General features: G+C 54.3%; 102 protein-coding genes, 1 tRNA gene and 4 pseudogenes (2 of these 107 running past the window's edge). 40 read left to right on the top strand and 67 right to left on the bottom strand.

Annotation, left to right across the window (positions count from 1 at the left end; all coding sequences use genetic code 11):
- The 3 genes in view from ssuD to ssuB are tightly spaced (at most 9 nt apart) and all read left to right on the top strand, a layout consistent with a single transcriptional unit that may run on beyond the window.
- Nucleotides 1–822 carry the 3' portion of an FMNH2-dependent alkanesulfonate monooxygenase gene (gene ssuD / locus ACWKXX_RS03540; RefSeq protein ID WP_017384817.1) on the top strand. Its footprint begins 324 nt before the window's first position, so the window shows 822 of its 1,146 coding nt (coding positions 325–1,146); the start codon falls outside the window, past its left edge; the stop codon is at nucleotides 820–822.
- Nucleotides 823–831: 9 nt separating this feature from the next.
- Entirely contained in the window at nucleotides 832–1,623 is a 792-nt protein-coding gene (gene ssuC / locus ACWKXX_RS03535) for an aliphatic sulfonate ABC transporter permease SsuC (RefSeq protein ID WP_003858185.1), read from the top strand.
- Nucleotides 1,620–2,390: an aliphatic sulfonates ABC transporter ATP-binding protein gene (gene ssuB / locus ACWKXX_RS03530; RefSeq protein WP_045349202.1), complete on the top strand. Its 771-nt coding sequence runs from the start codon at nucleotides 1,620–1,622 to the stop codon at nucleotides 2,388–2,390. The genes ssuC and ssuB overlap by 4 nt, the downstream gene beginning before the upstream one ends.
- A 100-nt stretch (nucleotides 2,391–2,490) precedes the next feature.
- Here the strand turns inward: ssuB and pepN are convergent, their stop codons facing one another.
- Nucleotides 2,491–5,103, bottom strand: a complete 2,613-nt coding sequence (gene pepN / locus ACWKXX_RS03525; protein ID WP_261666323.1) for an aminopeptidase N — start codon at nucleotides 5,101–5,103, stop codon at nucleotides 2,491–2,493.
- 424 nt (nucleotides 5,104–5,527) lie between these two features.
- Between pepN and ACWKXX_RS03520 the strand changes: the two genes are divergently transcribed.
- The 3 genes from ACWKXX_RS03520 (at nucleotide 5,528) to ACWKXX_RS03510 (ending at nucleotide 6,884) form a co-directional block, all read left to right on the top strand.
- Nucleotides 5,528–5,767 (top strand): DinI family protein, encoded by a 240-nt coding sequence (locus tag ACWKXX_RS03520; protein WP_148744690.1) that lies wholly within the window; start codon nucleotides 5,528–5,530, stop codon nucleotides 5,765–5,767.
- Nucleotides 5,768–6,025: 258 nt separating this feature from the next.
- Nucleotides 6,026–6,493 (top strand): Panacea domain-containing protein, encoded by a 468-nt coding sequence (locus tag ACWKXX_RS03515; protein ID WP_126817656.1) that lies wholly within the window; start codon nucleotides 6,026–6,028, stop codon nucleotides 6,491–6,493.
- A 10-nt stretch (nucleotides 6,494–6,503) separates the two neighbouring features.
- Entirely contained in the window at nucleotides 6,504–6,884 is a 381-nt protein-coding gene (locus ACWKXX_RS03510; RefSeq protein WP_103883434.1) for a hypothetical protein, read from the top strand.
- 538 nt (nucleotides 6,885–7,422) lie between these two features.
- On the opposite strand, the gene ACWKXX_RS03505 is transcribed toward ACWKXX_RS03510, so the two are convergent.
- The 6 genes and pseudogenes from ACWKXX_RS03505 to ACWKXX_RS03480 all read right to left on the bottom strand — a co-directional run.
- Nucleotides 7,423–8,340, bottom strand: coding sequence for an RNA-guided endonuclease InsQ/TnpB family protein (locus ACWKXX_RS03505; RefSeq protein WP_148744684.1), 918 nt, complete (start codon nucleotides 8,338–8,340; stop codon nucleotides 7,423–7,425).
- Nucleotides 8,341–8,485: 145 nt separating this feature from the next.
- Entirely contained in the window at nucleotides 8,486–9,562 is a 1,077-nt protein-coding gene (locus tag ACWKXX_RS03500; RefSeq protein ID WP_148744686.1) for a FliC/FljB family flagellin, read from the bottom strand.
- A 762-nt stretch (nucleotides 9,563–10,324) separates the two neighbouring features.
- On the bottom strand, nucleotides 10,325–10,747 hold the full coding sequence (locus ACWKXX_RS03495; RefSeq protein WP_074147644.1) for a hypothetical protein: 423 nt from the start codon (nucleotides 10,745–10,747) through the stop codon (nucleotides 10,325–10,327).
- Nucleotides 10,748–10,863: 116 nt separating this feature from the next.
- A pseudogene (locus ACWKXX_RS03490) lies at nucleotides 10,864–10,977 on the bottom strand (helix-turn-helix domain-containing protein); the annotation flags it as partial.
- 23 nt (nucleotides 10,978–11,000) lie between these two features.
- A complete protein-coding gene (locus ACWKXX_RS03485; RefSeq protein ID WP_261666324.1) occupies nucleotides 11,001–12,356 on the bottom strand; it encodes a phage tail fiber protein in 1,356 nt (451 codons plus the stop codon).
- 102 nt (nucleotides 12,357–12,458) lie between these two features.
- Nucleotides 12,459–12,644: pseudogene (locus tag ACWKXX_RS03480) on the bottom strand (glycosyltransferase family 2 protein); the annotation flags it as partial.
- A 190-nt stretch (nucleotides 12,645–12,834) separates the two neighbouring features.
- Between ACWKXX_RS03480 and ACWKXX_RS03475 the strand changes: the two are divergent.
- Entirely contained in the window at nucleotides 12,835–13,125 is a 291-nt protein-coding gene (locus ACWKXX_RS03475; RefSeq protein WP_032671404.1) for a Bor family protein, read from the top strand.
- A 110-nt stretch (nucleotides 13,126–13,235) separates the two neighbouring features.
- On the opposite strand, the gene ACWKXX_RS03470 is transcribed toward ACWKXX_RS03475, so the two are convergent.
- From ACWKXX_RS03470 to ACWKXX_RS03415, 12 genes and pseudogenes are all read right to left on the bottom strand, one after another.
- Complete coding sequence (locus ACWKXX_RS03470; protein WP_108367717.1) at nucleotides 13,236–13,463, bottom strand: hypothetical protein; 228 nt, start codon at nucleotides 13,461–13,463, stop codon at nucleotides 13,236–13,238.
- A 432-nt stretch (nucleotides 13,464–13,895) separates the two neighbouring features.
- Nucleotides 13,896–14,084 (bottom strand): hypothetical protein, encoded by a 189-nt coding sequence (locus ACWKXX_RS03465; protein WP_261666325.1) that lies wholly within the window; start codon nucleotides 14,082–14,084, stop codon nucleotides 13,896–13,898.
- Between the two features lie 65 nt (nucleotides 14,085–14,149).
- Nucleotides 14,150–14,353, bottom strand: a complete 204-nt coding sequence (locus ACWKXX_RS03460; RefSeq protein ID WP_020690713.1) for a hypothetical protein — start codon at nucleotides 14,351–14,353, stop codon at nucleotides 14,150–14,152.
- Between the two features lie 145 nt (nucleotides 14,354–14,498).
- Nucleotides 14,499–14,876, bottom strand: coding sequence for a hypothetical protein (locus ACWKXX_RS03455; protein ID WP_062939161.1), 378 nt, complete (start codon nucleotides 14,874–14,876; stop codon nucleotides 14,499–14,501).
- 138 nt (nucleotides 14,877–15,014) lie between these two features.
- Nucleotides 15,015–15,284 carry a hypothetical protein gene (locus tag ACWKXX_RS03450; RefSeq protein ID WP_063853303.1) on the bottom strand — a complete coding sequence of 90 codons (270 nt, stop codon included), beginning with the start codon at nucleotides 15,282–15,284 and terminating at the stop codon, nucleotides 15,015–15,017.
- A gap of 7 nt (nucleotides 15,285–15,291) precedes the next feature.
- Complete coding sequence (locus ACWKXX_RS03445) at nucleotides 15,292–15,921, bottom strand: glycoside hydrolase family 19 protein (RefSeq protein ID WP_117309009.1); 630 nt, start codon at nucleotides 15,919–15,921, stop codon at nucleotides 15,292–15,294.
- A complete protein-coding gene (locus ACWKXX_RS03440) occupies nucleotides 15,921–16,199 on the bottom strand; it encodes a phage holin family protein (protein WP_017384386.1) in 279 nt (92 codons plus the stop codon). The genes ACWKXX_RS03445 and ACWKXX_RS03440 overlap by 1 nt, the downstream gene beginning before the upstream one ends.
- Nucleotides 16,189–16,578 carry a phage holin family protein gene (locus tag ACWKXX_RS03435; RefSeq protein ID WP_017384387.1) on the bottom strand — a complete coding sequence of 130 codons (390 nt, stop codon included), beginning with the start codon at nucleotides 16,576–16,578 and terminating at the stop codon, nucleotides 16,189–16,191. Before ACWKXX_RS03435 ends, ACWKXX_RS03440 begins: the two co-directional genes overlap by 11 nt.
- Before the next feature lie 471 nt (nucleotides 16,579–17,049).
- Nucleotides 17,050–17,126 (bottom strand) — tRNA-Arg (locus tag ACWKXX_RS03430).
- A 177-nt stretch (nucleotides 17,127–17,303) separates the two neighbouring features.
- Complete coding sequence (locus ACWKXX_RS03425) at nucleotides 17,304–17,459, bottom strand: DUF3927 family protein (RefSeq protein WP_127341889.1); 156 nt, start codon at nucleotides 17,457–17,459, stop codon at nucleotides 17,304–17,306.
- Nucleotides 17,456–17,880, bottom strand: a pseudogene (locus tag ACWKXX_RS03420) (tellurite resistance TerB family protein). The gene ACWKXX_RS03425 and the pseudogene ACWKXX_RS03420 overlap by 4 nt, the downstream one beginning before the upstream one ends.
- Nucleotides 17,881–18,162: 282 nt before the next feature.
- A pseudogene (locus ACWKXX_RS03415) lies at nucleotides 18,163–18,861 on the bottom strand (antitermination protein Q); the annotation flags it as partial.
- Between ACWKXX_RS03415 and ACWKXX_RS03410 the strand changes: the two are divergent.
- The 13 genes from ACWKXX_RS03410 to ACWKXX_RS03350 all read left to right on the top strand — a co-directional run bounded on the left by ACWKXX_RS03410 (nucleotide 18,824) and on the right by ACWKXX_RS03350 (nucleotide 29,092).
- Nucleotides 18,824–19,123, top strand: coding sequence for a hypothetical protein (locus tag ACWKXX_RS03410; protein WP_284329792.1), 300 nt, complete (start codon nucleotides 18,824–18,826; stop codon nucleotides 19,121–19,123). The pseudogene ACWKXX_RS03415 and the gene ACWKXX_RS03410 overlap by 38 nt on opposite strands.
- 81 nt (nucleotides 19,124–19,204) lie before the next feature.
- Nucleotides 19,205–19,591: a S24 family peptidase gene (locus ACWKXX_RS03405; RefSeq protein ID WP_109976277.1), complete on the top strand. Its 387-nt coding sequence runs from the start codon at nucleotides 19,205–19,207 to the stop codon at nucleotides 19,589–19,591.
- A 106-nt stretch (nucleotides 19,592–19,697) separates the two neighbouring features.
- Nucleotides 19,698–19,922, top strand: a complete 225-nt coding sequence (locus tag ACWKXX_RS03400) for a hypothetical protein (protein ID WP_261666327.1) — start codon at nucleotides 19,698–19,700, stop codon at nucleotides 19,920–19,922.
- Nucleotides 19,915–20,322, top strand: a complete 408-nt coding sequence (locus ACWKXX_RS03395; protein ID WP_023296234.1) for a hypothetical protein — start codon at nucleotides 19,915–19,917, stop codon at nucleotides 20,320–20,322. Before ACWKXX_RS03400 ends, ACWKXX_RS03395 begins: the two co-directional genes overlap by 8 nt.
- Complete coding sequence (locus ACWKXX_RS03390; protein ID WP_419095430.1) at nucleotides 20,276–20,515, top strand: ParE family toxin-like protein; 240 nt, start codon at nucleotides 20,276–20,278, stop codon at nucleotides 20,513–20,515. The genes ACWKXX_RS03395 and ACWKXX_RS03390 overlap by 47 nt, the downstream gene beginning before the upstream one ends.
- Nucleotides 20,512–20,925 carry a hypothetical protein gene (locus ACWKXX_RS03385; protein ID WP_032667381.1) on the top strand — a complete coding sequence of 138 codons (414 nt, stop codon included), beginning with the start codon at nucleotides 20,512–20,514 and terminating at the stop codon, nucleotides 20,923–20,925. Before ACWKXX_RS03390 ends, ACWKXX_RS03385 begins: the two co-directional genes overlap by 4 nt.
- Complete coding sequence (locus ACWKXX_RS03380; protein ID WP_049133552.1) at nucleotides 20,925–21,503, top strand: hypothetical protein; 579 nt, start codon at nucleotides 20,925–20,927, stop codon at nucleotides 21,501–21,503. The genes ACWKXX_RS03385 and ACWKXX_RS03380 overlap by 1 nt, the downstream gene beginning before the upstream one ends.
- A gap of 7 nt (nucleotides 21,504–21,510) precedes the next feature.
- Nucleotides 21,511–21,759 carry an excisionase family protein gene (locus tag ACWKXX_RS03375; RefSeq protein ID WP_044901828.1) on the top strand — a complete coding sequence of 83 codons (249 nt, stop codon included), beginning with the start codon at nucleotides 21,511–21,513 and terminating at the stop codon, nucleotides 21,757–21,759.
- A gap of 44 nt (nucleotides 21,760–21,803) precedes the next feature.
- Nucleotides 21,804–23,096, top strand: a complete 1,293-nt coding sequence (locus tag ACWKXX_RS03370) for a tyrosine-type recombinase/integrase (RefSeq protein WP_454540761.1) — start codon at nucleotides 21,804–21,806, stop codon at nucleotides 23,094–23,096.
- 184 nt (nucleotides 23,097–23,280) lie between these two features.
- The gene (pncB, locus tag ACWKXX_RS03365) at nucleotides 23,281–24,483 is read left to right on the top strand and encodes a nicotinate phosphoribosyltransferase (protein ID WP_015570954.1); all 1,203 of its coding nucleotides are present in this window, start codon (nucleotides 23,281–23,283) and stop codon (nucleotides 24,481–24,483) included.
- A 168-nt stretch (nucleotides 24,484–24,651) separates the two neighbouring features.
- Nucleotides 24,652–26,052: an asparagine--tRNA ligase gene (gene asnS, locus ACWKXX_RS03360; protein WP_015570955.1), complete on the top strand. Its 1,401-nt coding sequence runs from the start codon at nucleotides 24,652–24,654 to the stop codon at nucleotides 26,050–26,052.
- A 606-nt stretch (nucleotides 26,053–26,658) separates the two neighbouring features.
- Entirely contained in the window at nucleotides 26,659–27,717 is a 1,059-nt protein-coding gene (gene ompF / locus ACWKXX_RS03355) for a porin OmpF (RefSeq protein ID WP_015570956.1), read from the top strand.
- A gap of 184 nt (nucleotides 27,718–27,901) precedes the next feature.
- Nucleotides 27,902–29,092 (top strand): amino acid aminotransferase, encoded by a 1,191-nt coding sequence (locus tag ACWKXX_RS03350; protein WP_017384820.1) that lies wholly within the window; start codon nucleotides 27,902–27,904, stop codon nucleotides 29,090–29,092.
- 53 nt (nucleotides 29,093–29,145) lie between these two features.
- Here ACWKXX_RS03350 and ACWKXX_RS03345 read toward each other — a convergent pair whose 3' ends face one another.
- From ACWKXX_RS03345 to cmoM, 7 genes are all read right to left on the bottom strand, one after another.
- Complete coding sequence (locus ACWKXX_RS03345; protein WP_261666329.1) at nucleotides 29,146–29,793, bottom strand: MBL fold metallo-hydrolase; 648 nt, start codon at nucleotides 29,791–29,793, stop codon at nucleotides 29,146–29,148.
- Between the two features lie 20 nt (nucleotides 29,794–29,813).
- A complete protein-coding gene (locus ACWKXX_RS03340) occupies nucleotides 29,814–30,365 on the bottom strand; it encodes a YcbK family protein (RefSeq protein WP_003858202.1) in 552 nt (183 codons plus the stop codon).
- Nucleotides 30,366–30,540: 175 nt separating this feature from the next.
- Nucleotides 30,541–32,364, bottom strand: coding sequence for a L,D-transpeptidase (ldtD, locus tag ACWKXX_RS03335; RefSeq protein WP_261666330.1), 1,824 nt, complete (start codon nucleotides 32,362–32,364; stop codon nucleotides 30,541–30,543).
- Between the two features lie 179 nt (nucleotides 32,365–32,543).
- Complete coding sequence (gene mukB, locus ACWKXX_RS03330) at nucleotides 32,544–36,992, bottom strand: chromosome partition protein MukB (protein ID WP_261666331.1); 4,449 nt, start codon at nucleotides 36,990–36,992, stop codon at nucleotides 32,544–32,546.
- Nucleotides 36,992–37,696, bottom strand: a complete 705-nt coding sequence (gene mukE / locus ACWKXX_RS03325) for a chromosome partition protein MukE (protein WP_049132609.1) — start codon at nucleotides 37,694–37,696, stop codon at nucleotides 36,992–36,994. The genes mukB and mukE overlap by 1 nt, the downstream gene beginning before the upstream one ends.
- Complete coding sequence (gene mukF / locus ACWKXX_RS03320; protein ID WP_015570962.1) at nucleotides 37,677–38,999, bottom strand: chromosome partition protein MukF; 1,323 nt, start codon at nucleotides 38,997–38,999, stop codon at nucleotides 37,677–37,679. The genes mukE and mukF overlap by 20 nt, the downstream gene beginning before the upstream one ends.
- 3 nt (nucleotides 39,000–39,002) lie before the next feature.
- A complete protein-coding gene (cmoM, locus tag ACWKXX_RS03315) occupies nucleotides 39,003–39,782 on the bottom strand; it encodes a tRNA uridine 5-oxyacetic acid(34) methyltransferase CmoM (protein ID WP_063158309.1) in 780 nt (259 codons plus the stop codon).
- Nucleotides 39,783–39,902: 120 nt separating this feature from the next.
- Between cmoM and elyC the strand changes: the two genes are divergently transcribed.
- Nucleotides 39,903–40,682: an envelope biogenesis factor ElyC gene (elyC, locus tag ACWKXX_RS03310; RefSeq protein ID WP_261666332.1), complete on the top strand. Its 780-nt coding sequence runs from the start codon at nucleotides 39,903–39,905 to the stop codon at nucleotides 40,680–40,682.
- On the opposite strand, the gene ACWKXX_RS03305 is transcribed toward elyC, so the two are convergent.
- The 13 genes from ACWKXX_RS03305 to ACWKXX_RS03245 form a co-directional block, all read right to left on the bottom strand.
- Nucleotides 40,659–41,552 (bottom strand): YcbJ family phosphotransferase, encoded by an 894-nt coding sequence (locus tag ACWKXX_RS03305; protein WP_003858216.1) that lies wholly within the window; start codon nucleotides 41,550–41,552, stop codon nucleotides 40,659–40,661. The genes elyC and ACWKXX_RS03305 overlap by 24 nt on opposite strands.
- 142 nt (nucleotides 41,553–41,694) lie before the next feature.
- On the bottom strand, nucleotides 41,695–42,441 hold the full coding sequence (gene kdsB, locus ACWKXX_RS03300) for a 3-deoxy-manno-octulosonate cytidylyltransferase (RefSeq protein WP_261666333.1): 747 nt from the start codon (nucleotides 42,439–42,441) through the stop codon (nucleotides 41,695–41,697).
- Entirely contained in the window at nucleotides 42,438–42,620 is a 183-nt protein-coding gene (gene ycaR / locus ACWKXX_RS03295; protein WP_003858220.1) for a protein YcaR, read from the bottom strand. The genes kdsB and ycaR overlap by 4 nt, the downstream gene beginning before the upstream one ends.
- Nucleotides 42,621–42,665: 45 nt before the next feature.
- Nucleotides 42,666–43,895 carry a winged helix-turn-helix domain-containing protein gene (locus ACWKXX_RS03290; protein WP_096205417.1) on the bottom strand — a complete coding sequence of 410 codons (1,230 nt, stop codon included), beginning with the start codon at nucleotides 43,893–43,895 and terminating at the stop codon, nucleotides 42,666–42,668.
- A gap of 43 nt (nucleotides 43,896–43,938) precedes the next feature.
- Nucleotides 43,939–44,916 (bottom strand): tetraacyldisaccharide 4'-kinase, encoded by a 978-nt coding sequence (gene lpxK, locus ACWKXX_RS03285; RefSeq protein WP_015570966.1) that lies wholly within the window; start codon nucleotides 44,914–44,916, stop codon nucleotides 43,939–43,941.
- Complete coding sequence (gene msbA, locus ACWKXX_RS03280; RefSeq protein ID WP_017693697.1) at nucleotides 44,913–46,661, bottom strand: lipid A ABC transporter ATP-binding protein/permease MsbA; 1,749 nt, start codon at nucleotides 46,659–46,661, stop codon at nucleotides 44,913–44,915. The genes lpxK and msbA overlap by 4 nt, the downstream gene beginning before the upstream one ends.
- Nucleotides 46,662–46,697: 36 nt before the next feature.
- Nucleotides 46,698–48,962 carry a ComEC family protein gene (locus ACWKXX_RS03275; RefSeq protein ID WP_261666334.1) on the bottom strand — a complete coding sequence of 755 codons (2,265 nt, stop codon included), beginning with the start codon at nucleotides 48,960–48,962 and terminating at the stop codon, nucleotides 46,698–46,700.
- A 212-nt stretch (nucleotides 48,963–49,174) separates the two neighbouring features.
- Nucleotides 49,175–49,462 (bottom strand): integration host factor subunit beta, encoded by a 288-nt coding sequence (gene ihfB / locus ACWKXX_RS03270; RefSeq protein WP_003858233.1) that lies wholly within the window; start codon nucleotides 49,460–49,462, stop codon nucleotides 49,175–49,177.
- A 170-nt stretch (nucleotides 49,463–49,632) separates the two neighbouring features.
- Nucleotides 49,633–51,306: a 30S ribosomal protein S1 gene (gene rpsA, locus ACWKXX_RS03265; protein ID WP_003858235.1), complete on the bottom strand. Its 1,674-nt coding sequence runs from the start codon at nucleotides 51,304–51,306 to the stop codon at nucleotides 49,633–49,635.
- A gap of 111 nt (nucleotides 51,307–51,417) precedes the next feature.
- Nucleotides 51,418–52,101 (bottom strand): (d)CMP kinase, encoded by a 684-nt coding sequence (gene cmk / locus ACWKXX_RS03260; protein WP_015570968.1) that lies wholly within the window; start codon nucleotides 52,099–52,101, stop codon nucleotides 51,418–51,420.
- A gap of 185 nt (nucleotides 52,102–52,286) precedes the next feature.
- The gene (aroA, locus tag ACWKXX_RS03255) at nucleotides 52,287–53,570 is read right to left on the bottom strand and encodes a 3-phosphoshikimate 1-carboxyvinyltransferase (protein WP_032647891.1); all 1,284 of its coding nucleotides are present in this window, start codon (nucleotides 53,568–53,570) and stop codon (nucleotides 52,287–52,289) included.
- Between the two features lie 68 nt (nucleotides 53,571–53,638).
- Nucleotides 53,639–54,727: a 3-phosphoserine/phosphohydroxythreonine transaminase gene (gene serC, locus ACWKXX_RS03250; protein WP_017384829.1), complete on the bottom strand. Its 1,089-nt coding sequence runs from the start codon at nucleotides 54,725–54,727 to the stop codon at nucleotides 53,639–53,641.
- 162 nt (nucleotides 54,728–54,889) lie between these two features.
- The gene (locus ACWKXX_RS03245) at nucleotides 54,890–55,582 is read right to left on the bottom strand and encodes a DUF421 domain-containing protein (protein ID WP_017384830.1); all 693 of its coding nucleotides are present in this window, start codon (nucleotides 55,580–55,582) and stop codon (nucleotides 54,890–54,892) included.
- A gap of 127 nt (nucleotides 55,583–55,709) precedes the next feature.
- Between ACWKXX_RS03245 and ycaO the strand changes: the two genes are divergently transcribed.
- The 4 genes from ycaO (at nucleotide 55,710) to pflA (ending at nucleotide 62,011) form a co-directional block, all read left to right on the top strand.
- Complete coding sequence (gene ycaO, locus ACWKXX_RS03240; protein ID WP_261666335.1) at nucleotides 55,710–57,470, top strand: 30S ribosomal protein S12 methylthiotransferase accessory factor YcaO; 1,761 nt, start codon at nucleotides 55,710–55,712, stop codon at nucleotides 57,468–57,470.
- 405 nt (nucleotides 57,471–57,875) lie between these two features.
- Nucleotides 57,876–58,733, top strand: coding sequence for a formate transporter FocA (gene focA / locus ACWKXX_RS03235; RefSeq protein ID WP_017384832.1), 858 nt, complete (start codon nucleotides 57,876–57,878; stop codon nucleotides 58,731–58,733).
- A gap of 51 nt (nucleotides 58,734–58,784) precedes the next feature.
- On the top strand, nucleotides 58,785–61,067 hold the full coding sequence (gene pflB, locus ACWKXX_RS03230) for a formate C-acetyltransferase (RefSeq protein WP_015570975.1): 2,283 nt from the start codon (nucleotides 58,785–58,787) through the stop codon (nucleotides 61,065–61,067).
- Between the two features lie 203 nt (nucleotides 61,068–61,270).
- Entirely contained in the window at nucleotides 61,271–62,011 is a 741-nt protein-coding gene (gene pflA, locus ACWKXX_RS03225; protein ID WP_003858250.1) for a pyruvate formate lyase 1-activating protein, read from the top strand.
- A gap of 36 nt (nucleotides 62,012–62,047) precedes the next feature.
- On the opposite strand, the gene ACWKXX_RS03220 is transcribed toward pflA, so the two are convergent.
- The 10 genes from ACWKXX_RS03220 to lrp form a co-directional block, all read right to left on the bottom strand.
- Nucleotides 62,048–62,569 carry an anti-virulence regulator CigR family protein gene (locus ACWKXX_RS03220; RefSeq protein ID WP_017384833.1) on the bottom strand — a complete coding sequence of 174 codons (522 nt, stop codon included), beginning with the start codon at nucleotides 62,567–62,569 and terminating at the stop codon, nucleotides 62,048–62,050.
- Between the two features lie 122 nt (nucleotides 62,570–62,691).
- Entirely contained in the window at nucleotides 62,692–63,840 is a 1,149-nt protein-coding gene (locus ACWKXX_RS03215) for an MFS transporter (RefSeq protein ID WP_003858254.1), read from the bottom strand.
- Nucleotides 63,841–64,114: 274 nt separating this feature from the next.
- On the bottom strand, nucleotides 64,115–64,978 hold the full coding sequence (locus ACWKXX_RS03210; protein WP_017693703.1) for a dimethyl sulfoxide reductase anchor subunit family protein: 864 nt from the start codon (nucleotides 64,976–64,978) through the stop codon (nucleotides 64,115–64,117).
- A 1-nt stretch (nucleotide 64,979) separates the two neighbouring features.
- Nucleotides 64,980–65,597: a DMSO/selenate family reductase complex B subunit gene (locus ACWKXX_RS03205; RefSeq protein WP_017384545.1), complete on the bottom strand. Its 618-nt coding sequence runs from the start codon at nucleotides 65,595–65,597 to the stop codon at nucleotides 64,980–64,982.
- Between the two features lie 10 nt (nucleotides 65,598–65,607).
- The gene (gene dmsA, locus ACWKXX_RS03200) at nucleotides 65,608–68,052 is read right to left on the bottom strand and encodes a dimethylsulfoxide reductase subunit A (protein WP_261666336.1); all 2,445 of its coding nucleotides are present in this window, start codon (nucleotides 68,050–68,052) and stop codon (nucleotides 65,608–65,610) included.
- A gap of 211 nt (nucleotides 68,053–68,263) precedes the next feature.
- Entirely contained in the window at nucleotides 68,264–69,556 is a 1,293-nt protein-coding gene (serS, locus tag ACWKXX_RS03195; RefSeq protein ID WP_003858266.1) for a serine--tRNA ligase, read from the bottom strand.
- A 92-nt stretch (nucleotides 69,557–69,648) separates the two neighbouring features.
- Nucleotides 69,649–70,992, bottom strand: a complete 1,344-nt coding sequence (gene rarA / locus ACWKXX_RS03190) for a replication-associated recombination protein RarA (protein WP_045329339.1) — start codon at nucleotides 70,990–70,992, stop codon at nucleotides 69,649–69,651.
- A gap of 9 nt (nucleotides 70,993–71,001) precedes the next feature.
- Nucleotides 71,002–71,616, bottom strand: coding sequence for an outer membrane lipoprotein chaperone LolA (lolA, locus tag ACWKXX_RS03185; RefSeq protein ID WP_003858270.1), 615 nt, complete (start codon nucleotides 71,614–71,616; stop codon nucleotides 71,002–71,004).
- A gap of 127 nt (nucleotides 71,617–71,743) precedes the next feature.
- Nucleotides 71,744–75,379, bottom strand: a complete 3,636-nt coding sequence (locus ACWKXX_RS03180) for a DNA translocase FtsK 4TM domain-containing protein (protein ID WP_196083339.1) — start codon at nucleotides 75,377–75,379, stop codon at nucleotides 71,744–71,746.
- 135 nt (nucleotides 75,380–75,514) lie between these two features.
- Nucleotides 75,515–76,009 carry a leucine-responsive transcriptional regulator Lrp gene (lrp, locus tag ACWKXX_RS03175; protein ID WP_000228469.1) on the bottom strand — a complete coding sequence of 165 codons (495 nt, stop codon included), beginning with the start codon at nucleotides 76,007–76,009 and terminating at the stop codon, nucleotides 75,515–75,517.
- A 543-nt stretch (nucleotides 76,010–76,552) separates the two neighbouring features.
- On the opposite strand from lrp, the gene trxB reads away from it, so the two are divergent.
- From trxB to infA, 5 genes are all read left to right on the top strand, one after another.
- On the top strand, nucleotides 76,553–77,521 hold the full coding sequence (trxB, locus tag ACWKXX_RS03170; RefSeq protein ID WP_003858303.1) for a thioredoxin-disulfide reductase: 969 nt from the start codon (nucleotides 76,553–76,555) through the stop codon (nucleotides 77,519–77,521).
- 114 nt (nucleotides 77,522–77,635) lie between these two features.
- Entirely contained in the window at nucleotides 77,636–79,402 is a 1,767-nt protein-coding gene (cydD, locus tag ACWKXX_RS03165) for a heme ABC transporter permease/ATP-binding protein CydD (protein ID WP_047364582.1), read from the top strand.
- Nucleotides 79,402–81,123 carry a heme ABC transporter ATP-binding protein/permease CydC gene (cydC, locus tag ACWKXX_RS03160; protein WP_261666337.1) on the top strand — a complete coding sequence of 574 codons (1,722 nt, stop codon included), beginning with the start codon at nucleotides 79,402–79,404 and terminating at the stop codon, nucleotides 81,121–81,123. Before cydD ends, cydC begins: the two co-directional genes overlap by 1 nt.
- 45 nt (nucleotides 81,124–81,168) lie before the next feature.
- Nucleotides 81,169–81,873 (top strand): leucyl/phenylalanyl-tRNA--protein transferase, encoded by a 705-nt coding sequence (gene aat / locus ACWKXX_RS03155; protein WP_032103403.1) that lies wholly within the window; start codon nucleotides 81,169–81,171, stop codon nucleotides 81,871–81,873.
- A gap of 284 nt (nucleotides 81,874–82,157) precedes the next feature.
- Nucleotides 82,158–82,376, top strand: coding sequence for a translation initiation factor IF-1 (infA, locus tag ACWKXX_RS03150; RefSeq protein WP_002211347.1), 219 nt, complete (start codon nucleotides 82,158–82,160; stop codon nucleotides 82,374–82,376).
- Between the two features lie 205 nt (nucleotides 82,377–82,581).
- On the opposite strand, the gene clpA is transcribed toward infA, so the two are convergent.
- Nucleotides 82,582–84,861, bottom strand: a complete 2,280-nt coding sequence (clpA, locus tag ACWKXX_RS03145) for an ATP-dependent Clp protease ATP-binding subunit ClpA (protein ID WP_006809407.1) — start codon at nucleotides 84,859–84,861, stop codon at nucleotides 82,582–82,584.
- 27 nt (nucleotides 84,862–84,888) lie between these two features.
- Nucleotides 84,889–85,209 (bottom strand): ATP-dependent Clp protease adapter ClpS, encoded by a 321-nt coding sequence (clpS, locus tag ACWKXX_RS03140; protein ID WP_006174393.1) that lies wholly within the window; start codon nucleotides 85,207–85,209, stop codon nucleotides 84,889–84,891.
- A 267-nt stretch (nucleotides 85,210–85,476) separates the two neighbouring features.
- Here clpS and cspD point away from each other — a divergent pair, with 267 nt between their 5' ends.
- Nucleotides 85,477–85,698: a cold shock-like protein CspD gene (cspD, locus tag ACWKXX_RS03135; protein WP_006809408.1), complete on the top strand. Its 222-nt coding sequence runs from the start codon at nucleotides 85,477–85,479 to the stop codon at nucleotides 85,696–85,698.
- Between the two features lie 70 nt (nucleotides 85,699–85,768).
- Here the strand turns inward: cspD and macB are convergent, their stop codons facing one another.
- Together macB and macA are read right to left on the bottom strand one after the other, a co-directional pair.
- Complete coding sequence (macB, locus tag ACWKXX_RS03130; RefSeq protein WP_015570984.1) at nucleotides 85,769–87,709, bottom strand: macrolide ABC transporter ATP-binding protein/permease MacB; 1,941 nt, start codon at nucleotides 87,707–87,709, stop codon at nucleotides 85,769–85,771.
- Complete coding sequence (gene macA, locus ACWKXX_RS03125; RefSeq protein ID WP_015570985.1) at nucleotides 87,706–88,821, bottom strand: macrolide transporter subunit MacA; 1,116 nt, start codon at nucleotides 88,819–88,821, stop codon at nucleotides 87,706–87,708. Before macA ends, macB begins: the two co-directional genes overlap by 4 nt.
- Nucleotides 88,822–88,980: 159 nt before the next feature.
- On the opposite strand from macA, the gene ACWKXX_RS03120 reads away from it, so the two are divergent.
- On the top strand, nucleotides 88,981–89,937 hold the full coding sequence (locus ACWKXX_RS03120) for a VirK/YbjX family protein (RefSeq protein ID WP_261666338.1): 957 nt from the start codon (nucleotides 88,981–88,983) through the stop codon (nucleotides 89,935–89,937).
- Here the strand turns inward: ACWKXX_RS03120 and ACWKXX_RS03115 are convergent.
- Nucleotides 89,934–91,592 (bottom strand): ATP-dependent endonuclease, encoded by a 1,659-nt coding sequence (locus ACWKXX_RS03115; protein ID WP_284329783.1) that lies wholly within the window; start codon nucleotides 91,590–91,592, stop codon nucleotides 89,934–89,936. The two genes, ACWKXX_RS03120 and ACWKXX_RS03115, sit on opposite strands and share 4 nt — an antisense overlap.
- Nucleotides 91,593–91,883: 291 nt before the next feature.
- Here ACWKXX_RS03115 and aqpZ point away from each other — a divergent pair, with 291 nt between their 5' ends.
- From aqpZ to ACWKXX_RS03075, 8 genes are all read left to right on the top strand, one after another.
- Entirely contained in the window at nucleotides 91,884–92,579 is a 696-nt protein-coding gene (aqpZ, locus tag ACWKXX_RS03110) for an aquaporin Z (RefSeq protein WP_047746895.1), read from the top strand.
- 180 nt (nucleotides 92,580–92,759) lie between these two features.
- Nucleotides 92,760–93,659: a lysine exporter LysO family protein gene (locus ACWKXX_RS03105; RefSeq protein ID WP_015570988.1), complete on the top strand. Its 900-nt coding sequence runs from the start codon at nucleotides 92,760–92,762 to the stop codon at nucleotides 93,657–93,659.
- Nucleotides 93,660–93,803: 144 nt separating this feature from the next.
- Nucleotides 93,804–95,456 carry a hydroxylamine reductase gene (gene hcp, locus ACWKXX_RS03100; RefSeq protein WP_017384847.1) on the top strand — a complete coding sequence of 551 codons (1,653 nt, stop codon included), beginning with the start codon at nucleotides 93,804–93,806 and terminating at the stop codon, nucleotides 95,454–95,456.
- 10 nt (nucleotides 95,457–95,466) lie between these two features.
- Nucleotides 95,467–96,435 (top strand): NADH oxidoreductase, encoded by a 969-nt coding sequence (gene hcr / locus ACWKXX_RS03095; protein ID WP_017384848.1) that lies wholly within the window; start codon nucleotides 95,467–95,469, stop codon nucleotides 96,433–96,435.
- A gap of 239 nt (nucleotides 96,436–96,674) precedes the next feature.
- Nucleotides 96,675–98,393, top strand: coding sequence for a ubiquinone-dependent pyruvate dehydrogenase (gene poxB, locus ACWKXX_RS03090; protein ID WP_454540760.1), 1,719 nt, complete (start codon nucleotides 96,675–96,677; stop codon nucleotides 98,391–98,393).
- A gap of 38 nt (nucleotides 98,394–98,431) precedes the next feature.
- On the top strand, nucleotides 98,432–99,433 hold the full coding sequence (gene ltaE / locus ACWKXX_RS03085) for a low-specificity L-threonine aldolase (protein WP_252066708.1): 1,002 nt from the start codon (nucleotides 98,432–98,434) through the stop codon (nucleotides 99,431–99,433).
- Between the two features lie 10 nt (nucleotides 99,434–99,443).
- Nucleotides 99,444–100,880, top strand: coding sequence for an SDR family oxidoreductase (locus ACWKXX_RS03080; RefSeq protein WP_261666340.1), 1,437 nt, complete (start codon nucleotides 99,444–99,446; stop codon nucleotides 100,878–100,880).
- A gap of 92 nt (nucleotides 100,881–100,972) precedes the next feature.
- Entirely contained in the window at nucleotides 100,973–101,986 is a 1,014-nt protein-coding gene (locus ACWKXX_RS03075; RefSeq protein WP_017384852.1) for an NAD-dependent epimerase/dehydratase family protein, read from the top strand.
- Nucleotides 101,987–102,124: 138 nt separating this feature from the next.
- Here ACWKXX_RS03075 and ACWKXX_RS03070 read toward each other — a convergent pair whose 3' ends face one another.
- The 13 genes from ACWKXX_RS03070 to gspE form a co-directional block, all read right to left on the bottom strand.
- Complete coding sequence (locus ACWKXX_RS03070; RefSeq protein WP_017693713.1) at nucleotides 102,125–103,936, bottom strand: glycoside hydrolase family 19 protein; 1,812 nt, start codon at nucleotides 103,934–103,936, stop codon at nucleotides 102,125–102,127.
- A 134-nt stretch (nucleotides 103,937–104,070) separates the two neighbouring features.
- Entirely contained in the window at nucleotides 104,071–104,511 is a 441-nt protein-coding gene (gene iagB, locus ACWKXX_RS03065) for a type III secretion system invasion protein IagB (protein ID WP_017384854.1), read from the bottom strand.
- A gap of 102 nt (nucleotides 104,512–104,613) precedes the next feature.
- Entirely contained in the window at nucleotides 104,614–107,316 is a 2,703-nt protein-coding gene (locus tag ACWKXX_RS03060; RefSeq protein ID WP_032647856.1) for a glycosyl hydrolase family 18 protein, read from the bottom strand.
- A gap of 255 nt (nucleotides 107,317–107,571) precedes the next feature.
- Nucleotides 107,572–108,369, bottom strand: a complete 798-nt coding sequence (locus ACWKXX_RS03055) for a prepilin peptidase (protein WP_032653111.1) — start codon at nucleotides 108,367–108,369, stop codon at nucleotides 107,572–107,574.
- A complete protein-coding gene (gspM, locus tag ACWKXX_RS03050) occupies nucleotides 108,366–108,851 on the bottom strand; it encodes a type II secretion system protein GspM (protein ID WP_017693716.1) in 486 nt (161 codons plus the stop codon). The genes ACWKXX_RS03055 and gspM overlap by 4 nt, the downstream gene beginning before the upstream one ends.
- Complete coding sequence (gene gspL / locus ACWKXX_RS03045; RefSeq protein WP_060460204.1) at nucleotides 108,848–109,981, bottom strand: type II secretion system protein GspL; 1,134 nt, start codon at nucleotides 109,979–109,981, stop codon at nucleotides 108,848–108,850. Before gspL ends, gspM begins: the two co-directional genes overlap by 4 nt.
- Before the next feature lie 15 nt (nucleotides 109,982–109,996).
- Entirely contained in the window at nucleotides 109,997–111,007 is a 1,011-nt protein-coding gene (gspK, locus tag ACWKXX_RS03040; protein WP_261666341.1) for a type II secretion system minor pseudopilin GspK, read from the bottom strand.
- Nucleotides 111,004–111,612, bottom strand: coding sequence for a type II secretion system minor pseudopilin GspJ (gene gspJ, locus ACWKXX_RS03035; protein WP_261666342.1), 609 nt, complete (start codon nucleotides 111,610–111,612; stop codon nucleotides 111,004–111,006). The genes gspK and gspJ overlap by 4 nt, the downstream gene beginning before the upstream one ends.
- Nucleotides 111,609–111,989 (bottom strand): type II secretion system minor pseudopilin GspI, encoded by a 381-nt coding sequence (gspI, locus tag ACWKXX_RS03030; RefSeq protein ID WP_015571001.1) that lies wholly within the window; start codon nucleotides 111,987–111,989, stop codon nucleotides 111,609–111,611. Before gspI ends, gspJ begins: the two co-directional genes overlap by 4 nt.
- A complete protein-coding gene (gspH, locus tag ACWKXX_RS03025) occupies nucleotides 111,982–112,467 on the bottom strand; it encodes a type II secretion system minor pseudopilin GspH (RefSeq protein ID WP_045334210.1) in 486 nt (161 codons plus the stop codon). The genes gspI and gspH overlap by 8 nt, the downstream gene beginning before the upstream one ends.
- Nucleotides 112,467–112,916 (bottom strand): type II secretion system major pseudopilin GspG, encoded by a 450-nt coding sequence (gene gspG, locus ACWKXX_RS03020; protein WP_003858352.1) that lies wholly within the window; start codon nucleotides 112,914–112,916, stop codon nucleotides 112,467–112,469. Before gspG ends, gspH begins: the two co-directional genes overlap by 1 nt.
- Before the next feature lie 3 nt (nucleotides 112,917–112,919).
- Entirely contained in the window at nucleotides 112,920–114,128 is a 1,209-nt protein-coding gene (gspF, locus tag ACWKXX_RS03015) for a type II secretion system inner membrane protein GspF (RefSeq protein WP_017384864.1), read from the bottom strand.
- On the bottom strand, nucleotides 114,128–115,343 hold the 3' portion of the coding sequence (gspE, locus tag ACWKXX_RS03010; protein WP_023303376.1) for a type II secretion system ATPase GspE. It continues 263 nt past the right edge of the window; 1,216 of the gene's 1,479 nt are visible here — the last part of the coding sequence; the start codon falls outside the window, past its right edge — the gene reads right to left on this strand; it ends in the stop codon at nucleotides 114,128–114,130. The genes gspF and gspE overlap by 1 nt, the downstream gene beginning before the upstream one ends.

Raw genomic sequence — 115,343 nt, 5'->3', positions numbered from 1 at the left:
ACGGGCAGCGATCCGCAGGAGCTGGCGGGCGATGGCGTCTTCCTCGATCATACCGAGCGCTATGAAGCCTCCGCAGAGTTCACCCGCGTCTGGCGACGTCTGCTGGAAGGGGAAACCGTCACCTTCGAAGGGAAACATATCCACGTTCGCGATGCACAGCTCTACTTCCCGCCGGTACAGCAGCCGCGCCCTCCCCTCTATTTCGGCGGATCGTCGGACGTGGCGCAGGAGCTGGCGGCTGAGCAGGTCGATCTCTATCTGACCTGGGGCGAGCCACCGGAGCTGGTGAAAGAGAAAATTGCTCAGGTACGCGCTAAAGCCGCAGAACATGGCCGTACGGTACGCTTCGGCATTCGCCTGCACGTGATCGTCCGCGAAACCAACGACGAGGCCTGGCAAGCCGCCGACCGTCTGATCGCTCATCTGGACGACGACACTATCGCCAAAGCACAGGCGGCGTTTGCCAAAACCGACTCCGTGGGCCAGCACCGGATGGCTTCCCTGCACAACGGCAAGCGTGAAAATCTTGAGATCAGCCCGAACCTGTGGGCCGGGGTAGGTCTGGTGCGCGGCGGCGCCGGCACGGCACTGGTCGGCGACGGTCCAACCGTAGCGGCACGCATTAATGAATACGCGGCGCTGGGGATCGACAGCTTTATCCTGTCTGGCTACCCACATCTGGAGGAGGCGTACAAGGTGGGTGAACTGCTGTTCCCGCATCTGGATGTCGCTATCCCGGAAATTCCGCAGCCACGTCAGCTTCAGTTGCAGGGCGAAGCCGTGGCGAACGCGTTTATCCCGAGAAAAGTCGCGCAAAGCTAAGGAGCCACCATGTCTGCAACCGCACAAAAATGGCTGCTGCGCGCCGCGCCGTGGTTTCTGCCCGTCGGCATTGTCCTCGTCTGGCAACTGGCGTCTTCAACTGGCTGGCTGTCGAGCCGCATTTTGCCCTCTCCGGAGGGCGTTGTGGAAGCGTTCTGGTCGCTAAGCGCCAGCGGTGAGCTGTGGCAACATCTTGCCATCAGCTCCTGGCGCGCGGTAATTGGCTTTTCGATTGGCGGAAGCATCGGCCTGACGCTGGGGCTGATCAGCGGCCTGTCACGCTGGGGTGAGCGGCTGCTGGATACCTCCGTTCAGATGCTGCGCAACGTGCCGCATCTGGCGCTTATTCCGCTGGTTATCCTGTGGTTTGGCATTGATGAGAGCGCCAAAATTTTCCTCGTGGCGCTGGGAACGTTATTCCCGATTTATATCAATACCTGGCATGGGATCCGTAATATCGATCGCGGTCTGGTGGAGATGGCCCGCAGCTATGGCCTGTCAGGTTTTGCCCTGTTTACCCATGTGATCCTGCCGGGCGCCCTGCCCTCCATTATGGTTGGGGTGCGTTTTGCGCTCGGCCTGATGTGGCTAACCCTGATCGTGGCGGAAACCATTTCGGCTAACTCCGGCATTGGTTATCTGGCGATGAACGCCCGCGAGTTCCTGCAAACGGACGTGGTGGTGGTTGCCATTATCCTTTATGCCCTGCTCGGCAAACTTGCGGACGTCAGCGCCCAGTGGCTGGAACGTAGCTGGCTGCGCTGGAACCCGGCCTACACCGCTCAGGAGGCGAAAGCATGAATACTGCACGACTGAACCAGGGAACACCGTTACTGCTGAACGGCGTGACCAAACGCTACGGCGACAACACCATTCTGAATGCACTGGATCTGCATATTCCTGCCGGACAGTTTGTGGCCGTTGTCGGCCGCAGCGGTGGCGGCAAGAGTACCCTGCTGCGTCTTTTAGCCGGGCTGGAAGCGCCAAACAGCGGTGACATTCTGGCAGGCACTACGCCGCTGGCCACGATTCAGGATGATACGCGCATGATGTTTCAGGACGCGCGTCTGCTGCCGTGGAAAACGGTGATGGATAACGTCGGGCTGGGCCTGAAGGGCAGCTGGCGGGAGGACGCCCGGCAGGCACTCGCTGCGGTAGGGCTGGAGAATCGCGCGGGAGAGTGGCCTACGGCCCTGTCGGGTGGACAAAAGCAGCGCGTAGCGCTGGCTCGCGCGCTGATTCACCGTCCCGGCCTGTTGCTGCTTGATGAACCGCTCGGCGCGCTTGATGCCCTGACGCGGATCGAGATGCAGGATCTGATTGAAACCCTCTGGCAGACGCACGGCTTTACGGTACTGCTGGTGACACATGATGTCAGTGAAGCCGTGGCAATGGCAGACAGGGTGCTGTTAATAGAAGAGGGCAAAATTGGTCTGGATCTGACGGTAGATATTCCACGTCCTCGCCGCGTGGGATCGGCCAGACTGGCGGAGCTAGAAGCCGAAGTACTGGATCGGGTGATGAAACGTGGGGAAGCGGAGATTCAGCGGATAAAGGCTAATGCCTGATGCCCTCACCCCGGCCCTCTCCCACAGGGAGAGGGAGAAAACCGATGCCCCGCGACCCCACGTAGGCCCGGTAAGCGTAGCGCCACCGGGCTTTTTTACATCAGGCCAGCGCCTTAGCAATCTTCTCGTACAGATCGCCAGACAGATTTTCCAGCCCTTTCAGCTGCTCAAGCGCGGCGCGCATTTTCGCCTGACGCTGCGCATCGTAACGTTTCAGGCGGATCAGCGGCTCAATCAGACGAGACGCCACCTGCGGGTTACGGCTGTTCAGCTCGGTCAGCATTTCAACCATGAACTGATAACCGCTGCCGTCTTCGGCATGGAACGCGGCCGGGTTGCTGCTGGCGAAGGCACCAATCAGAGAGCGGACGCGGTTCGGGTTGCTCATGGTGAACGAACGGTGCTTCAGCAGGCTGCGTACTTTGCTGAGTACATCGGCTGCCGGGCTGGTGGCCTGAAGGATGAACCACTTGTCCATCACCAGACCATCCTGATGCCACTTGTCGTCGTACTCCTGCATCAGCGCATCGCGGCACGGTAGCTCGGCGGCAACGCTTGCGGCCAGCGCGGCCAGGGCATCCGTCATGTTATCGGCTTCGTGGTACTGCTTGCTGACCAGCGTGTTCGCCAGCTCTGCCTCACCAAACGCCAGATAGCGCAGGCAGGTATTGCGCAGGGAACGTTTACCGATATCCGCATGTTCCACCCGATACCCGTCCAGCTTGTTGGCGTTGTAAATGACGAGGAACTCATCTGCCAGTTCGGTCGCCAGCGTGCGGGTCAGCGCTTCACGCACGGCGACGATGGCAATCGGGTCGATGATGTCAAACAGCTCGGCGATTTCAGTCGCAGAAGGCAGCGTTAAAATTTCAGCCGCCAGCGCCGGGTCAATGTTCTCATCCAGCAGGATGGCACGGAACGCGTCTGCCACATGAACCGGCAGCGTCAGCGGCTGGCCCTGCTGGTAACGGTTGACGTTCAGCTTGATGTAGGTCGCCAGCAGACTTTGTGCGGCATCCCAGCGCGAGAAATCGTTGCGCGCGTGACGCATCAGGAACGTCAGCTGCTGATCGCTCCACTTGTATTCGAGTTTCACCGGCGCGGAGAACTCGCACAGCAGGGCAGGAACGGGCTGGAAATAGACGTTATCGAAGATAAAGGTCTGCTCTGCCTGGGTCACGTTCAGCACGTTATGCACCGGGTGGCCGCCCTTCTGTAACGGGATCACGTTGCCTTCGTTGTCGTATAGCTCAACGCTGAACGGAATGTGCAGCGGATGTTTCTCTTCCTGCTCGGCCGTTGGCGGCGTGCGCTGGCTGATGGTCAGCGTGTACTGCTCGGTTTCCGGGTTGTAGTCGTCTTTGACCGTCACAATCGGCGTACCGGCCTGGCTGTACCAGCGGCGGAAATGAGACAGATCGACGTTAGAGGCGTCCTCCATCGCCTGGACGAAATCGTCGCAGGTGGCCGCACTGCCGTCGTGACGCTCAAAGTAAAGCTGCATCCCTTTCTGGAAATTCTCTTCGCCCAGCAGGGTGTGGATCATACGGATAATTTCAGCGCCTTTTTCATACACCGTCAGGGTGTAGAAGTTATTCATCTCAATGACTTTATCCGGGCGGATCGGGTGCGCCATTGGGCTGGCATCTTCTGCAAATTGCAGACCACGCATGGTGCGCACGTTGTTGATGCGGTTCACCGCCCGCGATCCCAGATCGGAGCTGAACTCCTGATCGCGGAAGACGGTTAAGCCCTCTTTCAGGCTCAGTTGGAACCAGTCGCGGCAGGTGACGCGGTTCCCGGTCCAGTTATGGAAATATTCGTGGCCGATAACGCGTTCGATATCGAGGTAATCTTTATCCGTGGCGGTATCGGTACGCGCCAGCACGTATTTAGAGTTAAAGATGTTAAGACCTTTATTCTCCATCGCGCCCATGTTGAAGAAATCGACTGCAACGATCATATAGATGTCGAGGTCATATTCGAGGCCAAAGCGCGTTTCATCCCACTTCATGGAGTTGATGAGGGAGGTCATTGCCCACGGTGCGCGGTCAAGGTTGCCACGGTCCACGAACAGCTCCAGCGCGACTTCACGGCCAGAGCGCGTTTTAAAGGTGTCGCGCAGGACATCGAAATCTCCCGCCACCAGCGCAAACAGATAGCAGGGTTTCGGGAACGGATCCTGCCACTGTACCCAGTGACGGCCATTCTCCAGTTCCCCTTCACCAATCCGGTTGCCGTTGGAAAGCAGGTACGGGTACAGCGTTTTGTCGGCAATAATTTTGGTGGTAAAGCGCGCCAGGACGTCCGGGCGATCCAGATACCAGGTAATGTGGCGGAAACCTTCGGCTTCACACTGGGTACACAGGGCTACGCCTGACTGGTAAAGTCCTTCCAGCGCGGTATTGGCGGCAGGGCTAATTTCATTCACGATGCGCAGGGTAAAGCGTTCCGGCAGGTTGTCGATGACCAGCTGGTTGCCTTCTTCTTTATAGTCTGACCAGGCTTCATCGTTAATATGCAGGGAAACCAGCGTCAGGTCTTCACCATCCAGACGCAGCGGCACGGCTGTCGCGCTCTGGCGCGTCACCTGGCTTACCGCCGTCACCACGGTTTTTGTGGCATCCAGGTCGAAAGTCAGATCGATATCGCTTATCAGGTATTCCGGCGCACGATAGTCGTGGCGGTATTTAGCTTGTGGCTGTTGTGTCATAGAAAACCTTATGCATCGTTTGTCGAGTAACGATTCAATATATTCCTGTTGTGTAAAACGCGCTATGCAGAATGTTCATCTTTTCAGGCACAACGCCCTTTTTAGCTACATTTTTATAATATGAACTCATAGTTTTTAAAATCGATAAAGATCGTCCAGGAGCGCTTTAAACAAGGGATGAGCGACATCGAGATAAAGCTTGATTAACGAACTTTAACGAACTTCACAGACCCCTTTTGCCCCACCCATGCCCCACAGATAATTTTAGCCAACCTCAGGCAGCATCGTCCCTGCATGCCAAAAAAGCAGCGTGCTCACCCGCAGTAAGTTCCCAAAAATTTAAAAACAAATGGTTCATGCCTTGACAGACAAAACCGCCAAAGCAAAAATACTGTATATTCAAACAGTGATTGACGGAGCACGTATGTTCGTAGAACTGGTTTATGACAAGCGAAATGTTGAAGGGCTCGAAGGGGCCAGAGAAATCATTCTGGCAGAGCTGACGAAACGGGTGCACCAGATTTTCCCTGACGCAGAAGTGAGGGTTAAGCCTATGCAGGCGAACGCCTTAAACAGTAACGCCAGCAAAAGTGATCGTGAAAAACTGAACCGAATGCTGGAGGAAAGGTTCGAAGAGTCAGATTGTTGGCTGACTTTTGATTAGCCGCCCCCACTTGAAAAAAACACCTTAGACACTACATCTAGGGTTGAAAAATGAAAAACACCACTAACTAGTATTTTTTGATGTGCAGATAAAGCATTTCTGAATTTTCCGCTATCCAACGTTGTTTTTCAGGTAATAATGCCATCCAATTTTAAGTGACTGATGACTAGAAACTTATTAATATGTACTAAAGTTTACCTATGCGGTAAACTGAGCAGAAGATAACTGTTAATTTACACAGCACAAGGAGGCAAAAAAATGGCTTACTCTGCTACTGCTGTTGCTAATGCCTTCATTGAAAAAGCCACTAAAGGCGAGTTAAGTGAGCTAACACCAATGAAGCTCCAGAAGCTGCTGTTTTATGTACAGTCTTGGCATCTGCGACTTTACAACGAACCTTTAATTGATGATTTTTTTGCGAAGTGGCGCTATGGGCCAGTGATCCCTTCCCTTTACCACGAAGTTAAAGGGTATGGCTCTCGTCCGATTAGTTCGCTTATCAGCACGGTAGTTAACACTAACCCTGGCTTCGCTGTCGTAACCCCTCGTGTTTCAGATGATGATTTGCGAGCTAAAGTACTCATAGAGAAAATATGCTCTGTTTATGGGCCGCTTAAAGGTACTCAGTTGTCACATCTCACTCATTTACCAGGTACTGCCTGGTCATTAACTGAGTCAGAAGGTGATGTGATTAGCAATAATCTAATGAAAGAAAACATCAAGTAAGGTTGAACATTTGGCCGCATCTTTAGATGACATTAGACTTGATCAACCTGCCTCAGAAATTCCGGAGCGTCAAGATGCCGCAGACGCTCCTGAATTCAATCAGCCTTCTATAAATGATCAACTAACCATACAGCTCATCGAAGATAAAAAAGCAGATCGAGCATTGCGCGAGCGATTTGGCGATAAAGCATACAAAGTAGTAAGAAAAACGCTTTATGGATGGTGCTGGTTGTTAGCAATTTATGCAGCCATAAAGTTCCGTTACGACAAAGAAATTTTCAGTGAAAACGTCTTGATAGCCATTACATCTGCCGTAACGCTGAATGTCTTCGCAGCATTTCTTGGCGTTATTCGCGGACTATTCCCATCCACAAAGCCAACTAAAGAATAACCGAAAGCAACTCCAGCACCAGTTCCTTCTATTCTGTTTCCGGCATGTTAAGCATCCGACACAGCTTTTTAATCACGTCCTTCTGTCGCCTCGTAAACGCCACATCAGCTGCAACCTTCCGCTCTTTGTCCCTGAGCTTGGTTGGTTCGACTTTCACTGCTTAAAAATACCTAGCAATCTTCTTTCGTTAGGAGATACGTTGACCTGGGCCTAATGCTGACCCGGTAGGCTTTGAGCCTATCGACAAGAATCACTGAGGAGCGGTATCAATTGAGATACCGATAAGTTCGCGAATTACCTTTGGGCTATTTATTAACTTTCACAACTGAAAACTCAAATCCATTTCAGCACCATTACATATTTATACTTGTAAAGCATTGGACCAGACGTTGACATTCTCAATCACAATCAAGAGATTCTTGCTTCAACGGAAGTTGAATTAACCTTCCTCCACAAGCAGAAACGACATGCCCTGCCGCTTAAAACTCATCTCATAGTACAACTATCATCACGGAAAAAACCGTTACAAGAGCTTACTCTACCGGCGAATAATTTCACCACCCAGCCATTCTTGTTTGTATATCAACTGCCTGACAAATTCGTATCTCATACTCAAAGTGTTATCATTCTTGTCAGACACAGAATCCATCAAGTTCACAACCTCAACAACTGCGTGATTTTTACAAATTGCCGTGGTGGCTTTGTGGATGTTATCGAGTCTTATCCTTGCTGACTTTAATATTACACTGTCAATTTTACCTTTGGTTTTTAGCCAATTATTGCTGTGTTTTTTTCTTCTGGCCAGTATCTTATTAAGACGAACTAACTTTTTCTTTTCTTCCGCTTGGTAAGTATTAGCCCCGCCAACCCTGGTCGACAGATGAACACTATTCTCATTATTAAGTACAATTGTAGTTTTGATATCAGAGGGGTGTATTGGATCAGGGACAGTATGCTCTGTATTAAAACTGATATACCACTTCCCGTGCTTCATGGAAATGGTTACGTTTTTTAAATCACCAATGATTTCACGGCTCTTGCGGTACTTTACCCAGCCGACTTTAGGGAGAGATACCAGTTTCTTTTCTTGATCTACTCTAACCCTTTGACACGGAATGCGGAAAGAATCATGCCGACCTTTCTTTTTAAACTTTGGATATTGTGCTTTCCCTGTGAAAAAATTTCTGAATGCCCTGTCTAAATCTCTTAACGATTGCTGCAAACACTGAGACGGGGCCTCTTTCAACCAGGAAAGGCTCTCTTCATGCTTCCATTCAACCAATTCAGAAGCCAGCTGATTGTAGCCTATGAATTTTTTACCAGAACGGTAATTCTCGTTAAGAAGAGCAAGGCCTTTGTTGTAAACAAAACGACAGGAACCAGCAAAGGCCAAAAAGTCAGATAACTGGCTTTTATTAGGTTCGAGCAAAAATTTGAACGCCTGTTTTTTAATCACAAAAAAGACCTAATAAAACGGAACAGAACTACTCAAATACTAAATTACTGTAAGAGCTTTGATTGATGGATTTAACTACTTTTAAAGCTCTTATTCAGCCAATAAAAAGCCCCACATATATGGGGCTTTGACACTTAATATAAAATTAGCCTTGCAGCAGAGACAGAACCTGCTGAGGAACCTGGTTAGCTTTGGACAGTACGGAGTTACCAGCCTGCTGGATGATCTGCGCTTTTGACATGTTGGACACTTCGGTCGCATAGTCGGCATCCTGAATACGGGACTGCGCTTCAGACAGGTTAGTAGTGGTGTTGTTCAGGTTGGTGACCGCAGAGCTCAGACGGTTCTGAATAGCACCAAGTGAAGAACGGAACTGGTCTACATCTGAAATTGCTGCATCCAGAGCAGCTAAAGGATCCGCGGTTTTGGTCACAGAGTTGTCGTCAACAGCGTCACCACCTGTCGTAACGACTAATTTGCCTTCAGTATTAGTTGCAGCATCGTCAGCAATATCTACCTTCGCATAAGTGCCATCATCTTTCTTGTATGCATAGGCGGTAGCATCACCCTTTGTTGTGTATTTCAACAACTCAACCTGTTTGCCTTCTCCGTCAACAATATTAGCAGCAGAAACGCTTACATCATCACCGTCAGCATTTTTCACCGCAAGGGAGGTTACTTTCTCGTATCCACTTGCAACATTGAAGTCGTTCAGCTTAAGTGATGTGGAATTAATTTCTTTCAGATCAATTGTGATAGTCTGGCCATCATTTGCACCAACCTGAATGTTCATTTTTCCGTTTTTCGCCAGCACGTTGACGCCGTTGAACTGAGTTTGATCGGAAACGCGGTCGATTTCCTCAAGACGGGATTTGATTTCATCCTGAATTGAAGAGAGGTCTGAGTCAGAGTTGGTTCCAGTCGAAGCCTGAACGGTCAGCTCACGAATACGCTGCAAGTTGTTGTTGATTTCAGACAGAGCGCCTTCAGTGGTCTGCGCCAGAGAGATACCGTCATTGGCGTTACGCGCAGCCTGAGTCAGGCCTTTGATGTTAGAGGTGAAGCGGTTAGAAATTGCCTGACCCGCAGCATCATCCTTCGCGCTGTTGATACGCAGACCAGAAGACAGTCGCTCGATAGAAGAAGACAGTGCAGACTGGTTCTTGTTGATGTTGTTCTGAGTGATCAGCGAGAGACTGTTGGTATTGATGACTTGTGCCATGATAGTAATTCCTATTTGACTGAACTTAATTTAAGTATACGGCTTCCACCATTAGGCTCCTGCGCCGCTATGTTCACTATCGGCAAAGTACTCTGGACCTTTAGAAGAAAAAGTGAAAAATCGTCCCCATCTACTTTCAGACACCAAGCGAAAGAGGACTGTATGCTTGTGATGCATTGTGATAAGTTCGTTCCCCCCTCAACCCACCACGATAAAGCCACATAATTCAATATGTTGAGCGTCGTAAGTAAACTATCTCGTTTGACAGGCCGGCTCCCTCTTCTAAACCTCTAATCTCTTCATTTCTCAGCACTCAACAAGCCAACATAACCCCATGCTCCGATGATAAGACCTATACAAGGCAAAAATGCTTAGCTACCTCATCGGACGCCACCTTGGTTTATCTGTCTTTTTTAGTAGGTGTTTGTAAGATGGTTTTACATTACATTTATTCTCTGTCTAATACATGATCCGGAGATTTGTTCAATGAATGTTTCAGCCCGTTTTGTTATAGTCTTAAACCTTGCATGCGCTGCTTTATTATTCACTCTGCTCAATGCCCGGTTTGATTTATTCTGATCAGGTCTCATTTTACTTACTTGAAATCCCACTAAGGTTCATCCAAGTACATTCCTTACATCTAATCGAGGAATAAATCGACAATCAGCAGGCAGAATAAAGGCTTGCTAAAGGATGTAATCATAGGCCATGGCCCTATCTTTCCATAAACAGCAGGGTATGTAGTGTATGCCCCCCGTCCAACTAGTTCATTCCGGTCACCCTTAAAGCACTTTTCATGGTGATATTTTTCCCTGTTACATATTTGGATGCTTGTTTTAAGGCATTATTCATTGCTATTACAGTCACAGGCTTAGCTAGCCCTTTAACTCGATTCGATCTACTCTGGAAAACATAAATATCAGAAGGATTGCAATCCTTTCTGTGCGCAAATAATTTAGAAATCATTAAATTTAATCTAATTGTTCGTGGCTCAAACCTTGGTGTTCCAGCCAAGTGCAGCATGTCACCTTCTATATCGGAATATCTAATAGTAATAACCCTGCTGCTTTCAGCACGGAGAGAAAATAATGTTAACCATAAGTCTGCCCATGTTGGTGAGATCTTAGACAACCCAAAGTGAATAGCCCTGAACTCTTCAGGTGTAATAGAATCTGTTTTTGCCATGAATACCGCCAATGCTCAACCCAACCGCTTACCAATATTTCAACAACTTTATTACATTCCTTCAATGCTTTATTACGAAAATTGGATTAAATGTTTAAAATTTTTTCCTCTGCCCCCTACCGCGCTGGAAATTTCTTATAGAGGGTGCACACCGCCACATCATAGATGATCGCTACCTGCTTCCTTTCCACCCCGTTTGCAATCAGACGCCCTGCCTGCGCCCGTTCTTGCATACGACAGGCGGCGGTTTATTTTACGAAGCAGGTTCCTGTAAGACCGCTTCACTCGATTCTTTCTGGCGTTTATTCCAGACGCTATCCTCTGGCATATCGAGGCGCACGTCGATCCAGCTGTTGGCCGGAACATCCATAGGAGCCCCTTTTGTTTTGACGATCTCCCCTTCATCGCTCAGCATGTATTTCCGCTTAAAAAGCCGAATCGTCAGCCCACCGCTTTCTGTCTGCTCTGCTTCAACAACACCCAGTTCTCCCATTCCACCCGGGTCCATTGGCGGCAACAATTGCCAGCCTTCTGATGCCAGGCCAGCCGAGCCGATAAGAACATACACCCCAACATCCAGCCGCGAGATTTTGATCCCTTCAGCCTCGGCGTTCGCCGTACCGCAGCCGCACCAGGTGAAGCCTACTTCGTCAACATCGGTACGCTGGTTCTCTTCCTGAGATTTAACGATTCTGGCGATCGGTGATGCAGCTTTAAGCGTTCCGTCGCTGGCTTTCGTTGTGTTCTGCGTCGAATAAAGGGTATGCGTCGTGGAGAACCCGACGTTAGCATTGCCCTGAATTGTTCCATTACCCTGACGATACTTGAGCCCCTGAGAGGTTGAGGCAAGCTGCCACGACACATAGCCACCACCTGACGGATCATGCCACCCACGTAGCGTTAGCATGCCCGTATATGTATCTACTCCACTACCTCCTCCCCACGCATTGCCACCGGACTGAATACCGAAGGACATACCGAGAGGATATTGGGCTATAGCGTCGTAAGAGGCGAGACTGCGATAATCGCGATGACATTGCGCCATTACAGCTGCTCCGCCCAGATACGCCCACCCCGGAGAGAACTGGTCATCAACGTTTCTTGTAGCGCTGTTTCCCAAACCGAGGTTTGTGCGACCACCTTCTGCCGTTGTTGACCCGGTCCCGCCCTGGTTAACAGGAACCGCCCCGTTCGTTTTTGTGGCAACTGTATTAACCATGTACTGCCATGACGGACCGGTGAATGAAGAACCGTCCGGGAGCGTAACGGTTATATTTCCCGATGCACTGAATAACCGCTGCCAGTTCTGTTTGTCATAGTTCAGGCCGCGCAGGGCTTCTGCGCTTTGAGCCACCAGCGCAGCAGTAACAAGGTTCATCGCAACGCGCGGCACTGCATACCATGCAGCGCCGCCCTGCGTTGGTCCGGTATAGTTACTGACCAGCGTCAGGGAGGTATTGCTGTTCACCGTTTTGATGGCGAGCGTATAAGGGATGCCGCCAACCGTCACAACAATAAAATCGCCGACGGCCAGCTCGGTGGTAAAGGCGGTACCGCTGCCTGTTACCGCGGCTGAATTATTTGTCAGAGTCAGTGTTCCTGCGGACATAGTTGCTCCTTTGAAGCAATAAAAAACCCCGCCGGAGCGAGGTTCAGTAAGTTAGAAGTCGTTAAACGTACATATCGGGAATGACCGGGAGTGAAATAGGCGTACCGCTGCAGGTTTTGAACCATCATCGACAACCACCACCAGCGCACCGGCCGGCAGGTGCATCATGTGCTGTTCAAGCGCTCGTTTCAAAACGTCGGCGCGCTGGTGTGTCGTTATTGCAATACCGATCCGCGATGAAATGATGCTGGCAGGCGCATACGGGACACCATCAATAGTGACCTGCATAATTTTCCTCTGGGAAGTTTATTAATTATCTTATTCGTAATAATGGATGGTCTGACGATAGCAATGGATGATGTTGATAGTTAATCACTAGGGAAGTAGAACAAATCTAAGTTAAACTACTGGTCTGATATGTATAAATTAATGATACATGTCATTATTTTTGCGAACCAAACCAACAATAAGGTCATTTATGAAAAAGTTAATTATGGTAGCTCTGGTTGCCGCAGCTGTTTCTGGCTGCGCTCAACAATCATTTTCAGTAAACAAAGGCATAACGACTACGCCACAGCAAGTTACGACACATCATTTCTTCGTTAGCGGGATTGGTCAATCCAAGCAAATTGATGCTGCTCAGGTTTGCGGTGGTGCTGATAAAGTTGTTCGTACTGAAGTTCAACAGACTTTTGTGAATGGGTTGCTGGGATTTGTCACCTTCGGCATCTACACCCCTCGTGAAGCACGCGTCTATTGCGCGAAGTAATATTTCATAGCAATTGAAACTGATAATCCTCTAGCCCCCTAACAGGGGCTTTTTTACATCTGGTTGATAAAACAATTATCAAGCCCACCAGCAGGTGAGCTTTGTAATGGCTACGAATCCACCGCGTTATGCAGTGCTTCCTGACTGGCAATATGCTCGTAACGAGAAACCGTCTTTCCGTTCTGGTTCATCACGTAGGCGACCTCGCCGGGTTTCAGGAATACATTTTTGTCCATTCCCGATACCGCGATGCTCTGCTGCCCCGGATTGAACCCTACACTCAACCCGCAATGAATATCTTCACCGCCACCTGGCGACATTACTTTTACTGTTAACATGCTTCTTCTCCTGCTTCTTCTGGGAATAAAAAAGGCCGCCCATTGGCAGCCTTTTGACGTTAGAGATGTTACTTATGAGGTATGACATGGTTTACAGCAGTAGTAACACCCGTTTGATTTTGTATAATGCTTCTTAGCTTCCGTGACAGCTGGACGACATGTGTCGAAGATACCAAGGTAAATGCGATTCTCTGTCGCAGGCATAAATGCGCATCCTGTAACGTGTACCTCGTGGTCGCCGTTTGCCTGAGCATTTTTATTGACGTAATAGAACTGTCCCATTTTTAAAATCCCAGAGTGACGCTGCTTCTTGCAGCACCTGAGATGTTAATAATCTTGTAGCTTCAAAGTTACGATATATCCTTAAACTTTGAGCGAGTTCACTTTAAACACTGCTCACGCTAGTACTCAGTGAATGCCTGCTGTAATGCCTTAGCCCAACTTAGCGCGCACCAGAGCATCTTTGGCTTCAAGCAGCTTGCGTAAGCCTGTTGACTTTTCCGCGCTGTCTGGCATGGTTTCGTCCATCAGTGCCGCGAGATCACCGATTGGCTTACTCACTTCTTGTAGGTGCGCAGGTAGATGCTGATACGCAAAATACTTCATGATTGGAGATGACATTATTTACCCTCGGTTAGTAAAAAGCCCCGCTTACGCGAGGCTGGTATTGATTTGGGTAATGGCAATCAATCTTCTTTTTTGATCACCACTTCCTGCGGTCGCATCTGCTGGATCGCCCGAACGATACAGTAAGGAATTACTGCCCAGGCAACTCCCATGGCGGCCCCTGCTGCTTGCTGAGGCGCGCTGACAGCGCCGAAAACCCCAACGATACCTTGAACAAAGCCAATAGCCCCGAATACAACACAAATAGCCCAGAGGATCTTCATCAACCTAACTCCTTTTATTAACGAGCCATTAGGATAATTCTGAATGCCGTTTAGTAAAGCTTTATTGCATGAATTGCCGGAACTTATCGTACCGCTTATAGCGACAACCATTATCAAGCCCACCAGCGGGTGTGCTTTGTAATGGCTACTTCATCAGTGATGCGGCGTATTCAATCAGGTAAAGCTTCGGAGCCAGCCAGATTTTTAGCCAGTCAAAGTTGAACCAGAATCCGGCAAACATAATGATAGAAGCCAATGCTCCGCAGACTATGTACAAAAAAGCAAAGAAATCTGCACCAGAGTATCCTTCCGCTATTACCCATGCTTTCTTAACCGTCAATAAGAATCCCATTACCGTCAGAATCGCTACCGCCTGAAACATCAGGCTACTTACTGCATTCCATATCAGCAGTTGATGAATAACATCAGGAACCTGAGCCTGACTGAATGAAACCGCTGCATCAACGCCATTACTTGCTTTCTGCAACAGCTCAGAAAGAACTTTGTTTGCCTGTTCGTTCACTACTTCTCCTTCTGGCAGTTAGCCTGCCACGCTTTGTTATGTGTCAGGATGTCTTTTTTCGTCTGGCGGTCCAGAACATCCCAGTCGTGATCCGTTCCGTATATGGGTTTAACCCAGTCGCAAGCCGTGTCCACTACCTCAACCTTTACGGGTCCAGTTTGTGCGCAGCTCACGATCAACATCGTCGCCAGGCATATGGTTAACAGTCTGCTGTACATTGCTGGCCTCTTTCGTTGCTTCAACACGGCGCTCTGCTACTGCTTCAGTGGCGGCGGCCTTCTCTTCAGTGCGTTGCTGATCGGCTTTAGCTTCCGCTTTGCTGGTGCCGCGGATATGGCCCAGGCCAAAAGCGCCTGCAATGGCGGAAATGACCAGTGCGGCCAGCCCTATTATCGTTTCGATACCCACATTCACCTCACACCAGAACGGATTTCGCCAGGTTAAACAGCGCGCGGCGTTTATCCAACCCGTTTCTGCCGCCATTGATAAGAAGCGTCACGCGCTCCACGTCGCCGGAATGAAGCAGGCAACCGCGAGACGAATAGAACCATGCAGCTGAGCGCGCGGCGTATTCATCCTGTTCAAGCAGCTCCGGGTGGGTAACAAGGTCCAGTTTCAACGCCTGGCCACAACTGCGATAGTTGCTCAGGCCGGTAATCTGTTTCAGCCCGCGACCGCGATATTTCCAGCCATCACCGGCAACCTGATTGCCCAGGTGTTCTTTTCCCCACTCACCGCCGTATACCAGATTGGCGATCGCTTTCTGGTTTGCCGGTTGCGTTGCTGTTCTGCCAAGAGCTGCTGCCTGCTGTTGCGTGATGCGGTGGCTACCGAACGTCGGTACCAGGTTTTCAACCGCGTAATTCAGGTTCTCCACTAGTCGGGTAAATCTGGTGCTTTCATGCCCCATCTGGGCAATAAACATGGCCTGATCGAGCGGTGCGGTGATGCCGTATTCCTTCATAGCGGCGTCGATATGTGGAAACCAGCGCGCAGCTAACCCGGCGCTGATACCAGCCGCCCTCTGAAATTGTGTTTGGTTCATTAGTGCCTCAGACGATCAACCAGCCGCGCCATATTTCCACGAACCTTCAGGATGGCGGCGAAGATAAGAATGTTTGCGACCACCACCAGCCAGCTGGAATCACGATAAAGGCCGAAGATGAACTGCAAGGGGATCGCGGCGTAAACCAGCACGGTTATATACGCCAGGACAGAAATAAAGGGGCGATGCCGGGCGCCATGTCGCTGGTAAAACATCAGCACGATGACGATGGCCGCACAAATAAACGCATTAAAGACTGCTGACGGGTCAATTACCATTTCCCCCTCCCCCACGTAGCCGCGAGAAAAACTTGAACACGTTGTTCAGGTCCTGGTTGTTAAGATAAGTGAGGATTTTTATACACAGGGCAGACAGAATCACTGCACCCAGTGCATCCAGCGGTTTTTCATAGTGCGAAGCTGCATTTAGCAGTGAGCCAATAAGTCCCGCCCCAAGCACCCCAACGATAAACGACGTCAGGAAATATGCTGCCAGTCGGGCGCGGGACAGGTTTGTGGCTGTCGCGACGTAGAACACCGCACCACCAAACGCCCCGAACACCACACCAAAATCTGTATGAGTAAAGACGCCGTACAGGACTGAACCCAGCAGGCCGCCGCCGAGAACAGCGCCGGTGCCGGTTAATGGATCGGACATTAAGCCCCCTCTTATTGCTGTGATCCCTCTCAGGAAATTTGAGGGGAATAAAAAAAGCCCGCTCGCGAGAGCAGGCTAAAGTGATGATTATCACAAGAAGGTAGAAAGGAGATCATCCGAAAGACAGGTAGTGACGTCCGGGTATCGAGGCCGATTCACTGATGGTTCAGGAGAACCATCTGCCAGCGGATATATCCCCTTCTTCTTTAGCGTAGCCGTAACTTCGGGAAACGAGCAAAAAAAAACCTGCTGTTTAAAGCAGGCTCTCAAGGAATTATCAATTCGATATTATTGTTATCGTGGTGCCGGGTGCCTCCCGGTGAGAATTACTCCAGCAAACATTCCCGCGTCTGAGAGGTTTCCTTTTCAGGTAACTGCTGGAACGCCCCTCCGCATAGGGGGATTCACCACAATAAAAAAATAGCGCATAAATCAGAGTTGAGAAACTTCCTCGCTTAACGAATTGGACACTGGTCCGCCATCGAGGATTCGAACCCCGAACCACAGAGGTAGAAGCTCCGTGCTCTTTCCAGTTGAGCTAATGGCGGAAAAAAAAGACCAGCATTGGGTTGCTGGTCATGGGTCATGCAGTTGTCTCTGCGAAGTTGGTGTATCCCCACCAAGTGTTATCAGTATCGAGAGCATTATCGAATGCCAGTTTACTATAGCACCGAAGAAAAAATTCACTCTGTCAAAGGCCATCAGAAATGACCTTTTGCAAAGTGTTATTTACTGGGTTTAAACAGGGGCCAGAGTAAAGCAATTACCCCGGCTACCAGCACGCCATCAGCAAGGATGGACATCATTTTGCTGGTAAAGTCGATGGCAACCACCAGGAACAACAAAACTCCGGCGGCTGCCCAGCGCAGTTTTCCGATCACAGGTACTGATCCAGTGGAAGTTGCAGCGCCTGAGCAATTTTCTTGAGCTGCTTCTCTTCTTCTTCCCCGATGCCGTCATTGTCAGCGACATCAAGGCACAGGCAAAGAACATCAACAGCATCGTTTGTACCGGAAACGTCAGCCAGTTCGCGCAGCGCCTGAGCATTAGCAGAGCGCGGCGAAGCTTCATAGCGAGCACGAATATTGCTACTCATCTGTGCGATCTCACCAGCGAACGGTGCGAAAGCAGGCAATGCTGAAATGGTTTTTTCCAGAGTGGCATTTCTTTCGCGTCGCATGTGCCGTCGGCATACGCAATGGAGTAAGCACCCCACACCGTAGCTTCAACCGCGTCGCGGTTTTCCATTTTCTTAACTTCGACAACAGCTTTACGTGCTTTCTTTTTGAAGATACCGAACATAGTGACTTTCCTTTTAGCGGGTGAGCCAGCGCTCAGGAATGATCAGCCCACAGAGACAGTCACACCGACCGTTCCCTATGGCTCACCCCTGAAAGGCTCTGTGGTTGAATTGCGCCGAGCGTGGCGCGAAGAATTTCGGACATAAAAAAACCCGCAACGTGGCGGGCTTTTAGAGGTTAATTATCTACAGGCGCTATACTCCATAATCAGAAGCATACAGGACAGTTTTATGCAAAGTCAACACTAACGTGCAAAAAAGTGTCGCCATTTGTTCCGATCATATTAATAAGTTGTTGCCTTCTCAAATTCTACTGCCGCGTGACGCTCCCACTGGCGCAGCGTGTCCACCAGCATTTCATAAAAGGGTTTCCAGTTGCGTGACCATGAGGACTGATGGAGGTCCGGGAGACGCTTCAGAATGGCACGGTGTACCGTCGCCGAGGAGATAGCAGAGAAGCCATTACCAGAGCAACGTTCACAGGTTTTGAAAACCGGTGCGCCACGTTCTTTGGTCGCTTTGCGATCCAGCACTTCACCTTTACCGCCGCATCTGCACCGCGCAAGGATTACCTTTTTCCCTCCGCAGGTTTCGCAAACCCTTTTCACCAGCTCATTTTTAATTTTCGGGGCCACCACTTCGGCACCGTCATCGTCGAAGATACCAGGATGTTTAACCACATCCTCATTCCCGGAGATAAAACCGGTACCGCTGCAACTGTGACATGTCACGCTGGTAGCCGCCGAACGGGAGTAATCAGCAAAGGCAAACTGCGCCAGCGTCAACATGCATGCTCCGAGCTTGTCGCCAGCGGCTTTGCGGACATTTTTAGGAGCGTTTTTGATAGCAACCTGCGCCAGCGCCTGAACTGCGAGCTGTTCATCTGTTTTGCTGATGCCGGACTTGCCGAAGAAAGCAGCCAGGCCGAAGCGTGCACGGCTGCTGGTGGTACCAATCGCCGCCATAACATCAGTGCCGGTGAGCCAGGCATTTGATATCCACGCCAAGCTTAAAGCAGCAAATTCACACTGGATTTATTTACGAGCTGCACAGCCTCATCAGAATGATTTTGATTACGAATTTAACACAACTTTTATTGATGGTTTGGAATTCGCTATCTACGAACGTGTAGATAATTATTTTGTTCTGGTTGATTTCTTCAAGTCTTATGAAGAAGCATGTGATGATGCTAAAAAAATCATAGATGACCATCCTGATATTAAAAAAATGTTTTCTGTTAGCTAACTAACCAATTAATTAACCAACTCAATTAATCAAAATTAACACCTTTTAGGGTGGGGAAAAACTCACCCTGAGGAAATGAAAATGAAAAATTCCGTCGCAGTTAATCAGCCAGTTAAAACGCCTCAAATGCTGTTCGGATCTGACAACATCAATGACTATGGCAACCGCGTACAAAGCTGCCGGATGGAAGGTGATTCAATGCAGCCGACCATCGAACCATGTGAGGTTGTGGCTTTCGTTGATTGCGGTGGACGTGCGCTTACCTCTGGCATTTATGTTTACACAATGGATGCTTTTGGTCGCCCATGTCTTTTCATTAAGAGAATTGAGCCATTAGCTGATGGCTCATTAAAAATCATTTCTGATAACCATCATTACGAAACTTTCACCCTTAATACCGATGAACAGAAAGAAATCAAAATTCACGGTCGGGTGGTGGCTTCTTTGGCTGTGAGTCGCTTCGTATGACTTTCATCATTGATAAATCGGCATATAGAACAGCATGCCTTTATGCGGCCTGCGGTTACGAGGTAATCGCTCGTCTTTATCTTAAAAAAGCATATGGTCGGTAATTATGAGCTTATTAAAAAGGCAAGACATTCAGGTTGTGAACATCAAAACCGAGCAACTGGCTGGTTTATCGCAAACATTATTTGAATATCACGACAAACTGGACCATTTCCAACTTAAAACTATTTGCTCTCTTGTTTATGACATTGCTGGCGAAATTCATGATTGGACCGAAAAAGAAGAGGAAATTGTTATGAGCTTAGAGGAGGAGGCTCGCCGCAATGGATAAATTAATCGAGACATATCGCCGCCGAATTTTAAAAGCAGCGTTATTACGCCACCAGCGTAAAACAGGCAGTAACTGCCTTGTTATTAAGCTCAATAAAGGCGGCATTAACACGGTCGAGTTAACAGAGATTCTTCTCGATGGATTATTGAGAAAATTCGAAAGGCTTGCGATCAGTGAGTACGGGAATGTCGAAGGCGTAAAAGCTATCAAGGGAATTTACAGCAGCGCTGTTGATGTTAATGGCAGCGGTGAATTCCTTACGGATAGCGGGAAGGAGTTAATCGACGAGCTCATTTCTGAGCTGGTTGAGTTCGTCAAAAAACAAAAAGTGGAGGCTCCGAAAACGGAGGGTCATGAAATGGGGGGATCTGATGGCACTTACAGCGATACGAATTCCTGAGTGGGTTCACCTCAAAGCAGTACACGTTTTAAGCCAGTTCAGGGCAAGGCGCATTCACCCCTGCCGAATGCACGGCTCCGGGAATTTGAGCCTCAAAGTTAACCATCGCTGGCGGCTACTCTCCCGCGATGGCGGCAAGAACTGGGAAGTAATGAGTCACGAACGATACAGCAAAGTTAAGGACCGGAAATGAAAGATAAACGCACCGTAAGCATGATTGACCTGGCATTACAGAAACACGATACGCCAGTTGGCCCACTGTTCGTAGCAGTACGTCACGGTCGTATCAAAAAATGCTTCACGCGAGATACGGCGATCCGCTATCTGGCTTTCTTCATGACCACCGAGGCTTTTGAGCGTTCAGGTTTTCCGCAGCATCACCCGCGAGTGCGTATTGATCGCGATGATATGGAGGTATGGCGAGACGGGGAAACAAAGGCTGAGTATCTGGCCGCCCACCAGCGTTGTGTTCGCCGTCTGCGTCGTATCCTGGCGCGCAAGCGAGAAATGGAAAAATGGTGTGAAAAATGGGACGCGATGCACGAGCGTTACGTCAAAGAAGTAGATGCATTGCAAGCCATCAAACCAGAAGGAGTGCATTAATGGTTGATTCAAGCTTTACCCCAGAGCCTACATCATCCGGCATCCGTTTTGGTAACCGAGTTATTGGTTATTCAGTTGCGGTTCGCCAGCTCGACAACGGTAATTATGACAAACGAATTCCGGATGGACTTGAACTGTTGGCTTGCATTATGGAAGGGATTGAAAGCGGCTGGTTTAACCCGGGCATCGAGAAAGAAATCATTCTTTGGCGCTGGATGCTGGTTGCCGTCTTTATTGCGGAAGAGCAGGAAAAGAACGGGACCTGTGAGGTGGCCAACGATTCAGGAGGTTTCGACAAAGCAGTTATCTACTCCGGCCAGCACGGTTCAATCAGTATTTATCCTGCGCCAGAGCGATTCGCACTTGCTAATCATGTGGAAGGTATTGCCATTGAGAAATACGGCCAGGAGCTTGGTCAGCAGATGGCTCTGCGCATGTACAAGGGCATGTTAGCGGAAGACGAAGTGCAGGGGCTTCAGCTGTCACAATTTGGCCGGGAGGGTTTTAATTTGCTGCACGACAGTTTCATCGAACAGATTCAGAAAGAAGGCATGCCTGACATGCCAGTTATGCACTGAGGTGATTATGAGCGACGTTGTTCTTCTGGTACCGAATGACTGGGTTAGCGAAAAGGTTCTGATTGCGGTTACCGGGCTCAAGCCCGGAACCATCACCCGCGCCAGAAAAGAATCCTGGATGCTCGGCCGCGAGTACCTGCACATTTCACCAGATGGCAATCCCAAGCCTTCGAGCGAATGCATGTACAACAGGAAAGCCGTTGATCAGTGGATCGAGGCGCAGAAAAAAAATCAACCAGGTGCGAAGACAGCATGAAAAGCAGTACACTCGTCCACGCTCCTGGACGTCAGGAGGGATCAATGGCTAATGCATCATACCCGACAGGCGTCGAAAACCATGGCGGTTCGCTCCGCATCTGGTTTCTATATAAAGGTAAACGTGTCAGGGAAAACCTCGGTGTCCCTGACACTGCAAAAAATCGCAAGATAGCTGGTGAGCTGCGTTCTTCGGTTTGTTTTGCGATAAGGATGGGGAATTTTAACTATGCAGAAAAATTCCCAAACTCACCGAACCTTGCCCGGTTCGGTCAGGATAGAAAGGAAGTTACTGTGCTGGAGCTTACCGAAAGATGGTCGGAGCTGAAGAGAATGGAGATCAGCTCTAATACCATGAGTAGATACGAGTCCATCATAAAAAATATGCTTCCGCGCATCGGCGAAAATAAAATGGTTTCTGCGGTGACCACTGAAGATTTGCTGTATGTCAGAAAGGAGTTGCTGACGGATTTCCATGTAATGAAGAAGGATCACCGGACACAGGTAAAAGGCCGGAAATCGTCCACGGTGAATAATTACATGATGCTGATGGCCGAGATCTTCCAGTTTGCAGCTGATAACGGCTACGCAAAGGAAAACCCGTTTAGCGGAATTAACCGTCTCAGGAAGGCAAAAGACGAACCAGATCCACTCACGACAGACGAGTTCATCAGGTTCATTCAGGCATGCGGACACCAGCAGATGCGAAACCTCTGGACTGTTGCCGTCTATACCGGAATGAGGCATGGGGAATTATGTGGTCTTGCATGGGAAGATATCGATCTCACTGCGGGCACCATTACGGTTAAGCGTAACCTGACCCAAACGTATGAGTTCACCCTGCCAAAAACCGAGGCGGGCACTGACAGGGTGATTTATCTCATACAACCAGCTATTGATGCCCTGAGGAATCAGGCCCAGTTGACACGCCTAGGCCGGCAGTTTGAGGTTGAAGTGAAGCTGCGGGAGTACGGACAATCTGTCATTCAACCCTGCACTTTCGTGTTCAGCCCTCAATGCGTCAAACGTGGACCTCGCACAGGATATCACTACGCGGTTAATTCGATTAATAAAATTTGGGCCCCGATAATCAAGCGAGCCGGTATTCGTTACCGCAACGCGTATCAGTCACGACATACCTATGCGTGCTGGTCATTATCAGCTGGTGCTAACCCAAACTTTATAGCAACTCAGATGGGGCATACCGATGCACAGATGGTTTACAAGGTGTATGGAAAGTGGATGTCAGAGAAGAGCGCCGATCAGGTTTCTCTGCTCAACCAGACGCTTTCACGCTTTGCCCCATCACTGCCCCAAAGCATGGTAATAGTGCAGTAGAAAACCTGAAATTCAAGTGGTTAGCAGTCGTATCGCTACATTTTTATAACACGGGGCACGAAATGCTCTCGACCATAAAGTGTGCTTATGTTGTGATCGGGGTTCAATAAATCACTAAACAGGGTATACTCCGGAGTTGTTTATTGTACTAAACGCTCCCGTGAGAGGATGCTACAGCGCACCTATGACTCAATTCGCTTCTCCGGTTCTGCATACGTTGCTGGATACCGACGCGTACAAGCTGCATATGCAGCAAGCCGTGTTTCACCACTATCATGATGTCCATGTTGCGGCGGAATTTCGCTGCCGGGGTGACGACTTGCTGGGTATCTACGCAGATTCCATTCGTGAACAGGTCGAGGCCATGCAGCATCTGGCGCTCACCGATGACGAATATCAGTGGCTTTCAGGCCTGCCTTTCTTTAAAGCGGATTATCTGAACTGGCTGCGTGAGTTCCGCTATAACCCGGAACAGGTCACCGTCACCAATGATAACGGCAAGCTGGACATTCGTCTGACCGGCCCGTGGCGTGAGGTGATCATGTGGGAAGTGCCGCTTCTGGCCGTGATCAGCGAGCTGGCCCACCGCTATCGCTCCCCTGAAACCGGTGTGACGCAGGCGGTTGCCGCTCTGGAGAATAAACTCGTTGAGTTTTCCAGACTGACCGAAGGGCTGGATATGTCCCGATTCCGTCTGATGGACTTTGGCACGCGCCGCCGCTTCTCTCGCGAGGTTCAGGAAGCCATTGTCAGACGTCTGCAACAGGAGCCGTGGTTCGTTGGCACCAGTAACTACGATCTGGCACGTCGCCTTGATTTAACGCCTATGGGCACCCAGGCGCACGAATGGTTCCAGGCGCACCAGCAGATCAGCCCTGACCTTGCCAACAGCCAGCGCGCCGCCCTCGCCGCGTGGCTAGAGGAATACCCGGATCGGCTGGGTATTGCCCTTACCGACTGCATTACCATGGACGCGTTCCTGCGCGACTTTGGCCCTGAGTTTGCCGAACGCTACCAGGGTTTGCGCCATGATTCCGGGGACCCGGTTGAATGGGGTGAGAAAGCCATCGCCCATTACGAAAAACTGGGCATCGACCCCATGAGTAAGGTGCTGGTCTTCTCCGATAACCTTGACCTGGCGAAAGCCGTCGACCTTTATCGCCATTTCTCATCGCGGGTGAACCTGAGTTTCGGGATTGGTACGCGGTTAACCTGTGATATTCCTCAGGTGAAACCGCTGAACATCGTCATAAAACTGGTGGAATGTAACGGTAAGCCGGTCGCGAAGCTCTCCGACAGTCCGGGCAAAACCATCTGCCATGACAAAGCGTTTGTCCGCGCATTACGTAAAGCCTTCGATCTGCCTCAGGTTAAAAAAGCCAGCTAACGGCTTCGGGGGAGCCTTCATGGCTCCCCTTCTCTTATTAATTTCTTATTTCTTCTCTTAAGACGGTGAAATTTACTTGTCTGATAGCGGATGGCAGGTAACATAGATATCCCCCCTATAAGGGCGGACAAGTGTTTATTTTTTCCGACTATTAACAGAGAGAATATTATGAGCGTTGTGCCTGTAGCCGACGTACTCCAGGGCCGTGTCGCCGTTGACCAGGAGGTCACCGTGCGCGGATGGGTGCGTACTCGCCGAGATTCTAAAGCTGGCATCTCCTTCCTCGCCGTCTATGACGGTTCCTGCTTTGATCCTGTACAGGCCGTCATTAATAATTCTCTGCCCAATTACAATGATGACGTTCTGCACCTGACAACCGGCTGTTCCGTGATCGTCACCGGTGTTGTGGTGGCCTCTCCGGGCCAGGGTCAGAGCTACGAAATTCAGGCGACCTCGGTGGAAGTGACCGGCTGGGTTGAAGATCCGGACACCTACCCGATGGCTGCGAAGCGTCACAGCATCGAATATCTGCGTGAAGTCGCGCACCTGCGTCCGCGCACCAACCTGATTGGTGCGGTTGCCCGCGTGCGTCATACGCTGGCGCAGGCGCTGCATCGCTTCTTTGACGAGCAAGGTTACTTCTGGGTTTCTACTCCGCTGATCACGGCTTCCGATACCGAAGGCGCAGGTGAAATGTTCCGCGTTTCAACGCTGGATATGGAAAACCTGCCGCGTACGCCGGAAGGTAAAGTCGATTACGACAAAGACTTCTTTGGTAAAGAAGCCTTCCTGACGGTTTCCGGCCAGCTCAACGGTGAAACCTACGCCTGTGCGCTGTCTAAGATCTACACCTTCGGCCCAACCTTCCGTGCGGAAAACTCCAACACCAGCCGTCACCTGGCGGAATTCTGGATGCTGGAGCCGGAAGTGGCCTTTGCCGATCTAAATGACGCGGCAGCCCTGGCAGAAGCGATGCTGAAATACGTGTTTAAAGCCGTTCTCGAAGAGCGTGCAGACGACATGAAATTCTTCGCTGAGCGTGTCGATAACGACGCCATCGCCCGTCTTGAGCGCTTCGTCTCCGCAGACTTCGCGCAGGTGGATTACACCGACGCGGTCGCTATCCTGGAAAAATGCGGCGAGAAATTCGAAAACCCGGTTTACTGGGGCGTGGATCTCTCCTCCGAGCACGAACGTTATCTGGCAGAGAAGCACTTTAAAGCACCGGTTGTGGTGAAAAACTATCCGAAAGACATTAAGGCGTTCTATATGCGCCTTAACGAAGACGGTAAAACCGTTGCCGCGATGGATGTCCTCGCGCCGGGCATCGGTGAGATCATCGGTGGCTCCCAGCGTGAAGAGCGCCTGGATGTGCTGGACGCGCGTATGCAGGAGATGGGCCTGAACCCGGCGGACTACAGCTGGTATCGCGATCTCCGTCGCTACGGCACCGTTCCACACTCCGGCTTTGGCCTGGGCTTCGAACGTCTGATTGCTTACGTAACAGGTGTTCAGAACGTACGTGATGTGATTCCGTTCCCACGCACACCGCGTAACGCAAGTTTCTAACCGACCAAATCATTAATGGCCAGCAAATGCTGGCCATTATTTTATCCTGCAATGTCAGTTTTCGTCAGTCAGAAGTAAGCGTCTTTAAACCACAACCCCGCTATTACCTCTACCTGTTACGTTTTGTTTCCACGAAATATCCTGAGACAAAAAAATAACCACACTCTTATTGCGCTTAAAACAATTCTTACGCAATAGCATAAAAAACAACCAATTTCACAGCCATCTGGATGGCTTTTGTCGATCATAAGAAAAAATGAGCCGTTTAACTTCTGTTTATACGAAAGGCCTTTAGCTAAATTAAACATAAGGAAATCATATATATAAGAATAAAACGGATGTTTAATTCGCCAGGTGGCACTGAAATTTGAGGTGCTTCACAAAGTTCCCAAAAATACATATTTAGTTACACATATTTTCTTTTAGTAACTGAATCTTGAAGATTGTAGCACTTTCAGTGTAGCGAAACGGTTCTATGAATGGAAAGATGCCTGTCTGACACATAAAGACACCTAACTCTCATCAATAGTTCCGGAAATATTTATTGACAGAATTTATTGGCGGCAGTGGCGAGTGTCATAAAAAAACCAATGAGGGTAATAAATAATGATGAAGCGCAATATCCTGGCAGTGGTAGTCCCTGCCCTGCTGGTAGCCGGTGCAGCAAACGCTGCTGAAATCTATAACAAAGACGGCAACAAATTAGATCTTTACGGGAAAGCAGTTGGCCTGCATTACTTCTCTGATTACGCGGGCAACGATGGCGACAACACTTACGCGCGTCTGGGCTTCAAAGGTGAAACTCAGATCAACGATCAGCTGACTGGTTACGGTCAGTGGGAATACAACTTCCAGGGTAACAACTCTGAAGGTGGCGATGCACAGAACGGCAACAAAACCCGTCTGGCATTCGCAGGTCTGAAATTTGGTGACGCAGGCTCCTTCGACTACGGTCGTAACTACGGTCTGGTCTATGACGCAATCGGCATCACCGATATGCTGCCTGAGTTCGGCGGCGACACCGGCGCGAGCGATAACTTCTTCGCAGGCCGTACGGGTGGTCTGGCGACTTACCGTAACAGCAACTTCTTCGGCCTGGTTGACGGTCTGAACTTTGGTGTTCAGTACCTGGGCAAAAATGAACGTGATGACGCAGTACGTTCCAACGGTGACGGCTGGGCAACCTCTCTGAGCTATGATTTCGACGGTTTCGGCATTGTGGGTGCTTATGGTGCAGCTGACCGTACCAACAACCAGCAGACGCTGGATTGGGGTAAAGGCGACAAAGCTGAGCAGTGGGCAACCGGCCTGAAATATGACGCGAACAACATCTACCTGGCAGCTATTTATGGCGAGATGCGTAACGCAGCGCGTCTGGGCAGCCGTGGTTTCGCTAACAAGTCTCAGGACTTCTCTGTCGTCGCTCAGTACCAGTTCGACTTCGGTCTGCGTCCATCCATCGCTTACTACAAATCTAAAGCGAAAGACGTAGAAGGTATCGGTGACGAAGACTACATCAACTACATCGACGTTGGTGCGACATACTACTTCAACAAAAACATGTCTACCTATGTTGACTATCAGATCAACCAGCTGAAAGACGACAACAAGCTGGGCATCAACAACGACGATATCGTGGCTCTGGGTCTGGTTTACCAGTTCTAATCAGCACACCTCGTTGTTATATGCTTAATGAACAGGGCTTCGGCCCTGTTTTTTTATTCCTGAGAGAAAATAATAGCGACTTTTGAAAAGCCGCACGCTTTTCGTCGCAAACGGTTGGCATTTTGTAAATCTACCGTTAACCTGATAGCGGATTTCACTTCTGTAATCACAATGGAACTTCGTCATGTTTGAGAACATTACTGCCGCTCCTGCCGACCCAATTCTGGGCCTGGCCGATCTGTTTCGTGCCGACGACCGCCCTGGCAAAATCAACCTGGGTATTGGTGTATATAAAGATGAAACCGGCAAAACTCCGGTACTGACCAGCGTCAAAAAAGCTGAGCAGTATCTGCTGGAAAACGAAACCACCAAAAACTACCTCGGTATTGATGGTATCCCTGAATTTGGTCGCTGCACCCAGGAGCTGCTGTTCGGCAAAGGCAGCACCATTGTGAGCGAAAAACGCGCCCGCACGGCGCAGACCCCAGGCGGTACCGGCGCACTGCGCGTGGCGGCAGATTTCCTGGCGAAAAACACCTCTGTGAAGCGTGTGTGGGTAAGCAATCCAAGCTGGCCGAACCACAAGAGCGTTTTTAATTCTGCGGGTCTGGAAGTGCGTGAATACGCCTACTACGACGCGGCAAACCACGCGCTGGATTTCGACGGTCTACTGGCCAGCCTGAGCGAAGCCCAGGCGGGCGATGTGGTGCTGTTCCACGGCTGCTGCCATAACCCAACCGGTATCGATCCTACGCTTGAGCAGTGGGAACAGCTGGCTAAGCTGTCCGTTGAAAAAGGCTGGCTGCCGCTGTTCGACTTCGCTTACCAGGGCTTTGCCCGTGGTCTGGAAGAAGATGCAGAAGGTCTGCGCGCATTCGCCGCCGTGCATCAGGAGCTGATTGTCGCAAGCTCCTATTCCAAGAACTTTGGTCTGTATAACGAGCGTGTCGGCGCCTGTACGCTGGTGGCTGCTGACGAAGCAACCGTCGATCGCGCATTCAGCCAGATGAAGTCCGTGATCCGCGCTAACTACTCTAACCCACCGGCACACGGTGCGTCTGTGGTCGCGACGATCCTGAGCAACGATGCGCTGCGCGCAATCTGGGAACAAGAGCTGAACGATATGCGTCAGCGCATTCAGCGCATGCGTCTGCTGTTTGTGAACACGCTGGCTGAGAAAGGCGCTGACCGTGACTTCAGCTTCATCATCAAGCAGAACGGCATGTTCTCCTTCAGCGGCCTGACCAAAGAGCAGGTGCTGCGCCTGCGTGAAGAGTTTGGCGTGTATGCCGTTGCCTCTGGCCGCGTGAACGTTGCAGGTATGACGCCTGACAACATGGCGCCGCTGTGCGAAGCCATTGTCGCGGTGCTGTAACCTGCACCCATAAAAAAAGCCTGCATCGCGCAGGCTTTTTTATTTTACCGGGTTTACCAGACAGGCATTTCATCCTGAAGGAACGGGTTATGCAACCGCTCATCGCCCAGCGTCGACATTGGTCCGTGTCCAGGGATAAACGTCACATCATTACCTAACGGCAATAACTTCTGCTTAATCGACTGAATCAGTTGACCGTGATCGCCGCGTGGGAAATCGCTGCGTCCTACGCCCCCTTTGAAAATCACGTCACCGGAAATCAGCAGGCGCGACACGTCATCAAAGAAGACGATATGGCCGGGCGTATGCCCTGGGCAATGCAACACCTGTAAAGTTACATTCCCTACGTTAACGCGATCGCCTTCGTTCAGCCAGCGGTCCGGTGTCAGTGGCTGACAGTCATCCAGACCAAACATGCGGCTTTGGGCAGGTAGCCCCTGAAGCCAGAACTCATCTTCTTTTTCCGGGCCGATAATCGGCACACCGTAGTGTTCAGCCAGTTCTGCCGCTGCACCCACATGGTCGAGATGGCCATGGGTGAGTAAAATCTGCATCAGCGTTACACCGCTGGCAGCGACTTCCTGCTTGATTGTCCCTGCGTCTCCACCGGGATCGACAAGCGCGGCCAGTTTAGTTTGTTCACACCAGATCAATGAACAGTTCTGTGAGAACGCGGTAACCGGAATAATACGATAGTTCATACTGCTCCTGTGTTTCGTTATTACCAGTGCCGAACCGGCCCGGTATCAATATGCACAAAGTTGCTACGTGGGTAGTATCCTACACCACCTGCGCGCATAGATAACGCCGCTTTGCGAATATTGGCTAACGAAACGCCTTCAATATGGAAATCCATCGCCTGCCCTTTAGTGTGATAGCTTTTTTTCGCTACCCCACGGCTGTGGGCGCGCAGTTCATTGTTGGTATCCAGAGAGCGATAGCCAGAAATGAGTTGCACCGGCCTTTTGGTCCCCAGCAGTCCCTGCAAGCGGTAAAGCTGATCGAATAATCCAGGGTCGATGGCTTTGATTTTATTCGCGCGGAAATCACGGAAAAAATGGTTGAGTCTTGCTAATTCATCCTGAATATAGCCTCTGCCATCGAAAAATTCCGCTTTAAGCGTCTCACCAGTATGCAGATTGTTGAGCGTTAAAATACGCGGACGAGGTGTCGAGAGGGTGGCAAATGCTGGCGTCGGAAGGATGGCTGCTGCGCCCAGCGCAACGCCACCTAACGCCAGCAATTTGCGGCGATTAGCGTCAAATTTGTCCATGATAATCAGGTCTACAGGTAAAAGAAATTGTCAATATGCTTAGCGCACGAAGGGCACCATAACTGGCAAAGCCTGCTACGTCAAGGCGCCCAACCCCAGTGAATACGCGGCTTGCAGACAGATCGCCTCATATTCACCATAACTTACGACAATCATTTTTACCGAACTACTTCATTTACCTGATTAATTGTTCCGCTTTTGGCAAAATTTGTGCGCCGGATCGCGCTGTCAGATCATAATTGTAAATATCTGTACGATACTGGGTGCGTCCGTCCGCGCCTACAAACGCCGTCAGATAGTAAAGATTGACCGGAATATTGTGGCGAATATTGACGTAACGCGTATCCCCCTGCTTCAGGGCATCTGATATCCGCGTATCGTTCCAGCCTGCATCCTGCAACAGCATATTCGCCAGCTCGGAGGCCTTGTTCACGCGGACACAGCCCGAGCTGAGCGCGCGTGCATCTTTCTGAAACAGATTATGGTTCGGGGTATCATGCAGGTAGATAGCGTCCGAACTTGGCATATTGAATTTGTAACGTCCCAGCGAGTTATGTGCGCCCGGTGCCTGCTGGAAACGGAACGGCAGGTTCGAAGGCGTAATCGTTGACCAGTCGACCATCCAGGGGTCAATCGCTTCTTTGCTGTTCCAGCCCCGCATCACCGTATAGTTGTGTCGCTCCAGATAACCCGGGTCATTCCAGACCTTAGGCAGGATATCTTTGCGCGCCAGCGTCGGCGGCACGTTCCACGGCGGGTTAACCACCACGTTATTCAGCGCGCTGCTCATCATTGGCGTTTTACGGTCAGGTCGGCCGACAATCACGCGGGACGCCAGCACTTCGCTACCGTCCTGATAGTAGACCAGGGAGTACGCCGGAATGTTGACCATAATGCCGGTGGATAACGTGCCCGGCAGCAAGCGCAAGCGCTGGATATTCAACGCCAGCACCCCTGCCCGCTGGGCCGGAGAGACGTTCAGCCAGTCGCGAGTAGATGGACCAATCACGCCGTCAGCGCCAAGCCCCTGCGCGGCCTGGAACTGCTTCACTGCGGCGACCAGCTCGCGATCGTAAGCGGCGGGCTTATTGCTCAACGCAACGGCCGTTTTCTCTTTTACCGGCGCCGAGGGGCTGACGACCGCATTTTGCGTCTCGTCACCGGGCAGCGCAATTTTAGGGCCGCTGTCAAGAATGCCGGAGCGTTTCATAATTTCGCGGATCGCAGGCACATCGCTGCTCCACTGCCCCGGACGCAGCGTTGTGGTGCCACGCAGCTGAGGCCACGGGCGGGAATCCGCGACCAGCTCAAGAAGCGACTGATGCATCGTGGCATATTGCGGATGGGCAGGCGCAAGGCTTGCGATAAAGCGCGGCAGTTCGCCGTTATCCAGCGACAGCTGCCACTGATTAATGACGGACAGCGCAGGCGTCGCCAGCTTGTACGGTTTACTGCTGTATAACCAGCGGTTGCCGTTCACCGAAATCCCCGCCACAAACTGTAAGTAGCCCATCATGGCATCAGACAGCACCACGTCACGCGCCTGTCCGGTAACGGCAGGGTCGGTCAGGAGCTCAACCCAGGTCGTGAACTGCGGCTGAAAGCCTGAAATCGCCACTTCAGCCAGCTGCTGCTGGAAGGCTCGTACCGCCTCGCGATTTTCCCACATCGGTTTCATATCGCGCGCAGCGTAAAGCAGCGTGAGCTGGTTAATATAAGCGGGAGTATAGCCCGAGGGCAGGCCGGTCATAAGCTGCTGGCGTAATGATTCAGTATCGATGCCTTCCGGCAGCGGTTTAATGCCGGCCATGATGGCCGTCGCCGGAGACTGATCCAGCGGTTGTGACAGCGACGTCGGCTGCGCGCCCATCGTCGCGGAGCTGTCAGTCGGTACAATTTCAGGCTCATCGGCCTGAGCGGTAAACAGTGGAGCAAACATCACTGTCAGGCACAAACTCAGCGCAGACAGCTGACGACCACGATTTTTCTTAAGCAACATCCCTTGCCCCCTGTTTTTCACGACATGCCCATTATTCTGGAGCTTTCCTTCAGTATAGAAAGGCATACTCGCTGCTGCCTTACCTTATGTAAAGAAGTTTAAAGATAACGCAGCCCTGAACACAAGTTAAGTGAATAAAAAAAGCGGCGCATGAGCGCCGCTATTTGTCGCACCCCGGGTTAAGAGGCGTCAGCCGTGCCCGGTAATGACTCCGGTGGCTGCGGGGCGAAACCACGCAGGCCCACGACGTGTACGTGTTCACTGTTCTGGAACACCTTACGCACCAGCTTATAGGTTGTCCCTTTTTCCGGACTGATGTTTTCCGGCGCCGCGATGATGAGCTGCATATCGAGTCGCTCGCAAAGCTCAAACAGCGTGGCGATGGAGCGGGCGTCGAGACGCGCGGCTTCATCGAGGAACAGCAGACGGCATGGCGAGATGTCTTTGCCGCGCAGACGACGCGCTTCATCTTCCCAGCTCTGCACCACCATCACCAGAATCGACATACCGGTACCGATGGCTTCACCGGTAGAGAGCGCACCGGATTCCGCGCGCAGCCAGCCGTCTGAGCCACGGTTAACCTCAACTTCCATTTCCAGATAGTTGCGGTAGTCCAGCAGCTCCTCGCCGATGGTTTGCGGCGTACGCTGGCCCATGTCAATCTGTGGATTCAGACGCTGATATAGCTTCGCCAGCGCTTCGGAGAAGGTCAGGCGGTTACTGTTGAACAGATCCTGATGCTGTTCGTGCTGTTCAGACAACACGTCCAGCAGTGTGGAGTGCGCCTCACGCACGTTCACGTTCAGCCGCACGCTGTTGACCTGGCCAAACGACACGCTTTGCAGGCCCTGGTTCAGCTGACGGATACGGTTCTGCTCGCGCTGAATGGTTTTACGAATAATATTCGCCACGCTGCGGGAGCTGATTGCCAGCTTCTGCTCGCGGGAGGTCAGCTCCTCCGTCAAACGGCCCAGCTCGATCTCCATCTGTTCGATCGCTTCCACCGGATCGTCGGTACGGATGATGTCCTGACGAATACGCTCGCGTAAGTGCTGATAAACCGCCACGAAGAACTGAATTTTGCGCTCAGGACGCTTCGGATCTTCGGACATACGCAGCACGTCGCGCAGGTGTTCGTTATCCGCCACCGCCAGACGCAGCGCGCCCAGCGCCTTATCCGACATAGAGCGCAGTTCATCGGCTGACAGGTACGCCAGCTCGCGACGATGCAGACGACGCTCCACGTTGTTATCTTTCACCATGCGCATCACCGCGCACCACCCCGCCTTCGCGGTCACAACCTGTTCACGCATCTCATGATAGTCACGCTCCAGCTTGCGCAGGCGTCGCGTCAGGTTGTCCATCTCTGCTTCACAGAAGGTCAGCGCTTTTTCCAGCTGATTACGACGCGCGCGGTTGTTACTGAGCTGAGCATGCAGTTCATCGCGGCGAATACGCGCCCGCTCTTCTGCACCGCTGTCGGCGCGAACGCCGATGTCCTGCAACTCTTTATGCAGATCGTTTAACAGCTCTTTCTTGGTGTCGAAGGAGCTTTTCAGCGAGGCCATGACTTGGCTGTACTGGCTCAGCTGTGCGGCGTGAGTACGCATCGCTTCACGGGCGCGCGTACGCTCTGCTTCGGCCTGCTCAAGACGCTCGCGCAGCTTTTCATTAAGATCACTGTTCCCGCTCAGCATTTCTGCTGAATCGGAGTAGCCGAAGTGTGCGCGACGTTGCACTACTTCCGTCAGGGCAAACGCCTGCTGACGCGCTTCGCGCTGCACCTGCTGTGACCAGGCGTAATCTTCTTTTAACTGCTCAAACTGTTCCGGGTCGCTCTGGAGAACGGAAACCATCGGCTCCAGTTTTGCCAGCTGATTGCCGTGCTGCTGCACAAAGCGCGCCGCTTCCTGCGCTTCGTCCAGACGTTCCTGAATTTCGTCCACGCGGTCGGCGAGCGTATCGTCCGCCAGCAGGTTCAGGCGCGGCAGGATGCGGTTAAGGGCCGCAACGCCCTCTTTCGCCTGCTCGAACTGCACGCGGCTTTGCTGGTTGTCATTTTCATGGCTGGCAAGCGCACGCTCCAGCTCACCACGGCGGGTGTTGAGCTTGCGAATTTCAGCTTCCGGATCGGGCTCAAAGGCAACGCCCAGGTGGCTGCCGATAAAGCGGCTGAACGCCTGATGCAGACGCTGCGTTTTTTGAACATCAAACGACAGGGTTGCAAAACGTTCAGAAAGCGTTTCGCGCTCGGCGTGCAGGCTTTCAATACGGTTTTCACGCGCGGCGCGGCCAAACAGCGGCAGTTCCGGGAAGCGCGAATAGCGCCACTGGCGATCGGCGATTTTCACCACCACCGCTTTTTCCAGCTCGTCGACGCTGAATACGCTGTCATCAAACGACTGCGGATCCCCTTCGATGAGGTAGAGATCTTCCGGGCAGTCTTCCAGCCCTGCAAGCTGGTCAGAAATCAGCGACAGATCCGGCACCACAATCGCGTTACGGGATGGACCGTACAGCGCGGAGAAGTACGGCGCATCGTCCAGGCCGACATCGTCGTAAATTTCAGACAGCAGCACGCCGCCGAAACGCTCGGCTAAGGCATTCAGGCGCGGATCTTCTGAGCCGCCAGGCTGGCTTAAACGCTCAATCTCTGCATCGACGTCACGCTTGCGCGCACCCACTTCGTCACGCTCAACAATCGCTTCACGCTCGCGCTCCAGCAGCTGTTGCATGTATTCGGTGACGTCCTGGCTGGAGGAAAACTCCTGGCCACACTGTTCGCTGAGCTGGTTCAGGCTGCTTTGTGCAGCCAGCCAGATCGGCGCACGCTGTAAGAGCGTCTTCGAACGCGACTGAAGCTGTTCCAGCTCCTGACGCAGCGTCATGCGCTGTTCGCTGGCGTTCGATACGGTATCCGACAGGGCCGCAATACGCGCTTCCAGCTCCTGGTTCAGGGCCTCAAGCTCGTCGAAATCGTAATTTTTACCCTGACGCTTGCAGAATTCCGCCAGCAGACGCTCGGCTTCCTGCTGTTCACGCAGACGCTGTTCCAGCTCGTTCAGGCGCATGCGCAGCGGCTGCACCTGTTCGGCCAGATGGCGTTGATTGACGCCGTCGCGCAGCAGCTCACGGGCAACGTCCCACGCTTCGTTACGCGCCAGCGGACCGTTGATCGCCACCACCAGCTGGTACGCCTGCTCAAACTGGCTATGCGCCGTTTGCGCCACGCTCATTTTCTGATCGAGAGAAAGCAGTTTCTCAGTGGCTTCCTGCTCTTTGGCCTGGAAGGTATCCAGCCATTCGTCAGCGCTTTCCGGGGTCAGGTCCGGCAGATGGCACAGCTCTTTGGCACGCTGCAACGCCTGCAACGCCTGGTTGTACTGAATCGCACGCGTCTGCTGCACGTCCAGCGCCTGCTGGTAATCAGCAAGCTGGCTTTTCAGCTCATCCACTTCCAGCTCGGCGGCTTCCGCGCGGGCTTCGTTCTCTTCCTGCAAATCGGCGGCTTCGGCCACCACTTCATTTTGCTCTTCAAGACGAATTTGCAGCTCATCCAGATCGGCTTCATAGCGCTCGATTTTTTCCTGCTGACGCAGCGCGGTCTGTACCAGGTTCAGGTGATCGCTGGCCGCCTGGTAATCGGCTTCCAGATCCCCTTCCGCACCGTTGTGCTCGCCCAGTTCGCGCGCCATTTCGACATGCTTATACTGCTCAGCCACCAGCTGTTTGCGGGAGGTAAACAGCTCGCGGCGGTATTCCAGCGCCTGATCGAGATGAATACGGCGCTCGTTGGCGTGGCGCATATAGTCCGCCGCCACGTAGTTGGTGGCTTCGCTGATCAGGTGCTTAAACAGGTCGCGGTCAGACTGTGTGACGCGAATCGCTTCCAGCGTCATGCGGTTTTCACGCAGCGCGGCTTCCATATCCTGGAAGGCCTTACGCACGCCGCTGTTTTCCGGCAGCAGGTAGTCGCGCAGGGAGCGAGTAATGGCGCTGGAGATACCGCCGTACAGGGAGGCTTCAATCAGACGGTAGTATTTACTACGATCTGACGCGCTGCGCAGACGACGGGCTACCACACCGAGATCGAACATCAGAGAGTGGTAGTCGGTAATGGAGTTAAACTGCTTAAACTGCACGCCTTCGATAGCTTCCAGCTTGTCTTTCAGCTCCTGGAGCGTGAGGACGCGCGCCTGACGTTCATTCAGGGTTTCCGTCAGCAGCGCGGTCGGCTGTACGGAGGTTGGTAGTCCCTGGATCGCAAACGGTTTGATATCTACTTTACGGTCGCGGCCAGCAACCTGTTGCAGACGCACGCCTACAACCACGCGCTGATGGCGGGAGTTGATCACGTCCAGCACTGAATAACAGACGCCCGCTTTCAGCTTACCGTGCAGACCTTTATCACGAGAGCCGCTCGTGGCGCCCGCTTCAGTGGTGTTACGGAAGTGCAGCAGGGTCAGGTCAGGGATCAGCGCCGTCACGAAGGCCGCCATGGTGGTGGATTTACCCGCCCCGTTACCGCCGGAGAGCGTTGTCACCAGCTCATCCAGATCGAATGTTCGGGCAAAGAAGCCGTTCCAGTTGATCAGCGTTAGTGAGCGAAATTTACCGCGTTCAATCATTACTCTTCCTCCCCGCTATCCGGCTGATTCTCTTCGTGCTCGTCATTGAGCTGCAAATGGTTTTCCACCGGCATCGCTTCACCGTCACGGATCATGCGCAGCTGCGCTTCACGCGCATCGTCACCCGCACGCACGTCGGCGCCAAAACGGAAGACCGATTCGGTAATACGGAACTTGCTGCTGTCGTGACCCATGAACCAGACCATTCCCAGACGGCGCAGACGGTTCAGGGAAGAGCGAACTTTTTCCTGTAATTTCTGACGGTCCAGATCGGACCCCGTTGAGCGGTTATTCACCAGCTTGAGCAGCTTGCTTTCATCCGCCAGCGACAGCAGCTCATCGTAAAGCTCCTGCTGGGTGAAGATCCCTTCATTCGCCAGACGTTCCGGGCTGAGATAGAGGTAGCAGAGAATTTTGCCGACCATCATATCCAGTTCGGAAAGCACCGAGCGCGGAATAAGCGTGGTAGAGCGCGGACGCAGGTAGAAAAACCCTTCCGGCGCGCGGATCAGCTCAACGTTATAGCGAGCGTAAAACTCTTCCAGGTACTCCTGAAAGTCCATCAAAAAGGCGTGATTATCCAGCTCGTCAAGGCCAATGTGACGACCGGCACGCAGCTGGCTGTCCAGCGCCGGAAACAACGGATTCGCCAGCGCCTGTGCCAGCTTAACTGGCATCACGTTTTCAATATTTGTCAATGACATGCGCCTGTACCTTGGCTCCGTAATCGTTAATCGGCTGCCACTTCGGCGGCAGTCCGGTGAAATCGGCTTGTGCGATGCCCAGGCGCACCGCCTGGTCTACAACAATGCGGGCAACATCGAAGTGGCGCGCGCGCGGATACTGCGCCAGATAGTCGCGTACCACGAGGCCAAGATCCAGCGGTGCTTGTCTGGTTTTGTAGACAGCGAGCTGTTCTTCGATCATCGCCGCAAGCTGCTCGCGAATTTCGTTAAATTCTTCGTATTCCAGATCCGGCGGCAGTTCACCGGTGACCTCTTCATCACGCAGCGCCATCTCTTCGTCGCGCATATCCAGCAGACGATCGGCGTTGGCGTAGGTCAGCGCCCACGGCGCATCGAAATAGGTCTGTACCGACTGGCGCAGACGTTGAGCAAAGACGCGATTCTTATCCATATCGATGGCGGTACGGATAAATTTATGCACGTGGCGGTCGTAACCGATCCACAGGTCGATCGACTGCTGGCCCCAGCTGATAATGCGGTCAAGCTTGCTCTGCAAATCAAACACCAGACGGTCGATAAAATGCAGATCGTCGTGCGCCATCGTCGCGTCCTGAATGCGTAGCAGATTAGCCTGTAGCTTATCTCCCGCCGCCTCCAGCGTATCCTGCAACTCACGCAGCGTACCGGACGTTTCTGACAGCAAGAGTTCACAGCTGGAGATGGCCGCACGCCAGTCTTTATTAAGCAGTTGAGCGATATCGTCTTTCACCTGCTGCTGCTGTTCGTCCATCAGACGTTGAGTCAGATCGATACTGTCGAAAATCTCGGCAACCGAATATTTCAGCGGCGCGTAAACGTTGCGATGCCAGTGGAATTCGTCACCGTTTTCATCAGCCGCGTCAGCGGCACGCTTCAGCTCGCCTGCAACAATAGAGAGCTGCATGGAGAGACGCAGCGTGGAAAATTCGCGCTGGCGGATGTAATAGTCGGTAATGCCAATACCCAGTGGCGTAAGACGATAGATGGCGTTTCCTTCCGCCTGCTCGCTGGTAAAGCGGTTCAGCAGACGTTGACGCACCATATCATTGATTGCGTTGTTGGCACGCACGCTAATGGTTTCGCTGGTTTGCTCAAACGCATCACTGACGTGGCGGAACGCATCCACCAGTTCGCCTTCACTCATTTCGCCATCCAGGCGTTCGCCGTTTAGCGTCGCAACCGCCAGCAGGAATGAGAGTCTGTCTACCGGCAGCGAGATGGAGAAATCGTTTTTCCTGGCCCAGGCAACCAGTTCGGGGACTGTCTGGGAAAATTCACTCATAGATTATCCTTGCATCTGCGGCTTGCGCGCGGTGACGTGTATATAGCGGCCAAGGCTCAGATAAGGCTCCTGGCGGCAGTACCGCGTCTCTATTTCTGTTAAGGCGTCTAAACAGTCATCCTGTTTTTGTTTATCACGCAGATAATCATGAAACACCCTCACGCCGGTTTTGCCGGTAATTTCCCAACCGATCTCCTCCAGCCAGCCATAGACCTGCTGCGGTTCACGGGGGAAATCCGGTGAAAGCGTGCGTCGTTTCTTTTTATACATGCCCTGCTGTACATAGCCAAAATTGCCGACCAGCACGTTTCGCATTAGCAGGCCGTTGGCATTGTAAAACATCAGCGATAACGCACCGCCCGGGCGCAACATCGACCACAGCGTCTTTAACATCGCTTGTGGTTCGGCGATCCATTCGAGCACAGCATGAAACAATATCAGATCAACCTGCGTTTCCAAATGCTGCGGAATGTCCTGAGCGGCGCAATGTATAAAATGCATGTTGTCGCTCACACCTTTCTCTTCTGCCGCTCGCCCTGCGCGCGCAACCATCTCGGCAGAAAGATCGCAAAGCGTGACGTGATGTCCCCGCTGCGCCATCAGAATTGCAGTCTGACCTTCCCCACCACCGGCATCCAGCACGCGCAACGGTCGGCCACCGAATTCAGCCAGCAGCTTGTCCAGATCCTGCCAGAGGATCGTCTGACGAAGCTGACCTTTGGTGGTGCCATAAATGTTGCGCGAAAACTTTTCCGCGATGTCATCAAAATTGCGATCCCGCATTGGGAGGGTTCCACTCACTACAAAACCGCTATTTTGTCACACCCGCGCGGAGAATGAACCACTCTGGTGTAATATCACCGACAATCGCCTGCTGTATGGTTAAAAAAGGAACCAAAAAGGATGCTTTTTACCCTAAAAAAATATATCGGAGGCATGATGCTTCCCCTTCCCCTGCTGTTGCTTCTCATCGCGCTGGGGCTGGCATTGATATGGTTTAGCCGCTTTCAGAAAAGCGGTAAATCCCTCGTTACCGTGGGCTGGCTGGCGCTGCTGTTACTCAGCCTGCAACCGGTCGCTGACGGTTTATTACGTCCGATTGAAAACACCTACCCGGCATGGCAGGGAAATCAGAAGGTGGGCTATATCGTCGTGCTGGGCGGCGGGTATACCTGGGATCCGAACTGGGCGCCCAGCTCGAACCTGATCAACAACAGCCTGCCGCGCCTGAACGAGGGGATCCGCCTGTGGCTGGCCAATCCTGGATCGAAGATGATCTTCACGGGCGCTGCGGCAAAAACCAACCCGGTCAGTACCGCTGAAGCAGGAGCAAGAGTGGCTGAATCGCTTGGCGTACCACGTTCCGCCATCATCACGCTGGATAGCCCAAAAGATACCGAAGAAGAGGCGGCGGCGGTGAAACAGGCCATCGGTGATGTACCGTTCCTGCTGGTGACCTCTGCTTCACACCTGCCGCGCGCAATGATTTTCTTTGAGAAGCAGGGCCTGCATCCGCTTCCTGCTCCGGCAAACCAGATGGCTATTGACGCCCCGCTCAATCCGTGGGAACGGATAATCCCGTCCCCGGTATGGCTGATGCACAGCGATCGCGTCGGCTACGAGACGCTTGGCCGCCTCTGGCAGTGGCTCAAAGGTTCGTCAGGCAAGCCAGGGCAGGAGTGATTTTGCGGCCAGATCGAAACTGGCGCGATTAAAGCGCCCGGTGTTGACCAGCTGCGCCACCTCATCCCAGAGAAGATAGAGCCAGCGTCGCCAGAGAAAGGCCTCCGCAACAGGGGCGCGCTGAAGATAGTGCCAGAGCAAATCTTCCGCCGCCCCGCCCTCGCTCAGCCTGAACAGTTCGTACTCGCGCGGCGCCCAGAGCATGATCCCCGGCCCGACCATCGCCAGCAGCTGGTCGCTGCGCGAGTCTTTAAGCATACTGCGCAGCGTGAAATTGCCGTGAACCAGCACGCAGTTGTCGTTAAAGCCCTCAAACAGCGTCGGCAGACACTCCCGGGTGCGGAATAAAATACGTTTGTCCTGCATCGTTAAACCGGTGTTGTTGAACTGGTTCAGCGTGCCCCACAGCACTTCAACACGCTGGCGATACCACAGCGGCCACAGGTTTTCCTGCGTGCTGTCCACCGCGCCAACAAGACCCCGGCTGTCCTGCCGATGCCAGGCAAGCAGAGCCTCGACAATCTGATCTTTCAGCTGTTCCCAGCGCTCCGGTGTACGCGTCGGGGCTTCAACAGAAACCCCGCGTAAACGCTCGATAAGCAGAACATCCGGGCCGGGATGCTCCTCATGGGTCATCACGCCGTAGACCGTCGGCATGCGGACAGTCCCTTCCCGCGCCAGCATCGACATTTTCCAGGCCAGCTGTCTGGCGACGCCCGGCGAGGTAAAACTTCTGGCCATCAGCGGCATGGGGTTTCCCTGACTGTCGTACAACGACCAGAGTGCGGTATCGGCCTTTTCATTCACGCATTCCACCCGGCTTAGCTTTTCGCCAAGGAGATGGCTGAGTTCAGCACGCAGCTGTTCCATATGAGATTACCCCCATTAAGACTACTGCTTTTATAATGAGCGCGCGAAACCCGGATGTCACCCGGTAGAGATCAATAATGAAAAAGAAAAGGAAAATAGCCTGGCGGGAGAGCATCCCCCCAGACGAGGGGATGCCAGCGAATTAACGCATTTCGACGCGTACGCGCTCGAGATCTTCAGGGGTATCCACGCCGGTGCCTGGGATTTCCTGGGCAACCGCAACGTGAATTTTCTCGCCGTACCACAGCACGCGAAGCTGTTCGAGCATTTCAATATGCTCCAGCGGGCTTGGTGCCCAGGCGACGTAGCGACGAATAAAGCCGGCGCGGTAGCCGTAAATACCGATGTGGCGCAGGAAGGTTTCGCCGATTGTCTCTTTCGATTGCGCGAAACGATCGCGATTCCACGGAATGGTGGCGCGGGAGAAATAGAGCGCGTAGCCCTCTGCGTCCATGACCACTTTCACCGCATTCGGATTGAACGCCTCTTCAGCGTGGTGAATCGGCACCGCGAGGGTCGCCATCCCGACCTGACGCTGTGCCAGGTTGTCGGCCACCTGACGGATAATCGCCGCCGGGATCATCGGCTCATCGCCCTGCACGTTCACAATCACCGTCTCGTCGCTGAAACCGCATTTTTCGACGACTTCCGCCAGGCGCTCGGTGCCTGACTGATGATCGGCACGGGTCATGCACACTTCCCCACCCGCGGCCTCAACCGCGCGCGCAACATCCGGGTGATCGGTGGCGACGATGACGCGTCCGGCGCCCGATTCGCGTGCCCGTTCAAGGACATGCACAATCATCGGTTTGCCATTGATATCCACCAGCGGTTTACCTGGCAGGCGCGTTGAAGCATAACGCGCAGGGATAATGACAACAAAACTCATGGTTTGATCTCTTCTGCCACCAGGGAACGGGCTTCATTTTCCAGCAGGACCGGAATACCGTCACGCAGCGGGAACGCCAGGCTGTCCAGTTTGCAAATCAGCTCTTGTTTATCCTGGCTGTAATACAGTTTGCCGTTGCACACCGGGCAGGCAATAATTTCAAGTAAACGGTGATCCATAGTTCCTCCGTATGGGTAATCGCTAAAGCTTATCACATTCCCTTTTCAGGGAGTGCCTGTTTCCCAGCCACCTCGACAGGTCGTAAACAGCCCCGCAGGCACGCGACCGAGTACAATTTCATGCGCCCCCTGCCAGCGCGCAAATTCACTGAGCGCAGTCGTTAACCCTTTTTCCAGGCCAGCCGTCACCTTTATGCCCTCTTCAAGCCAGAGCGCGATAATTTCAAGCATGCCGGTTTTACGGTGCATTTTAGCGTCCATGCGCCCGACTAGCTGGCCTTTGTGCAGCAGCGGCAAAACAAAATAACCATACTGCCGCCTGGGCGCCGGAGTGTAGCATTCCAGACGGTAGCTGAAATTAAACAACTGCCCGGCCCGCTTTCTGTCCCAGACAACGGGGTCGAACGGCGACAGCACGGCACTGTGGGTCGCCTGGAGTTTGCCCTCCTGCGCCTGCGCCAGCAGAGGGAACAAATCCGCATGCAACCACATTTCACCTAACGACTCTACCGAGACCGGCATGACGCGCTGTTCGCGCTGCCACGATTCCAGCAGTGGTTTTAGCTGCGGCTGACGCAGACGATAATAATCCGCCAGCCACTGTGGACGGAAGATGCCAAGGCTGCGGGCGCTATTCCCGAGCATGATGGCTTCGGCAGCGTCCTTAGACAGCAGGTCACGCGTATCGTCCCAGTGAGGCATAACGCGGTGTGTGAGGTCATAGACGCGCTGAAAGTTGCGACGCTCGACCACCATCACTTTGCCCGACGTAAACAGCCCTTCAAGATGGCGTTTGTGCGGTTTCCACTCCCACCATCCGCTTGCGCCTTTTCGCGGGTGTTCAAAATCCGCGGAGCGTACCGGCCCGTTTTCCTGAATATGGGCAATCAGTTGCTCTATTTCATCCGCGTGTTCCACCATCCACTCCTGACGGTATTTCCAGCCCATTTTGTCCGGGGCGAGCATGCGGTGACGCACCAGTGCAAAATCGCTGCGCGGGAGAAAACAGGCTTCATGCGCCCAGTATTCCATCAGTTCGCCCTGACTTAGCGCATTATCCAGCCACTGCGGAGGATAGTTTCCCAGGCGGCTAAACAGGACCAGATACGGGCTACGCGCCACGATGTTAATGGTGTCGATTTGCAGCAACGACATGCGTTGCACGGTAGAGAGGATATCAGCTGGCTGCGCACGGCGGCGGGGCTTTTTCAGAAGCCCCTGGGCGGCAAGATGCAGGTTTCGTGCGGCTGCAAGTGAGAGTTGCGGTAGAGACATGCGTTTTCCTGTCAGTCAAAGCGCCACCGGAACCGCGTAGAAGTTACTGCACTAACGCGAGCAGTTCCTTGAGCAAATGTTCCGGCTGTTCGCCGCTGAGTTCAGCGTCAACCGGCAGATACCACCAGTTTTCTTTCGCAAAGGCCCGGCATTTTACCGCGTCTTTTTCCGTCATGATCAGCGTCTGGCCCGGCGCTGCCAGCCTTTCAACCTCTTCGGCAACTAACGCCTGGTGATCGGCGAGCGGCACCCGTTTATCAAGCTTTGCGCCGCACTGCTCCAGCGTTGCGAAGAAACGCGGCGGATGACCTATACCGGCCATCGCAACCAGATGTTCCAGTTGCGCGACGTCTTTACGCACGCCGGTCAACATATTCACGGCCTGTCCGGGACGAAGATGCATCGGGATTTCGCCCGCTCTGGCTTCACCACCGTTTACAATCACAGCATCGACGCTCTTCAGGCGCGACGCACGCTCACGCATTGGACCGGCTGGCAGCCACCAGCCGTTGCCAAAACGCCGCACGCCGTCAATGACCACGATCTCTTTGTCACGCGCCAGCGCGTAATGCTGCAAACCATCATCGGTAATAACGATTTGTACGTCATGCTCCGCAAGCAGTGCCTTCACGGCATCACTGCGCACCGGCGATACCGCAACCGGCGCGCCGGTACGCTGGTAAATCAGTACCGGCTCATCACCGGCTTCAGCGGTTGTCGTAGCTGGGCTCAGCACCAGTGGATACTGCGCCGCTTTACCACCGTAACCGCGTGAGACAACTCCCGGGCGGATACCGCGTTTATGGAGCTGTTCTACCAGCCAGATCACCACCGGGGTTTTGCCGTTTCCACCCGCCGTCAGGTTGCCGACCACCACCACCGGTACCGGTGCGCGCCAGGCGCGCTTGATCCCGAGGCGGTAAAGCAGACGAATAGCACCGCTCACCAGGCCATACAGCCAGGAGAGCGGGAGAAGCAGCACCCACAGAGGGGATTCACCCGACCAGATGCGTGCAATCATTGACCGAACTGCATTTTATGAAGCTGCGCGTAAACACCACGCTGTTCCAGCAGGTCCGCATGGCTGCCGCGTTCAACGATCACGCCATCTTCCACCACCACGATTTCGTCAGCCTGTTCGATGGTCGACAGACGGTGCGCAATAACCAGCGAGGTACGGTTTTTCTGTAATTCATCCAGAGCAGACTGGATAGCGCGTTCAGATTCCGTATCCAGTGCGGACGTTGCTTCATCGAGGATCAGAATCGGGCTGTTGCGCAGCAGCGCACGGGCAATCGCGATACGCTGACGCTGACCACCTGAGAGCAGCACCCCGTTTTCGCCAATGATCGTATCCAGACCGTTATCCATTTTGTTAATGAAGTCCATTGCATAGGCCATACGCGCCGCATTCTCAATCTCTTCACGGCTGTACTCTTCGGTACGGGCATACGCAATGTTGTTCGCCACTGTATCGTTGAACAGATGCACGTTCTGCGAGACCAGCGCGACCTGGTTACGCAGCGACTGGAGGGTATATTCCCGCAGGTCGTGACCATCAAGCAGGATCTCGCCCTGGTCGATATCGTAGAAACGGGTAATCAGGCTGGCAATGGTCGACTTGCCCGAACCGGAACGACCGACCAGCGCAACGGTTTTACCCGCCGGGATGGACAGGCTGATATCACGCAGCGCCGGCACTTCGCGGCCTGGATAGGTAAAGGTGACGTTACGGAATTCCAGGTCGCCTTTAGCGCGCTCGATCACGCGTGTACCTTCATCTTTTTCCTGTTCGGAATCGAGGATGCTGAACAGCGTCTGACAGGCTGCCATCCCGCGCTGGAACTGGGCGTTGACGTTAGTCAGCGATTTCAGCGGACGCATCAGCGCAATCATGGATGAGAACACCACCGTAATGGTACCCGCAGTCAGGGTTTCCATGACGCTCGGGAAACTGGCGGCATACAGGACGAAGGCCAGGGCCAGAGAGGCAATCAGCTGAATGATCGGATCGGAAATCGACGAGGCCGATACCATTTTCATTCCTTGCAGGCGCATTCTGTTGCTGACCTTGTCAAAGCGTTTGGTTTCGACTTCCTGACCGCCGAAAATCAACACTTCCTTATGGCCTTTCAGCATCTGCTCGGCGCTGGTAGTCACCTGCCCCATCGTATTCTGCATATTTTTACTGATGTTGCGAAAACGCTTTGATACCACGCGGATCGCGATGGAGACAATCGGCGCCAGCACAATAAGGATCAGCGACAGTTGCCAGCTGTAATAGAACATCATCGCGAACAGGCCGATGATGGATGCGCCTTCACGCACAACGGTAATCAGTGCGCTGGAAGAGGACGACGCCACCTGCTCTGAATCGTAGGTAATACGCGACAGCAGGGTGCCGGTTGACTGTTTGTCAAAGAATGAGACCGGCATCCCCATCATATGACTGAATAATCGACGGCGCATGGTCATCACCACTTTACCGGATACCCAGGAGATGCAGTAGCTGGATACATAGCTGGAGATTCCGCGTAAGATCATCAGCCCAATAACCACCAGCGGCATCCATAGCAGCACTGAACGATCCGTTTTACCGAAACCGTCATCCAGTAACGGTTTGAGAAGCGATAACATAAACGTATCGCTGGCTGCGTTGAGGATTAACGCTACGCCCGCCACGATCAAGCCTGTTTTGAAAGGAGCAATCATCGGCCAGAGCCGGCGGAACGTTTGCCACGTGGAGAGATCTTTGTCGTTATGCATTCAAAAAACCAGCATTTGTTGAAATAGCCGCATATTCTACCCGTTATCTACGGGCGCGCCAAACCACTGATGATACCAACGCGGTAAATAGTGTTCGCGTAAGCGACGAATTTGCCGACTATGGTGCGAAAAGGTCACAGATATCTGCCCGGAATGCGGGGTATCAAGCCAGAGATATCCCTCCGTTCGATAGCGCCGGACCACTTCAATAGAAGGGAAACGCCACGCGTTATAGCGAGCCATCGAGGCCAACGAAACCTGCCCCTCTACGCGCTGTAGCAACGGTGTTGAAGATGACGTGTTACTTCCATGATGCGGCACCTGGATCAGTGTAGACGCAAGCTGACGCCAGCGATGGCTTAGCATTGCCAGTTCTGCCTGCGCTTCAATGTCTCCGGTCAGTAACACGCTCTGTTCGCCGTCATCGATTTTTACCACACAGGAGCGGTTGTTACCTTTCGCCGAGGTGTTTTCGGGTGGCCAGTGCACGGAGAACGTTAAACCCTGCCACTGCCATCGCTGTCCTCGAAAGCACGGAAGATGTCCGGACCAGGATAAGGGGCTCCTGATCCACATTGCGGACCAGGCAGCTTTTAGCGATGCCAGTCCCCCCGCGTGGTCGAGATGTTCATGGCTCAGGATCACCCCTTCCGGTTTCAGATGATGCCAGCGTAGCCAGGGGATAATCAGCTGCTGCGCACTGTCCCCACCGGGCCATGCCAGCCCGGTGTCATACAGAATGGCCTTCCCGTGACGCTCAATGACCATCGCCAGCCCCTGCCCTACATCCAGCATATGCAGGGACCAGCTGTCTGTTTTAACCCTGTGCCAGAGGGGAAAGGCCAGCACCACGCTGCCTGCCAGACAGACTGCGGGGGCTGCGCTGAAGGCCCTGAATCGCCAGCCAATGACCAGCAGCCACGGCAGTAACGTCAGGTATTGCCAGCGTTCATCAACGTCCTGCCAGCCATTCGGTAAACGCATCAATAGCCAGAAAAGCCCTGCCAGAGATTTATCGGCAGCCAGCCAGACGATACTTTCCAGCGCAGCGACCGGAAACAGATGCAGAAACATGCCGAGCAGGATCAGCGGAACTGAGATGAAAGTGACCAGGGGAACGGCAAACAGGTTCGCCACCAGCGAGGAGAGACTGAAACCATGGAAAATCAGGACCTGAAGCGGCAACAGAAGCAGCAGCATTCCGACCTGCAAATACACTAGCGTCGCCAGCGACCGCAGGCACCGGCCACGTTGCCAGTGCGGGAGAGGCAACCACTGATACCAAAAAATAAGCGCGGCGACCGCAAACGCTGACAACGCCAGGCTTTGTGACAGTACCGCCAGTGGATCGAAAAACAGGATCGCCGCCACGCAGGTAAGCCATACCTGCCAGGGCGACCACTGGCGACCACTCATTTTTAATGCAGCCAGTACCGCAAGCGCGTTAACCGTACGCAGCGCGGGCGGCTGCAAGCCCGTTAGCCATGCGTAAAAGGCGGCAAAAATCAGCCCTGTCAGCAAGGGGATTTGCCAGATAATCCAGCGGCCCGGCAGGAAGAACTGGATGCCCCGCGCCAGAAACCATATTACAGAAGCGGCCAGCGCAATATGCAATCCTGAGATTGCCATCAGATGCATCGTTCCGGTATCACGCATCAGGTTTTTTATCTCCCGCGAGACCGACAGCCGCTCCCCCATCCCCAACCCCAGGATCACGGGTCCCCACTGATATGCTGAAAGAGTATTCTGTAGTGATGTCAGGTATTGCGCACGCAGACTACAGCGTTCGTCAACGAGCGCCGCATGGGTAAACCGTCCACTCAGCGTCTGGTGTCGGGCAAAGGCATTTTTCTGTGAATCATAGCCGCCATCGTTGAGTTCTCCGTGTACCGCCCTGAGCCGCAGGGTCATTGCCCAGCGTTGACCCACGCAGACGTTTTGCGGCAGATAGTTGCCATACAGCGCCACGCCCATGGCAGCCCATACGCGTTCTCCATTGAGGCTGACAATCCTTCCCTGATGCATCGTTGCGCCGTCCGTTGCGGTAATGACCACCTCGGACTGCTGCGGTGCTTGCGTTAAATAGTTCATCGGCCATACGCTTTCCTGAGCGGCCAGGATCCCCCAGCACATAAAAAGCAATGTGAGGCCTGAAAACCTGAGCCATTTTCTCTGCTGTACGGATAACGCAATTCCTGCGGCAATCAGCAACCAGACAAGATGCAAATCTGGCAAAACGGGTAACCAATAGAGCGGGATTATGGCCAGAGTGGCGCACATACTGATAACGTGGATCCCCATCTTCACCTCCATGTTTCAGGCGATTATGCGGCGGGACTGATGCGTCGTCAGACAGAAAAAACGTGATTTACAGCGGGCGCTGCAACGTTTTTAAGCGTTTACAGCAAAGAGAAAATTTAAATGCGGCGCGTATTCAGAAATGCAGGGGCGGGATACAAAAAAAGCACCCTAAGGTGCTTTCTTTAAACTCAGTTTAACCCTGATGATTAAACTCAGTTACCGTAAATATTGGCGCGATCGCGCAGTTCTTTACCCGGCTTAAAGTGCGGAACATACTTTCCTTCCAGCTCCACTTTATCGCCAGTCTTCGGGTTACGCCCGGTACGTGGTGCACGATAGTGCAGAGAAAAACTACCGAAACCGCGGATTTCAATGCGCTCGCCCTGGGCAAGAGTGGTAGCCATATGCTCCAGCATCTCTTTAACGGCATCTTCCACAGCCTTGGCAGGGATATGCGGTTGCTGACTGGCAAGTCTTTCAATCAATTCTGACTTGGTCATGATTCCTCCGGTTCCTTTCAAACCCATTAGCTGAACAGCTTATTAAACAAGGGCGGCCGTAGCCGCCCTTTGTTATTGATTACAGGACGAATCCTGCAATCTGTCAAGTCTGCTCTCCATCCTTCGCGCTGTAAATGCGTTACAGCTCAAATGATGGTGCGAACCTGAACTTACTCGCCTTTAGCTGCTTTGAAAGCTTCAGCCATTGCGTTGTTAGAGAAGTTTGCATCTTCCTGTTTGTTCACAGTTGCGATTGCATCTTTCTCATCAGCTTCGTCTTTAGCACGAACAGACAGGCTGATTGCACGGTTCTTACGGTCAACACCGGTGAACTTAGCTTCAACGTCGTCACCAACGCTCAGAACCAGAGTTGCATCTTCAACGCGGTCACGTGAAGCTTCGGAAGCGCGCAGGTAACCTTCAACGCCGTCAGCCAGTTCTACGGTTGCGCCTTTAGCGTCAACAGCAGTCACTTTACCGTTTACGATTGCGCCTTTCTTGTTCAGTGCAACCCAGTTGTTGAACGGATCTTCTGCGAGCTGTTTAACGCCCAGGGAGATACGCTCACGCTCTGCGTCAACTTGCAGAACAACTGCTGCGATTTCGTCGCCTTTTTTGTATTCACGAACTGCTTCTTCGCCTGCAACGTTCCAGGAGATGTCAGACAGGTGAACCAGGCCATCGATGCCGCCGTCCAGGCCGATGAAGATACCGAAGTCAGTGATAGACTTGATTTTACCTTCAACACGGTCGCCCTTGTTGTGGGTTTCCGCGAACTGCTGCCATGGGTTGTTTTTGCACTGCTTCAGGCCCAGGGAGATACGACGACGTTCTTCGTCGATATCCAGAACCATCACTTCCACTACATCACCAACGTTAACAACTTTGGATGGGTGGATGTTTTTGTTGGTCCAGTCCATTTCGGAAACGTGCACCAGACCTTCAACGCCTTCTTCGATTTCAACGAAGCAGCCGTAGTCAGTCAGGTTGGTAACGCGACCAGTCAGTTTAGTACCTTCTGGGTAACGCTTAGCGATAGCTACCCATGGATCTTCGCCCAGCTGTTTCAGGCCGAGGGATACACGAGTACGCTCGCGGTCGAACTTCAGCACTTTAACAGTGATTTCGTCGCCCACGTTCACGATTTCGCTTGGGTGCTTAACGCGTTTCCACGCCATGTCGGTGATGTGCAGCAGGCCATCAACGCCGCCCAGGTCAACGAATGCGCCGTAGTCAGTGAGGTTCTTAACGATACCTTTGACTTCCATGCCTTCCTGCAGGTTTTCCAGCAGCTGATCGCGTTCTGCGCTGTTTTCGGATTCGATAACGGCACGACGGGAAACAACAACGTTGTTACGCTTCTGGTCCAGCTTGATTACTTTGAACTCAAGCTCTTTGCCTTCGAGGTGCAGGGTGTCACGGACTGGACGAACGTCTACCAGAGAACCTGGCAGGAACGCACGAATACCATTCAGCTCAACAGTGAAGCCACCTTTAACTTTGCCGTTGATAACACCGACCACAGTTTCAGCTTCTTCGTAAGCTTTTTCCAGCGTGATCCATGCTTCGTGACGTTTAGCTTTCTCACGAGACAGCAGGGTTTCGCCGAAGCCGTCTTCTACTGCGTCCAGAGCAACGTCAACTTCGTCACCAACCTGGATTTCCAGCTCGCCCTGGGCGTTTTTGAACTGCTCAGCCGGGATGGCAGACTCAGATTTCAGACCGGCGTCAACCAGTACAACGTCTTTGTCGATAGCAACAACAACGCCACGAACGATGGAACCCGGACGGGTTTCGATTTCTTTTAAGGATTCTTCAAACAGTTGAGCAAAAGATTCAGTCATGTTTAATCTTCAGGTTAATATTAACGTCCACCTGGCTCCGTGCCGGATGGGGTTGTTTCACATACCCGCCGTCAATCCATTGCAGCGGGGGTACTGCTAAATCGGTCGCGATTACGCGAGTGCCAGTTTTTGGCGCGCATATTGTAGCGCTTTTTCAATCACTTGCTCAATAGTTAAACTGGTTGAATCCAGCACTAATGCGTCTTGCGCGGGAACAAGTGGTGCGACGGCGCGGTTACGATCGCGGTCATCGCGCTCTTTTATCTCGGATAAAAGGCGATCAAAGTTAACACTAAACCCCTTTTCCTGCAACTGAAGCATGCGGCGTTGAGCACGTTCTTCTGAAGAGGCGTCAAGGAAAATTTTCACTGGCGCATCGGGGAATACCACGGTTCCCATGTCGCGGCCGTCGGCGATCAGCCCCGGCGCTTCACGGAAACCGCGCTGGCGACGTAACAGCGCTTCACGAACGCGTGGGAAAGCCGCCACCTGAGAGGCCGCATTGGCCACTTCTTGCGTACGGATTTCACCGCTGACATCTTCCCCTTCCAGGATCACTTCAAGGTTGCCATCGGTCGAGACAAAGCGCACATCCAGATGCGCAGCCAGCGGTACCAGCGCTTCTTCAGACGCAACATCCACATGATGATGCAGCGCAGCCAGCGCCAGCACGCGATAGATTGCTCCCGAATCTAAAAGATGCCATTGCAATGCTTCCGCCATCGCTTTGCACAGAGTACCTTTCCCTGCGCCACTTGGCCCATCAATGGTGATTACCGGGGCAATTGCCGTCATCTTTTTCTCCTTAATTAAGGCATACCGTTTACATGAACGCCGCGCATTATACGCGCCAACGTGCGCAACTGTTACCTTTGCGTGCAAATTACGGAATGATTGAAGCAGAGTGTAGAAGAAATGAAAGAGGATGAGTGTCAGAAAGCGTAAGGAAATGCCGCATCAGGTGATGCGGCATACGATCATCAGGCCAGGGTGCTAATGCGCGCCAGCTGTTCGAAGTAGTCCGGGAACGTTTTTGCCGTACACTTCGGATCAAGGATAGTGACTGGCGTATCTGACAACGCCACCAGCGAGAAACACATCGCCATGCGGTGATCGTTGTAGGTGCCAATTTCTGCAAATTGCAGTTTTGCCGGCGGCGTGACGCGAATGTAGTCTTCGCCCTCTTCTACCTCGGCCCCCACTTTACGCAGCTCGGTTGCCATCGCGAACAGGCGGTCCGTCTCTTTCACACGCCAGTTGTAAATGTTTCGCAGCGTGGTGGTGCCTTTCGCAAACAGCGCAGCGGTGGCAATGGTCATCGCCGCATCCGGAATATGGTTCATATCCATATCGATGGCGTTCAGCTCACCGTGGGTGCAGGAGATGAAGTCATCGCCCCAGGTCACCACCGCGCCCATTTTTTCCAGCACGTCAGCAAAACGGATATCGCCCTGCACGCTGTTGCGGCCAATGCCCGTCACTTTAACCGTACCGCCTTTAATCGCGCCTGCGGCAAGGAAATAGGAGGCGGATGAAGCATCGCCTTCAACCAGGTAGTGGCCCGGGGAGTGATACTGCTGCGCTCCGCGCACCACGAAACGCTGATAAGACTGGTTTTCCACCTCAACACCAAAGGTGTTCATCAGGTGCAGGGTGATATCAATGTACGGCTTAGAAACCAGGTCGCCTTTAATGTTGATGACGGTGTCCTGTGGTGCCAGCGGTGCGGTCATCAGCAGCGCGGTCAGGAACTGGCTGGAAACGCTACCGTCAACCTCAACATTGCCGCCAGTGAATCCCCCGCGCAGACGCAGGGGCGGGTAATTTTCCTGCTCAAGATAATCAATCTGCGCGCCGCCCTGACGCAGGGCATCCACCAGATGGCCGATCGGACGCTCTTTCATTCGCGGCTCACCGGTCAGCACAATATCGTTACTCCCCAGACACAGCGCTGCGGCCAGAGGACGCATCGCGGTACCGGCGTTACCCAGGAAAAGCTCCAGCGCTTCAGCAGAATGTAACGCGCCGCCGTTACCGGTGACTTCACAACGGGTACGATCGTCAGACAGCGCGTACTGAACGCCCAACGCTTTCAGTGCATTGAGCATATGGCGCACGTCATCGCTGTCCAGCAGATTAGTGAGGACGGTGGTGCCGTTTGCCAGAGCTGCCAGCAGCAGAGCGCGGTTCGAGACACTTTTTGAACCAGGCAGATTAATGGTGCCATCTACCCGCGCGATAGGTTGTAACGTCAGGGATTCCATGAAACTCAACTCTCAACTCAACATAATAAAAACCCCGCAGGAACGCTGCGGGGGTGAAAAACAGCCAATTAACCGTGACGACGTTCGAAGTCGATCATGAAATCAGTCAGGGCTTTAACGCCCTCCAGCGGCATGGCGTTATAGATAGAGGCGCGCATTCCGCCTACCACACGGTGGCCTTTCAGCGCATGCAGACCCGCCGCGAAGGACTCTTCCAGGAACACGTTATCCAGGTTGCTGTCCGCCAGCTGGAACGGCACGTTCATGCGCGAACGGTTAGTTTTGGCGACATCGTTACGGTAGAAATCGCTCTTGTCGATCACGCCGTACAGCAGTTCAGCCTTTTGCTGATTGATCTTATCCATCTGCGCCACACCGCCTTTTTGCTTCAGCCATTTGAAGACCAGGCCGGAGAGATACCAGGCAAACGTTGGTGGGGTGTTGAACATGGAATCGTTGTCGTTCAGGACGGTGTAATCCAGAATTGACGGGCAAGACTTATGGGCTTTCCCCAGCAGGTCTTCACGCACAATAACGATAGTCAGACCCGCAGGACCGATGTTTTTCTGGGCACCCGCGTAGATGACGCCGTAGCGGCTGACATCCAGCGGGGTGGACAGAATGGTTGAAGAGAGATCCGCCGTCACAATGACATTTTCGCCAAAGTCTGGCTCTTCGTGAATGGCAATACCGTCGATGGTTTCGTTCGGGCAGTAGTGAAGATACGCGGCGTTGTCAGAAAGCTGCCACTCACTCATCGGCTTCACGGCGCGCAGACCGTCAACGGTCACTTTGGCATCGATGACATTCGGCGTGCAATATTTGTGCGCTTCTTTTACCGCACTGGCCGCCCAGTAGCCGGCATCAACGTAATCAGCGGTGGTTTTGTCGCCCAGTAGATTGAGCGGGATACCCGCAAACTGGCCGCGTCCACCGCCGTGACAGAACAATACTTTGTAGTTCGAGGGAATGTTCAGCAGATCGCGAAAATCCTTTTCTGCTTCTTCCGCCACCTGAATAAACGCTTTACCCCGGTGGCTGACTTCCATCACCGACGTACCCAGACCGTTCCAGTCACACAGCTCCTGTTGAGCCTGTTTGAGCACGTCTGCCGGTAACATTGCCGGACCTGAACTGAAATTAAAGACTTGAGCCATTTCCCCTCACCACGCTAAAAGCCATAAGTTATAACTGTGGATATCGGTTTTATCATTCAGTGACACGCGCCGCAATGTCTAAAACTGATGGCCGAAGAAATGTGCCCCTCGTCACACAATACAATCTGCCGTACCGTTGTCACAAAACCGACAAAATCGCTGTCAGGTGTTACGTTTAGCCCGGCTAACCTTCGTCCATTCTGGATTCGTACAGCGGGGGCATAATTGATGTTCGCCCGCCTGCATAACCACGACATGACTACATTTTATGCAGGCGTACTCGCCCGCTTCAGGTACAGTTTTGTATCGCTCGATGAGCATATCCGGCAGGATGCACAGGCCGGGCTTCACCTCATCGTCGGAATAGTAATAGACGCTGATTTGACCATTCGTTTCCATAATCGCCAGACGCACCTGCCCCAGTTGCTCAACGCTGCTCAAACGGAGTTCCATAAAGAACTCAAACTCCGTCATATTGGCGCTTTGCACATTCTCCCAGGCCAGTTGACCATCTTCGACAATCACCACCGGCTTCCCTTCGAGCAGATCTTCCAGTTTCTCACTTTTCGACATCAGCCACATGACCAGCCGGTACAGCAGTGCAAGCGTCACGAAGACGATAAAGACCGGCACCATCGGCACATCGTCATAAAAGGCAACGTCCCCTGCCGCCGACCCCAGCGTCAGGATGATCAGCACTTCAAACAGCGACATCTGCCGCACGCCGCGACGTCCGGTGATTTTCAGAAACAGGAAAACGAGTACAAAGGTGTACAGGCTGCGCAGCGCTACTTCGCCTAAAAACTCAGGAGGGACTTTATCAAACGCCATCCGCTGGAGATCGAAAGCTTTCATTTTTTTATGCCTTAACAGTAGGTTACTGCTTATAAGCATAGTCCAGCCATTTATTTTCGCCGGAGATAGCACCCGTCACGCAAAACCCGTATCATTGCGCGCTTTACGTACGATAAAAGTGAACGCCATGACTCAAACGTTTATCCCCGGCAAAGACGCCGCTCTGGAAGATTCCATCGCTCGCTTCCAGCAGAAACTGACCGACCTGGGCTTTAATATCGAAGAAGCCTCCTGGCTGAATCCGGTGCCTCACGTCTGGTCCGTGCATATTCGCGACAAAGACTGTGCGCTGTGCTTTACCAACGGTAAAGGCGCGACCAAAAAAGCGGCGCTGGCCTCTGCGCTGGGTGAGTATTTTGAGCGTCTGTCCACCAACTACTTCTTCGCCGACTTCTGGCTGGGCGAAACTATTGCCAACGGTCCGTTCGTTCACTATCCGAACGAAAAATGGTTCCCGCTGACCGAAAACGATGAACTGCCGGAAGGCATTCTCGATGCCCGCCTGCGCGCGTTCTACGATCCGGAAAACGAACTGACCGGCAGCATGTTGATCGACCTGCAATCCGGCAATGAGGATCGTGGGATCTGCGCCCTGCCGTTCACCCGTCAGTCTGACGAGCAGACCGTTTATATCCCGATGAACATCGTCGGCAACCTGTATGTGTCTAACGGCATGTCTGCCGGTAATACCCGCAACGAAGCGCGCGTGCAGGGATTGTCTGAAGTTTTCGAGCGTCATATCAAAAACCGCATTATTGCTGAATCCATCAGCCTGCCGGAGATCCCGGCTGACGTGCTGGCGCGCTACCCGGGCGTGGTGGAATCCATCGCCAAACTGGAAGCAGAAGGTTTCCCAATCTTTGCTTATGACGGTTCTCTGGGCGGCAAATATCCGGTTATCTGCGTGGTACTGTTCAACCCGGCAAATGGCACCAGCTTCGCCTCCTTCGGCGCGCACCCGGACTTCGGCGTGGCGCTGGAGCGTACCGTAACCGAACTGCTGCAAGGTCGTAGCCTGAAAGATCTCGATGTCTTTACTCCGCCAACCTTTGATGACGAAGAAGTCGCCGAGCACACCAACCTCGAAACGCACTTCATCGACTCCAGCGGTTTGATCTCCTGGGATATGTTCAAACAGGACGCGGACTATCCGTTCGTGGACTGGAGCTTTGCCGGTACGACGGAAGAAGAATTCGCCACCCTGATGGCGATCTTCAACGCGGAAGATCAGGAAGTTTACATTGCCGACTATGAACACCTCGGCGTTTACGCGTGCCGTATTATTGTGCCAGGTATGTCGGACATTTATCCGGCAGAAGATCTGTGGCTGGCGAACAACAGCATGGGCGCGCATCTGCGTGAAACCCTGCTGGCCCTGCCAGGCAGCGAGTGGGATAAAGAAGATTATCTGAACCTGATCGCCCAGCTGGACGAAGAAGGACACGATGATTTCACCCGCGTGCGCGAACTGCTGGGTCTGGCGACCGGAAAAGATAACGGCTGGTACACCCTGCGCATCGGCGAGCTGAAAGCGATGCTGGCGCTGGCGGGCGGCGATCTGGATCAGGCTTTGGCCTGGACCGAGTGGACGATGGAGTTTAACCAGTCCGTCTTCTCCGCCGAGCGCACAAACTATTACCGTTGCCTGCAAACGCTGCTCCTGCTTTCTCAGGAAGACGACCGCGAGCCATTGCAGTATCTGAACGCCTTTGTACGTATGTACGGTGCGGATGCCGTTGAAGCTGCCAGCGCGGCGTTGAGCGGTGAAGAACCATTCTACGGCCTGCAAGCGGTTGACAACGATCTGAAAGCCTTCCCGGCGCATCAGTCACTGCTGAATGCGTATGAAAAATTGCAGAAGGCAAAAGCCGCTTACTGGTCAAAATAAGCGCATATAACATTAATGGCTGTAGGCGTATTCAATCGCCTGAGCTATATTACGGGGCAAGTTCATTGCCCCTTTTTTTTATTTTTCCGCAATGACGTTTAATTGTAATAATTAAGTTAACCACGGGTAAATATAAAAACGCTTACCTGAGCTTTACTGTTACTAATTATAATAAATACTCCATTTTAATTAACTGTTCCACGGGAGGCTGAAGGAAAAAATTCAACTCTTTTCATAACTTTTAAAATTTATTTTTATACGGATAATCAAATACTTACTCCGCTTTTGCTGTAAAACCATACACACTGCGGGCCTATAAGCCAGGCGAGATATGATCTATATCAATTTCTCTTCTATAATGCTTTGTTAGTATCTCGTCGCCGACTTAATAAAGAGAGAGTTAGTGTGAAAGCTGACAACCCTTTTGATCTATTACTCCCCGCTGCGATGGCGAAAGTTGCCGAAGAAGCGGGTGTCTACAAAGCCACGAAACATCCGATGACGACGTTCTTTCTGGCCATTACGGCTGGGGTGTTCATCTCCATCGCTTTCGTCTTCTATATCACAGCCACCACCGGCACTGCCGGGATGCCTTTCGGCATAGCGAAACTGATTGGTGGTATTTGCTTCTCACTGGGCCTGATTCTCTGCGTCATCTGCGGCGCCGACCTCTTCACCTCAACGGTGCTGATTGTGGTGGCAAAAGCCAGCGGAAGAATTACCTGGGGTCAACTGGGGCGCAACTGGCTCAACGTTTACGTTGGCAACCTGATTGGCTGTCTGCTCTTTGTTCTGTTGATGTGGCTCTCTGGCGAGTATATGACCGCCAACGGCGGTTGGGGGCTTAACGTCCTGCAAACCGCCGACCACAAAATGCACCATACATTTATCGAAGCTGTTGCTCTCGGCATCCTCGCAAACCTGATGGTCTGCCTGGCGGTCTGGATGAGCTACTCTGGTCGTAGCCTGATGGATAAAGCCATGATTATGGTTCTGCCGGTTGCGATGTTTGTTGCCAGCGGCTTTGAGCACAGTATTGCGAATATGTTCATGATCCCGATGGGGATTGTTATCCGCAACTTTGCAAGCCCGGAGTTCTGGACTGCTGTAGGTTCAACCCCGGAAAGTTTTTCACACCTGACTATTATGAACTTCATTACTGATAACCTGATCCCCGTCACTATCGGGAACATTATCGGTGGGGGTCTGTTAGTTGGGTTGACATACTGGGTCATTTACCTGCGTGGCGGCGATCATCATTAATGGTTGTCTCAGGCAGTAAATAAAAAATCCACTTAAGAAGGTAGGTGTTACATGTCCGAGCTTAATGAAAAGTTAGCCACAGCCTGGGAAGGTTTTACGAAAGGTGACTGGCAGAATGAAGTCAACGTCCGTGACTTCATTCAGAAAAACTATACTCCGTATGAAGGTGACGAATCCTTCCTGGCTGGTGCGACTGACGCAACCACCAAGCTGTGGGACAGCGTAATGGAAGGCGTTAAACTGGAAAACCGCACTCACGCGCCAGTTGATTTTGACACCTCCGTTGCTTCTACCATCACTTCTCACGATGCTGGCTACATCAACAAAGCCCTTGAGAAAATCGTTGGTCTGCAAACTGAAGCACCACTGAAACGCGCAATCATCCCGTTCGGTGGTATCAAAATGGTTGAAGGTTCCTGCAAAGCGTATAACCGCGAGCTGGACCCAATGCTGAAAAAAATCTTCACCGAATACCGTAAAACCCATAACCAGGGCGTATTCGATGTTTACACCAAAGACATTCTGAACTGCCGTAAATCTGGCGTTCTGACTGGTCTGCCAGATGCCTATGGCCGTGGCCGTATCATCGGTGACTACCGTCGCGTTGCGCTGTACGGTATCGACTTCCTGATGAAAGACAAATACGCACAGTTCGTCTCTCTCCAGTCTGACCTGGAAAACGGCGTAAACCTGGAAGCGACTATCCGTCTGCGTGAAGAGATCGCTGAACAGCACCGTGCGCTGGGTCAGATCAAAGAGATGGCGGCTAAATACGGCTGCGATATCTCTGGTCCTGCAACCAACGCTCAGGAAGCTATCCAGTGGACCTACTTCGGCTACCTGGCCGCTGTTAAGTCTCAGAACGGTGCAGCAATGTCCTTCGGCCGCGTATCCACCTTCCTGGATGCGTACATCGAACGTGACCTGAAAGCAGGCAAAATCACCGAACAAGACGCTCAGGAAATGATTGACCACCTGGTCATGAAACTGCGTATGGTTCGCTTCCTGCGTACCCCAGAATATGATGAGCTGTTCTCTGGTGACCCAATCTGGGCAACCGAATCTATCGGCGGTATGGGCGTAGATGGCCGTACTCTGGTAACCAAAAACAGCTTCCGCTTCCTGAACACCCTGTACACCATGGGTCCTTCTCCGGAGCCGAACATCACCGTTCTGTGGTCTGAAAAACTGCCTCTGAACTTCAAGAAATTCGCCGCTAAAGTGTCCATCGACACCTCTTCTCTGCAATACGAGAACGATGACCTGATGCGTCCTGACTTCAACAACGATGACTACGCTATCGCTTGCTGTGTAAGTCCAATGGTTGTTGGTAAGCAAATGCAGTTCTTCGGTGCGCGTGCAAACCTGGCGAAAACCATGCTTTACGCAATCAACGGCGGCGTTGATGAAAAACTGAAAATGCAGGTTGGTCCTAAGTCTGAACCGATCAAAGGCGACGTGCTGAACTATGACGAAGTCATGGAGCGCATGGACCACTTCATGGACTGGCTGGCTAAACAGTACGTGACCGCGCTGAACGTTATCCACTACATGCACGACAAGTACAGCTACGAAGCCTCTCTGATGGCGCTGCACGACCGTGACGTCGTTCGCACCATGGCGTGTGGTATCGCAGGTCTGTCCGTTGCGGCTGACTCCCTGTCTGCAATCAAATATGCGAAAGTTAAACCAATTCGTGACGAAGATGGTCTGGCTATCGACTTCGAAATCGAAGGCGAATATCCGCAGTTTGGTAACAACGACGCTCGCGTTGATGACATGGCGGTTGACCTGGTAGAACGTTTCATGAAGAAAATTCAGAAACTCACTACCTATCGTAACGCTATCCCGACTCAGTCTGTTCTGACCATCACCTCTAACGTTGTGTATGGTAAGAAAACCGGTAACACCCCAGACGGTCGTCGTGCTGGCGCGCCATTCGGCCCAGGTGCTAACCCAATGCACGGTCGTGACCAGAAAGGTGCGGTTGCCTCTCTGACCTCCGTTGCTAAACTGCCGTTTGCTTACGCGAAAGATGGTATCTCTTACACCTTCTCTATCGTGCCAAACGCGCTGGGTAAAGACGACGAAGTGCGTAAAACTAACCTGGCGGGTCTGATGGATGGTTACTTCCACCACGAAGCGTCCATCGAAGGTGGTCAGCACCTGAACGTGAACGTGATGAACCGTGAAATGCTGCTCGACGCGATGGAACACCCTGAGAAATATCCTCAGCTGACCATCCGCGTATCTGGTTACGCAGTACGTTTTAACTCCCTGACGAAAGAACAGCAGCAGGACGTTATTACCCGTACTTTCACTCAGTCCATGTAAGTGGAATTGACTGAAATCACGCGTTAAAAAGCGTACAATAAAGGCTCCACGCAAGTGGGGCCTTTTTAACACCCTCGCTTTATCAGTCTCTTTTGTCCGCTATCTATACTTAATGGATAACAGCCAAAACAGACTCGACATAGCCTTTGAGCTGTGCATCTACATAGGCCCCCGGATGGGCCAAATTCGGAGATATCACCGCAATGTCAATTATTGGTCGCATTCACTCCTTTGAATCCTGTGGCACCGTCGATGGCCCGGGGATCCGCTTTATCACTTTCTTCCAGGGCTGCCTGATGCGCTGCCTGTACTGCCATAACCGTGACACCTGGGACACCCATGGCGGTAAAGAAGTCACCGTTGAGGATCTGATGAAAGAGGTGGTGACCTATCGCCACTTCATGAATGCGTCCGGCGGTGGCGTGACGGCATCCGGCGGTGAAGCCATTCTTCAGGCTGAATTTGTGCGCGACTGGTTCCGCGCCTGCCACAAAGAAGGCATTCATACCTGCCTCGACACCAACGGCTTTGTGCGCCGTTACGATCCGGTTATTGATGAACTGCTTGAAGTGACCGATCTGGTGATGCTCGATCTCAAGCAGATGAACGATGAGATCCACCAGAATCTGGTTGGCGTTTCAAACCACCGTACGCTGGAATTTGCCAAATACATTGCCAATAAAGGCGTCAAGACCTGGATCCGCTACGTGGTGGTGCCGGGCTGGTCAGATGATGATGACTCTGCACATCGTCTGGGTGAATTTACCCGGGATATGGGTAACGTGGAGAAAATTGAACTCCTGCCCTATCACGAGCTGGGTAAACATAAATGGGTGGCGATGGGTGAAGAGTACAAACTCGATGGCGTGAAGCCGCCGAAAAAAGAGACGATGGAGCGCGTCAAAGGTATTCTTGAGCAGTATGGCCACAAGGTCATGTATTAACGAAAAGGCCCGGTGAAAACCGGGCCTTTCTATATTCTATTTAAAGACGCCGTTAATAACGGAAGTCACAATCGCCGTACTTAGCGCAATTAAGACCAGGTCGTCACCTACCACGCGCCATTCATAGCCCGGATAGGAAGGAAGCTGACCCAGCATATCGGCTGGCACGGTTTTCTTCGCAATGCCCGGAGGCAGTGGCTTACCGCGCGCCAGGTTTTTCGCAATTCCCGGAGGCAGAGAGTCGTAGCCTGTTAAGCCGTAATTCAGTGCCAGATGGCGGGCATGATCGAAGCTCACGCGAGCATCCACATCATTACCGACATCTTTGCTGTTTTTAAAGCTCTTATCCGATTTCCCAGGGTTATCCTGACCGTTATTGTGTTTATTACCATGGTTACCAGCGTTCCCGTTACCATGATTGCCGCTATTACCTTGTCCGCCACCGTTTCCGTGACCACCGCCATTCCCGTTTCCTGGATTAGCCATGGCCGGAGCCGTTGCAAACGTTAAAGCCAACACTACGGCAAGTGCGGTAGTGGAAAAACGACGAGTAGACATGATTGCTGCCTTTTAGTGGTAAACTCATTTGAATTATCGCCAGGCAGTAAAAACTCACAATAAGTAAAAGTCTTATATGTGACAGGGACAAAAAAGCCTGTCATCGACAGGCTTTTAATAAGTCATGCATGGGCCACTGGCGTTGGATGTTCGCCCACTTTGCGCAGCAGCATTAACAGATAAATAAACGACACGCTGGCGATCATAATAAACAGCAGATTGTCAGAATAATTTTGCATGAGCATAGCGGTAAAAGTCGGCCCCAGTAAACTGCCGATGGTGTAACTCAGCAACAAAGCCTGGTTCATTGCAACCAGTTGGTGATGCTCAACTTTCTCACAGGCCCAGGCCATCGCGACCGGATAGAGCGTAAAGCCCGCAGCTCCCAGAATGAACAGCGCAGGCGCCATTGCGGCGTTGCTGAGCATGGCGAGACAGCCCATGATGACCACGAAAACCTGGACGCGCAGCACCAGCAGACGACCAAAGCGGTCCGCCAGGCGGCCAATCGGCCACTGCCCGACAATCCCCGCGCTGACCATCACCGCCATCCAGAAACCGATCCCGGAATCACTGACGCCCTGATGGTTAAGATAGAGCGGCATCAGGCCATAGAGCGAGCCCAGCACAATCCCGGAAATAATGCAGCCGTTAACCCCCAGACGCGCCTGGCGCAGTCTCAGCATCGGCCAGACGTGGGTAGCTTCCTGATGCTCGCTGTTTTGATTCACAATGCGGGTAAAGAGCAGCGGCAGGATCGCCGCCAGAACCATGCCCGTCACCCACGGCAGCACGCTCATCAGGTCGGTTGGCAGTTTGCTGACCATCAGCTGTCCCAGAACGGTACCGACGTAGTAAACCATCATATAGGCCGCCAGCAGACGCCCGCGATTACGGGACGTTCCGCTGCACATTAGCGCACTTTCAACCACCACCCAGATCATGGCGCAGCCGACGCCCGCAATAAAGCGCCAGACCATCCAGCTCCAGAAGCCGACCATGAGGCCTAAACCGGCGCAGCCGACGGCAAAGATCAGCGACGCCAGATAATAACTGCGGTTAAAACCAAAGCGCTTAATAAGGCTGCCCGTTAATAAGGTGCCCAGCAGATTGCCCGTAAAAAAGGACGAGCTAACCATACCCACCTGCCAGGTCGGTAAGTTTTCATGGGCGAGCCATAGCGGGACGAGTGTGTTTAACACCGCGATCGCCAGGGTCAGCAAAAGCAGGCCACAGAGCAACAAAAGCACCGGGCGGGTATAGGTGGTCATGGATTAAAAACCGTGAGGAAGTTCAGATTTCGTGCGCATCATGCCACTGGCAAAAACAAAGTCAATCCACCGGTTCAGGCGTCACGCACGTTATGCGCCTTGTCGATTTAAAAAACTCATCCTGCTAATGCAAAGCCTGTTACTGATATTAATTATCTATTTGTTTTTATTTATTTCCGGGAATTTTTACAACGAAACATCAGTCGAAAAATTTCATGAATGAAAAAAGAAAAGCCGGGCGCTATGTCCCGGCTTTTTATAACAAAATCTAAAATTAGCTGGCGATAGCCATACCGACCGTCATATGCAGACCGTAAAATACGCCGCGACCAATTAACTCCCCTGCCAGCACCAGCACAAAGGCCAGGGACAGTAACGGCAGCGCAGGCGAGTAACCTTTAAGCTGAGGGGCAATCCAGCACACCAGCGCCGCCGTCAGCAGCACCACACGCCAGGCCATCAGCGAACCGTAATCCGGCACCAGCGCCGAAGCCTGCTGGATAGAGCTGTGAATGGTCGCCAGCTCCGCTCCCTGCATGAGCGCGACAACGGTACTGATTACCAGCGCCAGCAGCGAGACCGCGGGCAGCAGGCGCATCGCCCAACCATTAATGCCAGCCACACGCAGCAGCAGATAACCCAGCAGCGGCCCGCCAATAAACATGGTCAGGAAGAAGCTCATCGGCGTCCAGACGCTGTACCAGGTCGGAACGGTATCGATGGTGTTGTACACCCGGACCATCATCCAGACGAAGACAACGCCCAGTACCATGGTGACGATGAGCCACAACGCGCGTAACCCTGACGGCAGCTTTTTCACCGCTGCCAGTAACCACCCCAGCCCGCCAACGGCAAAGAAGATTGCCCCGCTGGCAATCTCGTTACTCAGCGAAGAGGCACCTACGCGGTTCAGGGAGTTGAACGCGCGCATCGGTGAGCCCAGGTGCAGCGTAGAGGCGATAAACCCAATGCCCATCAACACCCACAGGCCAAACATGCTTAACACCAAACGCTGCTGCTGTTCAGCATTGAGGTTCCCTTTTAACAGCGCCAGCGCAAGGACGATAAACCCGCCCGCCACGCACTGCCCAAAGACCGTGAAGATCATTAGCGGCCATTCATGCCATCCACTTCCCATCTCACACCTCCTTCGGGTTTGCCAGGTAGCCGGTGGTGTCACCCGTCGGACGGCTGTTGGCGTTAGGTTTAATCACAATACTCGGCTTCGTGAAGTGCGCAGACGGCAGCGGCGCGACGGCAGCAAGCTGACCGTGTTTTTTGCGCAGCTCCTCAATCGGGCCAAAGTCCAGCGCGCGCAGCGGGCAGGACTCGACGCAGATGGGCTTTTTGCCGTCCGCCACGCGGCTGTGGCAGCCGTCGCACTTGGTCATGTGGCCTTTGGCGGCATTGTACTGCGGCGCGCCGTACGGACAGGCCATGTGGCAGTAGCGACAGCCGATGCAGACATCCTCGTCCACTACCACAAAACCGTCGTCGCGCTTGTGCATTGCCCCGCTCGGGCAGACCTTGGTGCAGGCCGGATCTTCGCAGTGGTTGCAGGCAATCGACAGGTAATAGGCGAAGACATTCTGATGCCAGACGCCGTTGTCCTCCTGCCAGTCGCCGCCCGCGTATTCATAAATACGACGGAAGCTAACGTCCGGGGTCAGATCTTTGTAATCCTTGCAGGCCAGCTCGCAGGTTTTGCACCCGGTGCAGCGGCTGGAATCAATAAAAAATCCATACTGGGTTGTCATCGGTTACTCCTTACGCCTTTTCAACCTGAACGAGGTTTGTGTGGGATGGGTTGCCCTTCGCCAGCGGCGACGGACGCTGCGTAGTGAGAACGTTGATGCAGCCCGCCTGATCGATACGGTTCGCATCCGGGTTATACCAGGCCCCTTCCCCCAGCGCGACAACGCCAGGCATCATACGCGGAGTCACTTTAGCTTCGATATGCACTTCGCCACGTCCGTTGAAGATACGTACGCGATCGCCATTACTGATGCCGCGCGCTTTCGCATCCATCGGGTTGATCCACATCTCCTGTCGGCAGGCCGCTTTCAGTACGTCAACGTTGCCGTAGGTGGAGTGAACACGCGCTTTGTAGTGGAAACCGGTCAACTGAAGCGGGAATTTCGCCGTCAGCGGATCGTTGTAGTTTTCGAAGCCTGGCGTATAAATCGGCAGCGGATCGATTACGTCCCCTTCCGGCAATTCCCACGTTGCGGCAATTTTTGCCAGCTCTTCGGAGTAGATCTCGATTTTGCCCGACGGCGTGGTCAGCGGATTGGCCTGCGGATCGTCGCGGAAGGCTTTATACGCCACGTGATGCCCTTCGGGATCGCGCTGCTTGTACATGCCCTGCTTGCGGAAGGTATCGAAGTCCGGCTGGTCAGGAATGGCTTTGCGTGAGAGCTCGTGCAGATGGCGCATCCACCCTTCCTGAGTACGTCCTTCAGTGAACTGCTGCTCAACGCTAAGACGTTTCGCCAGCTCGGAAGTCATCTCATAGATGGTTTTGCACTCGAAGCGCGGTTTGATGGCCTGGTCAGTGAAGATCACATAGGACATGTTGCCGCAGGAGGCGTCCAGCGCGAAATCCATCTGCTCAGACGCAGTGCAGTCTGGGAGCAGAATATCGGCATACTTCGCCGATGAGGTCATGTGGCAGTCGATCACCACAATCATTTCGCACTTCTTGTCGTCCTGCAAAATTTCATGGGTGCGGTTGATTTCAGAGTGCTGGTTGATCAGGCAGTTACCGGCGTAGTTCCAGATCATTTTGATCGGCACGTCCAGCTTATCTTTGCCCCGAACACCGTCACGCAGCGCGGTCATTTCCGGGCCGCGCTCGATCGCGTCCGTCCACATAAACATGGAGATGCTGGTCTGAACCGGGTTATCCAGCGTTGGCATACGTTCAAACGGGACTTCATACGAGCCTTCACGCGCCCCGCTATTACCGCCGTGAATACCAACGTTGCCAGTCAGAATCGAGAGCATAGAAATAGCGCGGGTGGCAATTTCGCCGTTCGCGTGACGCTGTGGTCCCCATCCCTGGCTGATATAAGCCGGTTTTGCTGAACCAATTTCACGGGCCAGCTGAACAATACGCTCGACTGGAATGCCGGTAATGGTGGATGCCCACTCAGGGGTTTTCGCTACCCCGTCGCTGCCCTGACCAAGAATGTACGCTTTGTAATGCCCGTTAGCCGGTGCGCTGGCTGGCAGGGTCTTCTCGTCATAACCAACGCAGTATTTATCAAGGAACGGCTGATCGACGAGGTTTTCAGTGATCATCACATACGCCAGCGCATTGACCAGCGCCGCATCGGTACCAGGGCGAATAGGGATCCACTCGTCTTCACGTCCCGCGCCGGTATCGGTATAGCGCGGATCGACGATGATCATACGTGCGTTGGATTTGGCGCGCGCCTGCTCAAGATAATAGGTTACCCCACCGCCGCTCATCCGGGTTTCGCCTGGGTTGTTACCGAACAACACCACCAGTTTACTGTTTTCGATATCCGACGGGCTGTTACCGTCTGCCCAGCCGCCGTAGGTGTAGTTCAGCCCCGCAGCAATCTGTGCGGAAGAGTAGTCGCCGTAATGATTGAGATAGCCGCCGCAGCAGTTCATCAGGCGCGCCACCAACGTTTTACCCGGCGGCCAGGAGCGGGTCATGGTACCGCCCAGCGTCCCGGTGCCGTAGTTGAGGTAGATGGATTCGTTGCCATACTCTTTGATCAGGCGCTGCATGTTGGTCGCGATGATATCGTAGGCTTCGTCCCAGCTAATACGCTCGAACTTCCCTTCCCCACGCTTACCGACGCGCTTCATTGGGTATTTCAGACGATCCGGGTTATAAACGCGACGGCGCATTGAACGGCCACGCAGACAGGCACGAACCTGATGTAACCCTTCGTAGTTATCATCTCCGGTATTGTCTGTTTCGACATATTTGATTTCACCGTCCACAACATGCATACGCAGAGGACAACGGCTACCACAGTTAACGGTACAGGCACTCCACACCACTTTTTCCGGGGCTGAAGCGGGAGACAGAGCCTCCGCCGCCGACGCCAGACGGGTAAAAGGGAGCGTAAAGGCGCTGCTGGCAACCGCCAGACCGCCTATTGCCGTGGTTTTCATCAACCCACGGCGAGTGACCTCGGCAGCCATTAACGCTTCAGGCGCTTTGATTTTCATAAAGACTCACTTTGGTTGCTCACAAAGAAATAAAGGGCGGCATACACCGCTATATAGTTTTATGTATAACGATATTTTTGGTTATCAGTGTTTTATGCTGACTTTCGTTCGGAGGAGTATTACTACTTTAGAGGGAGGGGTTATTGCTTCGTATCAAATCAGAGGCATAAAAAAAGCGCCCTGAGGCGCTTTTTTGTCTTAGAGCAAATAATTAGCCGATGAACTGCTGGCCTTTCATGTAAGGGCGCAGCACTTCAGGGATCTCAATGCGTCCGTCAGCCTGCTGGTAGTTTTCCAGCACAGCAACCAGCGTACGGCCTACTGCCAGACCGGAACCGTTCAGGGTATGAACCAGACGGGTTTTCTTGTCAGATTTGCTGCGGCAACGCGCCTGCATACGACGCGCCTGGAAATCCCAGACGTTGGAGCAGGAGGAGATTTCACGGTAGGTGTTCTGCGCAGGCACCCAGACTTCAAGGTCGAAGGTTTTGCAGGCACCGAAGCCCATGTCGCCGGTGCACAGCGCCATACGGCGGTACGGCAGGCCCAGCAGCTCCAGCACTTTCTCAGCATGACCGGTCATCTCTTCCAGCGCGTCCATAGACTCTTCCGGACGAACGATCTGCACCATCTCAACTTTATCGAACTGGTGCATACGGATCAGACCGCGTGTATCGCGACCGTAAGAACCGGCTTCAGAACGGAAACATGGAGAGTGCGCGGTCAGTTTGATTGGCAGATCGTCTTCGTCGATGATCTCATCACGCACGAGGTTGGTCAGCGGTACTTCCGCGGTTGGGATCAGCGCGTAGTTGCTGCTGTCTGCTTCCTCGTCCAGCGGACGGGTGTGGAACAGATCGCCAGCAAATTTCGGCAACTGGCCGGTACCGTACAGCGTATCGTGGTTAACCAGATACGGAACGTAGGTTTCGCTGTAGCCGTGCTGCTCGGTGTGCAGATCCAGCATGAACTGCGCCAGAGCGCGATGCAGATGGGCAATTTGACCTTTCATGACCACAAAGCGAGAACCCGTCAGCTTAACCGCAGCCGCAAAGTCCAGGCCCGCGTGCATTTCGCCCAGCGTGACGTGATCGCGCACCTCGAAGTCAAACTCGCGAGGCGTGCCCCAGCGTTTCACTTCAACGTTGTCGTTTTCGTCTTTGCCGACAGGCACGCTGTCGTCAGGAATGTTCGGGATCGCCAGAGCGATATCACGAATTTCAGCCTGAAGAACATCCAGTTCAGCTTTCGCCTGATCCAGCTCTTCACCCAGTTTGTTCACTTCCAGGCGTAATGGCTCAATATCTTCCCCGCGCGCTTTCGCCTGGCCAATGGATTTCGATCGAGAATTACGCTCTGCTTGCAGATTTTCAGTTTGTACCTGCAAAACTTTACGACGCTCTTCAAGAGCGCGCAGCTTATCTACATCCAGCTTAAAGCCCCGGCGTGCCAGTTTTTCAGCGACTGCGTCTGGCTCATTACGCAGCAGATTGGGATCGAGCATGCTTATCCTGTGCTTATCGAATTAAAAAAGGAAAAAGTGACCACAGCCTGCGGCCACAGAGATATATTGCCAACATTACCGCAACGATTGAACTAACGGTAGCGTTTTATAGGGCTATTTTGATCCTGTCCGGCAAGCCAGGCGAGCTTTTCGCCAATCTTACCCTCAAGACCTCTGTTTGTGGGGTGATAATAGCGGGTTTGTGCCATCTCCTGCGGGAAATACTCCTCGCCGGCGGCGTAGGCATTGGGTTCATCATGGGCGTAGCGATACTCCTGCCCGTAACCCATCTCTTTCATCAATTTGGTTGGCGCATTGCGCAGATGAACCGGCACATCGTAGTCCGGACGTTCACGTGCATCTGACATCGCCGCTTTGAAGGCGGTATACACCGCGTTACTTTTCGGCGCGCAGGCCAGATAGACAATTGCCTGCGCAATGGCACGCTCACCTTCCGCGGGTCCGACGCGGGTAAAGCAGTCCCAGGCGGAAATAGCGACCTGCATGGCTCGTGGATCGGCATTACCGACATCTTCTGACGCGATGGCCAGGCAGCGACGCGCGACATATAACGGATCGCCACCGGCGGTAATGATACGCGCGTACCAGTAGAGCGCCGCATCCGGGGCGCTGCCGCGCACGGACTTATGTAATGCAGAGATCAGGTCGTAAAAACGATCGCCTTTATTATCGAAGCGTGCGCTGCGCTCACCGGCTATTTCGGTCAGCAGCTCCTGCTTTAGCACCCGCTTTCCGGCATCATCCACTTCGGCCATATCGGCCATCATTTCCAACGTATTCAGCGCCCGACGGGCATCGCCGTTGACCAGTTCAGCGATCGCATGACGCGTGTCGTCCGGCAGAACGATATCCTGTCCGCCGTAACCCCGCGCTTTGTCCTCCATCGCCTGGGTCAGAACCTTTTCGATATCCTCTGTGGTCAGGGATTTAAGCAGGTAAACGCGGGCGCGGGAAAGGAGCGCAGAGTTCAGCTCAAACGACGGGTTTTCCGTGGTTGCGCCGATGAAGAAAATCGTGCCGTCTTCAATGTGCGGCAGAAACGCATCCTGCTGGCTTTTATTGAAACGGTGGACTTCATCGACAAACAGAATGGTGCGGCGCCCGGCATTACGGTTTTGCCGCGCGCGCTCGATCGCCTCTCGGATCTCCTTCACGCCGGACGTCACCGCCGAGATGCGCTCAACGTCCGCGTTAGCATAGCGGGCGATCACTTCAGCGAGGGTTGTTTTGCCGGTGCCGGGTGGCCCCCAGAGGATCATGGAGTGCAGATGCCCGGCCTCTATGGCGCGCGGCAAGGGTTTCCCCGCAGCCAGAAGGTGTTGCTGGCCGATGTACTGCGCTAAATTTTCTGGCCGCATACGGGCGGCCAGAGGTTGAAACGCATTATCTGAAAAATCGAGCGAAAGGTTGCTCACTCATGCCTCTTACTTATTACGTTGGTCGTCCACCGTTACGCCCTGCGGCGGGGTAAAGGTGAATTTCGAAGCATCTACGGCGCCGTTTTGCTGAGACTTAAGCTGATAGCTACTGCGCTGATCGTCCTGCTCAACCGCACCGAACTGATTAATGGTACCGTTGCTACTCACGTTAATGGTGAACTGCTTCAGGTTACCGTTGCTGCCTTTTGGCGTCAGGACGAACTCATCACCGTTTTGTTTAATGTTGTACTGCTGCCAGTCGCTGGACTGGTTACGGGCAATGAGCATAAACGGCGTATTGCTGGTCGCGTCTTTCAGCCAGGTGGCGGTCGCCTGCTCAACAAACGGGTTGTAGAACCATAAGGTTTTCCCGTCAGACACCAGCACGCTTTCATCCGGCTGGGTCATGTGCCAGTTGAAGAGATTCGGGCGTTTCACCCACAAATCCCCCTGACCTTCCTGCACCGCGTTGCCACTGCCGTCAGTCACTTTTTGCGTGAAGCTGGCGTGGAAGCTGCTCACTTTATCCAGTCGGCTTTTAAGGTCGCTGGCTGCATCAGCCCAGACGCTGCTGGCAACAAAACTGGAGAGTAATGCACAGGCGATGGCGATTTTTTTCATTGTTATTCCTTAAAATACGTCTTCCCGATATGGGGGTTCCGTTTCTATTCTGGACCTGCCCGAAGGCAGGCGACAGAAGAATATGCTTAATTTTTGCTGATTTACCCTTCTTTGCAATCGCTGAAGGTTAATCAAACGGCGGTGGCGCCAGCACCTCACGGTTACCGTTATGCCCCTGTTCGCTCACAATACCCTGGGCTTCCATCTGCTCGATAATACGCGCCGCGCGGTTGTAGCCAATACGGAACTGGCGCTGGACGCCGGAGATGGACGCCTTACGTTTTTCGGTAACGAAATTAACCGCCTGGTCAAATAACGGATCCAGCTCTTCGCCGCCGTCAAAACCACCGCCGCCACCTTCGCTTTCACTGTCGGAGGTGATGCCGTCAACGTATTGCGGCCGACCGCGCGCTTTCCAGTCCTGCACCACCGCATGCACTTCCTGGTCGCGAACAAACGCACCGTGTACGCGCACCGGCGAGGTGGAGTTCGGGCCGGAATAGAGCATATCACCCATACCCAGCAGCGACTCTGCACCACCCTGGTCCAGGATAGTACGCGAGTCAATTTTACTCGACACGGTAAACGCGATACGGGTCGGGATGTTTGCCTTAATAAGACCGGTGATAACGTCTACGGACGGACGCTGCGTTGCCAGCACCAGGTGGATCCCCGCCGCACGCGCTTTCTGTGCCAGACGCGCAATCAGCTCTTCCACTTTCTTGCCAACGGTCATCATCAGGTCGGCGAACTCATCCACCAGCACCACGATGTAAGGCAGTTTTTCCAGCACCGGATGCTGGGCATCCATGCTGTCACCCGGCTTCCAGTATGGGTCCGGAATCGGACGGCCCATACGTGCCGCCTCAGCGATTTTCTCGTTATAACCGGCCAGGTTACGCACGCCCAGCGCAGACATCAGCTTGTAGCGACGCTCCATTTCATTGACGCTCCAGCGCAATGCGTTGGCGGCGTCCTTCATGTCGGTCACCACTTCCGTTAACAGATGCGGAATGCCTTCGTAGACGGACAGTTCAAGCATTTTCGGGTCGATCATGATGAAACGCACATCTTCAGGCTGCGCTTTGTAGAGCATACTGAGGATCATGGCGTTCACCCCGACCGATTTACCGGAGCCGGTGGTACCCGCAACCAGCAGGTGCGGCATCTTCGCGAGATCGGCAACCACCGGATCGCCAGCGATATCTTTACCCAACACCACGGTCAGAGGGGACGGGTTGTCACGGAATTTGGTGTTATCCAGAACTTCACGCAGATAAACGGTCTGGCGTTTCTTGTTTGGCAGCTCAAGGCCAACGTAAGGCTTACCTGGGATCACTTCCACCACGCGTACCGCCACGGTCGACAGAGAACGCGCCAGGTCACGGGACAGGTTAGAAATACGCGCCGCTTTTACGCCTGGCGCCAGGTTCAGTTCGAAACGGGTGATCACCGGGCCAGGGGAGTAGTTCACCACGTCCGCTTTAATACGGAAGTCAGCCAGACGTGCTTCCACCAGACGGGCCATCTGCTCAAGAGCAAAAGTATCCACCGGTTCGACTTCCGCTGGCGGCGGCGTTAACAGATCCAGCGACGGCAACGGCGTACTTGGTCGTTGCAGCGGACGGCTGTCTCCGTTACGCATCAGCAGCGGGTGAATCAGGCTTTCCTGCGGCTGTGGTGCTGGCTGCTGGAACTGCGGCTGCGGCGGTTGGGCCGGCGGTGTATGCGGCTGCGCATAAGCCTGCGGCGCTGGCGCCTGGCGCACCGGTTCCGCTTCTGGCATCACGCTCGGCGTGAACAGCGGTTCGCTCGGACCGTCATCCACCAGATCTTTCATCGGAGAAAATTCAAAATCCGAGAGCGAGAACGGGTTTGCCCCCGAAGGCTGCTCACCGGAATAACGTTGCTGTTGCGTGGCCGCAAACTGACGCGCTAATTCCGCTTCGGCAGCATCATCTTCATCCTGCTGAGAATGAACATCGTGTTGGTACTCATTCCCGTAGCGTTGAGTCTGCTGGGCGGCAAACTGACGCGCCAGCTCATCCTGATGCAGTTCGTCGGCATCATCTTCGTAGTCGGACTCACGGGCTTTTTCTTCCGCCATACGCTGGGAAGGCAGTTTAATGCCATAAGAGGCCAGCTCCCGGCGCGTCGGTACGCGCACGCGATTAGGGCGCGGCAATTGTGGACCAATGCCCTCTTTTACCTGAGGACGCGGCGCACCGTCGGTTGCCGGGCTGAATAGCGGAGCGGACGCGGCAGCGGCTGCCGTTGCCTGCTTCACGGTTTCCGCTCCCGACGCAACGGCTGGCGCTGGGTCTACAGGTGCAACGCTCGCAGAAGGCGCTTTTACAACAGGCTCCTGCACCGGCTCAGGCACGGGCTGATACCAGGCGGCAAGCTGCTCGCGCTCTCGGGCACGGCGCTCTTCCACCTCTTCAAAATAGTACAATGGCGGACGGGATGGCTTCGCTTCCTCCACCACTTCGGGTTCAGACACCGGCGCAACGTATGGCTGTTCAGGTTCAGCAGGTTCGGGCGTATAAGCCTGATACGGCTGTTGCGGCTCGCTGGCAGGCTCAGGCGGCTGATACGGTTGCTGCCACTGTTCCTGCTGCACAGGAATATAGCTTTCAGGCTCCGGCGCAATGGTCGGTTCAGGCGTATGGACACCTGGCGCAGTCTGCCAGTCCACCTGCGGTTGCTGGATCGCGGACTCCGGTGCAGGAACAGGCGAGGACGGCATCACGGCTTCAACAGGCGCAACATGGGCCTGCGCAGCCGTCGTTGCGGCAGCAGCAGCGGCTACCGGTTCAGTCACGGAATGACCATGCAACAGCGGATCGTATTCGTCATACTCACCCGGCGTAGCTCGATGACCAGAGAACAAAACATCATCAGGATCGACGGCCGCGCCGCGATACTCAATCTGCTCCTCTTCATCCATACGTTTGCCGGAGAAAAGCGCGGCATCCGTTTTACGGCCTAACGGGTTAGCGAATTTTTCAGCAACGCGCTGGCGGCGCGCCAGAGCACCGCGCAGAATACGGGCACGGCGGGATTCACGACGCTGCACAGGTGCCTCGTCTTCCTCTTCGTACTCATCTTCATATTCATCTTCATCGACCCACGTATCGTCACGACGGGTGCGATTGCTGGCAAACGTCAGCAGAGTCAGAATAAAGCTGCCGATTTTTTCGGCAATGCTCACCCAGGACCAGCCGGTAAACAGCGTCAGGCCCGCTGCCCAGATACAAAGCAGCGCCAGCGTGCCGCCGCTGCTGTGAAGCATCGGTTGCAGCGCGGAGCTCAACAGGCTGCCAATCACCCCGCCTGAGGCGAAGTACCAGATGTCATCGGCGTTGATCGCCGCCAGTCCGCAGGAGGTGAGGATCAGCGCCAGGGCGCCAATCAGGCGCAGCGAAACGGCAAAATAATCGATGTAGTCATCGTTCTGTCGATGACGCCAGGCAAACCAGCATCCGCCAATAATGATGACGGGAAGGGTATAGGCCATCACACCGAAAATGAAGAAGAGCGTGTCCGCAAGCCAGGCACCGGGAACGCCGCCTAAATTATGGATAGGCTCATGCCATGCGGTTTGCGACCAGCTGGGATCTGAGGGGTTGAAACTGAGTAAGGCAGCCATCAGCCAGACGGCAAAAAGGGCAATAACAATCAGTAACGCCTCAAGGAGACGACGTCCGCTGCTTAGCTTAGATAATGTGACTTCTTTGTCTTCAGTGTATTCCTGGCTCAAGAAAGGCTCTCCAGGTATCAGGCATGTCCTGCCTGTGTGCTAAAACGGACAACAGCGCCGGGACTCCCCGGCACTGTTGCTGTATGGATTAACAGGAGTGTAATCAAACTACACTGATTTTGCACCTGTTCCGTGTTAGCGCGTCTTAATAACCAGACGATTGCTCTGTTTGACCTCTTCCATCACCACATAAGTACGGGTGTCGTTCACGCCTGGCAGACGCAGCAGGGTTTCACCCAGCAGCTTACGGTAGGCGGACATATCAGGCACACGGGTTTTCAACAGGTAGTCAAAATCACCGGAAACCAGATGACACTCTTGAATTTCTTCAAGTTTTTGTACAGCGGCGTTAAATTGCTCAAACACATCTGGTGCACCACGATTCAGAGTAATCTCAACAAATACCAGAAGTGAGGCATCCAGATAATGCGGGTTCAGCAGAGCCGTATAGCCCTGAATAAAACCCTGTCTTTCCAGTCGACGCACACGCTCAAGGCACGGCGTCGGGGAAAGTCCCACACGTTTTGAAAGCTCGACGTTGGAAATACGCCCATCCTTTTGCAATTCATTAAGAATGTTACGATCGATACGGTCGAGATCTTTGCCAGGGCGCTTCTTGCTATCTACCATTATTATTGTCTCTCTGTATTCCTTCCCTACTCCTGCCTGGACCCTGTGCACATCACTGTTCAGAGCCTGGACCCGTTATTCATCACATCGCCTGGTTATGTATTAGACGCGATGTAGATTCGGGTTCTGCGGTAAGAAGACCGTTGCCCGAAAGCAGTCACAGACATCACGTATGGCGTCTGTCCACACCATGCGTAGATTTCACTGACCCGGTAAAAATGGCATTTCCGTGCATGTCTATGCGGCATGCAGTTCGTGCGTCTTTTTTTCTTCCTTGAATGTTTTCGCAAAAGCGCAGGGGATTGTCAAAGCAAAACATCGATTTTTAGTACAACATGCCGGATATTCATTACGGAGGGGTATTAATCCTCATTTTATTGCCTTATAAACGCGCGGTTTTCAGTAGCAGAAGTGATGTGACCGCCTCTGACCCATAGGGCGCGTCTATTGCATATATCGAAAGCAAAACTCTCCTGCTCTTTTTTTACGGCAACAAATTCCCTACAATCCAGCCCATTGCCTGCCAACAACAATGGGGATCTCATGGGCACGACCAAACACAGTAAGCTGCTAATCCTTGGTTCTGGACCTGCGGGATATACCGCAGCGGTCTATGCTGCACGCGCTAACCTGCAACCGGTACTGATCACCGGGATGGAAAAAGGCGGTCAGCTGACCACCACCACGGAAGTGGAAAACTGGCCTGGCGACCCGAACGACCTGACCGGGCCGCTGCTGATGGAGCGCATGCACGAGCATGCCGCCAAATTCGAAACCGAAATCCTGTTCGACCACATCAATAAAGTGGATTTGCAGAACCGTCCGTTCCGCCTGACGGGTGACAGCGGCGAATACACCTGCGATGCGCTGATCATCGCCACAGGCGCCTCTGCCCGTTACCTTGGTCTGCCATCTGAAGAAGCGTTCAAAGGCCGAGGCGTATCTGCCTGCGCGACCTGCGACGGTTTCTTCTATCGCAACCAGAAAGTCGCCGTGATCGGCGGCGGTAACACCGCAGTGGAAGAAGCGCTGTATCTGGCAAATATTGCCTCAGAAGTACACCTGATTCACCGTCGCGACACCTTCCGCGCGGAGAAGATCCTGATTAAACGCCTGATGGACAAAGTGGCGAGCGGCAACATTGTGCTGCATACCAACCGTACGCTGGAAGAAGTGACTGGCGATCAGATGGGCGTGGCGGGACTGCGTATCCGTGATACCCAGAACACCGATAACGTCGAAACGCTGGAAGTGGCGGGCCTGTTTGTGGCAATCGGTCACAGCCCGAACACGGCTATCTTTGAAGGCCAGCTGGAGCTGGAGAACGGCTACATCAAAGTGCAGTCTGGCATTCACGGCAACGCCACCCAGACCAGCGTTCCGGGTGTCTTCGCAGCTGGCGACGTGATGGACCATATTTATCGTCAGGCGATCACCTCTGCGGGCACCGGTTGTATGGCCGCGCTGGACGCAGAACGCTACCTGGACGGGCTGGCTGAACAAGGCAAATAATCTTTACAAGTCAGTAACAAACGTAAATAAAGGCGGCCACTGGTCGCCTTTATTTTTGCTCGCGTGTAACATGCAGAGGTCTAATTTCTTATAACGTCACCTGCAAAGTACGCAATGGAAAAAACCCGTCAACAAGAGTTAACCCGCTGGCTGAAACAGCAAAGCGTTCTGTCCCGCCGCTGGCTTATGATTTCCCGCGTTCTGGGATTCATCAGCGGTCTGTTGATTGTTGCCCAGGCATGGCTGCTGGCCCGCATTCTCAACCATATGATCATGGAGAACATCCCGCGCGAAGCGCTGCTGTTGCCGTTTATCGTTCTGGTGCTGGTTTTCGTTCTGCGTGCGTGGGTGGTCTGGCTGCGCGAGCGGGTTGGGTTCCACGCCGGGCAGCACATCCGCTATGAGATTCGCCGCAAGGTGCTCGATCGGCTTTCGGAAGCCGGGCCTGCGTGGATCCAGGGTAAGCCAGCCGGCAGCTGGGCGACGCTGATCCTTGAGCAAATCGACGATATGCACGATTACTACGCGCGTTATCTTCCCCAGATGGCGCTGGCGGTGTTTGTGCCCCTGATGATTGTTATCGCCATCTTCCCTGTTAACTGGGTGGCGGCGTTGATCCTGCTAGGCACCGCCCCGCTCATCCCGCTGTTTATGGCGATGGTCGGCATGGGCGCGGCAGATGCTAACCGTCGTAACTTCCTGGCGTTGGGTCGGTTGAGCGGTCATTTCCTGGACCGTCTGCGCGGAATGGAAACCCTGCGGATCTTCGGTCGTGGTGAAGCGGAAACCGAAAACATTCGCCTGGCGTCGCAGGATTTCCGTCAGCGCACCATGGAAGTGTTGCGCATGGCCTTTCTCTCTTCTGGCGTGCTCGAATTTTTCACCTCCCTGTCGATTGCGCTGGTGGCGGTTTACTTTGGCTTCTCCTACCTCGGCGCGCTGGACTTTGGCCACTACGGTACGGCGGTCACGCTTTCCGCCGGGTTCCTGGCGCTGATCCTGGCCCCGGAATTTTTCCAGCCGCTTCGCGATCTCGGCACCTTTTACCATGCCAAAGCGCAGGCGGTGGGTGCTGCCGACAGCCTGAAAACCTTCATGGAAACGCCGCTGGCGAATCCAGAGCGTGGTGAGGTAACGCTGAACACGAACGATCCGGTGACCATTGAAGCACAGGATTTTTCTGTTCTGTCGCCTGAAGGCAAAGTGCTGGCCGGTCCGCTGAACTTTACCCTGCCTGCCGGGCAACGTGTGGTGCTGGTGGGTACCAGCGGCTCAGGTAAAAGCTCATTGTTGAATGCGCTGTCAGGTTTTATGGCGTACACCGGATCGCTGCGTATCAATAAAACGGAGCTGCGCGAGCTCGATCCTGATGCCTGGCGTAAACAGCTGAGTTGGGTGGGGCAAAACCCTCAGCTGCCAGCTCCGACGCTGCGCGAGAATGTGCTGCTGGCACGCCCGGATGCGCGTGAAGATGAGCTGCAATCGGTCCTCGACCGCGCCTGGGTCAGCGAGTTTCTGCCGCTGCTTGCGCAGGGTGTCGATACCGTCATTGGCGATCAGTCTGCCGGGCTGTCAGTTGGCCAGGCACAGCGCGTCGCGGTCGCCCGTGCGCTGCTGAATCCCTCTTCGCTAATGCTGCTGGACGAACCTGCGGCCAGCCTGGACGCTCACAGCGAGCAGCGCGTGATGGATGCGCTTAACGCAGCCTCACGCCAGCAAACCACCATGATGGTGACTCACCAGCTGGAAGGTATTGCCGACTGGGATCAGATCTGGGTGATGGAAAACGGACACATTGTTGAACAAGGCGATTACGCCGCGCTTGTTGCCGCGCAGGGGCCGTTTGCGACCCTGCTGGCGAACCGTCAGGAGGATATCTGATGCGCGCCCTGCTTCCGTATCTTGCACTGTATAAACGCCACAAATGGATGCTGACGCTCGGGATCGTGCTGGCGATCGTTACTCTGCTGGCCAGCATCGGTCTGCTTACGCTTTCCGGCTGGTTCCTCTCCGCGTCTGCGGCCGCAGGCTTTGCCGGGCTGTACAGCTTTAACTACATGCTGCCTGCCGCCGGGGTGCGCGGCACGGCGATTACGCGAACTGCCGGACGCTACTTCGAACGTCTGGTCAGCCACGACGCGACCTTCCGCGTGCTGCAACACCTGCGTATTTACACCTTCAGCAAACTGCTGCCCCTCTCCCCTGCCGGGCTGGCACGTTTTCGACAGGGCGAATTACTCAACCGCGTGGTCGCAGATGTGGATACGCTGGATCACCTCTATCTGCGCGTCATTTCACCTATGGTGGGCGCGTTTGTAGTGATTGTCGTGGTCACGCTGGCGTTGAGTTTCCTGGATGTTCCCATCGCACTGACGCTCGGCGGCATCATGCTGATGACGCTGATTATTCTGCCGCCCCTGTTTTATCGTGCAGGTAAAACCACCGGGGAAAACCTGACGCGCCTGCGAGGGGAATATCGCCAGCAGCTCACCGCCTGGTTGCAGGGACAGGCCGAGCTCACCCTTTTTGGCGCCAGCAAACGGTACCGCGCCCGCATGGAAAATACGGAGCTGAACTGGCATGAAGCCCAGCGGCGCCAGTCTGAACTGACCGCGTTCTCCCAGGCGCTGATGATGTTAATTGGTGGGATTGCCGTCATCGCCATGCTCTGGATGGCCTCCGGTGGCGTGGGCGGTAACGCGCAGCCTGGCCCGCTGATTGCGCTGTTTGTTTTCTGTGCCCTGGCAGCCTTTGAAGCCTTAGCCCCGGTCACGGGCGCTTTTCAGCATCTCGGCCAGGTGATTGCCTCTGCGCTACGCATTACGGATATTGCCGAGCAGGAGCCGGAAGTGAAGTTCAGCGCGGGTCAAACCGCTGTGCCAGAGCAGGTCGCGCTGACGCTCAGCAATGTCACTTTCGCCTACGACAAGCAGGCGCAAAACGCGCTGGAAGACATCACCCTTTCTGTTGATGCCGGGCAGCGCATTGCGATCCTTGGCCGTACGGGATGTGGGAAATCGACACTTCTGCAACTTCTCACGCGCGCGTGGGACCCACAGCAGGGCGAGATTCTGTTTAACGACGTTCCGCTGTCTGGTTTTAGCGAAGCGGCCTTGCGTAAAACGGTCAGCGTCGTGCCCCAGCGGGTGCATCTGTTCAGCGCTACGCTGCGCGATAATCTTCTTCTGGCGGCACCAGACGCCTCCGACGATACGCTGCGGGCAATGCTGGAGCAGGTTGGGCTGCACAAGCTGCTTGAAGACGACGGGTTGAACAGCTGGCTGGGTGAAGGGGGTCGACAGCTTTCCGGCGGCGAACTGCGTCGTCTGGCCATTGCGCGTGCGCTGCTGCACGATGCGCCGCTGATGCTGCTGGATGAACCGACAGAAGGACTGGATGCCACGACAGAGAGCCAAATCCTTGATTTACTGGCGAATGTGATGAAAGGTAAAACCGTGCTGATGGTCACGCACCGTCTGCGCGGGCTGGTGAATTTCGATCAGATAATTGTGATGGACAACGGACACATAATTGAGCAAGGTAGTCACGCAGAGCTGCTGGCAAAACAGGGTCGCTACTACCAGTTTAAACAGCGCCTGTAGACTATATTTGTAGCGTCCTCTCTCGCGTACTGGAGTTCTGTTGTCATGCGCCTGGTGCAGCTTTCTCGCCATAATATTGCGTTCCCTTCACCGGAGGGGGCGCTGCGTGAACCTAACGGCTTGCTGGCTCTGGGCGGCGATCTCAGCCCGGCACGGCTCTTAATGGCTTACCAGCGCGGCATCTTCCCGTGGTTTTCTCCCGGCGACCCGATCTTATGGTGGTCTCCCGACCCGCGAGCCGTGCTGTGGCCTGGACAGTTTCACCTGAGCCGCAGCATGAAGCGTTTTCATGCAAAATCCCCCTTTCGCGTCACGCTCAATCACGCCTTCGGCCAGGTTATCGAAGGCTGCGCTGAAGATCGTCATGAAGGCACCTGGATAACCCGCGATATCATTATCGCCTACCACCAGCTTCATGAGCTGGGCTACGCGCACTCTATTGAAGTATGGAAAGAGGATAACCTCGTCGGCGGAATGTACGGCGTGGCGCAGGGCACGCTGTTCTGCGGCGAGTCGATGTTCTCCCGCGCCACGAATGCGTCGAAAACCGCGCTGCTGGTGTTTAGCGAGGAATTTGCCCGACGCGGCGGACGGCTGATGGATTGCCAGGTGCTGAATGAGCACACCGCCTCGCTCGGCGCCGTTGAAATCTCCCGCCGACACTATATCGAACACCTGGAACAGTGCCGAAAGAAGACCCTACCACGCGATTTTTGGGTTCCCAGAACGCTCTTTATACCCAATGCCTAAATGTTTTCCGCATATTTTTTATGAGGGTGTTATAATTACGCCGCAGAGTAGCTTCTGCCTGTTGCCCCGCCGCCGTTTGGGACCCTCGCTTCAGATAACGTCCTTACGTTTATCCTGTCGTCTCCCCTTTACGAATGCGCTTTCCGTTCGGTTGTACCGTGACGCTTGGGCAATACGCTGAGACTGTTTTGCTGCGTTTTAAACGCGCAATTCTTTACTTAATTGAGGAATTTCGGCATTATCTTGCCGGTTCAAAACTTGGTAGTGATACCCCAGAGGATTAGATGGCCAAAGAAGACAATATTGAAATGCAGGGTACCGTACTTGATACGTTGCCTAATACCATGTTTCGCGTAGAACTGGAAAACGGTCACGTGGTAACTGCGCACATCTCCGGTAAAATGCGCAAAAACTATATCCGCATTTTGACGGGCGACAAAGTGACTGTTGAGCTGACCCCGTACGACCTGAGCAAAGGCCGCATTGTCTTCCGTAGTCGCTAATTGTTTTCGCCTGTAATGGCAGATGAATATTAAATAAGGCCGGGATATTCCCGGCCTTTTTTATTTATGGCTTTAGTGTGGCTGTTCAGGAAGAGGTATTTTAGTGCGGTCTGATGCCCTCACCCTGACCCTCTCCCACAGGGAGAGGGAGAAAAGCGGACACAAAAAAGCCGGGTTAAAAACCCGGCTTTTACACTAAAGAAAATCAGTGAGCCGCTTCCGGCTTGTGCTTCGCCGCACTCTGGAAATCGTACGTCAGTTCGTTCTTCGCCTGATCCAGCCCCACCGTTACCTGGCCGCCGTCCACCAGCGAGCCAAACAGCAGCTCGTTTGCCAGCGGTTTCTTCAGGTTGTCCTGAATCACGCGCGCCATCGGACGGGCGCCCATCGCACGGTCGTAGCCTTTCTCAGCCAGCCAGTTGCGGGCCTCCTGGCTCACTTCCAGCGACACGCCTTTCTGATCCAGCTGAACCTGCAACTCGACGATGAACTTGTCCACCACCTGATGAATCACCTCGGTAGACAGATGATCGAACCAGATAATGTTGTCCAGACGGTTACGGAACTCCGGCGTGAAGATCTTCTTGATCTCTTCCATCGCATCGGTGCTGTTATCCTGGTGGATCAGGCCGATGGATTTACGCTCGGTTTCCCGCACGCCCGCATTGGTGGTCATCACCAGCACCACGTTGCGGAAATCGGCCTTGCGCCCGTTGTTATCGGTCAGCGTCCCGTTGTCCATCACCTGCAACAGGATATTGAACACGTCCGGGTGCGCTTTCTCGATTTCATCGAGCAGCAGTACCGCGTGCGGATGCTTGATAACCGCGTCCGTAAGCAGGCCGCCCTGGTCAAAGCCCACGTATCCCGGAGGCGCACCAATCAAACGGCTGACGGTATGACGCTCCATATACTCGGACATATCAAAGCGCAGCAACTCAATGCCCAGCGCTTTGGAGAGCTGAACCGTCACCTCGGTTTTACCCACCCCGGTCGGGCCGGCGAACAGGAAGGAACCGACAGGCTTGTGGTCATGCCCCAGGCCAGCACGGGCCATCTTGATCGCTTCGGTTAAAGCCTCAATGGCTTTATCCTGACCAAAGACCAGCATTTTCAGGCGATTGCCGAGGGTGCGCAGCGTATCACGGTCGCTCTGAGAAACGCTCTTCTCAGGAATACGCGCGATGCGGGCCACTACGGACTCGATATCCGCCACGTTCACGGTTTTCTTACGCTTGCTGGCTGGCATCAGGCGCGCACGCGCACCCGCCTCATCAATCACGTCGATCGCTTTATCCGGCAGATGACGATCGTTGATGTATTTCACCGCCAGTTCCACCGCCGCACGGACCGCTTTCGCGGTGTAACGCACGTCGTGGTGCGCTTCGTACTTGGTTTTCAGGCCATTGATGATCTGCACCGTTTCGTCAACCGACGGCTCGGTCACGTCGATTTTCTGGAAACGACGCGCCAGCGCACGATCCTTCTCAAAGATGTTGCTGAACTCCTGGTACGTCGTGGAGCCCATCACGCGGATCTTGCCGCTGGAGAGCAGCGGTTTGATCAGGTTAGCGGCATCCACCTGGCCACCGGAGGCCGCACCTGCGCCGATGATGGTGTGGATCTCATCGATAAACAGAATGCTGTTGGTGTCCTGCTCCAGCTGTTTTAACAGCGCTTTGAAACGTTTTTCGAAATCACCGCGGTATTTGGTGCCCGCCAGCAGCGAGCCAATATCCAGCGAGTAGATGGTGCAGTCGGCAATCACTTCCGGCACGTCGCCCTGCACAATGCGCCAGGCCAGCCCTTCGGCAATCGCGGTTTTACCCACGCCAGATTCCCCCACCAGCAGCGGGTTGTTCTTACGGCGACGGCACAGTACCTGGATGGCACGCTCCAGCTCTTTGTCGCGGCCAATCAGCGGGTCGATACCGCCAACGCGAGCAAGCTGGTTAAGGTTGGTGGTGAAGTTTTCCATACGATCCTCCCCGCCTGCTTGCTCTTCATTGCTGTTGATCTGTCCGCTGGGATCCGATGCCTGGTTAGGCTCGTCTTTTCGCGTTCCGTGAGAGATGAAGTTGACCACGTCGAGCCGGCTGACTTCGTGTTTACGCAGCAGGTAGGCCGCCTGGGACTCCTGCTCGCTGAAGATGGCGACCAGGACATTGGCGCCAGTCACTTCGCTACGTCCGGAAGACTGGACGTGGAAAACCGCGCGCTGCAACACGCGCTGGAAGCTGAGCGTCGGCTGCGTGTCGCGCTCTTCTTCACTGGCTGGCAGCACCGGTGTAGTTTGTTCGATGAAGGCTTCGAGTTCCTGACGTAGCGCCACCAGATCCACGGAGCAGGCTTCCAGCGCTTCGCGGGCAGATGGGTTGCTAAGCAGTGCGAGCAGCAGGTGCTCGACGGTCATAAACTCATGTCGGTGCTCACGCGCTCTGGCGAAAGCCATGTTTAAACTGAGTTCCAGTTCTTGATTGAGCATAGGCACCTCCCCCAATTTTATGCCTTATCAGGCCTTTTCCAGCGTACACAGCAACGGATGCTCGTTCTCCCTTGCATAGTCGTTCACCATCGCTACTTTGGTTTCCGCAACCTCGGCAGTAAAGATGCCGCAGATCGCTTTGCCACGATAATGAACGGTAAGCATCAGTTGCGTTGCACGTTCAACATCATAAGAAAAGAACTTTTGTAGCACGTCAATAACAAATTCCATCGGCGTGTAATCATCGTTCATTAACATAACTTTATACATAGATGGCGGTTTTAGCGCGTCGCGCACTTTATCTTCCGCCAGCTGGTCAAAATCCAGCCAATCGTTGGTCTTACCCATTATGCATAACCACTTTGAATCTACCTCAGATGTTAGATAACAATCATCTATTACTGTCATCCGCGATGTCTGTCACAAACTGTTGCAATAGCGTTAACTGCCTCAAATTTTGGTTGATTATTGTCCCAACTCCAGCGCCAAACGCTTGACGGCTTCTTCCGTTTCTCTAAATTGTACAAGCGTGAGTTGGCGAGGTTTTGAACAGCCCCCACTCCACCACCGGTTCATTCCATCTTAATTTATAAGATTTACGAAGGATGTCGAAGCATGGAAATGGGTACTGTTAAGTGGTTCAACAACGCCAAGGGGTTTGGCTTCATTTGCCCCGAAGGCGGCGGCGAGGATATCTTCGCTCACTATTCCACCATTCAGATGGATGGTTACAGGACGCTCAAAGCCGGGCAGTCCGTCCGGTTCGATGTACACCAGGGGCCAAAAGGCAATCACGCCAGTCTTATCGTGCCCGTTGAAGCAGAAACGGTTGCATAGCTCTCTGATTCATTGTGTACACCCCGCAGGCAAAATGCCAGCCCGATCGGCTGGCATTTTTATTTTCGGGTTATTCCCGCGCCAGCGCATCCACCGGATCCAGCCGCGCCGCGTTTCGTGCCGGCAGCCAGCCAAACAAAATGCCGGTAAAGGTGGAGCACAAAAACGCGGTGAGGATCGCCATCGGTGAGAAGCCAATCTCCCACCCCGGTAAAAAGAGCTGGAGCGCGAAGGCGATCATCATCGAGAGCGCAATCCCCATTGCGCCTCCCACCAGACACACCAGCACCGCTTCAATCAGAAACTGCTGGAGCACGTCGCTGGCTCTGGCTCCGACCGCCATGCGGATGCCGATCTCCCGTGTACGTTCGGTCACCGACACCAGCATAATGTTCATCACCCCTATCCCGCCGACGACCAGCGAAATCACCGCCACCAGCGTCAGGAACAGCTGAAGAGTACGTGTGGTCTTTTCGGCCGTTTTCAATAGGCCGTCCATGTTCCAGGTGAAGAAATCCTTTTTCCCGTGGCGCAACGTTAACAGCCGCTCGAGCTGCTGTTCCGCCAGCGCGCTGTCGTAGCCCTCTTTCACTCGCACGGTAATGGAGTTGAGCCAGGACTGTCCCATAATGCGCCCGGAAATGGTGCTGTACGGCAGCCAGACGCGCAGGATCTTGCTGCTGCCAAACATGGACTGTTTCTCTTCCGCCACACCAATCACCGTGGCGGGCATGTTACCCACCAGGATCACTTCCCCCACCACACGGGTTTTATTGGGGAAAAGCTGTCTGCGCGAGTTAGCGTCTAACACCACCACCTGCGCCCTGCCCGCCAGCTGTTCCGCGTTGAAGGTCGCCCCTTCGCTGAAGGTCATGCCGTAGACGTTGAAGTAATCTCCGCTGACGCCGTTAGCGCTGGCCGCCACGTCGATGTTGCCGTAGCGCAGACGCAGGTTTTGCGACACGGCAGGCGTGGCGGAGTTCACCCACGGCTGCTTCTGAATAGCCGCCAGATCGTCGTATTTCAGCGCCTGCTGATACTGCGGCTCGTCGTCGCCAAAATCTTTGCCGGGGTAAACGTCGATGGTGTTAGTCCCGATGGCGCGAATATCCGCCAGCACCAGCTGTTTCGCCGCATCGCCCACCACCACAATCGACACCACCGAGGCAATACCGATAATGATGCCGAGCATGGTCAGCAGGGTGCGCATTTTGTTGGCCGCCATCGCCAGCCAGGCCATGGTCAGCGCTTCACGAAAGCCGCTGGAGAACTGTCCCCAGCCGGTGGACGCAGGTAAGGCTTCTTTCGGCGCCGCCGCTCTGGACTGACGTGGCGGCGGGTTGCTGACCAGCTCGCCGTCGTGGATCTCAATGATGCGTTCCGCCTGCGCTGCCACCTGCGGATCGTGGGTGACAATAATCACCGTATGCCCCTGATCGCGCAGCTGATGCAGGATCGCCATCACCTCTTCACCGGAATGGCTGTCGAGCGCACCGGTTGGCTCATCAGCGAGGATCACCTGTCCGCCGTTCATCAGCGCGCGGGCAATACTCACGCGCTGCTGCTGACCGCCTGAAAGCTGCGAAGGCTGATAATCAACACGCTCCGCCAGCCCAAGACGCGTTAACAGCGCCTTCGCGCGTTCAAGGCGTTTTTTGCGCTCGACGCCCGCATACACCGCTGGCACCTCCACGTTCTGCGCCGCGCTCAGGTGTGAAAGCAGATGGTAACGCTGAAAAATAAAGCCAAAATGCTCGCGACGCAGCTTCGCCAGCGCGTCGCCGTCCAGGGTGGAAACATCCGTCCCGGCCACGCGATAGGTGCCGCTGGTGGGCTTATCCAGACAGCCAAGAATGTTCATCAGCGTTGATTTACCCGAGCCCGACGCCCCGACAATCGCCACCATCTCACCGGCTTCAACGCGCAGGGAGATGCCCTTCAGCACCTCCACCGGCCCGTCGCCGGACGGATAGCTGCGACGAATGTCATTCAGCTCAAGCAGCGCCGTCATTGCGCGGCTCCGGGCAGGGTTTCGCTGGTGACCACTTCCTCACCCTCTTCCAGCCCTTTTACCACCACCACATCGGTGTCGTTACGTGCGCCAATCACCACTTCCCGCTCGCGGCTTTCGCCGTTGCGCAGCACTTTCACCTTGTAGCGATTGTCCCCGGCGGATTCACCCAGCGCGGAGAGCGGAACCGTCAGCACGTTTTTCACGCCGGTCAGCTGGATATGCACCTGGGCGGTCATGTCCAGACGCAGCACGCCCTGCGGGTTTGGCACCTCAAAACGCGCATAGTAGAAGATAGCGTCGTTGACCTTCTCCGGCGTCGGCAGGATATCTTTCAGCACCCCTTCATAGCGGGTTTGCGGATCGCCCAGCACCGTGAACCAGGCTTTCTGCCCCGGCTTAAGGTGAATGACGTCCGCTTCGGATACCTGGGCTTTCACCAGCATGGTGCTCATATCCGCCAGGGTCAGGATGTTCGGCGCCTGCTGCGCGGCGATGACCGTCTGGCCTTGCAGGGTGGTTATCTGCGTCACTTCCCCGGCCATTGGCGCAACGATTTGCGTGTAATCGAGGTTGGTTTTCGCCGTATCCAGCGAGGCCTGATTCCGTTTGATTTGCGCATCGATGGTGCCAATCTGCGCCTGCTTCACCGCCAGCTCCGTGGCGGCTGTGTCCAGATCCTGTTTCGAGATAGCCTGCGTTTTCGCCAGCGCCTGCTGGCGCGTCAGGGTGACCTGAGCGAGATTACGCTCCGCCTGAGCCTGCGCGCGCTGCGCGCGCAGCTCCATCAGCGTCGCTTCCACTTCGCGGATTTGGTTTTGCGCCTGCTCAGGATCGATCACGCCCAGCAGCTGGCCTTTTTTAACCTTATCGCCAATCTCAACTGACAGGGTTTTAAGCTGACCGCTGACCTGCGCGCCCACGTCAACCTTACGCAGGGCATCCAGTTTCCCCGTCGCCAGCACGTTTTGTTGCAGCTCGCCCGGACGAACAATCAGCGTTTGATACTGTGGTACCGGCGCGTTCAGTACCTTCCATAACCAGAATCCGCCCGCTAACACCACTACCGCCAGCAGCAGAAACAGCTTTCTGCGTTTTCCCTTCAGGTTCATAAATATTCCAAATAATTGTTCTGGCTATCATCACCGTTGATTTTATCTAAACCACTCCTCAACGAAACCCCCGATCCCCGTAATCGTCGGGAATTGTTTACCCGATGTTGATAAAGCGCCTGCTGAAATAGCGATATTCCACCAGAAGCAGGATCTAACATGTCTTCCATCGTCGATACACCTTATTCAACGCTGCCCCAGCCTAAATCGGGCTGGCAACTGTTTAAAAGCCTGGCATCGGGTTCCCTCACGCCGGGGCTGGCGTGGCAAAATCCGGCCTATCGACGTAAGTTTATGTTGCGCTCGCTGGCAACGCCGTTCACCACTGCGCGCCTGCTCGGAAATCTTGCAAAACAGCCCCGTCTGATGCAGATCCTGCGCGTGCAGCCCGGCCTGCCGTGCCGCCTGCACCGGCCGTGGCTGACCGTCAATATGGGCCGTCAGACTACGCTGGACGCATTGAACGATCACTATGAGATGATGAGCCGCCATCTTCCGGCGTCGCTGCTGAACGGTTACCTCTCCAGCCAGGGCATTATGCTGGTGACGTTAACGGGCAAAGAGGAGCAGCAGTTTAGCGTTCGCCTGAGCGCGGATGCGTTTCTGGACAAAGAAGGGGAAGCGACCCTCACTTTTTGCGACCACCAGAACACGGTGCTGGCCGAGCTGACCTTTACGCTGTGCACATACCAGGGCAAGCCAACGCTCTTCATCGGCGGAATGCAGGGGGCGAAAGCGCATGTCCCGCACGAGCACATTCAGCTGGCGACCAAAGCCTGTCACGGACTGTTCCCAAAACGTCTGCTGGTTGAAGCGGTCATGACGCTGGCAGGCGCCTTCCCGGTCGAGCAGATCCTCGCGGTGAGTAACGCCACCCACATCTACCGCAGCTGGCGCTATCGCAAGAAAAAAGAGGGAAAATTGCTGGCTGACTATGACAGCTTCTGGCGCTCCCTTGGCGGACAGCAGCAGGATAACGGCAACTTTGCCCTGCCACTGACCATGCCACGCAAGCCGATGGAAGAGATTGCGAGTAAAAAACGGTCCGAATACCGCCGCCGCTATGCCCTGCTTAATAGCCTGATCCAACAGGTTTCGCAGGCGACTGCCCGTTAATCGGCCCTCCCGCGAGCCAGCCAGAGGACGCGGGAGAACATTTTACGCAGCAGCGTGGGCACCGACTCCACGCCTCGCCTGCCCGCTTCCGTCGCAACTTCAATGGCCAAATCCGGTTTTGACGACCGATGGATAGCTTTGGCAATCACCCGGCGCATCTTCATGGGCACATCTACCGGGATCATCGCCACGCGGTGAAAGACGTCGTCAAATCCCTGGCGGTACATAAAGTGCTCCATGTCCATCGCAGGCAGCGCGGTCAGATGTTCCCGCTCCTCTTCACGATCGTTATTGAGCAGGCTGCGCACGGTCGCCGCATATTTTTTACCCGCCTCATCGCCATCCACCAGTACGTGCCACTCTATCCCCATCCGGCGCGCAAATTTGATCAGCGGTTTTAAGCCAGACTGAGCAAATTCGATCACTTTGATCCCTTCGGCGTCAAAGTGGTGTCCGCACTGGCGAGCCAGCTCGTTTATCACCCAGGTTTCCGTTTCCCCTTCCACCAGCAACCAGCAGCGGGCAAACAGGGAAGAGGCACGGTTAAAACGGATATGAAACGCAATTCGTCGGCCATCTTCGGCATTTAACCCGCCGGGTCCGAGCCGGTAAGCGGTGACCCGCGACGATTCACGCACCAGGCGGCAGACATACTCCACCGGCGTCAGAGAGAGCAGCTCTCCGGAATTCGTGGTGGTGACTCGCTGCAACGGCAGCAAATTAAGAAGATGCCATGCCACGGAAAGCATAATCGGGTGCAGCCGCGTTTCCGGATCTTCCACCAGCAGCAGCGGGCGCGCGTCCCGATCCAGGCGCACCGTCCCTTTCGCCTGTAAAAGCGTGGAGAATAATCCCAGCAGGATCACCCGATGCGTGCGCCCGCCGGGGCGGTCGATCATGCGGTTGATAATATCGAGATAGCGCCAGCTTCGTTGTTCATCGTGCGAGCGGCGACGCATCAGACGGTGGCGCGCCTGCCCCGTTCCCTGCTCGGAGAAATAGTGCTCCAGCAGTTGCACCATGGCAGACAGTCCCTGACGGATCTGGCCGTCGGTGAGGTTCTGCGGCCGTGAGACCAGTTCACGGGCGAGGAAATCCAGTTCGCGGGCGGTCACCTCCACCTCGGGCATATTCGGCACGGTGCCGTTACGGATCCGCCGCATAAAGCGCGCGTCTCGTAAGCGCAGCACGGGGGAGAGGCGGATAAGATGGCGGGCAAGCTCGTCAATATTATCGAGCGGGATCGGATTTCCCTTCTCATCAAGAAATTCACGCAGGGTTAACACCCCGTCGTTTTGCGCCATTTCGCCCTCAAGGCGATAGAAAATACGCTGGAAACCATCTTCACAGGGCACCCAGCAGGGCGACATAGGCCGAAAACGACGCACGCGATGGCGTCCGGGCTCGGATTCGCGGAAGGTCAGAATGATATGCAGGTGTTTCTCGCGTCCGTTGACATCCCCTGGCGGAAACCAGAAGTCATCATGAACGAAGTGGTACAAGTTCTCTTCGGGCGAAAGCAGCAGCGTCAGGGCATCCAGCAGGCTGGATTTACCCCAGGCATTTTCGCCTATCAGGACGTTGTTCTGTTCCAGTTGCAGCGACAGGCGGTTAATCCCGCGAAACCCGACAATCTCCACACGTTCGAGTAGCATACATCCCCCGCAATTCGGCCACTTTTTCCTTCAAGTTATCAGCAGTATAGCGGCAGGCTGTGGGTCACGACAGCAGAATATACGCCCCCTTAATTATTGGGCTATGCTCTTATTACCTCCGATCTGAACAAGGATTGACATCACATTGCCTTAAATCAAATTTAGTGAATTTATTTGAGTGGCGAAGGGATGTTGATGGTTTCAAAATACTGGCTCTTTGAGTCGTCATCCCTTTATGGCGATATAACCCGCGCGCAGGAATGGGCGCGGACGTTTATTATTGAGGTGGTTATGTTCAGAAAATTAGCGGCAGAATGCTTTGGTACATTCTGGCTGGTGTTTGGTGGCTGCGGTAGCGCAGTACTGGCAGCCGCATTTCCGGAATTAGGTATTGGCTTTGTCGGCGTCGCGCTGGCATTCGGTTTAACTGTATTAACCATGGCATTCGCCGTGGGGCATATTTCCGGCGGTCATTTCAACCCGGCCGTCACATTAGGATTATGGGCGGGCGGACGTTTCCCGGCGAAAGATATTGTTGGCTATATTATTGCCCAGGTTATCGGCGGTATTATTGCCGCGGCGGTGCTGTACGTAATTGCCAGCGGAAAAGCCGGGTTTGACGCCGCGGCCAGCGGATTTGCGTCGAACGGCTTCGGCGAACACTCTCCAGGCGGCTACTCGATGCTGTCTGCCATCGTGATTGAAATTGTGCTCACCGCAGGCTTTCTGTTGGTGATCCACGGCGCAACGGACAAATACGCGCCTGCGGGCTTTGCCCCCATCGCTATTGGTCTGGCGTTGACGCTGATCCACCTCATCTCCATTCCGGTGACCAACACCTCCGTTAACCCGGCGCGCAGCACCGCGGTGGCTATTTTCCAGGGCGGCTGGGCGCTTGAACAGCTGTGGCTGTTCTGGGTGATGCCTATTATCGGCGGTATTCTGGGCGGCGTGCTGTATCGCACCCTGCTGGAAAAACACGATTAATGGTTTTCCCCCTCTCCCTGTGGGAGAGGGCCGGGGTGAGGGCATCAGGCCGCACCACCCCAAATAGACAAGCCGGGTAAGGCGCAGCCGCCACCCGGCTTTCTTTTGCCGCTTTACTGTACAGCCTTTATTGGGTAGTGTCTCTGGCGCTTAACGAAAACTCAAAAGGACCGGCTGTTCATGTTCTCAGGACTCCTCATCATTCTTCTGCCCCTGATTGTGGGCTACCTTATTCCGCTGCGTCATGAATCGGCCCTAAAGCTTATTAATCGCTTTCTCAGCTGGATTGTTTACGTCATTCTGTTCTTTATGGGGATCAGCCTGGCCTTCCTGGATAATCTGGCGACGAACTTGCTTTCCATCCTGCATTATTCTGCGGTTACGGTAGTGGTTATTCTGCTGTGCAATATTGCTGCGCTGTTCTGGCTGGAACGCACTATTCCCTGGAAAAATCACCACCATCAGGAAAAGCTTCCCTCCCGTATTGCGATGGCGCTGGAATCATTAAAACTGTGCGGCGTGGTGGTACTCGGTTTTTTACTGGGTCTGACCGGCTGGGCATTTTTACAGCACGCAACGGAAGCCAGTGAATATACGCTTATTTTCCTGCTCTTCCTGATTGGTATTCAGCTGCGAAATAATGGCATGACGCTGAAACAGATTGTCCTTAACCGCCGGGGCATGATGGTTGCCGTTATCGTTGTGGCCAGCTCACTGGCGGGTGGAGTGATTAACGCCTTTATTCTCGATCTGCCGCTGAAAACCAGCCTGGCGATGGCGTCCGGTTTCGGCTGGTATTCGCTCTCCGGTATTCTGCTGACCGAATCGTTTGGTCCGGTGATCGGCAGCGCCGCCTTCTTTAACGATCTGGCGCGCGAGCTGATAGCCATCATGCTGATCCCCGGCCTGGTACGCCGCAGCCGCTCTACCGCGCTGGGCCTGTGCGGGGCCACCTCAATGGACTTTACCCTGCCGGTGTTACAGCGCTCGGGAGGGCTGGAGATGGTTCCTGCCGCCATCGTACACGGTTTTATTCTGAGCCTGCTGGTCCCCATTCTGATGGCGTTCTTCTCAGCCTGATACTGCTTTGGCGGTAGTGAACCTGCCGCCAAAATTGCGCTAAATCAATAACCCTCCACTTAGTATAAGAAAGCACTTTTCTCTGCTGTGGCACAGGCATAACCTTAAACATGTATCTAAAATATAACTTTAACAGGTGTGATTATGTTTTGTGTGCAATGTGAACAAACCATCCGTACCCCAGCAGGCAACGGCTGCTCTTACGCGCAGGGTATGTGCGGCAAAACCGCAGAAACGTCCGATCTCCAGGATCTGCTGATTGCGGCGCTGCAAGGCTTGTCCGCCTGGGCCTTCAAAGCCCGTGAATATGGCATTGTTGATCACTATGTCGACAGCTTTGCGCCGCGCGCATTTTTCTCCACGCTGACCAATGTTAACTTCGATTCTCCACGCATTGTGGGCTATGCCCGCGAAGCGATTGCCCTGCGTGAAGCCCTGAAAGCGCAGTGCCTGAATGCCGACGCCAGCGCCCGCGTGGACAACCCGATGGCGGAGCTACAGCTGGTGAGCGACGACCTGGGCGAGCTACAGCGTCAGGCCGCAGAATTTACTCCCAATAAAGACAAAGCGGCGATTGGCGAAAACATCCTCGGCCTGCGCCTGCTGTGCCTGTACGGTCTGAAAGGTGCTGCGGCCTATATGGAACACGCGCACGTACTCGGCCAGTACGACAACGCTATTTACGCCCAGTACCACAAAATCATGGCCTGGCTGGGCACCTGGCCTTCCGATATGAACGCCCTGCTGGAATGCTCGATGGAAATCGGCCAGATGAACTTCAAAGTGATGAGCATTCTGGATGCCGGTGAAACCAGCACCTACGGCCACCCAACGCCAACGCAGGTCAACGTCAAAGCGACCGAAGGCAAATGCATCCTGATCTCCGGTCATGACCTGAAAGATCTCTACAACCTGCTGAAGCAGACCGAAGGCACCGGCGTTAACGTTTATACCCACGGCGAAATGCTGCCCGCGCACGGTTACCCGGAGCTGCGTAAATTTAAGCATCTGATCGGTAACTACGGCAGCGGCTGGCAGAACCAGCAGGTGGAGTTCGCCCGCTTCCCTGGCCCAATCGTCATGACCTCTAACTGCATCATCGACCCGACCGTCGGCGCGTATGACGACCGTATCTGGACCCGCAGCATCGTCGGCTGGCCGGGCGTGAGCCACCTTGAAGGCGACGATTTCGGTCCGGTTATCGCTCAGGCGCAGCAGATGGCAGGCTTCCCGTACAGCGAAATTCCGCACCTCATCACCGTCGGTTTTGGTCGTGAAACCCTGCTGGGTGCGGCGGATTCCCTGATTGACCTCGTCAGCCGTGAAAAACTGCGTCACATCTTCCTGATCGGCGGCTGTGACGGCGCGCGCGGGGAACGTAACTACTTCACCGATTTCGCCACCCGCGTACCGGAAGACTGTCTGATCCTGACCCTGGCCTGCGGTAAGTACCGTTTCAACAAGCTGGACTTCGGCAACATCGAAGGTCTGCCGCGCCTGGTGGATGCGGGTCAGTGTAACGATGCATATTCAGCCATCATTCTGGCGGTCACGTTGGCAGAGAAACTGGGCTGCGGCGTGAACGATCTGCCGCTGTCGCTGGTGCTCTCCTGGTTCGAGCAGAAAGCGATCGTTATCCTGTTGACCCTGCTCTCTCTCGGCGTGACCAACATCGTCACCGGGCCGACCGCGCCAGGCTTCCTGACGCCGGACCTGCTGGCCATCCTGAACGAGAAATTTGGTCTGCGTTCTGTGACCAACGTTGAAGATGATATGAAGCAACTGCTGAGCGCGTAAGGAGTAACTCATGACCATGCCAACCTCACAATGTCCGTGGCGGATGCAGGTTCATCACATCCATCAGGAGACGCCGGATGTGTGGACGCTGTCGCTGCTGTGCCATGACTATTATCCGTACCGCGCGGGCCAGTATGCGCTGGTGAGCGTGCGTAATTCGGCGGATACTCTGCGCGCCTACACGATCTCCTCCACGCCGGGCGTGAGCGAGTACATTACGCTCACCGTTCGTCGTATTGATGACGGCGCAGGATCCGAGTGGCTGACCCGGGACGTGAAGCGCGGGGATTACATCTGGCTGTCTGACGCGCAGGGCGAGTTTACCTGTGACGACAAGACGGAAGATAAATTCCTGCTGCTGGCGGCGGGTTGTGGCGTGACGCCGATTATGTCGATGCGTCGCTGGCTGGCGAAATACCGACCTCAGGCCGACGTGCAGGTGATTTTCAGCGTTCGTTCCCCGGAAGATGTGATTTTTGCCGAAGAATGGCGCAACTATCCGGTGACGCTGGTGGCCGAGCACAACGCGACGCACGGTTTTGTCGCGGGGCGCCTGAGCCGCGAGCTGCTGCAAAGCGTGCCGGATATTGCGAACCGCATCGTGATGACCTGCGGCCCGGCGCCGTACATGGAGATCGTGGAGAAAGAAGTGAAAGCGCTCGGCGTGACCCGCTTCTTCAAAGAGCAGTTCTTCACGCCTGTAGCTGAAGCGGCGACCAGCGGGATGAAGTTCACGAAGCTGCAACCGGCGCAGACCTTCTTTGGCCGCGTGGGCACCACGCTGCTTGAAGCGCTGGAAAGCAACAACGTACCGGTGGCAGCGGCCTGTCGCGCCGGGGTGTGCGGTTGCTGTAAGACCAAAGTGGTTTCCGGTGAGTACACGGTCACCAGCACCATGACGCTGACCGACGCGGAAATCGCGGAGGGCTATGTGCTGGCATGTTCGTGCCATCCGCAGGGCGATCTTGTCCTCGCATAATCTGTCGTGGTTCACCTGTAGGCCCGGTAAGCGTCAGCGCCACCGGGCTTTTTGCCGGGTGGCACTACGTTTACCCGGCCTACATTGTGCCTACTGCCTGTGCGGCAGCCCGTTATTTGTTTGACTTTGCCAGGCGCGTCGCGCAGAAAAACCACCTGGACTTAAAGAATACTGAGCAGGCAATACAGCGACTTTCTTCTAAGCTTGTAAGCGATATCACAAAAAGGAGACGGACAACCATGAAACAAACTGTGGCTGCATACATAGCGAAAACCCTTGAGCAGGCTGGCGTAAAGCGTATCTGGGGCGTCACTGGCGATTCTCTGAACGGACTCAGCGATAGCCTTAACAAGATGAAAACTATTGAGTGGATGCCCACCCGCCATGAAGAAGTCGCCGCCTTTGCCGCCGGTGCCGAAGCGCAGCTTACGGGTGAACTCGCCGTCTGTGCAGGTTCCTGCGGACCGGGAAACCTGCACCTCATCAACGGTCTGTTCGACTGTCACCGCAACCATGTTCCGGTGCTGGCGATTGCGGCTCACATTCCGTCATCTGAAATCGGTAGCGGCTATTTTCAGGAGACGCATCCGCAGGAGCTGTTCCGTGAATGCAGCCACTATTGCGAGCTGGTCTCATCGCCGGAGCAGATCCCACAGGTGCTGGCGATAGCCATGCGTAAGGCGATCCTGAATCGCGGGGTTTCGGTGGTTGTGCTGCCGGGGGACGTGGCGCTGAAGGCCGCACCTGAAACCGCCACCACCCACTGGTACTCTGCGCCACAGCCAACCATTACCCCTGCCGAAGAAGAGCTGAAAAAGCTGGCACAGCTGCTGCGATACTCCAGCAATATCGCCCTGATGTGCGGCAGCGGCTGCGCCGGCGCGCATAAAGAGCTGGTGGAATTTGCCGGTAAGCTGAAGGCGCCAGTTGTGCACGCCCTGCGCGGGAAAGAGCACGTTGAATACGATAACCCGTACGATGTCGGCATGACCGGGCTGATCGGTTTTTCCAGCGGCTTCCACACCATGATGAACGCCGACACGCTGATCCTGCTCGGCACCCAGTTCCCGTACCGCGCGTTCTACCCGACGGATGCCAAAATTATCCAGATCGACATTAATCCCGGCAGCATCGGCGCGCACAGCAAGGTGGATATGGCGATTATCGGCGATATCAAATCCACCCTCGCCGCCCTGCTGCCGGTGCTGGAAGAAAAAACGGACCGCAAATTCCTCGATAAAGCCCTGAGCGATTATCGCGATGCGCGCAAGGGGCTGGACGATCTCGCCAAACCGAGCGAAAAAGCGATCCACCCGCAGTATCTGGCGCAGCAGATCAGCCACTTCGCCGACGACGATGCCATCTTCACCTGCGACGTAGGAACGCCCACCGTCTGGGCCGCGCGCTATCTGAAAATGAACGGCAAACGTCGCCTGCTTGGGTCGTTCAACCATGGCTCAATGGCCAACGCCATGCCGCAGGCGCTGGGCGCAAAGGCGACGGCACCGGAACGTCAGGTGGTGGCGATGTGCGGCGACGGCGGGTTCAGTATGCTGATGGGGGATTTCCTGTCGGTGGCGCAGATGAAGCTTCCGCTCAAAATCGTGGTCTTTAACAACAGCGTTCTGGGCTTCGTGGCGATGGAGATGAAGGCCGGAGGCTACCTCACGGACGGCACCGAACTGCACGACACCAACTTCGCACGCATCGCCGAAGCCTGCGGTATAACCGGTATTCGGGTGGAGAAAGCCTCAGAGGTGGACGACGCCCTGCAACGCGCCTTCGCCATCGACGGCCCGGTGCTGGTGGATGTGGTGGTCGCCAAAGAAGAGCTGGCGATCCCGCCTCAAATCAAGCTGGAACAGGCCAAAGGTTTTAGCCTCTACATGCTGCGCGCCATCATCAGCGGGCGCGGTGACGAAGTGATCGAACTGGCAAAAACCAACTGGCTCAGGTAAAACATTTCACAAGACCTCTTAAATTAAAGGGATGTGAAATGATTGATTTACGTAGTGATACCGTTACCCGTCCGGGCCGCGCCATGCTCGAAGAGATGATGGCCGCCCCGGTCGGGGACGACGTCTACGGCGATGACCCGACTGTCAACGAACTCCAGCGCTATGCGGCAGAGCTGAGCGGTAAAGAGGCTGCCCTGTTCCTGCCCACCGGCACGCAGGCTAACCTGGTGGCGCTGCTCAGCCACTGCGAGCGCGGCGAGGAGTATATCGTCGGCCAGGGGGCGCATAACTACCTGTACGAAGCCGGCGGTGCGGCGGTGCTTGGCAGCATCCAGCCGCAGCCGATCGATGCCGCACCGGACGGTACGCTGCCGCTGGACAAAGTCGCGGCGAAAATCAAAGCCGACGATATTCACTTCGCCCGCACTAAACTGCTGAGCCTCGAAAACACCCATAACGGTAAAGTCCTGCCGCGCGAATACCTGAAAGCGGCATGGGACTTTACCCGCGAGCGTAAGCTCGGCCTGCACGTTGACGGCGCACGTATCTTCAACGCCGTGGTGGAGTACGGCTGCGAGCTGAAAGCGATCACCCAATATTGCGACTCGTTCACCATTTGCCTCTCTAAAGGGCTGGGTACGCCGGTAGGTTCCCTGCTGGTTGGCAGCGCGGACTACATCAGGCGCGCCAACCGCTGGCGCAAAATGACCGGCGGCGGGATGCGTCAGGCGGGTATTCTGGCGGCTGCCGGACTGTACGCCCTGAAAAATAACGTGTCACGCCTGAAAGACGATCACGACAATGCGGCGTGGATGGCAGCGCAGCTGCGTGAAATCGGCGCTGATGTCATGCGTCACGACACCAACATGCTGTTTATCCGCGTCGGCGATGAGCATGCTGCCGCGCTGGGCGACTTTATGAAAGCCCGAGGCGTGCTGATTAACGCCTCCCCTGTCGTGCGTCTGGTGATGCATCTTGACGTTAACCGCGAGCAGTTGACCGAGGTGGTGGAACACTGGCAGGCGTTTTTACAGCGTTAAGGAGCATACCGTGCCGCAACGTATTCTGGTGCTCGGCGCCAGCGGGTATATCGGTCAGCATCTGACCACTGCGTTAAGCCAGCAGGGGCACCAGGTGCTGGCAGCGGCACGCAACACGGAACGCCTGCAAAAGCTACATTTGCCTGGCGTGACGTGTCACAACGTTGACCTTAGCTGGCCGAAAGCGCTTCCTGCGCTGCTGGAAGGGGTCGATACGCTTTACTACCTTGTCCACAGCATGGGCGAAGGCGGCGATTTTATCGCCCACGAGCGTCAGGTGGCGATGAACGTTCGTGATGCGCTGCTGCAAACGCCGGTGAAGCAGGTGATTTTTTTAAGCTCGCTCCAGGCGCCTGAGCACGAGCAGTCAGACCATCTGCGCGCCCGACAGCTGACGGCAGAAACGCTGCGGAGCGCCCGTATCCCCATTACCGAACTGCGGGCAGGGATCATCGTCGGCGCGGGTTCCGCCGCGTTCGAAGTGATGCGCGATATGGTCTACAACCTGCCCGTGCTGACGCCGCCGCGCTGGGTACGCTCGCGCACCACGCCCATTGCGCTGGAGAATTTACTCCATTATCTGGTGGCATTGCTGGATCACCCGGCGGAGCAGCATCGCGTGCTGGAGGCGGCAGGTCCGGAAGTGCTGAGCTATCAGGCGCAGTTCGAACATTTTATGCGGGTGAGTGGCCGCCACCGCTGGCTGATCCCCATCCCCTTCCCGACCCGCTGGATATCGGTGTGGTTTTTGAATGTGATCACCTCCGTGCCGCCGACGACCGCCAAAGCGCTTATCCAGGGGTTGAAGCACGATCTGCTGGCGGACGATCGCGCGCTGCGCGCCTTAATTCCCCAGGAACTCATCCGCTTTGACGACGCGGTGCGCAACACGCTGAAAGAGGAAGAGAAGCTGGTGAACTCCAGCGACTGGGGTTATGACGCGCAGGCGTTTGCCCGCTGGCGGCCCGAGTACGGCTATTATCCGAAACAGGCGGGCTGTACGGTAAAAACCACGGCCAGCCTGGCAGCGCTGTGGGAAGTGGTGAATCAGATCGGCGGCAAAGAGCGCTATTTCTTCGGCAATATTCTCTGGCAAACGCGCGGCGCGCTGGATCTGCTGGTCGGTCACCGGCTGGCAAAAGGCCGCCCTGCCCATCCCTGGCTGAAGGTGGGCGATACCGTCGACAGCTGGAAAGTGATTATTGTTGAGCCTGAAAAACAGCTGGCGCTGCTGTTTGGCATGAAGGCGCCGGGGCTGGGGCGGCTCTGCTTCACCCTCAAGGACAACGGCGACCATCGTGAACTGGACGTTCGGGCATGGTGGCATCCGCACGGAATGCCGGGTCTGTTTTACTGGTTGCAGATGATCCCGGCACACCTGTTTATCTTCCGCGGAATGGCGAAACGGATTGCGCAACTGGCAGAAGAAAAGCGGGAAAATAACTAAATAAAACTCTTAATCTTTCACCTTTCCCATTGCAACACATCGTAATTCACGAAAGAATGCGCACGAAATTCTTTTCAACACAGTGGATTGTTATGAAGGTACTGGTTACCGGGGCGACCAGCGGCTTAGGCCGAAATGCGGTCGAGTTTCTGCGCAACAAAGGCATCAGCGTGAGGGCCACCGGTCGCAATGAGGCGATGGGTAAGCTCCTGCAAAAAATGGGCGCTGAATTTGTCCATGCCGATCTGACGGAGCTGGTCTCCTCTCAGGCCAAGGTGATGCTCGCCGGTATCGATACGCTGTGGCACTGCTCCAGTTTTACCTCTCCGTGGGGTACCCAGGAAGCCTTTGATCTCGCCAACGTGCGCGCCACGCGCCGTCTGGGCGAATGGGCCGTCGCCTGGGGCGTGCGTAACTTTATTCATATCTCCTCCCCGTCGCTCTATTTCGACTATCACCACCATCGTGATATTCAGGAAGATTTCCGCCCGGCGCGCTTCGCCTGTGAGTTTGCCCGCAGTAAAGCGGCGGGCGAAGAGGTGATCGACCTGCTGGCCCAGTCAAACCCGCACACCCGCTTTACCGTGCTGCGTCCGCAGAGCCTGTTTGGGCCGCACGACAAAGTCTTTATCCCGCGACTGGCCCAGATGATGCACCACTACGGCAGCGTGCTGTTACCGCGCGGCGGCGATGCGCTGGTGGACATGACCTATTACGAAAATGCCGTTCACGCCATGTGGCTGGCGAGCCAGCCGGAATGCGATAAGCTGGTGTCGGGCCGCGCGTACAACATCACCAACGGCGAACCCTGTACCCTGCGCAGCATTGTGCAAAGGCTGATTGACGAGTTAAAAATCGACTGCCGGATCCGTTCTGTTCCTTACCCGATGCTGGACATGATTGCCCGCAGCATGGAGCGCTTTGGCAGTAAATCGGCGAAAGAGCCTGCGCTGACGCATTACGGTGTGTCGAAGCTCAACTTTGATTTTACGCTGGATATTTCGCGGGCGGAGAACGAGCTGGGATATAAACCGATTGTATCGCTGGATGAAGGGATAGTGCGTACGGCGGCGTGGTTACGGGATCACGGGAAACTTCATCGTTAGCCTTTTGCCCGGTGGCGGCTGCGCCTTACCGGGCCTACAACTGCACCGTACTGTCCCCTCGCCCCCCTGGGGAGAGGGTTAGGGTGAGGGGAAAGAGCAGACACTAAAACGGCAACCCTGGAGGTTGCCGTTTGCTGTTTATAATGCCGTCCAGGCTTCAGCCCATGCCAGACCTGCGCCAGGTTCATAGTACGTCGGCGCATTGTTACACCAGCCGCTGTACGGGAACGGTTTGCACTGGAACAGTTTACCGTGGTTGTTCACGATATCACCGGCGTTGTACTTGCTATTCGCGCTCCATGCCGGGTAAGACGTATCTTCTCCGGATGGCGTTGCCGCTTTCGCTTTCACGTTCAGCAGGTAAGACGTGGTGCTGCTCAGTTCGCCATCGCTGACGGTCAGGCTCACTTCATACTGCTGCGCCGTCGCAGACTCTGGCGCTGTAAAGGTCACAACCGCTTTGTCCTGACCGGTAACAGTCTGACCATCCTGGGAACGCCAGGTATACGTCAGCGTGTTACCATCTGGATCGGTAGAGCCTTCGGCGCTCAGAGAAACCTGCGCACCCGCTTCCACTGCACCGATCGGACCGGCAATCTGCGCAACCGGCGCGTGGTTCACCACAACCGGCGTTTCATCCGGCGTTGGGGTTGGTGCCGGCGTTTCATCGTCGGATGGCGTCGGTGTTGGCGTGACCGGCGTTTCGTCCGGGGTCTCGGAAGAACCCTCGTCGTTAACAATTTTCACGTTAAAGAAGTGCTGCACGCACTTGCTGTAGTCACCGTCTTTAAATGCGCTGAACGGGGTCTGGTAACCCACCAGCTGGCAAGAGTAGGTTTTGCCGTCCGGGGTATCCGCGCTCCATCCCCAGTCCTGTTCCCAGTAAATCTTCAGGGCGCCTGCGCCACCTTCGTCGAACTGCTTCATGTTAGCGCAACCCAACACTTCGTTCGCCGGAACAGGCACTTTCAGGTAGTTCGCGAACTCTTTGTAATACTTGATACGGTTTTGAGACTGCGCAATTTCAGTCGGGCCGCCGCACTCAACGCCGCCGTTGATGATTTGGGTGGTCACACCAAAGCCCGGAACCAGACCGTTGGCTTTATCGTGATCGTTCGGCTGCCATGTACCGTCGATCACCTGCAACATGCTTGGTTTTGGCGGCTGCGGATAGGCGAAGAAGAAGATCGCACTCGCCAGGTTCAGCCAGGTGTCCGCCACCAGCTCAGGTTTGTCGAGCAGCGTACGCACGTCGCCGTACATCGCTTCAGAGAATGGACCGTAGTTGTAATTGTAGGACAACTGTTTCGCACCACGACCGAAGTAGCTCAGGAAATCGCCGTCTTTATCTTTACCGCAAGGCCAGGTCTGCCCCTGCCAGACGTCCGGGTTACATTCGCCGTTATAACCGCCCTTCTGCCCTTCGCTCCAGCCCATTTCACGTACGTGGACCAGCGCCTGACGCCATTCGGCTTCCGGACGCCAGCTTTCGTGGCCGCCGGTCTCTTGGGCAAAGTGGGCAAACATGGTGGCCAGCTCTTTGCGGCAGATGGCGTCGCTGTCACGACCGTCATTGTAGGTCTTACACAGTGCCGGGAATTTACCCACGGCTTTCAGGAAGTTGCTGTAGGTATAGGCCTGCGCGCGCAGCGGGAAGAGATATTCCCAGTCGCTGGCTTTCACAATCCCTTCAACGCGCTTAACGTTGTCCGGGTTCGCCGCCCGGCCTGGCTCAATCAATTCAACCTGCGCGTTATCCAGCGTCTGGATGGTCTCTTTAACCGAAGCCATCAGCGGGAAGTCCGTCAGTTCCTTCTCTTTCTTCGCCAGATCGCTGGCTTTGATGGTGTACGGCTCACTGCTGGTCTCCTTCAGGTTAGCAGCCTGAGCCATGAGTGGCGCCACGCAGGCTCCCGCAATGAGTACACTCAGTAACGTCCTTTTGTTCATTTCAGTTTTCCTGTTCGTTTAAAATTAAATGTTAAAATCCCGGCTTAGGTATTACTCCGTTAATACATAAACCACATTCAGCTGTTTTCACTTTTCGAAGAACACCTTCAGGAATTCTTCAAAAATAAAAAACGTTAATAACGTGCTGCTAATTTGAGTTGCTGATATTTGGCCCAGACCTTATGGGCATATTTCATCCTCTGCGGATAATTTTCTTTTTTCAGTCCGGCGTTATACGCGCCAACGGCTTCCCAGTTATAGCCATACACCCTGATCATCCCGGCGAGGATAGAAGCCCCGACCATGATCGAAGTACATGGCTCCGTGATTAACCGGTATTCGTCGATTCCTCTGCTTTCCAGCGCGGTAAAATGCGAACTGTTGATTTGCATCAGCCCGACATCCCGCGTGCCATCGCGGTTTTGCCCAACCGCATACGGGTTCATTCCGGATTCCACATTCGCTATCGCGTACAGTAAATAAGGGTCGACATGATAATAATGCGCCGCTTTATTCCAACAGTTTGCCAGAGCGCTTTGGCTTATTATCAATAACAACAAAATCAACTTTTTCATTTTTACCTGCTGACAGTTTCGGTTATTTCTCCTTACCAACATCCTGTAAAATGAATTTTGAATCACTCCCCCTCTAAAAGGGGGAGTCATTAATGGGTTAGATTATTTGCAGTCTGTTGATGCGCCTTCTTTTACCCATACGTCGCTGTTGGCTGGATTATCACCACGGGTCCACCATTTCGCACGGTAAACGTTTCCTTCATAGGTGGTGGTGTCGCCGCCGTTGTAGACCAGGTCAGAACGCCAGTTCATCTTCACGTTGCTTACCAGCTCCCATGCATCCACACCGAAGCCAGGCTGATTGCCCTGAGTCCAGTACTTCGCTTTCCACACCAGATGGTCGAAGCTTACGGTATCGCCACCGTTGTAGATTTTGCTGGATTCCCACGCCGCATATTTGCTGGCGTTAGCATCCACAGGTGCATCGCAGCTCCCTTTGTCAGACGGTGGAGTCACATCATCAGCCGGAGGGGTAACGTCATCCGCCGGGTTAGTGTCTTCGTCATCTGGCACAGGTGCAGGCGCCGCTTTCGGATTCACGGTGACCTGGACGTTAGACTGCACGCTGGTCTTACCGTCGCTCACCACCACGCTCAGGGTGTAGGTAGACGTCGAGCTCACTTCCGGCGCAGTGATGTTCACGTTCGCGGAGTCAGACCCGGTAGCGTGCATATCTGCTGGTACACTCCAGGCGTAGGTCAACGCATCTCCGTCTGGATCCGCGGCCTGGGCATGCAGCGCATAGGTTTCACCTGATTCAAGCGTGATCGCTTCCATTGGGTTTAAAACCGGTGCCTGGTTAGCTTTCGGCGCCTTGTTCACCACCTGGATATCAATCGCGTTGCTCAGGCCTTTTGCATCGGTCACCGTCAGGCGGAACACCATGGTCTGGTCGGACGTCGCGGCGGCAACGTTAAAGGTCGCTTTCGCTTTGGTGCTGTTGGTGATGGTGACCGACGGACCAGAGACCTGAGTCCATTTGTAGGTAATCGCATCGCCATCAGGATCGCTTGAAGCAGAGCCATCGAGCGTGACGGTTACCGGGCCAGACACGTTCTGGTCGGCAGAGGACGCGATTGGCGCATGGTTGGTGACCACCGGATCAACCGGCGTAGCGTCGCCGCCCAGCAGGCTTTCGTTCATCGCGTTCAGGATGTCACCGGTGTCAGAGTCGATAGACCATGCGAACAGGCCACCCAGTTTATTCGCCAGAACATACTTACCTTTCGCCGTGGTTGAACGCGCATCTTCATACGTGATCAGGTCGCCGGTAGTTTTGTTGAAGACGTAAGGGGCTTCCGCATCAGCGTCGTAGCCGTATTCCCAGCCTGGTTTGCCTTTGTATTCGTTAACGATCTGACGATAGTCAACCACGCCGGGTTCCCAGGTCCCTTTCACCATACCTGTAGCGGTGCCGGTGAATGGATTGTTACCGGTGTAGCCATGCACGCCGGTCCAGCCGCGGCCATACATTCCCGCACCCACCACGATCTTGCCTGGTTGTACGCCCTGGGAAAGCAGCGCGTTAACGCCATTTTCAGTGGTGTAGTCAGTGTCCGGACGCCATGCTGGCGCGCGCAGCGCCGCCTGGTGGCCGAGAACGGTGTTGCTCCAGCCGCCGTAGAAGTCATAGCTCATCAGGAAGATGTGGTCGAGGTACTGCTGAGCGGCAGTGTAATCCACGTCTTCGATCTTATCGCGGCCTGCACCGATGGCGCTGGTCAGTTCATAGGTACGGCCCGTCTGTGCAGAGAGCTCGTTCAGCATGGTGCGCAGGTCATGCATCAGCGCGGTATAGGTCGCTTTATCCTGCTGCGGATTGCCCAGGTTTTCGCTCACACCGCCGCCGCCAGGGAATTCCCAGTCGATATCCACGCCGTCAAAGAATTTCCAGGTCTGGAGGAACTCTTTCACAGAAGAGACAAAGCGTGCGCGGATAGCCGGGTCACCCATGTGGAAGAAGGGATCGGAGAGCGTCCAGCCGCCGATAGATGGCAGCACTTTCAGGTCCGGATGCGCTTTTTTCAGCGCCATCAGCTGGCCAAAGTTACCTTTATACGGGTCGTCCCAGCCGGAGACGCCAGCCTGTGGTTTTTGCAGCGCAGCCCATGGGTCGTGGATCGCCACGGTATAGTCAGGTCGGCCCTTACAGTCGTTCTGGAGCACGCGGAAGCTGTTGCCGCCTTCAATGGTTTTCAGGCCGTCGTTGATGCCGTCACCGCCACAGATTGGAATGAAGCCGTAAAGAATGTGGTTGAGGTTTGCCGCAGGGATCTTATCAACCGGGAAGTTACGGTCATAAACGCCCCACTCCGGGAAGTAGGCCGCAACCACTTTATCGGTATGCTTCGCAAACGCTTTGTTATTCTCTTTGAGAGACGTATTCAGCGGCAGCAGGTGGCTACCGTCGGTGTCTGCCACAATAATCAGCTTGCTGGCGCTTTTCGCACAGCCGCTGGCGTTACAGACTTCAACCTGCTCCTGATAACGCCCGCCTTTTTTCACTTTAAACGTTGCAGAGCCCGTCGCGCCGGCTGCGCCGGTCCATACGGTTTGTCCGTCCAGCAGAACTTTCGCTGAAGTTGGCGCATCACCACTCCAGACGTTCCACTCAACTTTTACATCCACGCCATCGTTATGCACTTTGACAAGATTGTTATAATCCTGGGCTGCCTGATCCACTTCCACCAGGGCAAATTTGTCATTGCCATAGCCGATCGTCGGTGCCCCTGGCGCTGCTGCAAATGCGGAGCTGGTTGCCGCCGCAATAAAGAGCGCCAGATATTTTGGCTTCATAAATTTCATTTTTATTTCCTGATAAATTTATTCGTAACGTAATAACCCATGTCTTCCGTGAGATCATGGATGCGTTTCGCGTAATGCGTATTTAACCAACGTGAGTGCCGTGAACAAAAAAATTGTTGCTGCGTTGTATTCCTCCATTAAAAGATACAAGCTGAAATTCCGTGTAGCTTATATCCTTTACGATACGCTGAGCATAAAGAGACGTCCTTCTCTTCTACCATCGAAAAAACTCATAAAAAATCTTGACCTGTATATTTAAAATGTGAAAGCAAATTGCTGACTCATAAACACCCCTATTCCAGCAAAGGCGAGATAAGGACCAAAAGAAATTGTGAGGTTATTTTTATTTAAATTATTTACGGCGAAATAACCGACAATACCGCTTAACGCTGCCGCCAGTTCAATGGAGGGCAACGCCTGCCAGCCGCACCATGCGCCCAGCGCCGCCAGTAGCTTAAAATCCCCGTAACCCAGACCTTCTCGTCCCGTGATCAGACGAAAAGCCCAGTAGAGCAGCCAGAGCGACAGATAGCCCGCCACCGCGCCGAACAGCGCATCGCGTAGCGGCAACGTGTGGTCAAACGCATGGAGCACTAACCCCGCCCACAGCAGCGGCTGGGTCAGGCAGTCCGGAAGCAGCTGATGCTGCCAGTCGATCATGGCCAGCGGCAGTAAAAAAGCCGCCAGTAACCACAAAGAGAACAGCGCCTGAACGTCCGGCATGCACCAGGCCGTGATGCCAAAAAGCAAGGCGGAGATCAGTTCGACCAGAAAGAGTCGCAGCGGGATCGCGCTGCCGCACTGGTGGCAGCGTCCCCGTAATAACAGCCAGCTGAGCAGCGGGATGTTTTCCCACGCGGCAAGTGCGTGCTGGCACACCGGACAGTGCGAGGCCGGAAAGAGCAGATTGCCACTCCCCTCCTCATCCATCACCATCCCCGGTACGCGCTCGGCGACAACGCCAAGAAAACTGCCCACAATGCCGCCCAGGATCGCACTCATTATCGGGAACCCTACCGGAAAGGCGTCCCGCATCAGCGAAAAGGTATTCATGCGTTTTTTGACCAGGTGAGCTGCACCTGCGCTTTCACGTCGCTGAGGTGGTCCACCGGCGTGAGGTTTATTTTTTGCAGTCTCACGCCGGAGGTCTGATTAATTTCACGCAGCCAGCTTCTTAATTCATACACATTCACCCGATTCAACACGAACGATAAAGTTTGCCCCTCCTGGCGCATATCCGTCAGTGAAAGGTTAATCTCATGGGCGCTATTCTCGACCACCGTACGCGGATTATTCGTTTTGACTATCTGGACCTGAAGATGATTTTTATCAATTTCACTGCGCATCCAGTTAAGGGTCTCTTTTTGTCTTTTAAGCGTCGATTTACTATTTTGAATCATATTATCCAGGGGGATCACTCCTGTGTAATACACCGCTGCCCCCACAATAGCAACGGCACATATTTTTAAAATAATTTTTTCCCGGGTGCTGTAATTCTGATAGCGTGACTTCAGCTGCGCGATTCGCTCTTTCATTTATGTTTCCCTGCGATCATGGCGGTATACGGTTCGGTTGTTGAAACAGGCTGTAAGGTAAAATCAAAATTCTCACTGGTCTGGTTAACAAACGCCTGCAACGCGGGCTGGTTTTGCGCGCTGACGCTCAGCGTCAGGGTGTTTTGCTGCGCATCGTACTCCAGCAGATCGATCTCCATCGCAGGGACTGACTGCCGGGCTTTCTCCAGCTCATCAAGCTGAAGAAAGAATCCCTTGCTCTGTTTTTTCAGGCTTTGACCAAAGTGATATTTGATATTGGTCTGCTGGCGCATGCTGGGGAAATGGTGCTGATAAACCTGGACGATCTCCTCCTGCACCCGATTTTCCTGCTGCACAAGCATCCAGGCCATTGCAATGCGTGGCCCCAGCAGCAGAGCAACAGACAGCACGCCCGCCGCCACCATCGCGGCTTTCATACTTTTCGCCGCCCGCCCATTACCGGCCTTAAGGCTGAATTCACCGTGAAGCAGGTTAACGCGGCAGGTTTGCCACTGCGGCTGAATCAGTGCCAGCGGATGCTGCCAGGCATGCTGCACGTCAACGTGCACCTTCGCAGGCGCATCGCCGTAACACCACACTTCCCCGACCCCGGCTTTCTGCATTAACAGCGGCAGCAGGGTTGCCTCCATTTCACCCGCCACATGGGGCGATAAACGCAGCCAGTAGCTATCATCCTGTGCGACCAGCGTGCTACCCCCTGTCGTCACGGGCAGCAGCCAGGCATCAGGCAGGGCCTGAATCACGTTTAATCCGGCCTCCTGACAGCGGGTTAATGCCGCGCGCAGGCGGTCGGCGTCAATGGCCACGGCGTCGACGTCGGCGCCTTTTTTGTGGAGTACCGTCCAGTGGAGGTTGTCCACGTCGCCAATCAGCGTCTCTTCCGCCATCCACGAGAAGGCCATCGCCTGAGAAGCCACCTTTTTCGGCAGCGTAAAATGGCGGAAAATCATGTCGCTGGCGGGCAACAGGAGACAAACGCGCGTAGCCAGGGGGTGTTCGGCCAGCATCTCCAGGCTGTCGACCATCTCGACGCGCTCGCTGCCGGACTCACACCACATTATTTTCCCGCCCTCGCGGCTGTCGGGACGAACAAAAAGTACCTGTTTCATAACGTTCTACTTTTCTTATTCAATCATTCGGTAACGACGCTGCCACGTCACGATCTCACCGGCTTCGTTATTCACCTGAAGCTGGCTGACCACGCGAAGCGTTAATTCATCGGTATTGCCGGTGTAATTCACGCGGAAGTACTGGCTGTTTATAGAAAATTGATCCGCCACCTGCGGGAGATCGTCTTTTAACTGCGGGAAGGCCTGCTCCAGCGCTTTGCTGAACGCTTCCATATTTTCCCAGCCCGATTCCGGACGCGCATCCAGCAGGCGAACGGCGTCATCCCGCGTCAGTTTTCCGGGGAACATGGCCGCCAGCACGGCGGCCTGTTCCGGTTGCAGAGTGTTGACATCGACCTTGCTGACAGTGTCCGGCAGCGCGCATAGCAGCTTGCTCACCTTCGGATACGCCGTAACAGGGAACGCCGGCAGCAGTTTGATTTCTGCGATGCTGCGCATCATCTGATTTGCCGGTTGCCGCGCGGGCACGACGCCAGCCCACGCATCGCTTTCGGCCCCCTCCTTCGCCGTGGTGCTGTCACCATCGAGATAATCCACCAGCTGGAAATAGACCGCCTCCGCCGTGCCCGGGCTGAGGCCGCTTTCCGTCAGGAGTTGTTCAACAATCCGCTCTTTACGCGATTTTTCCGCCACCCCGGGAGCGCTTTGCCCCTGGGGTGCGATGTCGGCGGTCAACAGGTTATTGACGTTAAAGCAGTCCTGCGCATCTTCCACCTGGCTCACGACCGTATAGTCCTCACCCTGCGTCTCCAGCGGCTGATGCCAGTCGCCGTCCAGGGCCAGCGGCTTGCTCTCGCCGCTGGCGTCGGTCTGTAACCGGTCCTTCACCACTTTTTCCTGGGTTTGCATCGCCCAGCGCAGCTGCTGCTGGCTTACCTGATAATGCGTTTTCTGCAAATTACGGCAGAACTGCTGGCTGATTTTGGCGGCCAGCGCCGACATCATCACCAGCAAAATCAGCACCACCAGCAGGGCGACGCCCTGTTGTTGACGGATCCGTTTCATGGTCTGGTCTCCGGCGAAGGCGCTGGCGCTGCGGCAGCGGCCACCTCCGGCATATCACCCGGTGTAGTGAACACCCAGCGCCAGGTATCCCCGTTTTCCATCGTCAACGTAACCTCCACGCCGTCCGGCAGATGGGCAGCGTCGTGCCAGGCTGTCAGCCAGCCCTGACGATAAAACCGCCACTGCAATGATTTTACGCCGCTGACAATCGGCACTTCGTCAGGCTTAACGTCCGCCGGGCCGTCAATGACCGGCCAGACGTCGCGATACAAACGCCCCTCTTCCAGCCGCCAGCGCACGCGCTCCAGCTGGACCGTTCCGCTCACGCCATTCAGGGTGGTCAGTTCAAGAGCATCGCCCTCCTGACGAAACAGCTCCGGCTCATTACGCGGGGCGCGCGCCTGAAGCTGGAAAAAATCACGCTCCATCAGACTCCAGGCGCGCTGAAGCTGGTCGAGCTTTGCGGCGCTGGCATCGGTGGCCGAGCTGGTACGCATCGCGCCGTCCAGAATTTGCCAGGCCAGGGTGCTGATCACCGCGAAGATAGTCAGCGCAATCATGATCTCCAGCAGGGTAAATCCGCGCTGGCGTCGCGTTTTCTTCACTTGCTCTCTCCCGGCGGAATGATGCGCAGGGAGATAACCGGCTGGCTCTCATCGCTTTCCGCATACACGCGTAGGGTATTCGCCCAGACGTTGTCGGCGGTTTTCACCCGCTGCTTACGCCAGTTCCAGCTGCGCCCGCCCATGATTTCCGTCCCCTGCTGTTCAGCATCCGGGAAGTCAGTTCTGGTGAGCTGTGCCTCCGCCAGCTGGTTTTCCGCCACCCAACTGGCCTGCAAGGTATCGGCCAGTCCATGGGTAAAACGTACGTTCAGGGAGACCGAGTTCATCAGCGCCAGCGCGGCGGTGGAGAAAATCACCAGAGCGACCATCACCTCCAGCAGCGTCATCCCCTTTTGCTTTTTGTTGCCGTTAGCCATCATTTTCTACCGATACCGGCGCCGCGCCCTGCGACACCACGCGGAAATGGTGCTGTTTGTCGTAACTTTGCAGCGTCAGCGTAAAGCGGCTGATTTCACCGTCCGGTAAAAAGATCACCTGCGGCTCGGACGCCACCGTCGCGGCCAGGCGCTGCGGCGAAAGCGACACGTGCATCTCTTCCGGAAAATCACCTTTGGTGTTAATGCGTCCGGCAGATAATGGCACCCAGTGACGCTCGCCATTTTTATCGGCGATCGTCACCAGCTGATATTTATCGGTGGCGATCACCAGCCCAACAATATTTCCGTCCATCACCGCACGGTCTGAACCATAATCAACGAGCGCTTTTAATTGCTGGCCAAATATATCCGCGCCGCTGCGCGAAGGAATGGTGGATACCACCATCATGGCGCAGCTGGCAAATATCACCAGCGCCAGAATAATTTCCAGCAACGTAAAGCCGCGTTGATTTTTCATTATTTCTCTTTCTTATCGAGAGACCAGTTGGTAATGTCATCGGCGGTATTGGCTTCGCCGTCCGGACCGGCTGAGAAGACGTCCACCGCGCCGTGTTCACCCGGGCTCACCAGAAGATAATCATTGCCCCAGGGGTCCTGCGGCAGGCGACGGATATAGCCGTCCGTGCGGTAGCCGTTCGGGATTGGCGCGATTTCAGGTTTGGTCACCAGCGCCTGCAAACCCTGCTCTGTGGTCGGGTAGCGGTGGTTATCCAGCTTGTACATATCCAGCGAGCCTTCGAGCGCGACAATATCGCTGGTTGCTTTTTGCGTATCGGCTTTTTCCTTATTGCCCATTAAATTTGGCACCACCATACTCGCCAGTACGCCGAGAATAACAATGACCACCATTAATTCGAGCAATGTAAAGCCCGCCTGGCGAGCCAGGTTTTTACGTTTTAAAGCCATGATTTAACCTACCATATTATTAAGTTGCAGAAGCGGTTGTAATATTGACAGAACGATGAATAAAACAATCGTCGCCATGGATACCACCAGCGCCGGTTCAAAGACCGACAGCGTTAATGTAATTCGATGTTGTAAGGCCGATTCCTGATTTTCCGCCGCGCGATCCATTAAATTACCTAATTCCCCGCTCTCTTCACCGGAGGCAATCATATACAGCATGGTGGGCGGGAATAATTTCGCCTGTTCCAGCGCCGCATACAGCGACGCCCCCTGGCGCACGGTGTCGGCGGCCTGCTCCAGCACCTGCCGGGCATAGCGGTTTTCAATACCGTCCATCGCGATATACATTCCCTCCAGCAGCGGCACGCTACTGGCCTGCAAAATGCTCAGGGTACGGATATAGCGGGCACTGTTGATGGCGCAGACCAGCTTTTTAATCGGCGAGCCGTTCACCAGCCAGCTGTGCCAGCGAAAACGGTTTTTGGCATTCCTCAGCCAGGTTTTGAAGCCGATAAAGCCGCCCCCCAGAATGCCCACAATATAAATGCCCCAGGCTTGCAGGAAATCACTGACCGCAATCAGCGTCCGGGTGGTGATCGGCAGCTGCTGCTTCATGTGGGTAAACTGCTCGATCACCTGCGGCACCACCGCCACCAGCAGGATGCTGATGACCGCGATGGCGACCACGGTGAGGGTTATCGGGTAGACCATTGCCTGCGTCAGCTTGCTTTTCATCTTCTGGCGCTGCTCGTTGTACTCCGCCAGCTTCTCCAGCACGTCGCCCAGGTGACCGGTTTTCTCCCCGGCCATCACCAGCGTGCAGTAAAGCTTGTCGAAGGTGCGCGGAAACTGGCTGAAGGCATCGAACAGGGTGTGGCCTTCCACCACCTTCTCGCGGATCTCCACCACCATCGCCGCCAGCTTTTTGTCTTCCGTCTGCTTCGAGATCGCTTTCAGCGCGCTCTCCAGCGGCAGCGCGGCGTTGACCAGCGTCGAAAGCTGACGGGTAAACATCGACAGCACCGGAGTGGAGAGCTTCACCCCGGTTTTCGCTTTCCCGCCAGCCGCCGTTTCGCGGGTTTCGGTGATGCTGACGGGCATCAGCTTTTGCTCGCGAAGCCACTGGCGAACCTGCTTCTGCCCCTCGGCCTGTAACGTCCCGCGCTGTGTTTTCCCCGCGGCATCCGTTGCCGTCCAGGCGTAGAAAGCCATTACGCATCCCCCCCACGTTCGGCGGTGACGCGCATGACCTCTTCCAGAGACGTCACGCCGCCGATCACCTTCAGCAGCCCGTTTTCACGCAGGCTGTAGGCATGCTTAAAAAGCTGCGTTTCGAGGGACATTTCGTCCTTATCTTCATGGATGGCGCGGCGCATGGCGCTGTCCACCACCAGGAATTCATGGATACCGGCGCGGCCCTGATAGCCGCTCTGACGGCAGTGTTCGCACCCCACCGCGCGGTAAATCGCGTCTGGCGGCGCGGCCATAAAGCTGAACAGCGCTTTTTCATTGGCGTCCAGCGGACTGGTGGTCCGGCAGTGCGTACACAGCCGACGCACCAGACGCTGGGCAATGACACCGAGCAGCGATGAACCGATTAAGAAGGACTCCAGCCCCATATCCCGCAGACGGGTTATCGCCCCTGCGGCACTGTTGGTGTGCAGCGTCGACATCACCAGGTGACCGGTCAGCGACGCCTGCACCGCAATCTGGGCGGTCTCACCGTCGCGAATTTCCCCGATCATCACCACGTCCGGGTCCTGACGCAGAATGGCGCGCAGCCCGCGGGCAAAGGTCATGTCCACGCGAGGGTTAACCTGCGTCTGCCCCACCCCTTCCAGCTCGTACTCAATCGGGTCTTCCACGGTCAGAATGTTGCGTTCGTGGCCGTTCAGCGCCGAAAGAATGGCGTACAGCGTGGTACTTTTACCGGAACCCGTCGGGCCGGTAACGAGGATGATCCCGTGCGGGCGGTCGATCAGCCCTTTCAGCTTCTCCAGTTCTTCATCAATCAGCCCCAGCTTGTTGATGTCGGGCTTGAGATTGCTTTTATCGAGCAGGCGCATCACCACGCGCTCGCCGTACTGGGACGGAATGGTCGAGACGCGCACGTCGATGGCCTTGCGACCGATGCGCAGGGAGATACGGCCATCCTGCGGGAGGCGTTTCTCGGCGATGTCGAGTTTCGACATCACCTTGATACGCGACACCAGCAGCGGGGCGAGCTTACGCGCCGGTTGCAGCACCGGGCGCAGCACGCCGTCAACGCGAAAGCGTATGCTCAGGGTGCGCTCGAAGGTTTCGATATGAATATCTGACGCGCCCTCCTTCACCGCCTCGCCGAGAATGGCGTTGATCAGGCGGATCACCGGCGAGTTTTCATCGTTATCGAGCAAATCTTCGTTATCCGGGATCTCCTCGGTTAAC

The sequence above is a fragment of the Enterobacter sp. UPMP2061 genome (assembly GCF_053709615.1).
This window is presented reverse-complemented; position numbering and strand designations above follow the sequence as displayed.

Coding starts and splice junctions, on each gene's coding strand:
- ACWKXX_RS03475 (WP_032671404.1), top strand. CDS start 12,835: ATGAAAAAGTTAATTATGGTAGCTCTGGTTGCCGCAGCTGTTTCTGGC.
- gspM (WP_017693716.1), bottom strand. CDS start 108,851: ATGAAAGAGCGAATCGCGCAGCTGAAGTCACGCTATCAGAATTACAGC.
- aqpZ (WP_047746895.1), top strand. CDS start 91,884: ATGTTCAGAAAATTAGCGGCAGAATGCTTTGGTACATTCTGGCTGGTG.
- gspG (WP_003858352.1), bottom strand. CDS start 112,916: ATGGCTTTAAAACGTAAAAACCTGGCTCGCCAGGCGGGCTTTACATTG.
- ACWKXX_RS03245 (WP_017384830.1), bottom strand. CDS start 55,582: ATGAAAGCTTTCGATCTCCAGCGGATGGCGTTTGATAAAGTCCCTCCT.
- ACWKXX_RS03440 (WP_017384386.1), bottom strand. CDS start 16,199: ATGGTAATTGACCCGTCAGCAGTCTTTAATGCGTTTATTTGTGCGGCC.
- msbA (WP_017693697.1), bottom strand. CDS start 46,661: ATGCATAACGACAAAGATCTCTCCACGTGGCAAACGTTCCGCCGGCTC.
- serC (WP_017384829.1), bottom strand. CDS start 54,727: ATGGCTCAAGTCTTTAATTTCAGTTCAGGTCCGGCAATGTTACCGGCA.
- ACWKXX_RS03060 (WP_032647856.1), bottom strand. CDS start 107,316: ATGAAATTTATGAAGCCAAAATATCTGGCGCTCTTTATTGCGGCGGCA.
- lpxK (WP_015570966.1), bottom strand. CDS start 44,916: ATGATTGCACGCATCTGGTCGGGTGAATCCCCTCTGTGGGTGCTGCTT.
- macA (WP_015570985.1), bottom strand. CDS start 88,821: ATGAACCTGAAGGGAAAACGCAGAAAGCTGTTTCTGCTGCTGGCGGTA.
- hcp (WP_017384847.1), top strand. CDS start 93,804: ATGTTTTGTGTGCAATGTGAACAAACCATCCGTACCCCAGCAGGCAAC.
- ACWKXX_RS03340 (WP_003858202.1), bottom strand. CDS start 30,365: ATGGACAAATTTGACGCTAATCGCCGCAAATTGCTGGCGTTAGGTGGC.
- ACWKXX_RS03495 (WP_074147644.1), bottom strand. CDS start 10,747: ATGGCAAAAACAGATTCTATTACACCTGAAGAGTTCAGGGCTATTCAC.
- ACWKXX_RS03405 (WP_109976277.1), top strand. CDS start 19,205: ATGAAAAATTCCGTCGCAGTTAATCAGCCAGTTAAAACGCCTCAAATG.
- cydD (WP_047364582.1), top strand. CDS start 77,636: ATGGAAAAAACCCGTCAACAAGAGTTAACCCGCTGGCTGAAACAGCAA.
- aat (WP_032103403.1), top strand. CDS start 81,169: ATGCGCCTGGTGCAGCTTTCTCGCCATAATATTGCGTTCCCTTCACCG.
- ACWKXX_RS03520 (WP_148744690.1), top strand. CDS start 5,528: ATGTTCGTAGAACTGGTTTATGACAAGCGAAATGTTGAAGGGCTCGAA.
- ACWKXX_RS03345 (WP_261666329.1), bottom strand. CDS start 29,793: ATGAACTATCGTATTATTCCGGTTACCGCGTTCTCACAGAACTGTTCA.
- clpA (WP_006809407.1), bottom strand. CDS start 84,861: ATGCTCAATCAAGAACTGGAACTCAGTTTAAACATGGCTTTCGCCAGA.
- gspH (WP_045334210.1), bottom strand. CDS start 112,467: ATGAAAAATCAACGCGGCTTTACGTTGCTGGAAATTATTCTGGCGCTG.
- gspI (WP_015571001.1), bottom strand. CDS start 111,989: ATGGCTAACGGCAACAAAAAGCAAAAGGGGATGACGCTGCTGGAGGTG.
- ACWKXX_RS03500 (WP_148744686.1), bottom strand. CDS start 9,562: ATGGCACAAGTCATCAATACCAACAGTCTCTCGCTGATCACTCAGAAC.
- ACWKXX_RS03075 (WP_017384852.1), top strand. CDS start 100,973: ATGAAGGTACTGGTTACCGGGGCGACCAGCGGCTTAGGCCGAAATGCG.
- pepN (WP_261666323.1), bottom strand. CDS start 5,103: ATGACACAACAGCCACAAGCTAAATACCGCCACGACTATCGTGCGCCG.
- ssuC (WP_003858185.1), top strand. CDS start 832: ATGTCTGCAACCGCACAAAAATGGCTGCTGCGCGCCGCGCCGTGGTTT.
- ACWKXX_RS03390 (WP_419095430.1), top strand. CDS start 20,276: ATGAAATGGGGGGATCTGATGGCACTTACAGCGATACGAATTCCTGAG.
- ltaE (WP_252066708.1), top strand. CDS start 98,432: ATGATTGATTTACGTAGTGATACCGTTACCCGTCCGGGCCGCGCCATG.
- poxB (WP_454540760.1), top strand. CDS start 96,675: ATGAAACAAACTGTGGCTGCATACATAGCGAAAACCCTTGAGCAGGCT.
- cmk (WP_015570968.1), bottom strand. CDS start 52,101: ATGACGGCAATTGCCCCGGTAATCACCATTGATGGGCCAAGTGGCGCA.
- ACWKXX_RS03445 (WP_117309009.1), bottom strand. CDS start 15,921: ATGAACCAAACACAATTTCAGAGGGCGGCTGGTATCAGCGCCGGGTTA.
- gspL (WP_060460204.1), bottom strand. CDS start 109,981: ATGAAACAGGTACTTTTTGTTCGTCCCGACAGCCGCGAGGGCGGGAAA.
- lrp (WP_000228469.1), bottom strand. CDS start 76,009: ATGGTAGATAGCAAGAAGCGCCCTGGCAAAGATCTCGACCGTATCGAT.
- ycaR (WP_003858220.1), bottom strand. CDS start 42,620: ATGGATCACCGTTTACTTGAAATTATTGCCTGCCCGGTGTGCAACGGC.
- ldtD (WP_261666330.1), bottom strand. CDS start 32,364: ATGTTGCTTAAGAAAAATCGTGGTCGTCAGCTGTCTGCGCTGAGTTTG.
- ACWKXX_RS03215 (WP_003858254.1), bottom strand. CDS start 63,840: ATGACCACCTATACCCGCCCGGTGCTTTTGTTGCTCTGTGGCCTGCTT.
- ACWKXX_RS03055 (WP_032653111.1), bottom strand. CDS start 108,369: ATGAATACCTTTTCGCTGATGCGGGACGCCTTTCCGGTAGGGTTCCCG.
- ACWKXX_RS03210 (WP_017693703.1), bottom strand. CDS start 64,978: ATGGGAAGTGGATGGCATGAATGGCCGCTAATGATCTTCACGGTCTTT.
- ACWKXX_RS03385 (WP_032667381.1), top strand. CDS start 20,512: ATGAAAGATAAACGCACCGTAAGCATGATTGACCTGGCATTACAGAAA.
- ACWKXX_RS03400 (WP_261666327.1), top strand. CDS start 19,698: ATGAGCTTATTAAAAAGGCAAGACATTCAGGTTGTGAACATCAAAACC.
- gspK (WP_261666341.1), bottom strand. CDS start 111,007: ATGAAACGGATCCGTCAACAACAGGGCGTCGCCCTGCTGGTGGTGCTG.
- ACWKXX_RS03435 (WP_017384387.1), bottom strand. CDS start 16,578: ATGTCCGATCCATTAACCGGCACCGGCGCTGTTCTCGGCGGCGGCCTG.
- ompF (WP_015570956.1), top strand. CDS start 26,659: ATGATGAAGCGCAATATCCTGGCAGTGGTAGTCCCTGCCCTGCTGGTA.
- ACWKXX_RS03105 (WP_015570988.1), top strand. CDS start 92,760: ATGTTCTCAGGACTCCTCATCATTCTTCTGCCCCTGATTGTGGGCTAC.
- dmsA (WP_261666336.1), bottom strand. CDS start 68,052: ATGAAAATCAAAGCGCCTGAAGCGTTAATGGCTGCCGAGGTCACTCGC.
- ACWKXX_RS03205 (WP_017384545.1), bottom strand. CDS start 65,597: ATGACAACCCAGTATGGATTTTTTATTGATTCCAGCCGCTGCACCGGG.
- ACWKXX_RS03485 (WP_261666324.1), bottom strand. CDS start 12,356: ATGTCCGCAGGAACACTGACTCTGACAAATAATTCAGCCGCGGTAACA.
- ACWKXX_RS03070 (WP_017693713.1), bottom strand. CDS start 103,936: ATGAACAAAAGGACGTTACTGAGTGTACTCATTGCGGGAGCCTGCGTG.
- mukF (WP_015570962.1), bottom strand. CDS start 38,999: ATGAGTGAATTTTCCCAGACAGTCCCCGAACTGGTTGCCTGGGCCAGG.
- ACWKXX_RS03375 (WP_044901828.1), top strand. CDS start 21,511: ATGAGCGACGTTGTTCTTCTGGTACCGAATGACTGGGTTAGCGAAAAG.
- cydC (WP_261666337.1), top strand. CDS start 79,402: ATGCGCGCCCTGCTTCCGTATCTTGCACTGTATAAACGCCACAAATGG.
- mukE (WP_049132609.1), bottom strand. CDS start 37,696: ATGTCATTGACAAATATTGAAAACGTGATGCCAGTTAAGCTGGCACAG.
- ACWKXX_RS03465 (WP_261666325.1), bottom strand. CDS start 14,084: ATGTCATCTCCAATCATGAAGTATTTTGCGTATCAGCATCTACCTGCG.
- ACWKXX_RS03275 (WP_261666334.1), bottom strand. CDS start 48,962: ATGGGGATCCACGTTATCAGTATGTGCGCCACTCTGGCCATAATCCCG.
- mukB (WP_261666331.1), bottom strand. CDS start 36,992: ATGATTGAACGCGGTAAATTTCGCTCACTAACGCTGATCAACTGGAAC.
- kdsB (WP_261666333.1), bottom strand. CDS start 42,441: ATGAGTTTTGTTGTCATTATCCCTGCGCGTTATGCTTCAACGCGCCTG.
- elyC (WP_261666332.1), top strand. CDS start 39,903: ATGCTTTTTACCCTAAAAAAATATATCGGAGGCATGATGCTTCCCCTT.
- gspF (WP_017384864.1), bottom strand. CDS start 114,128: ATGGCTTTCTACGCCTGGACGGCAACGGATGCCGCGGGGAAAACACAG.
- ACWKXX_RS03395 (WP_023296234.1), top strand. CDS start 19,915: ATGGATAAATTAATCGAGACATATCGCCGCCGAATTTTAAAAGCAGCG.
- cspD (WP_006809408.1), top strand. CDS start 85,477: ATGGAAATGGGTACTGTTAAGTGGTTCAACAACGCCAAGGGGTTTGGC.
- ACWKXX_RS03290 (WP_096205417.1), bottom strand. CDS start 43,895: ATGTCTCTACCGCAACTCTCACTTGCAGCCGCACGAAACCTGCATCTT.
- ihfB (WP_003858233.1), bottom strand. CDS start 49,462: ATGACCAAGTCAGAATTGATTGAAAGACTTGCCAGTCAGCAACCGCAT.
- ycaO (WP_261666335.1), top strand. CDS start 55,710: ATGACTCAAACGTTTATCCCCGGCAAAGACGCCGCTCTGGAAGATTCC.
- pflA (WP_003858250.1), top strand. CDS start 61,271: ATGTCAATTATTGGTCGCATTCACTCCTTTGAATCCTGTGGCACCGTC.
- ACWKXX_RS03220 (WP_017384833.1), bottom strand. CDS start 62,569: ATGTCTACTCGTCGTTTTTCCACTACCGCACTTGCCGTAGTGTTGGCT.
- ACWKXX_RS03370 (WP_454540761.1), top strand. CDS start 21,804: ATGGCTAATGCATCATACCCGACAGGCGTCGAAAACCATGGCGGTTCG.
- ACWKXX_RS03305 (WP_003858216.1), bottom strand. CDS start 41,552: ATGGAACAGCTGCGTGCTGAACTCAGCCATCTCCTTGGCGAAAAGCTA.
- infA (WP_002211347.1), top strand. CDS start 82,158: ATGGCCAAAGAAGACAATATTGAAATGCAGGGTACCGTACTTGATACG.
- asnS (WP_015570955.1), top strand. CDS start 24,652: ATGAGCGTTGTGCCTGTAGCCGACGTACTCCAGGGCCGTGTCGCCGTT.
- ACWKXX_RS03120 (WP_261666338.1), top strand. CDS start 88,981: ATGTCTTCCATCGTCGATACACCTTATTCAACGCTGCCCCAGCCTAAA.
- lolA (WP_003858270.1), bottom strand. CDS start 71,616: ATGAAAAAAATCGCCATCGCCTGTGCATTACTCTCCAGTTTTGTTGCC.
- ssuB (WP_045349202.1), top strand. CDS start 1,620: ATGAATACTGCACGACTGAACCAGGGAACACCGTTACTGCTGAACGGC.
- pflB (WP_015570975.1), top strand. CDS start 58,785: ATGTCCGAGCTTAATGAAAAGTTAGCCACAGCCTGGGAAGGTTTTACG.
- trxB (WP_003858303.1), top strand. CDS start 76,553: ATGGGCACGACCAAACACAGTAAGCTGCTAATCCTTGGTTCTGGACCT.
- macB (WP_015570984.1), bottom strand. CDS start 87,709: ATGACGGCGCTGCTTGAGCTGAATGACATTCGTCGCAGCTATCCGTCC.
- pncB (WP_015570954.1), top strand. CDS start 23,281: ATGACTCAATTCGCTTCTCCGGTTCTGCATACGTTGCTGGATACCGAC.
- ACWKXX_RS03350 (WP_017384820.1), top strand. CDS start 27,902: ATGTTTGAGAACATTACTGCCGCTCCTGCCGACCCAATTCTGGGCCTG.
- serS (WP_003858266.1), bottom strand. CDS start 69,556: ATGCTCGATCCCAATCTGCTGCGTAATGAGCCAGACGCAGTCGCTGAA.
- ACWKXX_RS03515 (WP_126817656.1), top strand. CDS start 6,026: ATGGCTTACTCTGCTACTGCTGTTGCTAATGCCTTCATTGAAAAAGCC.
- hcr (WP_017384848.1), top strand. CDS start 95,467: ATGACCATGCCAACCTCACAATGTCCGTGGCGGATGCAGGTTCATCAC.
- iagB (WP_017384854.1), bottom strand. CDS start 104,511: ATGAAAAAGTTGATTTTGTTGTTATTGATAATAAGCCAAAGCGCTCTG.
- ACWKXX_RS03470 (WP_108367717.1), bottom strand. CDS start 13,463: ATGTTAACAGTAAAAGTAATGTCGCCAGGTGGCGGTGAAGATATTCAT.
- clpS (WP_006174393.1), bottom strand. CDS start 85,209: ATGGGTAAGACCAACGATTGGCTGGATTTTGACCAGCTGGCGGAAGAT.
- cmoM (WP_063158309.1), bottom strand. CDS start 39,782: ATGCGGGATCGCAATTTTGATGACATCGCGGAAAAGTTTTCGCGCAAC.
- ACWKXX_RS03115 (WP_284329783.1), bottom strand. CDS start 91,592: ATGCTACTCGAACGTGTGGAGATTGTCGGGTTTCGCGGGATTAACCGC.
- ACWKXX_RS03380 (WP_049133552.1), top strand. CDS start 20,925: ATGGTTGATTCAAGCTTTACCCCAGAGCCTACATCATCCGGCATCCGT.
- aroA (WP_032647891.1), bottom strand. CDS start 53,570: ATGGAATCCCTGACGTTACAACCTATCGCGCGGGTAGATGGCACCATT.
- rpsA (WP_003858235.1), bottom strand. CDS start 51,306: ATGACTGAATCTTTTGCTCAACTGTTTGAAGAATCCTTAAAAGAAATC.
- ACWKXX_RS03460 (WP_020690713.1), bottom strand. CDS start 14,353: ATGAAGATCCTCTGGGCTATTTGTGTTGTATTCGGGGCTATTGGCTTT.